Raw genomic sequence first — 100713 nt, 5'->3', positions numbered from 1 at the left:
ACCCGCTACGACAAACTCGCCATCCGCTACCAGGCCACCGTCCACATCGCCGCCATCAACATCTGGCTACGCCACATCTAAAACACGGCCTAGGCCGTTCAGGCAGTGGTCACGGGCTCAGACGATGACCGCTCCACCGTCGACCACCAGCGTCTCACCGGTCACGTAGCCACCGGCGGGCGAGGCGAGGAACACGACGGCCGCGGCCAGCTCCTCCGGGTCGCCGATGCGCCCCGCGGGCAGTGCCGCCCGCATCTTCTCCAGGTAGCCGGGCGGGTACTGGTCGGTCATCTCCGAGGCGAAGAAACCGGGGCAGATCGCGTTGACCCTGATGCCCTTGCGCCCGGTCCACTGCTGCGCGAGGTCGCGCGTCAGGCCGAGCAGACCGGCCTTCGACGCCGAGTACGCGGCCTGCGGGATGCCGCCGGTCACGAGTCCGAGCACGCTGGAGATGTTGATGATCGAACCACCGGCGGTCATCACCGCGGCGGCGGCCTGCGCCATCCAGTAGGCGCCGTTGAGGTTCACGTCGATCACGCCGAGGAACTGCTCCGGCGTCTCCCGCGAGGCCGGCACCGCCGACGCCACACCCGCGTTGTTGACGAGCACGTGCACCGGGCCGAACTCGGCGGCGGCACGCGCCACCTCCCGGCAGTCGTCGGGCTGCGAGACGTCGGCCTGCACCACCAGGGCGCGGCGGCCGGTCGACTCGACCAGCGCGGCCGTGTCCTTCAGCCGGTCCGCACGACGGGCCGCGAGGACGACGTCCGCACCCGCCTCCGCGAGGCCCTTGGCGAACGCGACGCCGAGGCCGGAGGACGCGCCGGTGACGATCGCGACCTTCCCGTCGAGGCGGAACTTGTCGAGGATGCCCACTTGGCCAGAACCCTTCAGCTCAGTCGTTCCAGGACGATCGCCATGCCCTGGCCGCCGCCGACGCACATCGTCTCCAGCCCGAACTGGGCGTCGCGGGCCTGCATGCCGTTGATCAGCGTGGTCATGATCCGGGCGCCGGTCGAGCCGAACGGGTGGCCCAGCGCGATGGCGCCGCCGTGGACGTTCAGCCTGTCGAGGTCGATGCCCAGTGCGCGCTGGCTGCCGAGCACCTGCACGGCGAACGCCTCGTTGATCTCCACCAGGTCGATGTCCGAAATGGACATACCGGCGTGCGCAAGCGCTTGCTGCGTCGCTTCCACCGGCCCGAGGACCATGATCTCCGGCGAAAGCCCGGACACACCGGTGGACACGATGCGCGCCAACGGGGTCAGGCCGAGCTCGCGGGCCCGCACGTCGCTCATGACCACGACCGCGGCGGCGCCGTCGTTGAGCGGGCAGCAGTTGCCCGCGGTGACGGTGCCCCCGGGGCGGAACGACGGCTTGAGCGCCGACACCGCCTCGTAGGTCACGCCGGCCCGCGGACCGTCGTCAGTGGACACGACGGTGCCGTCCGGCAGCGTCACCGGCGTGATCTCGCGGGCGAAGAACCCGTCCGCGATGGCCTTCTCCGCGAGGTTCTGCGACCGGACCGCGAACTCGTCCTGGTCGTGCCGGGAGATGCCCAGCTGCGTGGCGACGTTCTCCGCGGTCTGCCCCATCGCGATGTAGTAGTCGGGCAGCTTGCCGTCCGACCGCGGGTCGGTCCACGGGGCGTTGGACGCGGCGGTGTCCTGGGTCCGCTGCTGCGCCTCGTCGAAGAGCGGGTTGGACGACGGCACGCCGGAGTGCAGGTACCGCGAGACGCACTCGACGCCGGCGGAGATGAACGCGTGGCCCTCGCCCGCTTTGATCGCGTGGAACGCCATGCGCGCGGTCTGCACCGAGGAGGCGCAGAACCGGTTGACCGTCGTTCCCGGCAGGGTGTCGTGGCCGAGCTGCACGGCCACCCGCCGCGCGATGTTCTGGCCGTGCTCGTCCTGCGGCTCGGCGCACCCGAGGTGCAGGTCGGTGATCTCGGTGGCGGGGACGTCCGCCAGCGCCGCGGCGATCACCTGCGCGGCGAGGTCGTCGGGCCGCAGTGAGGCGAGCGACCCCTTGCGCGCACGGCCGATCGGCGAGCGGGCGGTGGAAACGATGACGGCTTCAGCCATGTCGCACTCCCCTACAGGCCCAGGTCGCGGCCGATGAGTTCCTTCATGATCTCGTTGGAGCCCGCCCAGATCTTCGTGACGCGGGCGTCCATCCACGCGCGGGCGACGCGGTACTCGGTCATGTAGCCGTAGCCGCCGTGCAGCTGCACGCAGGCGTCGATGACCTCGTTCTCGATGTCGGCGCTCCAGTACTTCGCCTGCGCCGCCTCGACCGCGGTCAGCTCCTTGCGCACGTGCTGCACCGTCAGGTTGTCCACGAACGCCTGCGTGACGTCGAGCTTGGTGCGCAGCTCCGAGAGCAGGAACTTGTTGTGCTGGAACTTGCCGATCGCCTGCCCGAACGCCTTGCGCTCCTTCACGTACTCCAGGGTCTCGTCGAAGATGCCCTGGGCGTGCGCGAGGTTCGAGATGGCGGCGCCGATGCGCTCCTGCGGCAGGCGTTCCATCATGTAGATGAAGCCCTGGCCCTCCTCGCCGATCATGTTCTCGGCGGGCAGCCGGACGTCGGAGAAGAACAGCTCCGCGGTGTCGGAGGGGTGCTGGCCGACCTTGTCGAGCTTGCGGCCACGCTCGAAGCCGGGCATGCCGGTCTCGACGGCGAACAGCGTGATGCCGCGCGCGCCCTTGGCCGGGTCGGTGCGGGCAGCGACGACGATCAGGTCGGCGGTGTAGCCGTTGGTGATGAACGTCTTGGAGCCGTTGAGGACCCAGTCGTCACCGTCGCGCACGGCGTTCGTCTTCAGCGCGGCGAGGTCGGAGCCGCCGGACGGCTCGGTCATCGCGATGCCGGTCTTCAGCTCACCGGTGCACATGCCGGGCAGCCAGCGCTGCTTCTGCTCCTCGGTGCACAGGTCGACCAGGTACGGGGCCACGACGTCGCCGTGGATGCCCAGCGACGACGCGACGGCGGCGTTGACCCGGCACAGCTCCTCGGCGAACACGGCGTTGAAGCGGTAGTCGTTCGCGCCGCTGCCGCCGTAGGACTCCGGGATCTCCAGGCCGAGCAGCCCCTGGCGGCCCGCCTCCAGCCACACGTCGCGGTCGATGACCCGCTGCTCGATGAACTTCTCGACGTTCGGCGCGATCGTGCGGTCGACGAACTCCTTCGCCGACTCGCGGAACGCGACGTGGTCCTCGTTGAACAGCGTCCGCTGCACGATCTTCTCCTCCATACTAAGCGGTTGCTTAGCGCTAAGCGCACGCTTAGCGTGCAGTACGATCGATCACCTGTCAACACGCGAGGAGCGCCCGATGACGACGACCGGCCTGGAGGGCTTCGCGCTGCTCGACGAGACGTGGCGCTCGATCACCCCGGACGCCGCCCGCAGGATGCTCATCGCCGCCGTGCACGCGTTCGCGGACAAGGGATACCACGCCACGACCACCAGGGACATCGCCGCTCTGGCCGGGATGTCGCCGGCCGCGGTGTACATCCACTACCGGTCCAAGGAAGAGCTGCTGTTCAACATCTCGCGGGTCGGCCACGAGACGTCGCTGGCGCTGCTGTCGGGCATCCGCGGCGACGACCCGGTGCAGCGGCTGCAGAACGCGGTCGCGGCGTTCGCGGGGTGGCACGCGGAGTTCCACACGACGGCACGCGTGGTGCAGTACGAGCTGGGCGCGCTCTCCCCGGAACACCACGCGGAGGTGGCGGAGCTGCGCAGGCAGATCGACGGGCGGATGCGGTCGTTCATCTCCGACGGCATCGACGCGGGCGTGTTCGACGTGCCGGACCCGCGGGGCGCGACGCTCGCGGTGCTGTCGCTGTGCATCGACGTCGCGCGGTGGTACCAGCCGGGCGGGCGGCGCACACCGGACGAGATCGGCGCGCTGTACGCCGACCTCGTCCTGCGGATGCTCAGGCCCGCTAGCTGACCCTGTTGCGGCCGTACAGCCCGGCCACGAGCGACACGCCGATCGCGGCGACCACGATCTGCACGATCACCTCGATCCAGTCGATGCCGGGTGTGTCCTCCACGCCCAGCAGCCGCGCGATCCACGAACCGATGAACGCGGCCGCGATGCCGACCAGGATGGTCAGCCAGACCGGGATGTTCTGCTTGCCCGGCGCGAACAGCTTGCCGAGCAGGCCCAGTACCAGGCCGATGACGAGCGCGCCGATGACACCGCCGATGGTCATGACCGCCTCCTCCTCGATGGTGTTCGGATCTCCTTCGATCATCCCTTCGGACGCCGAGATCCGCAGCACGAGGAGCAGTGCGGTGGGCCTTTCGGCCCTATCGGGTTACCAGCGGCTGCCGGAGACCTGGCTCATCCACTGGGTGATGGTGGCGGTCCAGTCGGTGCCCACCGACTGCTCGTGCGTGACGGCGAACCGGCCGTAGGCGTCGCCGCCGGCGCGCAGCAGACCGGCGCGCTTGTCGGCCTCCAGGATCACGTGCAGGTGCTGCGGGGTAGTGACGAAGGTCAGCTCGACCTGCTTGAGGCGGCCCGCGAACTGCGGCGGCGGGTAGAACTCGATCTCCTGGTAGAACGGCAGCGTCTGCGGCACGCCGTGGATGCGGCCGCGCTCGTTGTCGGCCTTGGTGAAGCGGAAGCCCATCTGCCCGAACGCCTGCAGCACCACGTCCTGCGAGGGCAGCGGGTGCACCCAGATCGGGTCGAGGTCGCCGGGGTCGACCGCGCCGCGGACCTCCAACTCGGTGCGCAGGCCCAGCTGCATGCCCGCGAGCTGCATGCCGCCGACGACGTTCAGCGGGCACTCGACCGGCACCGGGATCTGGAACGGCAGCGACAGGTTCTGGTGCGGCTGCGCCAGGATGCGCTGGCCCACGGAGAACTTGTGGAACTCCATGTTGGTGTTGTACTCGTTGTCGCCGCTCTCGACCTCGACGCGGGTGAGCAGCGCCAGCGTCACGTGGTCGATCTCGGCCGGGTGGTCGCCGCCGGCGATCCTGACCTCGCCGCTCAGCACCTCGCCCGGCCGGACGTTCGGGTTGGTCAGGACCGTGTCGACAGTCGGCCCGCCCACGCCGAACGCGCGCATCATCCTCTTGAACACCACTGCGGCCTCCTGAAGCCCTTCGCACCTGTGCGGCGAGTCTGCCTGCTGGATCGTCCGTTCGCGCCGAACCGTTCCGTGGACGTCCCATTCCCCCGATCGGTTCCGTGTGGACTTCTGTTGACCTCAGATGGCAACATGCGACCGCCGTCACATACTAAGCGGTCGCTCAGGAGGTTGCAGTGCTGTTGGTCGCCAACCGGGGCGAGGTCGCCGTGCGCGTCCTGCGCGCCGCCGCTGACCTGGGAATCCGCACCGTGGCGGTGTACGCCGAGGACGACGCGTCGTCGCTGCACGTGACGCTCGCGGACCGGGCCGTCGCGCTGCGTGGACCGGCCCCCTACCTGGACGCCGAGCAGCTCCTCGACGCCGCGGAGGGCTGCCGGGCCGTGCACCCCGGCTGGGGGTTCCTGTCGGAGAACGCGGCGTTCGCACGGGCGTGCCGGGACCGCGGCCTCGCGTTCGTCGGGCCGTCACCGGAGGTGCTGGAGCTGCTGGGCGACAAGCGGCGGGCCCGCGAGCTGGCCGCGTCGCTGGGCATCCCGGTGCTGGACGCGGTGCCCGGCGAGTTCCCGGTGATGGTGAAGGCCGTCGCGGGCGGCGGTGGCAAGGGCATGCGGGCGGTGCACGACCCGGCGGACCTCGACGCCGCGATCGAGGCGTGCCGTGCGGAGGCGCTGGCGGCGTTCGGCGACGACGACGTCTACTTCGAACGGTTGCTGCCCTCCGCACGGCACATCGAGGTGCAGCTGGTCGGCACCGCGGTCCTCGGCGACCGCGACTGCTCGCTGCAGCTGCGGCACCAGAAGGTCGCCGAGATCGCCCCCGCGCCGCTGCTCGACCCCGCACTGCGCCGGGCGCTGCACTCCGCGGCGGCCGCGATCGCCACCGCCGCCGGGTACACCGGCGTCGGCACGGTGGAGTTCCTGGTCTCCGGCGACGAGTTCGCGTTCCTGGAGGTCAACCCGCGGCTGCAGGTCGAGCACACGGTGACCGAGGTGGTGTCCGGAGTGGACCTCGTGCGCACCCAGCTGCTGCTGGCGCAGGGCGGCGACGTCGACGTCACGCCGCTGGACCGGGGCAGCGCCGTGCAGCTGCGGGTGAACCAGACCTCCGGCGGGACGCTGTCGGTGTTCCAGCCGCCGTCCGGGCCGGGCATCCGGGTCGACACGCACGCCTACCCCGGCTACCGGGTCGGGACGCGCTACGACGGGCTGCTCGCGAAGCTCGTGGTGCACGGCGAGGACCTGGGCGTGGCGCTCACCCGTGCACGGCGGGCGCTGGGCGAGTTCCGGGTCGAGGGCGTCCCGACCAACCTGGAGTTCCTCCGGACGCTGCTCACCCGCGACGTCGTCGGCGTGCCGACCGACTTCCTCGTCGAGGAACCGGCCGACGGCATGCGGGCCCCGCTGGCGGGGACCGTGGTCGCGGTGGCGGCGGACTCCGTCGTGCTCGAAGCGATGAAGATGCAGCACGTCGTGCGCGTGTCCGGCGAGGTGCTGGTCGCCGTCGGGGACACGGTCGCCGCCGGTCAGCCGCTCGCCTCCGGCGCCGGTGAGTCCACTGAGGACGCCGCACCGGCTGCCCCGGCGGAGATCCGGCCCGACCTCGCCGAGGTGCTGCACCGGCACTCCTTCGACCGGCCCGAGTCCGCGGCACGGCGGCACGCGGCCGGTGGCCGCACCGCACGGGAGAACATCGCCGACCTCTGCACGGACTTCGTCGAGTACGGCGGTCTGGCGATCGCCGCCCAACGCGCGCGCCGGTCGTTGCCCGAGCTCATCGAACGCACGCCCGCCGACGGCATGGTGGCCGGCATCGGTGTCGTGAACGGGCAGCGGATCGTGGCGATGTCGTACGACTACGCGGTGCTCGCCGGCACCCAGGGCCTGCGCAACCACCAGAAGAAAGACCGGCTCTTCGCGTTGGCACGGCAGGAGAACCTGCCGGTGGTGCTGTTCGCCGAAGGCGGTGGCGGGCGGCCCGGCGACACCGACCACAGCATGGTCAGCGGGCTCGACTGCGGCTCGTTCCACGCGTTCGCGCAGCTGAGCGGCCAGGTGCCGCTGGTGGGCGTGGTCGCGGGGCGGTGCTTCGCCGGCAACGCGGTGCTGCTGGGCACGTGCGACGTGATCATCGCGGTCGAGGGCGCGAACATCGGCATGGGCGGCCCCGCGATGATCGAGGGCGGCGGGCTCGGCACGTTCCGCCCGGAGGACATCGGGCCGTTGGACGTGCAGGTGCCCAACGGTGTCGTCGACGTCGTGGTCGGCTCCGAAGAAGAAGCCGTCGCCGTGGCCCGCCAGTACCTCTCGTACTTCCAGGGACACCAGTCGTCGTGGGAGTGCGCGGACCAGCGCCTGCTGCGCCACGCCGTCCCGGAGAACCGCCTGCGCGCCTACGACGTCCGCCCGATCATCGACACCCTCGCCGACACCGGCTCCGTCCTGGAACTGCGCAGGGGCTTCGGCAGGGGCGTCGTCACCGCGCTCGTCCGCGTCGAAGGCCGTCCGCTCGGCGTCATCGCCAACGACCCGCACGTCCTCGGTGGCGCCATCGACGCCGACGCCGCCGACAAGGCCGCCCGCTTCCTGCAGCTGTGCGACGCGTTCGACCTCGCCGTCGTGAGCCTCTGCGACACCCCCGGCTTCATGGTCGGCCCGGACGCCGAGCGCACCGCCACCGTCCGCCACCTCACCCGCATGGTCGTCACGGGCGCGAACCTGTCCGTCCCCTTCGGACTCGTCGTGACCCGCAAGGCCTACGGGCTCGGCGCCCAGGCCATGGCCGCCGGCAGCCTCAAGGTCCCCCAGTTCGCCGTCTCCTGGCCCACCGGTGAGTTCGGCCCCATGGGCCTCGAAGGGGCGGTGAAGCTCGGGTTCAGGCGCGAGCTCGACGCCATCGAGGACCCGCAGGAACGCGCCGCGCGCTACGACCACATGGTCGCGGCGGCGTACGAACACGGCAAAGCGCTCAACGTCGCGTCGGTCTTCGAGATCGACGACGTGATCGACCCCGCGGACACCCGCCGGTGGGTCGCGACGGCGCTCGCCCCCTCAGCTTCCCGCCCCCAAGGGAAGAAACGCCCGTTCGTGGACACCTGGTGAGGAGCACCCCCGTGGTCAGTGTCGCCCCGGAACAGAAGACCTTGCGCAGGCTCATGGCAGCCGGTCTGGCCGGATCCAGCATCGAGTGGTACGACTTCTTCATCTACGCGACCGCGGCAGCGCTCGTCTTCCCGAAGCTGTTCTTCCCGGAAGCGACGCCGCTGGTCGCGCTGCTGCTGTCGTTCAGCACCTTCTGGGCGGGCTTCGTCGCCCGCCCCATCGGCGGCCTGGTCTTCGGGCACGTCGGTGACCGGTTCGGCCGCAAGCCGGCGCTGGTCATCTGCCTCGCCATGATGGCCGGTGCCACGTTCCTGATCGGCCTGCTGCCGACCTCGGCCAGCATCGGCGTCGGCGCTCCCCTGCTGCTCGTCGTGCTGCGGTTCCTGCAGGGCATCGCCGTCGGCGGCCAGTGGGGCGGTGTCGTCCTGCTGCTCACCGAGTCCGCAGGACCGCGCCGCCGCGGGTTCGCGGGCACGTTCGGGCAGGCCGGTGTGCCGATCGGCGTGTTCCTCGGCAACGTCGCCTTCATCGCCGCCACCACGACGATGAGCCAGGAGGCGTTCGCCTCGTGGGGCTGGCGCGTGCCGTTCCTCGCGAGCGCCCTGCTGTTCCCGGTCGTGCTGTTCATCCAGCTCAAGGTCGAGGACAGCCCGGTGTTCCGCGAGCTGCAGCAACGCCGCGCCGCCGGTCCCGCCGTCGTCCACGCTCCCCTGAAGGAGGCCCTGCGCTCGCACCGCAGGCAGATCCTGCTCGGCGCCGGCCTGATGTTCGCCTCGAACGCCATCTTCTACGTCTCGATCGCGGGCGTGCTGTCGTACGCGACCACGACGCTGGGGCTGGCGCGCGAGTCCGTGCTGATGGTGAGCCTGCTGTCCTCGCTCGTCGGCATCCCGGTGATCCTCTACGCCGGTGCGCTGTCGGACCGGCTGGGCCGCCGACCGCTGATCATCGCGGGCACGGTCGGCATGCTCGTCTGGGCGTTCCCGTACTTCCTGCTGGTCGACACGGGCTCGCTGCTGTGGATGTTCGTGGCCACGACCGTCGGCGGCATCGCGACCTCGCTGGTCTACGGGCCGATCGCCGCCTACCTGGGTGAGCTGTTCGCGCCCGAGGTCCGCTACTCGGGCGCGTCGCTGGCATACCAGCTGGCGTCGATCCTGGTCAGCGGCGGTACGCCGGTCATCATGACGGCGCTGCTGGGCGCGACCGGGACCTCGCTGTCGGTGTCGGCGTTCCTGCTGCTCATGGCGGTGGTGACACTGGTGTCGGTGCTGCGGCTGCCGGAGACGCACCAACCGGAACAGGCCTGATCACGGCTGTGGAGGCCCGGATGAACCCGACAATCCGGGCCTTCACAGTCAAGACCTCTGCGGAACCTCGCGGCAATGCCGTACGTTGCTGCGTCGTGACCACTCTCATGGCGCGCTTCAAGCAGCGGATGCGCCGGTTCGCGCAGAAACCGGCGTCGATCGACCTCGCACCGTTCTCGGCCCGGCTCGCTGACGTGGACAAACACGCCGAGGCGTTCAAGGCGTTCAGCGACGAGGAGCTGACGGCCCACGCCGTGAAGCTGCGCGAGGAGTGCACCGACACCGAGCTGGTCGCGCTGACCAGGGAGGCCGCGGACCGCGCCATCGGGCAGCGGCCGTTCGACGTGCAGGTGCTGGGCGCGCTGGGCCTGCTCAACGGCCTCGTCGTCGAGATGGCCACCGGTGAGGGCAAGACGCTCGCCGGCGCCATGGCCGCGGCCGGGTTCGCGATCAAGGGCAAGCGCGTCCACGTGGTCAGCGTCAACGACTACCTGGCCCAGCGCGACGCCGAGTGGATGGGGCCGCTGTACCGGCTGCTCGGCGTCAGCGCCGGGTGGCTCAACGGCAGCTCCAAGCACGAGGAGCGGCGCGACGCCTACCAGTGCGAGGTCACGTACGCACCGGTCAGCGAGATCGGGTTCGACATCCTGCGCGACCGCATCGCCACCCGGCCGGAGGACCTGATCGTCCCCGAGCCCGAGGTCGCGCTGATCGACGAGGCCGACTCGGTGCTCGTCGACGAGGCCCGCGTGCCGCTCGTGCTGGCCGGTTCGACCAGCGCGGAGGCCGCCGACCCGGTGATCGCCGACCTGGTGAAGCGGCTGCGGCAGAACCTGCACTACGAGATCGACGACGAGGAGCGCAACGTCTTCCTCACCGGCGCGGGCTCCGAGGCCGTCGAGCGCGCGCTGGGCGAGATCGACCTGTACTCGCAGGAGCACGTCACCTCGACGCTGTCGAAGGTCAACGTGGCCCTGCACGCGCAGGTCCTGCTGCACCGCGACGTCGACTACATCGTGCGCGACGGCAAGGTGCACCTGATCAACGACACCCGCGGCCGCGTCGCGAAGCTGCAGCGGTGGCCGGACGGCCTGCAGGCCGCGGTCGAGGCCAAGGAGAACGTGCAGACGACCGAGTCGGGCGAGATCCTCGACTCGATGACCGTGCAGGCGCTGCTGTCGCGGTACCCGACGCGGTGCGGCATGACCGGTACGGCCGTGGCGGTCGCGGAGACCCTGCGCGAGTTCTACTCGCTCGAGGTCCTCGTGATCCCGCCGAACAAGGAGAACATCCGCGAGGACGAGCACTTCCGCCTCTACGCGACGCTGGAGCAGAAGGAAGCCGCGATCGTCGAGGAGATCAAGACCGCGCACGAGAGCGGGCGCCCGATCCTCGTCGGCACGCTCGACGTCGCCGAGTCGGAGCGGATCTCCACGAAGCTGCGCAAGGCCGGGCTCGAGTGCGTGGTGCTGAACGCGAAGAACGACGCCGAGGAGGCGGCGATCATCGCCGACGCCGGCTCGTTCGGGCGCATCACCGTGTCGACGCAGATGGCCGGTCGCGGCACGGACATCCGCCTGGGCGGTCACGAGGGCGAGGACCACGACCGCATCGCCGAGCTGGGCGGCCTGTACGTGGTCGGCACCGGCCGGCACTCGTCCTCCCGCCTCGACGACCAGCTGCGCGGCCGCGCCGGACGCCAGGGCGACCCCGGTGGCTCGGTGTTCTTCTCGTCGCTGCAGGACGACCTCATCACCCAGTACGCGCCCGACGCCGAGGACCCGTCCGAAGTGGACACCGACGGCCGGGTGCGCGACAAGGGCCTGCTGCACACCTTCGAGCACGCCCAGCGCGTGGCCGAGGGCGTGGACCTGGAGATCCACCGCAACACGTGGCGCTACAACAAGCTGATCGAGCACCAGCGCGACCTGCTGCTCAAGCACCGGGACGTGGTGCTGCGCACGGACGCCGCGTTCGAGAAGCTCGGCGAGAAGGAGGGTGCGCCCGACGAGATCGCGGCGGAGGCGGCGCGCGGGATCACGCTGTTCTTCCTCGACGACCTGTGGACGCACCACCTGACGTTCCTGTCCGACCTGCGCGAGGGCATCCACCTGCGCGCGCTGGCGCGGCAGAACCCGCTCGACGAGTTCCACCGCGAGGCCATCCCGGCGTTCAACAAGATCGTGCCGGAGTCGTGGGAGCTCGCGAAGGAGAAGTACGAGGCAGCGAAGATCACCGACGACGGCTACGACCTCGCCGACGCCGGGGTGAAGCGCCCCAGCTCGACGTGGACGTACCTGGTGCACGACAACCCGTTCGGCTCCGGACTGGAGGAGACGATGAAGGGTCTGGTCAAGATGGTGCGCGGCCAGCGGCGCTGACCGTCACGAGCCGGACCGTCACGGGTCGGACCGTCGCTGCCCGGCCGTGACGGTCCGACGGTCGCGGCTCGACGGTCGCGGCTCGACCGTCGCGGTCCGATCGTCGCGGTCCGATCGTCGCGGCTCGACCGTGCCGGTCCGATCGTCACGATCTGGGCAGCAGGTCGTCGGCCGCCCTGGCGGGCCTGGGCAGTTCCTCGGCCCGCGTGACCGCCCTCGCCGGGGTGGCCGCGGGTCTGGCCGCCACCGCGGGCGCGGCCGTGCTCCTGCTCGCCGTCGTCATCTCCTCGGAGAGCGTCCTGATCTCCGCGAGGATGTCGAGGTGCTCCTGCGACGGCGGTGGTCCCACGAAGTTGGACCTGTTGTGCGCCGTCCGTTCCGCTCGCTCGGCCAGTTGGCGGATGCGGCGGAGGAGATCGTGCTCCCCGTTGGGGGGCAAGAAGTCCGTCTGCTCCATCACCCGTGCAAGCTTTCGCGTGCACGGGTGACCAGTCGATCCCCTAGTCGGCTGATTCCAGTTTGCGGAGGAGCCAGGCGTGGAAGTCGCCGATGTGGTGCTCGGAGGGCACCAGCACTCCGCCCTGCGCGTAGGCCTTCGAGGCCATGGCGGGCTGGCATCGCTCGCAGGCTTCGAAGTCCTGCTCGTTCACCCGGTGGAACAGCTCGACCGAGCGGGAGACGTCACGGCCGGTGGCGACGACTTCCTTGGCGTAGAGCCAATCGCACTCCACGACCGTCCGGTCCGCGGCCACCGGGTACATGCGGTGCACGATCACGTGGTCCGGCACGAGGTTCACGAAGACCTGCGGTTTGACGGTGATGGCGTAGTACTTCCGGTCGCGTTCCTCCTCCAGCGCCGCAAGCCTTGCGAAGCCCTCACCACCGTCGACGGTGAACCCCTGGACGTCCTCGCCGAACTCGGCGCCGTGGCCGACGTAGTACTGCGCCGCGTAGCCGTCGGCGAACTCGGGCAGCACCTCGGTCAGCTCGGGGTGGATGGTCGCGCAGTGGTAGCACTCCATGAAGTTCTCGATGATCAGCTTCCAGTTGGCCCTGACGTCGTAGACGATCCGCCTGCCCACGGACAACCGGTCGACCTCGTAGCCGTCGATGGCGTCGAGTGACCCCAAACGTTCGGTCACCGCGCTCAGCACGTCGTCCTCGAACCTCGGAGGACTGTCCGAAAGGTTCACCCACACGTAGCCGAGCCATTCGCGCAAATGCACCTTCGTCAGTCCATACGCAACGCGATCGACGTCGGGCATTGAGGTGAGGTTGGGTGCGGCGATCAGGTTTCCGTCCAACGCGTAGGTCCAAGCGTGGTAAGGGCACTGGAACGCGCGTTTGACGCTGCCGGCCTCCTCGACGCAGATGCGCGCGCCGCGGTGGCGGCACACGTTGAGGAACGCGTTGAGCGCACCGCGGCGGTCGCGTGCGACGAGCACGCTCTCCCGTCCGACCTGCACCGTGCGGAAGTCGCCGGCGTCCGGGAGGTCGGCCGCGCGGACCGCGCAGAACCACATGCGCTCGAAGATGGCCGCCTGTTCCCGTTCGAAGATCGCGGGATCGGTGTAGTAGCGGCCCTCCAGCGTGGGGATCAGGCTGCCGGTCATGCTCCGCCTCTCAGACGCGCCGGGTCGAACAGGGCGATCGGGTGCCTCGTCGCACCCTCGGCTGCGAGGTCGGCGACGATCTCGCCGACCACCGGCACGAACTTGAAGCCGTGCCCGGAGAACCCGCACGCCACCGTGACGCCGCCCTGGCGCGCGATCACGAAGTGGCCGTCGGCGGTGTTGGTGAACATGCAGGTGGACGCCCGGTCGAAGGTGCCGGTGACACCGGGCATCCGGTCGGCGACCAGCGCCCTGGCCGCCTCGACCTCGTGGTCGTGGACGGTGCGGTCGATGGTCTCCGGCGTGCAGGACCGGCCTTCGCCGTAGATGGCGACCTTGACGGTGCCGCCGCGTTCGGGGAAGCCGTAGAACGTGCGGCCGGCGCGTTCCCAGATGTAGGTGGGGTGGTCGCGGAGGTCCGCGGTGGGGCGGAAGAAGTGCTGCACCTGTCGTTCGACCTCGAACGTGACGCCCAGGTGCGCCAGCAGCCGCGGCGCCCACGGTCCCGGTGCGAGGACGACGTGACCGGTCTCGTAGGTGCCCTTCGCGGTGGTGACGCGGCCGGCCTCCCAGCGGGTCACCGGTTCCGCGAAGCGCAGCTCGGCGCCCGCCCGTGCGGCGAGGTCGAGGTGGGCGCGCACGGCGCTCTCCGGCACGACGTAGCCCGCTCCGGGTTCGTGCAGCGCGACCTCGTGCGGGTGCGGCCGCATCACCGGGAAGCGCCGGCGGATGTCGTGCGCGTCCAGCACCTCGTGCCGCAGGCCGTACTGCTCGGCGCTGCGCCGGCTGCCCGCGACGGTGCGGCTGTCCGGTGCGCCGACGAGGACGCCGCCGACCCGGTGGAAGATCCGCTGCCCGCTGTCGTGCTCGACCCGGTCCCACAGCTCGTGCGCGCGCAGCAGCAACGGGACGTAGGCCGGGTCCTCGAAGTAGGCCTGCCGCGTGATCCGCGACTCGCCGTGGCTGGAGCCCAGTGCGTGCACGGGCGTGAACTGCTCGAGCCCCAGCACCCGGAGTCCGCGCCGGGCCAGGTGCCAGGCCGCGGCGCTGCCCATGCCGCCGAGCCCGACCACGACGACGTCGTAGGTGCCGCTCACCCGCGCAGCCGCTTCATCCCGGGGTCGAACAGCGGCTCCGGCACCGGCCGCGCGCGCACCCTGGAGCCGAAGTACTCGATCTCGACCTCGCCGACGCCCTCGGGCAGCCACGCGTAGGCGATGTTGACGCCCGTCGTGTACCCGTAGGCCGCGCTCGTGACGTACCCGACCGGCTCACCGCCGTGGAACACCGGCTCGCTGCCCATGACGACCTGGTGCGGGTCGTCGATCGCGAGACACGTGAGCTTCCGGTCGCTGGAACGCTTCCCGAGCGCCTCCTTGCCGAGGAAGTCCTCGTCCTCCCGCACCGCGAACCCGAGGCCCGCCTCGAACGGGTCGTGCTCGTCGGTCACGTCGGTGCCCCACGACCGGTAGCCCTTCTCCAGCCGCAGGCTCGCGAACGCCCCGCGCCCGGCCGCGATCACGCCGTGCTCCCGCCCCGCCTCCCACAGCGTGTCCCACAGCGTCACGCCGAGGTCGGCCGTCGTGTACAGCTCCCAGCCCAGTTCGCCCACATAGGACAGTCGCAGCGCGGTCACCGGCACGTTCTTGACGAACCCCCGTTGCGCGGTGAAGTAGCCCTTCCCGGTGTCGAGCGTGTGCGCGACGCCGTTGAGCAGGTCGCGTGCCCTGGGTCCCCACAGGCCGATGCAGCACGTTCCCGCCGTGATGTCCCGGACGTGGACGTCGTCCGGTGCGTGCCGGGTGAGCCACGCCAGGTCGAGGTTGCCGTTGGCGCCGACCTGGAAGGTGGTCTCGTCGAGCCGCGCGACCGTGAGGTCGCTGCGCACACCGCCGGTCTCGTCGAGCAGCAACGTGTACACGACCGCGCCCGGTTTGCGCCGGAGGTTGTTGGTCGTCATGCGCTGCAGGAACTCCAGCGCGCCCGGCCCGCTGACCTCCAGCCGCTTCAACGGGGTCATGTCGAACATCGCCACGCGCCTGCGCGTCACCAGGGCCTCGGCGCCGCAGATCGGCGACCAGTACCGGCTCGCCCACTCGCCGCGCTCCGGGACCTCCGCGACCTCGGGCAGGTCCGCGTTGGCCTCGAACCAGTGCGGCCGCTCCCAGCCGGCGGCTTCGAGGAAGAACGCGCCCAGCTCCCGGTGCCGCGCGTAGAAGGGGCTCGTCCGCAGCGGCCGGGGGCTCTCCACGGGCTGCAGCGGGTGCAGCACGTCGTAGACCTCGGTGAAGTTCCGGCAGCTGCGCTCCAGCACGTAGTCCGGCGCCAGCTGCACCTGTTCGAACCGGCCGAGGTCGCTGGCGTGCAGGTCGAGCCGCGGCTGCCCGTCGACGATCCACTCGGCCACCGACCGCGCCACCCCGGCCGAGTGCGTGATCCACACCGCCTCCGCGACCCAGAACCCGCGCACCCGCGGGTGCTCCCCCAGCAGCGGCATCCCGTCGCTGGTGAACGAGAACAGCCCGTTGAACCCGCGCTCGACCCCCGCCTCGGCCAGTGCCGGGAACAGCTCGACCGCGGCCTCCCACGACGGCGCGAAGTCCTCCTCGGTGAACGGCAGCTCCGAGCCGGTGATGTCCCCGGCGGCGATCGGCATGGGCCGGTGCCCGTAGGCCCCGATGCCCAGCGCCCGGCCGTGCGAGCGGAAGTACAGGTCGGCTTCCTGGTGCCGCAGGATCGGCTGCCGCGCCAATGCCCGCGGGTCGGCGGCCAGCTCACCGGTGAAGGCGTACTGGTGCGCCATCGGCACGAGCGGGACGGTCAGCCCGACCATCTCCCCCAGCACCGGCCCCCACATCCCGGCGCACGACACCACGACGTCGGCCGGGAAGGTGCCGCTCCCGGTCCGCACCGCGGTCACCCGGTCGCCGGAGGTCTCGACGGCGACGACCCGCTGCCCGTACTCGAACCGCGCGCCCCGCTCGACCGCCCTCCGCGCCTGCACCTCGGCGGCGGCAACGGGTCTCGCGAGACCGTCGCTCGGGATCAGGAAGCCGCCGAGGACCTGGTCGTGGTCGAGCAACGAGTGCAGGCGCGCCACCTCGCCGGCGTCGACGAGCCGGCTCGGCACGCCCCACGCCGTGGCCCAGCCGTGCCGGCGGGACAGGTCGGCGAGCCGCTCGGGGGTCGTGGCGATCTCCAGGCCGCCGACCTGGTCGAAGCAGCCCAGCGCGGTGTACTTCTCGACCGTGTAGCGGGCGAACGCGGTCATGCTGCGGCAGGGGTTCGTCTGGAACACCAGGCCCGGTGCGTGGCCGCTGGACCCGCCCGCCGCGGGCCCGTCCGCCTGGTCGAGGACCGTGACGTCGGTGAAACCGCGTTCGGTGAGCTCGTCGGCGAGCGCGCACCCGACGATCCCCGCCCCCACGAGCACCACGCGAGGCACTGCACCAGGCATCAGGACACCCCTTCGCCGCTGTTGCGCGTCACAGAACTCGTTCCGCTATATGCAACAAGCTGCGGCCAGCGGGACCGCCTGTCAATACCGCCGTTCGTGCCGCGGGCGTGTGCCGGACCGTGAAAACGGGCGGCAGCGGTGCTGTTGACCTCGGTTGGCGCGGCACCCACGCCGAACGCTTACGGGCCCGCTCAGCCCGCGAAGTAGCCGAGCTGCGCCGACAGACCGGCCGCGGCCGCCGACATCGTCGGGACGATCTCCCGCACCCGGTGCCGCGACAACCGGTACGACGGCCCGGACGCGCTCATCGCCGCGACCACCTCGCCGCGGTGGCCGCGCACCGGGACCGCGACCGCGTGCAGGCCGAGCTCCAGCTCCTCGAAGCACACCGCGAACCCCTGCCGTGCGACCTCGTCGAGCTCGGCCAGCAGGCGAACGGGGTCGACCACGGTGTTCTCGGTGTAGGGGTCGAGGTCCTGCGCGGCCAGCCGCGTGCGCTCGGCCTCCGGCAGGTGGGCCAGGAGGACCTTGCCGGACGAGGTGGCGTGCAACGGGGTCCGCCGGCCGATCCAGTTCACCGCCGAGACGGCGGCGGAACCGCGGGCCTGGGTGGTGTTGATGGCGACGCCGGCGTCGTGCACGGCGATGTTCACGGTCTCGCCGAGCTCGTCGGCGAGGGCCTGGCAGACGGGCTGGCCGAGCTTGGTGAGGTCCATCCGGCCGGTGGCGGCGCCCGCGAGCCGGACCACGCCGAAGCCGATCGCGTACTTACCGCGTTCCCCCAGTTGCTCGACCAGTCCGCGGGCCTCCAGGACGGAGACGAGCCTCGACACCGTGGACTTGTGCACGCCCAGCTCACCCGCGATCTCGGTGATCCCGGCCTCGCCCTGGGCCAGCAGCTCCAGCACGCTGATCGCCCGGTCGACGGACTGCACCTGAGCTGCCGAGTCGGAGTTGCCCATCGCGCAACAGTAACCGGGAAGCAAAACACCCGGCCGAACTCTTGACGGCGAGTCGGCGGAGCCGGACATTGTGTTGCGTCATTCGGAACGCGTTTCGCTTCACGCAACGGAGGCCGACGATGATCCGCGCCTGCGCTCTCACGGACCTGCCCCCAGGAGAGGCGGTGCGCATCGTCGGCCCTCATGCGCCGATCGCCGTCTTCAACGCCGACGGCACCCTGTACGCCATCGACGACACCTGCACCCATCAGGACGCCTCCCTCAGCGAGGGGTGGCTGGAGGGGTGCCTCGTCGAGTGCCCGCTGCACGCCGCGTCGTTCGACCTTCGCACGGGCGAGCCCACGTGTCTGCCCGCCAAACGACCGGTGAGGACCTACCCCGTTCGCGTGGAGGATGGTGAGGTCTATGTCGATGTCGAGGTGAACAGGGACGTGGCGTGAGGACGATCGCGATCATCGGTGCTTCGCTGGCCGGTCTGAGGTCGGCGCAGGCACTGCGCAGGCAGGGGTTCGACGGACGGGTCGTCGTGGTGGGTGAGGAGGTCCACCTGCCCTACGACCGGCCGCCGTTGTCGAAGGACTTCCTGCTGGGCAAGTGCGAGGCGGTGCCGCTGGCCGACCAGGAGGACCTGGACGAGCTCGGTGCGGAATGGCGGCTCGGCGTGCGGGCCACGGGGCTGTCCGCGCGCGAAGTCTCACTCAGCGACGGCACCACCGTCGCCGCCGACGGGTTCGTCATCGCCACCGGCGGTGTCGCGCGCACGATGCCGGGCACGCACGTCCTGCGCACCCTCGACGACGCGACCCGGCTGCGCGACGCGTTCGCCGGCGCGCAGCACGTCGGCATCATCGGCGCCGGGTTCATCGGCGCGGAGATCGCGTCGAGCGCCCGTGCGCTCGGCAAGGAGGTCACGGTCGTCGAGGCGCTGCCGACGCCGTTGACCCGCGTGCTGGGACCGGAGATGGGCGCCGCGTGCGGGCAGCTGCACGGCGACCACGGATCAACGTTGATCACCGGCGTCAACGTTGAGTCGGTCAACGTTGACGGCGGGATCAAGCTCGCCGACGGCCGGCTCGTCGGCGCCGACGTCGTCGTCGCGGGCATCGGAGCCCGCCCGGCGACCGACTGGCTCGCCGGTGGCCCGGTCGACCTGAACAACGGCGTCGCGTGCGACGCGGGCGGCGTGACGAACCTCCGCAACGTCGTCGCCGTCGGGGACGTCGCCAACTGCGCGGGGCACCGCGCCGAGCACTGGACGTCGGCCACCGAGCAGGCGCAGGTCGCCGTCCGCAACCTGCTCGCGGGCGAGACCGTCGCCACGCACGCCAGCGGCGGCTACGTGTGGTCGGACCAGTACGGCGTGCGGATCCAGTTCGCCGGACGAGCGACGAACGTCGTTCGCGTCGAAGACGGGTCCATCGAGGACCGGAAGTTCGTCGCGACCTACCGGGACGACCGTGACGAGGACGCGGTCGTCGGTGTCCTGGCCATGAGCAACGCCCGGCTCTTCACCCGATTCCGCCGGGATCTCCGGTAGAGACGGTTGTCACGGTTTGACCGCCGCCGGCGACCGGCAACACCCCCATGTCCTGCGTGGACAGACGAGAGGGAGGCCTCCGTGTCGCCGGTGCGGCAGATCATCAACCCCTTCGACCAGAGTGTTCTCACCGAGGTCGAGGACCACACTCGCGAGCAGGCGACCCAGGCGATCGCGAAGGCCAGAACCGCTTTCGACCACGGCGACTGGCAGCACTCGGCGCCCGAGCACCGCGCGGCCGTGCTGAACCGGGTCGCGGACCTGCTGGAGCGCGACAAGGAGGACATCGCCCGCACCGAGACCCTCGACACCGGCAAGACGCTGGTGGAGAGCCGGATCGACGTGGACGACGTCGTCTCGGTCTTCCGCTACTACGGCGGGCTGGCCGGCCTGCTGCACCCCAAGATCGTCCAGGGCACACCGGAAGACGTCATCAGCCGCATCGACCACGAACCGGTCGGCGTGTGCGGCATGATCGCGCCCTGGAACTACCCGCTGCTGCAGATCTCCTGGAAGATCGCACCGGCGCTGCTGGCGGGCAACACGCTGGTCGCCAAACCGAGCGAGATCACCCCGCTCACCACGATCAAGCTGTTCGAGCTGCTGACCGAGGCCGGGCTGCCCGACGGTGTCGCGAACCTCGTGCTCGGCACCGGCCCCGAGGTGGGTGCCCCGCTGAGCGAGCACCCGGACGTGGACCTGATCTCGTTCACCGGCAGCCTCGCCACCGGTCAGCGGATCATGGCCGCCGCGGCGCGGACGGTGAAGAAGGTCGCGCTGGAGCTGGGCGGCAAGAACCCGAACATCGTCTTCGCGGACGCCGACCTCGACGTCGCCGTCGACTACGCGCTCACCGCCGCGTTCTTCCACGCGGGCCAGGTCTGCTCGTCCGGCACGCGGCTCATCGTGCACACCGACGTCTACGACGACTTCGTGGACGAGGTCGCCCGCCGGGCCGAGCTCGTCAAGCTGGGCAACGGCTTCGACCCCGACACCGAGTCCGGTCCCCTCGTCTCCGCCGAGCACCGCGCCAAGGTCGAGCGTTACGTCGAGATCGCGGAGCAGGAGGGCGCCACCCTGAAGGCCGGCGGCAGGCGCCCGGACGAACCCGAGCTGCGGAACGGTTTCTTCTTCCGCCCCACCGTCTACGCGGACTGCCGCGCGGACATGCGGCTCGTCCAGGACGAGACGTTCGGCCCGATCATCACCGCCGAGCGCTTCCAGACCGAGCAGGAGGCGATCGCGCTGGGCAACAACACCGACTACGGCCTCGCCGGCGGTGTGTGGAGCCAGGACCTCGACAAGGCGCAGCGGGTCGCCAGGAAGCTGCGCCACGGCACCATGTGGATCAACGAGTTCGGCCCCTACCTGCCGCAGGCCGAGTGGGGTGGCTTCAAGCGCTCCGGTGTCGGCCGCGAGCTCGGCACCGCCGGTCTGCACGAGTACACCGAGCCCAAGCACGTGTACCAGAACCTCAAGCCGCAGGCCCAGAACTGGTTCGCACGCCGCACTCGTTCCGCGCGGGAGGACTCCGAGTGACCGCGTACGACTACGTGATCGTCGGCGGCGGCACGGCGGGCTGCGTGCTCGCGGCACGGCTGACCGAGGACGAGAACGTCACCGTTGCGGTCATCGAGGGCGGTCCCTCCGACGTGGACGACGAGAAGATCCTGAACCTGCGCAACTGGATCAACCTGCTGGAGACCGAGTACGACTACGACTACCCGACGGTCGAGCAGCCCAACGGCAACTCGCACATCCGGCACAGCCGCGCGAAGGTCCTGGGCGGGTGTTCCAGCCACAACACGCTGATCTGCTTCCGGCCGCTGCCGCAGGACCTCGACGACTGGGGCCACGGCTGGACGTGGGACGCGGTCGGCCCGTACTTCGACAGGGTCCAGCTCAACATCATCCCGGTGGCGGAGAAGGACCGGAACCCGATCGCGCGGGACTTCGTGGCCGCGGCGCAGCGGGCCACCGGTGTTCCCGAGGTCGAGGACTTCAACGCCGGGCCGTTCCAGAACGGAGTGGGTTTCTTCTCCATCGCCTACCACCCGGAGAGGGGCAACCAGCGTTCGAGCGCGTCCACGGCGTACGTGCACCCGGTCCTGGAGCGCAGGAACCTGACGCTGCTGCTCCACACGTGGGCCAGCAAGATCGAGCTCGACGGCGACCGCGCGATCGGCGTGCACACCGACAAGGGCTACGTCGAGGCGAACAAGGAGGTCCTGCTGTGCGCGGGCGCCATCGACACGCCCCGCCTGCTGATGCTCTCCGGCGTCGGTGACGCCGAGCACCTGAGCAGCATCGGCATCGAGCCGAAGCACGACCTGCCCGGTGTCGGCGAGAACCTGCTCGACCACCCCGAGTCGGTGATCGTGTGGGAGACCACGGGACCGTTGCCGGAGAACTCGGTGATGGACTCCGACGCGGGCCTGTTCATCCGCCGCGACGCCGCCGACCCGCGGCCGGACCTGATGTTCCACTTCTACCAGATCCCGTTCACCGTCCACACGGAACGCCTCGGCCACCCGGCGGTGGAGCACGGCGTGTGCATGACGCCGAACGTCCCGCGCCCGCACAGCAGGGGCCGGATGTGGTTGCGGTCCAGCGACCCGGCGGAGAAGCCCGCGCTCGACTTCGGCTACTTCACCCACCCCGACGGCTACGACGAGCAGACCCTGGTCGACGGCTTCAGGATCGCGCGGAAGATCGCCGAGCAGGAGCCGTTGAGGTCGTGGCTCAAGCGGGAGATCGCCCCCGGCCTGGACGTCACGAGCGACGAGGAGCTGTCCGAGTACGGCCGCAGGGCCGCGCACACCGTCTACCACCCGGCAGGCACCTGCGCGATCGGGTCCGTCGTGGACGGTGACCTGAAGGTCATCGGCCTCGAAGGCCTCCGCGTCGTCGACGCGTCCGTGTTCCCCACCATGCCGACGGTGAACCCCATGGTCACCGTCCTCATGATCGGAGAGCGGGCCGCCGACCTGATCAGGCAGGCGTAGTGGTGGTGACCGCCGAGGACCGGCTGGGTCCACCTGATCGCCCTGCTGGTCACCATCGCGTCGGTCAGCTACGGCGCGGAAGGCTCCGGCGGCTACCTGCCGGCGTTCTTCGCGGCGGGCATCATCGACCTCTACCAGTGCTACGGCTTCGATCCTCAGCGGTGCGCTCGTGGTCGGCCTCGGCCTGCTCTGCGTGCCGATCGCGAAGCCGTTCGGCGACTCCGACGCGGCGGCCGGTGGTGCGGTGCCGGTGTCAGCCGAGGAGGCGCAGCAGCCGCAGGGCGAGCTGCACCTCCAGCACGCGGTCCGGCGACTGCCAGTCGCCGAGCAGCGACGTGACCCGGTCGAGCCGTTGCGTGACCGTGTTGACGTGGAGGTGCAGCTCGGCCTTGGCGCGGCTCAGGCTCGCGCCGCAGCGGAAGTAGACCTCCAGCGTGTGCACCAGCTCCGTGCCGCGTTCGGTGTCGTAGTCGAGCACCGGGCCCAGCACGGACCGCACGTAGCCGGACACGTCCGCGCGTTCCCCGAGCAGCACGCCGACGAACCCGAGGTCGGCCATCGTCGCGGCGTCCTTCTCCCTGCCCAGCAACCGCAGCGCCCGCAGGCAGCGGCGGGCCTCCTCGTAGGCGGCCGCGATGGCCACCGGCCCCGCGACCGGCCCGGACGCGCCGACCGTGGCTCCCAGTGCCCGCGCGACCTCCTGGGCGACCGCCGTCGACCCGGACGGCAGCGCCAGCACCACGTCCCGGTCCCGCGAGCCCGCCAGTCCTCTGTGGACCGACGCGTAGTGCGTGGCGGCGCCCAGGTTCCCGTCCGCCACGAGCACGACGTGCGGGTCGGTCAGCTCGACGCCGACCCGGCGGGCCCGCGCCAGCAGCCCCGCCGGGTCGCGCCCGTCGAGGAGGTCGGTGATCAGCTCGCCGCGGACCTTGTTCTCCGCCTCCGCCACGGTCCTGCGCAGCAGCAACAGCAACGCCGTCACGACCGCCGACCGTTCGAACAGCCGCCGGTCGGCGTCCGACAGCTCTGGCCGCCCGGACAGGGTGACCCCGCCGAGCAGCTCCGAACCCGCGAGCACCGCGCACACCCACACGCCGTCGATCCGCACCGCACGGCCGTTGGCGCGCACAGCGGACGTCGGCGCGGTCTCCAGGACCTCCACCGCACCGCCCAGCAGCTCCCCCACCGCGGCGGCCACGTCGGCGGCGGAACCACCGCGCAGCACCAGGTCCGTGAGCCGGTCGTGCGCCTCCTCCGCGCGTTTCATCGCGGCGTTGTTGGCCTGGATGGTCTCGAACAGCGACGCCGTGTCGATCGCGATGGCCGCGTGGTCGGCCAGCGACTGCAGCAGCGAGACCTCCTCCGGCGGGAACTCCCGCGCGGTCCGGTCGGCCGCGTAGAGCACGCCGATGACCTTCGAACCGAGCTTCAGCGGCACGCCCAGGATCGCCACCAGGCCCTCGTCGCGCACCGCCGAGTCGATCGGGCCGGTGTGGTTGAACCGGGCGTCGCCGAAGTAGTCGGGCGTGACGTAGGGCTGGGCGGTCTGCGCCACGAGCCCGCCCAGGCCCTCGCCGAGGCCGAGCCGGACCTGCTGGAAGAGCGGCGAGACCGACCCGTCCGTCACCCGCATGTAGGTGCCGGCCGGGTCGTTCATCGACAGGTACGACAGGTCGGTGCCGAGCAGCGTGCGCGCCCTCCGCACGATCGAGCGGAGGACCGCGTCCGGCTCGCGCATGCCCGCGAGCTCGGACGCGGTGTCGAACAACGCCGCCAGTTCGGCTTCACGCCGTCGTGTCACACCCCAACCCTGTCACGTTCCTCCAGGTCCGCACCACGGGTCTCCTTCGCGAAGACGATCGCGACCACGGTGATCACGCAGGTGAGGACCACGTAGACGGCGATGGGGAACGACGACCCGTACGCCTGCAGCAGCGCGGTCGCGATCAACGGGGCCAGCGCGCCGGCCGCGATCGAGGCGAGCTGGTAGCCGACCGACGCACCCGAGTAGCGCACCCGCGTCCCGAACAGCTCCGAGAAGAACGCCGCCTGCGGCCCGTACATCGCGCCGTGCAGCACGAGTCCGACGGTCGTGGCGAGGGTGATCAGCACCGGGTCCCTGGTGTCGAGCAGCGCGAAGAACGCGAAGATCCACCCGGCCATGCCGACCGTGCCGACGAGGTAGACCGGCTTCCGCCCGAACCGGTCGGAGAGGTGGCCCCACACCGGGATCGTCACCAGGTGCACGGCCGAGGCGACCAGCACCGCGTTGAGACCGACCGACTTCGACAGCCCGAGGCCGGTGACGACGTAGACGAGGATGAACGCCGTGATCACGTAGTACGACACGTTCTCGGCGAACCGCGCGCCCATCGCGATCAGCACCTCGCGCCAGTTGTGCTTGAGCAGCTCCAGCGCGGGCGCCTTCTCCTCGGCCGGCCCCTTCGCCTTCGTCTCCTGTGCCGCCTTCTCCTGGGCGGCCAGGAAGATCGGCGACTCCGACACGGTGAGCCGGATCCACAGACCGATCACCACGAGCACACCGGAGAGCAGGAACGGGATGCGCCAGCCCCACGCGAGGAAGTCCGCGTCCGACTGCACCGCCGCGAGGACCGCGAGCACCGCCGTCGCGAGCAGGTTGCCGCACGGCACACCGGCCTGCGGCCACGACGCCCAGAACCCGCGCCGCTGCGGGTCACCGTGCTCGGACACGATGAGCACGGCCCCGCCCCACTCGCCGCCGAGCGCGAAGCCCTGCACCAGCCGCAGGAACGTCAGCAGCAACGGCGCCAGGACGCCCACCGACGCGTACGTGGGCAACACGCCCATCAGCATCGTCGCGCCACCCATCAGCAACAACGACAGCACCAGCAGCTTCTTGCGCCCCAGCCGGTCGCCGTAGTGGCCGAACACCAGCCCGCCCAGCGGCCGCGCGAGGAAGCCGATCGCGTACGTGGTGAAGGCGAGCAGCGTGCCGGTCAGCGGATCGGCGGTCGGGAAGAAGAGCTTGTTGAACACCAGGGCGGCGGCCGACCCGTAGAGGAAGAAGTCGTACCACTCCACCGTTGTCCCGATGAGTGAGGCCCCAACCACTTTCTTGATCATCGACAACTCCTCATTGAGCAGTCCAGCCGCCGTCGACGGCCAACGACGTACCGGTCACAAAACTGTTGTCGCACAACCACAGCACGGCTGCCGCCACCTCGTCGGGCTCGATCAGCCGCTTGACTGCGCTGCGCTTGAGGAAGACCTGCTCCGCGACGTCGGCCGCGGGGATGCCGTGCACCCGCGCCTGGTCGGCGATCTGCTTCTCCACCAACGGGGTCCGCACGTAGCCGGGTGCCACGCAGTTGGAGGTCACGCCGTGCGGCGCGCCCTCGATCGCGGCGACCTTGGAGAAGCCTTCCAGGCCGTGCTTCGCCGCCACGTAGGCGGACTTGAACGCCGACGCCCGCAGCCCGTGCACGCTGGAGACGTGGACCAGCCGTCCCCAGCCGCGGTCGTACATGTGCGGCAGGACGTGCCGGGTGAGCCGGAACGCGGCACCGAGCATGAGCTCCAGCATCGCCGAGAAGCGGTCGGCGGGGAACTCGTGGATGGGGGCGACGTGCTGCACGCCGGCGTTGTTGACGAGGACGTCGACCTCGGCGGGCAACGCGCCGACGTCACCGGTCAGGTCGAGGACGTGCCCGACACCGCCGATCTCCTCGGCGAGCGGCAGCACGCCGGGGTCGACGTCGACCAGGTGGACTTTCGCGCCGTCAGACGACAGGGCGCGGGCGCAGGCCAGGCCGATGCCGCTGGCGGCTCCGGTGACCAGTGCGGTGTGGCCCGTGACACTCGACATGGCCGGAAACGGTAGGCGTGACCGGTCGTGACCGACATGTGGCGGCTCCACATATTGCCTGGTCGCAAGGTAGATTTAGCCACCATTTAGCGAGATTCGGGCATATGTCGCGAGAACGCCGGGTACAGGGGCGTAAGCTCCCGTCACCTGAACGGGGGAAGATCAGAACGAGGGGGCTACCACCATGTCTTTGACACCCATATACGACGACCTCCTGCGCGAGCTCGAAGAGATCGCACAGGAGGCCGGTCTGACCGGTTCGGAGCCCGTCCCCGAACCCGCCGAGTGACTACTTCGGGACAGCGATCAGGTCAGCGGGAACCGGCTGGTCCTTGCTGATCAGGTCGAACAGCTGGGACGCCTGCTCCTTGTTCCACTGCACGACCGAACCCGCACCGGGCACCGTCGGGGTGCCCGCGATCGGCACCGTCCCGCTCTGCGCCTCGCCCATGTTGAGGGCGACGCTCGCGAGGTGCCACACGTGGTCGTCCTCGTTGACCGACACCGCACCGGACGCCGCGTTGAGCAGCGGAACGACGCGGAACGGGTTCGCGAGGGTGGCAGGGCTCTGCACCTTCTCGAACAGCGCCGACAGGAACTTGCGCTGGTTCTGCACGCGCTGCAGGTCCGCGGTCGCGAACGCACGGGTCCGCACGAACCCGAGCGCCTGCGGCCCGTCGAGCTCCTGGCAGCCGGCGGGCAGGTCGATGCCGGCCAGCGGGTCCTTGATCGGCTCGTCGATGCAGATGTCGACGCCGCCGACCGCGTCGACCATGTCGGAGAACCCGCCGAAGCCGATCTCCATGTAGTGGTCGATCCGCACGCCCGTCGCACCCTCGACGGTCCGCACGAGCAGCTGCGGCCCACCGAACGCGAACGCCGCGTTGATCTTGTTGCGCCCGTTCTCCGGGATGGGGACGTAGGAGTCGCGCGGCAACGACAGCAGCGTCGGCTTGGCCGCGCTGTTGTCCGGCAGGTGCAGCATCATGATGGTGTCGGTGCGCCGGCCCGCCGCGTCACCGGTCGCGAGAGCGTCCTTCTGCTCCTGCGACAGGCCTTCCCGCGCGTCGGAACCGACGAGCAGCCACGTGGTGCCCGGCGTCTCGGCCGGCCGCCCCTCGTAGTCCGGCAGCGCGTCGATGCGCTTGAGGGTCGAGTCGACGTAGAAGAAGAACCCGACTGCGGCCAGCAGCAAGACCAGCAGCACGACGAGGATGGTGCGTCCGGGACGCTTCCTCTTCCTCGGTCGCCCCTGCGGCATGGGACGCCGCTGCTGCTGATAGCCCTGGTGGTACCCAGCGCTCATGTGTCGCCAACCCCGATCGCATCAGTTTCGCTTTGCACCTAGGGACGCGGTGCGCCCGTTCAGGTTGCGACGAACCTACCGGGGCGGCAGCACGAGCGCTTCGAAGAGGCGGGTGACCTCAGCCGACGGGTCGTCGGTCCAGCCCGTGTGCGCGGGCGAGGTCTGCACGACGGTGCTGCGCGGCGCCGTGAGCCACCGGAACCGCTGCCCGATCGTCGTCCGGCTCACCGGTCCCGCGTCCGGCGTGCCGTCGCACGAGCTCGCGAGGTGGGCCAGGCTGCTGCCGAGCGTCTCGAGGTCGAGCGCCGGGTCGAGCGCCCGGAGCCGGTCACCGTCCACATGGGTCTTCGCGCACAGGAAGTCCAGCGCGGCGCAGTAGACGATCACGCCGACGTTCACGAACTCGCCCCGCTCCTGCCGCGGCACCGCCCGCAGCAGCGCGTACTCAAACACGTGCGGCACGCGCGGCCTCCAGCGAGTCGACCCAGCCGCGGTGGGCGAGGCGAAAGGTGAAGAAGTCCTTGTAGCGCCGCCTGAGTTCCTGCGGATCACCCTCCAGCCACTCGTCGGGCACGAGCGCGAGCACCTCGTCGAGCAGCTCCGGCGTGATCTTCGCGGCGAACTCCGCGTCCACTTCGGACAGAGCACCGGCGTTGGGCAGCACGGCGTGGTCGGAGGCGTCGTAGCGGAACTCCTTGGTGGCGGGCCTGTCCTCGCTCCAGGAGTAGTGGAAGTACAGGCTCGCGCCGTGGTCGATGAGCCACGGTTCCCGGTGCCACAGCAGCATGTTCGGGTTGCGCCAGCTGCGGTCGACGTTGAGGGTGAGCGCGTCGAACCACAGCAGCCGGGTCGCGAGCTCCACACCGGGGTCGCGCACCACCGGGTTGAAGTCGAACGAGCCGGGCAGGTAGTCGAAGCCGAGGTTGAGCCCGCCGCTGGCGCGCAGCAGCTCCTGGACCTCCTGGTCCGGTTCCGCGCGGGCCAGCTCGGGGTCGAGGTGCACGAGCACGATCTCCGGCACCCGGAACCCCAGCCGCCGCGCCAGCTCGCCGACGACCACCTCGGCGACGAGCACCTTCACGCCCTGCCCCGCGCCGCGGAACTTCACCACGTACATGCCCAGGTCATCGGCCTCGACCAGCCCCGGCATGGAACCGCCCTCGCGGAACGGCGTCACGTACCGGGTGGCCGTGACCTCCCTCAGAGAACTCACCCGCGCATGATCACACGAACACCCGCGCGGAGCCGAGCGGGATTCCGCTCCGGCTCGGCCGGCCGCGGTGGCGGGGGACGCCACCGCGGCGAGCGGGCGTCACCCCAGCCGCGCGGGCAGCACGCAGACCGGGATCGGGGTCTGCAGCGCGGTTCCGGACGGGGTCAGCTTGCCGGTCGCGCCGTCCACGGCGAACGACGTGACCGTGTTCGAGTTCTGGTTGGCGGCGAACAGGAACCGCCCGCTCGGGTCGGTGGTGATGTGCCGCGGGTACCTGCCGCCGACCGGCGTGGTGCCGACCAGGGACAGCTCGGCGCCGCTCACCGCGAACTGCGCGACGCTGTCGTGGCCGCGGTTGGACAGGTAGACGAACCTGCCGTCGCCGGAGACCAGGACCTCGGCCGGGTAGTTGCGCGCCCCGCCCGCCGGTGCGGTCTGCAGGACCTGGCCGGGCGTGAGCCGCCCGTCGGCGTAGCCGCACGACACGATGGTCGAGTCGAGCTCGTTGGCCACGTAGGCGACCTTGCCGTTCGGGTGGAACGCCAGGTGCCGCGGTCCGGCGCCGGGCTTGAGCTTCGCCGTCGCGACCCTGGTGAGCTTCCCGGCCGCCAGCGAGTAGGTGAACACGGCGTCCGCGCCCAGGTCGACGGCCAGCGCGTACCGGCCGGCCGGGTCGAACAGGACCTGGTGGGCGTGCGGGCCCTGCTGGCGGTCCGGGTCGGGGCCGGAGCCGGTGTGCCGCACCAGCTGCGACCGCGCGCCGATGCCGCCGTCGGAGCGCAGCGGGAACACGCTGAGCGTGCCCGACGAGTAGTCGGCGGTGATCAGGTACCGGCCCGACGGGTCCAGCGTCAGGTGGCACGGGTCGGCGCCACCGGTCGCGACCTTGTTGACCACCTTCAGCGAGGTGGCGTCGATCGCGGTGACCTCGCCGTTGCTCGTCTCGTTGACCGCGTAGAGGAAGCGGCCGTCGCGCGACTCGACGACGAACGAGGGGTTCACCACGCCCTTGATGACACCGGTCTGCCGCAGCTGCCCCGAGGCGGTGTCGTAGGTGCCGATGCCGATGCCCTGGGCGCCACCGCTCCACGTCGTGTACGCCCCGAAGAAGACTCTCCGCGTGGTGGCAGCCGCCTCGGCGGTTCCTCCGGTCATCAGCAGTCCCGCTCCCACGCCCATGGCTCCGAGAAATCGTCGCCGGTCCACACCCACGTCCGCACCTCCGGTTCGATCTCAACGGCGGCGGCGCAGCCCACAGTGGCCCAGATCGATACAGTCCGGCAATAGGTGCAACAAAGATTGCGCCTACCGCAACGGGTCGGCGGAGATCAGCCTGGCCTTCTCGGCCGCGAGGTCGTAGGCGGGCTGCGGGAACTTCGGGTCCATCTCGCGCAGCGTCTCCAGCAGCAGCCGGCTCACCGCCCAGTTCCGGTACCACTTGCGGTCGGCGGGCACCGCGTACCAGGGCGTCGCCGAGCAGGCCCGCAACGCCGCCGTGTACGCCTCCTGGTACTTCGACCACTTGGACCGCACGTCGATGTCGGCCGGGTTGTACTTCCAGTTCTTGCGCGGGTCGTCCAGCCGTGCGAGCAGCCGCTCCTTCTGCACCTCCGGCGAGATGTGCAGGAAGCACTTGATGAGCGTGGTTCCGCTCTCGGCGAGCTCGGCCTCGAAGTCGTTGATCTCGCTGTACCGCTTGCGCAGCTCCGCCGCCGTCAGCAGCTTCTCCACCTTCGGCACCAGCACGTCCTCGTAGTGCGAGCGGTCGAACGCGCCGATGCGGCCCTTCTCCGGCAGCGCCTTGCGGACCCGTGTCAGGAAGTGCTGGCGGCGTTCGGCCGGGGTCGGCTTCTTGAACGAAGCGATCCGCACGCCCTGCGGGTTCACCAGGCCGACGACGTGGCTGACGACCCCGCCCTTGCCCGAGGTGTCCATGCCCTGCAGCACCAGCAGGACCGCACGGGAGTCCTCCGCGTAGAGCGCCTCCTGCAGGCGGTCCAGCTCGGTCCCGGTGGCGGCGAGGTCCTCGGCCGCCTCCTTCTTGTTCGCCGGCCCGATCGGCCGACCGGCCGGGTCGAGGGTGGAGAGGTCCACCTCGTCGAGTCGCAGGGCCGCACGAACCGACTTCTTCGCCATCAGTCGACCGTAGCGATTCACCGCCCAGTCCGCTCGTCATGCAAAGATCACCCACCGATTGGTGGATCTACGCAACATTTGACGGCTATCCGCAACGCTTCGCGGCTGAAATCGCCTGTCCGGCACCCTAGCCTTGGAGGATGACCGCCATCGCCGACCACCACACCAGGGGAACCATGAACCTGGCCAGCGCTGATTACGTCGCACTCGACGAGGAGTGGAGCACGCACAACTACCACCCGCTGCCGGTGGTCATCTCGCACGGCGAGGGGGCGTGGGTCACCGACGTCGAGGGGCGCCGTTACCTCGACTTCCTGTCCGGCTACTCGTCGCTGAACTTCGGCCACCGCCACCCCGACCTGGTGGCCGCCGCCGTCGAGCAGCTCGGCCGCGTGACGCTCACCAGCCGCGCGTTCCACCACGACCAGTTCGGCCTGTTCTGCCGCGAGCTCGCCCAGCTCACCGGCACCGAGCTGGTCCTCGCGATGAACTCCGGCGCGGAGGCCGTCGAGTCCGCGATCAAGGTGGCGCGCAAGTGGGCCTACCGGGTCAAGGGCGTGCCCGAGGGCACTGCCGAGATCATCGTGGCCGGCTCGAACTTCCACGGCCGCACCACGACGATCGTGTCGTTCTCCACCGACGACACCGCGCGCAACGACTTCGGTCCGTTCACGCCGGGCTTCAAGGTCGTCAAGTACGGCAACCTCGACGAGGTCGAGTCCGCGATCTCCGAGCGCACCGCCGCCGTGCTGATCGAGCCGATCCAGGGCGAGGCCGGCGTCGTCGTGCCGCCCGCCGGGTACCTCGCGGGCATCCGCCGCCTGTGCGACGAGCACGACGTGCTGATGATCGCCGACGAGATCCAGTCCGGTCTCGGCCGCACCGGTGAGCTGTTCGCGCTCGACCACGAGGGTGTGCGCGCCGACCTCTACACGCTGGGCAAGGCGCTGGGCGGCGGCATCCTGCCGGTGTCCGCGGTGGTCGGGTCGAAGGCGGTGCTGGGTGTGCTCAAGCCCGGCGAGCACGGCTCCACGTTCGGCGGCAACCCGCTCGCCTGCGCCGTCGGCCGCGCGGTGGTGCGGCTGCTGGCCACCGGCGAGTTCCAGGAGCGGTCCCGCGAGCTGGGCGGGTACCTGCACGCCGAGCTCGGCAAGCTGGTCGGCCACGGCGTCGCCGAGGTGCGCGGGCGCGGCCTGTGGGCCGGTGTCGAGATCGCGCCCGGCGGCCCGGTCGGCCGTGCGGCGTCCGAGGCGCTCTCCGCGCGGGGCGTGCTGTGCAAGGAGACCCACGCGTCCACGTTGCGCGTCGCGCCGCCGCTGGTGATCACGCGGGACGAGATCGACCTCGGTGTGCGGGCGATCGCGGCGGTGGTCGCGCCGTAGCTGGCACCCTGGCGGGGTGATCGACGACTTCGCGAAGCAGTACCTGCACGAGGACCTCCGGGAGATCCGTGAGGTGATGGTGCGCAAGCTCGACGGGCTGTCCGAGTACGACGCCCGCCGGCCGCTGACCACGACGGGCACGAACCTGCTCGGCCTGGTCAAGCACCTGACCCTCACGGAGTCCCGCTACTTCGGCGAGGTCTTCGGCCGTCGGTGTCCGTGGCCGGTGGCCCGCTGGGACGACCCGGCGGTGCGCGGCACCGACCTGTGGGCGACCGAGCACGAGACGCGCGCGGAGATCGTCGAGGGCTATCGGCGCGCCTGGGAGCACTCGGACGCGACGATCGCCGCGCTGCCGGTCGACGCGCCCGGCCACGTCCCGTGGTGGCCGCGCCCGGACGTGCTGTTGTTCAACGTCCTCGTCCACGTGCTCACCGAGACCAACCGGCACGCCGGGCACGCCGACGTCCTGCGCGAGCAGCTCGACGGCACGGTCGAGGTCACGGGCAGGGACGCGGCGTTCTGGGAGCGGCGGAGGGCGGAGATCGACCGCGCCGCGCGCAACGCGTGACGGTTCGTGCCCGTCTGGGCGAATCGACTCAGGGCCGTAGGTCACAAATGCTGCGGACCAGGCACACCGTCCACCCGGCCGATGCATCATGGCTCGCATGGGTGAACGGGTGCGGGCTCGGGCTGCCGCCGCGCTGGGCCGGTGGGTCGAGCCGGAGGAGGTCTACGCGCGAGGCCGCGCGTTGCGGTCCACTGTGGACTTCAAGGCGCACAGGGCCGTCTCGCTGGCCGCGCGGCGCCCCTCGGTAGAGGAGTTCCTGCACGCGAGCAACCAGGGCCGGCTGGAGCACCTGGTCCCGTTGCGGATCGGGCGGATGCTGGCCAACCCGTTCGCGTTCTTCCGCGGCGCGGCCGGCCTGCAGGCGGGCGACCTGGCCGCCGGGGTCTCGACCGGTGTGCACGCCCAGCTGTGCGGTGACGCGCACGCGGCGAACTTCGGCCTCTACGGCACGCCCGAGGGCCAGATCGTCATGGACGTCAACGACTTCGACGAGACGCTGCCGGGCCCGTGGGAGTGGGACCTCAAGCGGCTCGTCACGTCGCTGGTGCTCGCCGGGCGCACCGGCGGCGTGTCCGACAAGGGGTGCCGTGACGCCGCCGAGGACGCCGTCAGCGCCTACCGCTCGGTGATCGCGCACCTGGCGGAGGTCCCGTTCATGGAATCGTGGACCGCACTGGGCGACGAGTCGACGCTGTCGAAGGTCAAGGCCGACGACCTGATCAACGACTTCTCCAAGGCAGCGCAGAAGTCGCGCAAGAACACCAGTGCCCGGTTCGCCGCGAGGTGGACCGCGCACGACGGCGAGCGGTGGCGGTTCGTCACGAACCCGCCGACCTTCACCTCCGTCACGCAGCGCACCGCCGACGCGGTGGTCGCCGCACTGCCGTCCTACGTGGACACCCTGCGCGAGTCCCGGACCAACCTGATCATGCGCTATGGCGTGTCGGACGTGGCGTTCCGGGTCGTCGGCACCGGCAGCGTCGGCCTGCGCAACTACCTGGTCCTGTTGCACGGCAACGGGGACGAGGCGCTCGTGCTGCAGTGCAAGGAGGCCAGGCCGTCGGCGCTGCAGCCGTTCCTGGACGTCGAGCCGGCCAAGCACGAGGGCAAGCGGATCGTGCACGGCGCGCGGCTGGTGCAGGCCGAGACCGACATCCTGCTGGGCTGGACGACGATCGAGGGCCGGCCGTTCATCGTGCGGCAGTTCCGCAACCGCAAGGGCGAGATCGACGCGACCACGCTCAAGCGCGACGACCTCGACGACTACGGCCGGTTCGCGGGCGCTCTGCTGGCCCGCGCGCACACCCGCTCGGTCGACCCGCGGCTGCTCGCGGGCTACTTCCGCAACGGCGGCGGCGAGGACCTCGACGAGGCGTTCGCGAAGTACGCGTTCGACTACGCCGACCGGACCGAGGCCGACCACGCCGAGCTCGCGGCGCTGGTCAAGAACGGGAAGCTGCCCGCGCACGTCGAGTGACCGCGCGGGCCGACACGCCAGCGGATCCGCCGCACCGAGGCGGGTGGGAAGAATGTTTAGCCTGGTCACATGAAGATCCGCCGCGCCGCCTCCCCCGACGACGTGTCCGCCGCAGCGCACCTGTTCGACACGCCGCCGCTGCCGGACGCGACGGCGCGGTTCCTCGCCCAGGACCACCACCACCTGCTGATCGCCTACGTCGGCGAGCGGCCGGCCGGGTTCGTGTCCGGTGTGGAGACCACGCACCCGGACAAGGGCACCGAGATGTTCCTCTACGAGCTGGGCGTGGACGAGGCGTTCCTGCGCCGCGGCATCGGCACGGCGCTGGTCGAGGCGCTGCGCACGCTGGCGGCGGAACGGGGCTGCTACGCGATGTGGACCGGCACCGCCACCGGCGACACGGCGGCGCAGGCCACCTACCGCAAGGCCGGCGGGCTGGTCGGCGACGGCGCGCTCGTCGCCTGGAACCTGCCGTTCACCGTTCCACCGGAGGCCTGACCCCGCCCGCGGCCCTGGTTCGGCAGATGGCGAACAAGTTGGTGGTGGTCAGCGGCGATTTGATCATGTGTTGGTGGTACTTGCAGATGCCTGGCCAGGGAGGACGAGAGGCGGGGGCTCAGGTCCAGACCGGCTCGTCCACTTCGGACACGCGTCCGTCCGCGCGGAAGTGCAGGAACCGGTCGAACGACCGCGCGAACCACCGGTCGTGCGTCACCGCGACGACGGTGCCCTCGAAGTCGGCGAGCGCGTCCTGCAACGCCTCCGCGGAGGCGAGGTCGAGGTTGTCGGTCGGCTCGTCGAGCAGCAGCAGCGTCGCACCGGACAGCTCCAGCAGCAGGATCTGGAACCGGGCCTGCTGGCCGCCGGACAGGTGCTCGAACCGCTGGTCGCCCGCCTGGTGCAGGCCGTAGCGCTGCAGCACCGACATCGCGGCACCCCGGTCGCGGCCGGCGCGCTGACCGTCGCCGTGCCAGAGGATGTCCACGAGCGTGCGGCCGAGCCACTCCGGGTGCTCGTGCGTCTGCGCGAACAGACCCGGCACAACGCGCGCGCCGAGCTTCCACGCGCCTGTGGTGCGCACGTCGTCACCGCCGAGCAGGCGCAGGAAGTGGCTCTTGCCCGAGCCGTTGGAACCCAGCACCGCCACCCGGTCACCGAAGAAGATCTCCTGTGAGAACGGCTTCATCAGCCCGGTCAGCTCCAGCTGCTCGCACGTGATCGCGCGGACACCGGTGCGGCCGCCACGGAGCCGCGGGGCGACCTTCTCGTCCTGCGGGACCTCCGGTGGCGGTCCCGCGTCCTCGAACCGTTGCAACCGTGCGGCCATCACGCGGTACTTCGGTGCCATCGACTCGTAGTACTTCGCCTGCTGCTGCAGTGAGCGCACGAGCTCCTTGAGGCGTTCGTGCTCCTCGTTCCAGCGGCGGTGGTCCTCCAGCAGCTTCTCGATGCGCCGCGCGCGGGCGTCGTGCCAGGTCGCGAACGAACCGGGGTGCGTCCACGCCGAGTGCGCCTCGACGGTCACGACGTGCGTGGCGGCGTTCGCGAGCAGCTCGCGGTCGTGGCTCACGACCAGCACGGCCTTGTCGGTGGCGCGCAGGCGGTCCTCCAGCCAGCGCTTGCCGGGCACGTCGAGGTAGTTGTCCGGCTCGTCGAGCAGGAGCACCTGTTCGTGGCCGCGCAGCAACGCCTCCAGCACCAGCCGCTTCTGCTCGCCACCCGACAGCGTGCGCACCTCGCGGAACCGGGCGCGGTCGAACGGCAGGCCGAGCGCCGCCACCGTCACGGTGTCCCAGAGCACCTCGACGTCGTACCCGCCGGCCTCGCCGTAGTCGGTGAGCGCGGTCGCGTACCGCATCTGCGCGGCCTCGTCGTCGGTGTCCATCAACGCGAGCTCGGCGTCATCGAGCTCCTTCGCGGCCGCGCGCAACGGCTGCGGCGCCACGGCCAGCAGCAGGTCCCTGACCAGGGTGTCGTCGCGCACCGAGCCGATGAACTGCGGCATCACCGCGAGCCCGCCCTGCACGTGCACGCTGCCCTGCTTCGGCGTCAGCTCGCCGGACAGGATGCGCTGCAGCGTCGTCTTGCCGACCCCGTTCGCCCCCACCAGCGCGACGACGGTCCCGCCGCTCACCTTGAACGAGACGTCGCGGAACAGCTCCCGGCCGTCGGGGAGTGCGTACGCCAGCCCGTTCGCTTCCAGATAACCCACGCCGAGATGGTCACGGCAGCAGGGGGCCGGGCGCCACCGAGTTTCGGACAGCCTCTGCGCTGAGCAATATATTGGATATCAGCGGATGCGTATCGGATGCCGGTGCCACACGAGCACGCCGGCGGTCACCAGCAGGCACTGGAACGCCGGCCCGAACGCGGAGATCGTCAGGCACAGCACGGTCAACCCGCCGAACACGACCAGCAGGAGCCAGAACAGCCACGGCCGCGCGGACCGCGAGCTGGCCATGGCGCGGGCCAGACCGGGTTCTTCGGTGCGGAGCCGCTGCTCGATCTCGTCGAGGGAGCGGCGTTCGGCTTCGCTCAGCATCGGGGCCTCCGGGGAGACGTCGGGACGTCATCATTCCCACTCGTCCACCAGGGGATACTCGAAGAACACCGGACTCAAACTCGCCGAACGGGCGAGTTTCACCGGCTCAGGGCCACGAGCCTGGACACCGCCCGCAGGTACTTCTTGCGGTAGCCGCCGCGCAGCATCTCCTCGGTGAAGAGGTCCGACAGCGGCTGCCCGGACACCGCCACCGGGATGTCGCGGTCGTAGAGCCGGTCCCCCAGCGCGACCAGCCGCAACGCGACGGACTGGTCGGGCGCCGCGGTGACCCCGCGCAGGTGCACGGTGCTGACGCCGTCGACGAGCCGCCCGTACTTCGACGGGTGGATGCGGGCGAGGGCCTTGAGCAGGTCGCCGAAGTCGTCGAGGGTCGAGCCGGGCATCTGCTCGGCACGCGCCTGGAGCTCGTCGTCGGTCATCGGCGGCGGTGCGTCGGGCAGGCCGCGGTGGCGGTAGTCGGGGCCGTCGACGCGCACGACGTCGAACTTCGCCGACATCGACTGGATCTCGCGCAGGAAGTCGGCGGCGGCGAACCGGCCCTCACCGAGCTTGTCCGGCAGCGTGTTGGAGGTGGCGGCGATGTGCACGCCCTGCGCCATCAACTCCTTGATGAGCCGGGTGACGAGCATGGTGTCGCCGGGGTCGTCGAGCTCGAACTCGTCGATGGCGAGCAGCCGGTGCCCGCTCAGCCGCTTGACCGCCTCGGGGAACGTCAGCACGCCGACGAGGTTCGTGAGCTCGACGAACGTGCCGTACGCCTTGGGGCCGGGCACGGCGTGCCACAGCGAGGCGAGCAGGTGGGTCTTGCCGACGCCGAAGCCGCCGTCGAGGTACAGGCCGAGCTTGCCCTCGTCCTCGGACCTGCCGAACAGCGACCACTTCCTGCGGCGCGCGTTCACCCGCGCGGCGAACTCCTGACCGGCCTTGACGGCGGCGGCCTGGCTGGGCTCGTCCGGGTTGGGGATGTAGCTGTCGAAGCTGACGGTGTCGAACCTGGGCGGGGGCACCAGGCCCTCGACCAGTTCGTCGGCCCCGATCTGGGGATCCCGGTCGGACAGGCGCATGCCCCGCAGCCTATCGGCGTGATGGGATGGCCCAGTGCAGATGTTGTGGCCCTCACCGGGCGTTGAGATGACCGACACAGCGCTGGAGGACCTCTACGGCTACCCGGCGGACCGCACGTGGGTGACCGCGAACTTCGTGTCCAGCGTGGACGGTGCGGTGACGGTCGACGGGCGCTCGGCGGGGCTCGGCTCGCCCGCGGACAAGCGGATCTACCTGCTCGGGCGCGACCTCGCGGACGTCGTGCTGGTGGGCGCGGGAACGGTGCTGGCCGAGGGCTACCGGGGTGCGCGGCCCGACGTGGCGCGGCGGGAACGGCTGGGCCTCGCGCCGGCGTTGCCGATCGCGGTCGTCACGGCGCGCGGCTCGCTCACCCCCGGCTTGCCGCTGTTCACCGACACGGCGGTCCCGCCGATCGTGGTCACGACGGCGCGGGCGGAGCTGCCCGAGCTGCCCGCCGACGTGGTCGTCGCCGGCGAGGAGGAGGTCGACCTCGCGGTGGCGGTGCGGGAGCTGGCGGCGCGCGGGCTGCGCAGGATCAACCTCGAGGGCGGGCCGAAGCTGTTCGGCGCGATGCTCGCCGCCGGGCTGGTCGACGAGCTGAACCTGACGGTGGCGCCGGTGCTCGCGGCCGGTGACGCCGGGCGGATCGCGCACGGGCCGGGCGGGGTGCCCGCGGACCTGGAGCTGCGGTCGGTGCTGCGGGCGGACGACGTGCTGTTGCTGCGGTACCGGCGGCGGGACTCCCGCTGACGGTGCAGGATGTGCCGCGTGGACCTGCCACTGACCCCTCCCCTGCAGCCGATGCTGGCCACCGCGGTGAACGGCGTCCCCGACTCGGGCGACCTGCTGTTCGAACCGAAGTGGGACGGCTTCCGCTGCGTGGTGTTCCGCTGCGGTGACGAGGTCGTCCTGCAGTCGCGCAGCGGCAAGCCGCTGAACCGCTACTTCCCCGAGGTCGTGGCGTCGATGCTGGCGGTGCTGCCCGAACGCGTGGTCGTCGACGGCGAGCTCGTCGTGGCCCGCGACGACGAGCTGGACTTCGACGCGTTGTCCGAGCGCATCCACCCGGCGGCCTCGCGGGTGGCGCTGCTGTCCGAGACGTCACCGGCGACGTTCGTGGCGTTCGACCTGCTCGCACTGGGCTCACGGGAGCTGCTGGAGTCGGCGACGGTGGACCGGCGGGCGGCGCTGCTGGAGCTGCCGGGCCTGAACGTGACGCCGGCGACGACGTCGGTGGAGACCGCTCGGCAGTGGTTCACGCTGTTCGAGGGCGCCGGTTTGGACGGTGTGATGGGCAAGCTCGCCAGCGGCCCGTACACGCCCGGCAAGCGTTCGATGATCAAGGTGAAGCACGCGCGCACGGCCGACGTCGTGCTGGCGGGTCTGCGTTGGCACAAGGACACCGAGCCGGGCACGGCCGTCGGGTCGATGCTGCTCGGCGTCTACGACGACAACGACGTGCTGCACCACATCGGTGTCTGCGGCTCGTTCAAGGCGGCCGAACGCCGTGAGCTGGCGGCCGAGCTGACGCCGTTGATCACGACCGCCGACGACCACCCGTGGGCGGCCCCGCGGCCGGGGCAGCGGATTCCGGGGGAGATCAACCGGTGGCGCGGGCAGCAGGCCGGGTACGTGGCGCTGCGGCCGGAGCGGGTCGTGGAGATCCACTACACGCAGACCGAGGGCGACGCGCCGGTGCGGTTGCGGCACAACGGCCAGTTCGCGCGCTGGCGGCCGGACCGCGAGCCGCTGTCGTGCCGGTACGACCAGCTGGAGATCCCGGCGCGCTACGACGTCGCCTCGGTGCTGAAAGGTGAGCTGCGGGCCCGTTAGGCCTCGGGACGTGCCGACCGCGTGGCCCCCACGGATGCGATGACCACGCAGCACACGGCCACCCACTGCGCCGGTTCGAGGTGCTCGCCGAGCAGGACCAGCCCGGCCACGGCGGCGACCGCGGGTTCCAGCGACATCAGGATGCCGAACACCCGCGGCGGGATGCGGCGCAGCGCCTCCAGCTCCAGCGAGTACGGCACGACCGACGACAGCAACGCCACCGCCAAGCCCGCGACCAGCACGAACGGGTCCAGCAACGCCGTGCCCGCCGACGCTGCGCCGAACGGCAACGCGATCACCGCGCCGACGACCATCGCCAGCGCCAGCCCCTTGCCGTCGGAGGTCTGGCTGCCGAGCTTGGCCGCGATCAGGATGTAGCCCGCCCAGCACACCGCCGCCGCCAGCGCGAACAGCACGCCGACCAGGTCGAGGCCGCCCTGCGCGCGGGTGAGCAGCAGCACGCCGCCCCCGGCCAGCACGACCCACACCCCGTCGGGCCAGCGGCGCGACCCGGCGACCGCCACCGCGAGCGGGCCGAGGAACTCGATGGTCACCGTCGCGCCGAGCGGGATGCGGTCGAGCGCCTGGTAGAAGGTCAGGTTCATCGCGGCCAGGACACCGCCGTAGCTCGCGACGACCAGCAGCGTGCGGCGGTCCACCCGCAGCGACGGGCGCCAGATGAGCAGCAGCACCGCGGCGGCGAGCACGAGCCGCACCGCCACCGTCCCGGTCGCGCCGACGGACGTGAAGAGCTGCTTCGCGAAGGCCGCTCCGACCTGGACGCTCACGATGCCGAGCAGCACGAGCGCCGGCGGCGGGACCGCCCCCATCAGGCGTGCGACGGGCAGACCGTCCGCATGAGACATCGCTCCATCGTGCAGGAGGTCCTTTCGGCACCCGATGCGGTTTCCCACAGGCCGGGAACGGCCTGACTCACCTTGTTCACACCTGGCGCGTGCGAGGCTCCACCCGAGCCCGAGTTGGACGGAAGTGAGGAACACCTGTGCGTCGCGCTGCCCTGGTCCTGCTGGCAGTGAGCGTGCTGACGGCGTGCAGCGCCGGGCCGTCGCTGCGGCCGGTGATCGCGGTCAGGGGCGAGGGCGACCAGCCCGCCGACCAGAGCGCGCTCGCGGGACCGCAGCCCGTTCCGCCGCTGGAGGACTACCGGTCGGACTCGCTCGCGTGGTCGCCGTGCGGCGAGCAGATGCGCGACCGGATCGGCACGAACGTGCCCGAGGGCGACCAGAAGTACGAGTGCGCGCGGATGAGCGTGGTGCTCGACCCGCCGGGACGGCCCGGCCGCGGTTCGCTCAGCGTCTCGCTGACCCGCGTCGGCTCCGGCAAGAGCGCGCTGGTCGTGGTCGGCGACCCCGCCGGGGAGTCCGGCACGGTGAAGGCCGCGCGGCTCGCGGCGGCGCTGCCGGAGGACCTGCTCACCACCTACACGATCATCGGCGTGGACCGGCGCGGCACCGGCCGGTCCGAGGGCATGGCCTGCGTGCCGTCCGGGACGCGTGCGGCGCTCGTCGAGTACGACCCGGCCGAGCCCGAGCAGTCCCAGCTGGTGGTCGCGGCCGGTGAGGCGGCGCAGGAGTGCGTGCTCGACCTGGAGGGCAGGCTGACCGCGTTCGACTCGTGGCGCGCGGCCGCCGACCTCGAACGGCTCCGCGACCACCTCGGCACCGACCGGCTGAACCTGCTCGGCATCGGGGAGGGCTCGCGGGTCGTCACGACCTACGCCCAGCGCTACCCGAACCGCATCGGCCGCACCGTGCTCGACGGCGCCCCCGACCCGACGCTCGACCAAGCCGGTGTCCTCGAGTCCCGCGCGGCGGCCGCCGAGGCGACGTTCGAGGCCTTCGCCCGCGACTGCCTGGCCCGCGGCTGCGCGCTCACCAAGCCGCGCGACGACGTGAACGGCCTGCTCACCCAGCTGCGCACCACCCGCATCCGCGGCGAGTACGTGGACCTGACGGCCGGGTCCGCGCTGAACGCGATCCTGTCCGGCCTGGGCGACCGCTCCCGCTGGCCCGCGCTCGCCGACGCGGTCGTGAAGGCCCGCGCGGGCGACGGCACCGCGCTGTTCACGTTCCTCAACCCGCTGGTCGGCGACCTCGACGAGAACCCGCCGCGCTTCGACGCCGGCCTCGTGATCGGCTGCAACGACACCACCACCCGCATCCCACCCGACCGGGTGAAGGCGCTGGCGACGGACTGGCAGGGCAAGCACCCGCTGTTCGGCACGCTGTTCGCCCGGCAGCTGCTGCACTGCAGCCCGTTCCCGGTGCCGTCGCTCGCGAAGGTGGACCCGCTCAAGAGCGCGCCGCCGATCGTGCTGCTCAGCACCGCCGACGACCCGGCCACGCCCGCCTCGGGCACCGAGCACGCGGCGCAGCGGCTGCCGGGGTCGGTGCTGATCGGCTGGCAGGGCAGCGGGCACGGGGCACTCGGGGTGTCGGGCTGTGCGACCACCGCGGTGCGCGACTACCTGGTCGAGGCGAAGGTGCCGACGAACGGCACGGTCTGCCCGCCCTGATCCCGCAGGACAGCAGCAGGGGGAGCCTTCCGCGGTCGGGAAGGCTCCCCCTGCTCGGTTCTGGTGTCAGCAGCTCGAACAGCAGCCGCAGCCGGGCCCCGTGCACCCGGAACAGCATCCACACGTACCCATCAGGGCCTCCCGTTTTCACGCCGGACCAGCGGGACCTCCGCGCGTTCCACGGTCCGCCCCGCCACCGGCCCTGGGAAGCCCCCTCACCCGAACGCGGCCACACCACCACCGGTGCGGTCGCAGCCGGTGACCGCGTTACGCGCCCAGGTCCTCCAGCGCCTTCTGCGCTGCCTCCAGTTCGGCGCGCAGCTGCTCCACGCGGGCGAGCTGCTGGGCACGCGCCGCGTTCAGCACGCCCTCGACGATCTCGGCGACCTCGGGCGTGAGCAGCTTCGCGGCCTGCGCGACGGCGGCCGGCGAGACCGCCGTCGGCCGCACGGACTTGCGCGCGCCCTGCATGACCTCGACGGTCCACTCGCCCTCACCGGCGCTCACCAGGGTGATGGTGACCTCCGGCGCCGCCTTCGCACCGCCCTGCTTGCGGGCGGGCTTCGGCGGCGGGGGCGCCTCGACTGCGGGAGCGGGTTTCGGCTTGGGGGCCGCGGGCTTCACCGGCACCTCCGGGACGTAGGGGTACTCGACCACAGTCTCCCGCGGCGGCTCGGGCTGCGCGGCGGGTGGTGCGGCGGGCTTCTTGCGGGGCGGCGGTTTCTCCAGCGTCAGCTCGGACGGGCCGAACGACATCTCGTCCTTCGACCCCGTCGGCCGCACCTGGATGAAGTCGCCCTCCTCCGGGTCGGTGAAGGCGAGCACCTTCGCCGACCTCCCCGCCTCCATGCCCACCGCGGCCGCCGTGAACCACACCAGCGGCTGAGTGCCCCCGTCGAGCTGTGAGCGCAGGTCGCCGACGTCCTCCGCCGACAGCCCGCTCTTCTTCGCCATCGCGCTGCCTCCCGCCATTCGAACACCTGTGCCCCAGCATGCCCTACACCCCTGACAATTCTGAGCACCGGGTCGACGGCAAGATCAAGTCACGGGAACCGTGCGGTGAAAGCGCTCTCAGGCGAACGGGCCGGTCACGCCTCTTCTGCGCGCAGCCGGTACTCGCACCCGTACTCGACCACGTAGGCGAGGTCGTAGACGTGCACGATCTTGGGGCCGCCGTGCAGGTGCACGTACGTGACCGTCTGCTTCGGCTCCTCCGGCACGGAGGGCAGCGAGTCCACGCGCCCGTCGAGGGGACCGCCGACGTACCGGACGACGTAGGGCTGGGCCATGGCGACCTCCTCTCGTTCCGCCCAGTCTACGAGGTCACCCACCGGATCCAGAGCGGGTACAGCCGGTTGGCCCACCTGCCGGACGACCGGACGGCCAGCGCGTCACCCCTGCTCGCGCGCCCGCGACGGCTGCCTGGGCGGGACTACCGTCCGGGAGGTCAGGCACCCCACTGGAACACGAGGCCCGCTCATGGCCGATGGCCCCACCGACCAGCTCCGCAGCCCCGTCCTCATCGAACTGTGCCTGCTGCTGCGCGACTTCCTCGACGACCTCGACCTGACCGACCTGAACGACGACGACCTTTACCGGCACATCGCCTTCGCCGTATCCCTTCAGCACTCCGGCCGTGACTTCACCGCGCGGCCCGCTCCGGAGCTCGACCACGTCGCAGCCGCCGTGCTGCGGCGGCTGGCAACCGGGCCCCTGGGCGATCCCTCACTGCGGTCGCCCCAGGCGCGGTACGCGACGGACGCGACACCGCACGAGGTCCAGGTAGCCGATGAACCCACAGGTACCGACAAACCGGTCGGAGCACTGTGGACCTCGTCCTTCCTGCCGGGCGGCACCAGCACGTGGCAGTGGGGAGAGTGGGCGGAGTTCGGCCGGACGAGACCGCTGTCCACCGTCACCTTCGACCCGGCGGGCGTCCGGTTGTTCACCATCGGCTCGCCCTCCGACTACGGGCGGCTGGTGACCCGCTACCCGCACTCGTCAGCGGGACGCGCTCGGGTCTGCTGGAGTCGCGCCGCCGAAGACCTCGATGCCGTGCACCTGACCGTGACCGGCCTCCTCACAGCGCACCACGTCCCGGTCAGGACGCCGCACGGCACCGCCGTCCTCACCGGCTGGGACGCCGAATCCACCGCCTGGCTGCACCTGCCGCCCGACTTCCAGGCGCCCCCGGCAACCCGGTAGTGCACCGCGGTTGAGGACCAACCCGCCCCTCAGACGGCGTCGGCACTGGCCAGCGTGGCCGTTCTCCAGGCGGGACAACACGGACTTCCCCACACCGAGCAACTCCGCCAAGTCCACCTGAAGCTGCCCGAGCGCCTCGCTCTCGCGGCGGATCAAGGGCGCCGAACCCGAGGCGCGACGGAGCAGCCGAGAGCGTGGGCGATGCCCTCCAACAGGCGGCGACGCTCGAACCGGCACTGGCCGTTCTGGAGCATCGACAAGTACGCCTTCAGAACGCCGGCCAGCCCGGCGGCGACGTCGAGGGACAGGTCGCGTTGGCGGCGGATCGGCGCATCCGTGCGCCGATCTCGGACAGGTCGGCTCGGGTCGCGAGCCGCTTTCCGCGTCCATGCGTACCACCTCCGGGTTCCCCATCGGGGGCAGTCGGATTGGCTCGGCGTATCAGCGATCACCACGGTTGAGAACGCCTCTCGTGGTGCACAGTGCCGATGTCGGACCTATTAGACAGGCCCCCGACCTACTTTAGGTAAAGCTCCACGTGGACAACCGCCGGTACCGTTCGATATCGGAAGGCTGCATCGCCAATCTGACCAGGCATTACGCATGCCGGAGAGCGTGACCGCCAGCCCTTCTGCGAAGGTGAACGGGACCGTGATTCATGAGCTCCCCACAGGCGGCGGACCCCAGCAGCGGAGACACACCGTAACCCCCTAATGTACCCGCTATCGATGAGGCGAACGCACACCAAGGGGCGACACGTGGGCGAGGTCTACCTGTACCTGGATGAGACCGGCGACTTCGACATGTCCGGGAAGGCGGGTGCGAGCAAGTACTTCGGCCTTGGCCAAGCCACCTTCCGCGGCGATCACGGACGCAAGGTTTGGGAGGGTATGCAGCTTCGATTCGCCCTAGAGTCCGAGGGAGTTCGCCTACCGAGCGGTTTGCACGCCAAGAATGATCAACCAAAAATTCGCGCACGCGTATTTGAGTTAATCGAAAAGCATTCCCCCAGGATTGACGCCACCCTCCTGCTGAAGGAAAATGTCAACCCAGATATTCGAGAAAAGGTCGTCGAAGATGACATGTACCTTTACGAACTAGCGTGGCGCACACACTTCCAGTACCAGGCAAGATACGTGCTGAAGAGGCGGGACAAAGTATACATTGTCGCCGCCACTTTAGGTACGGGAAACAAAAAAATTGCTGCCCGCAGGGCAATCGAGCGGGTGTGCGCCAAGTACCCGTGGCTGAACATCACCCTATGCACATGGGACAGTTCAAGCTCATGGGGACTACAGGTTGCCGATTACGCCCTTTGGACCATTCAGCGTCGATTCATCAAGGGCAGCTGCGACCATTATGAATTGATGCGACCGCTAATAAAAACATGCTTCCGCGCATGGGAGAAAAGTGAGCAGCGGTCGACTATCCCGGAAAGTTCCGAGAAGCGAGCCCCTGGCTCCCTTGTCGCCGACCGCCCTGCCGCCACTGTTCCGGTTGCGGCTCCTCCAGTCAAGGCGGGTGATCCCGAGGAGGCTGGCCTTTCGGTTCCAAGTAGTTGGTGGAACAACCAGGACGACCCATGGGACGCTAGCGACCTCGACGGGGAAGCCCCTTGGGTCGATGAGTTCCGCTACTTCGGCTCGGATGACGACCCGTGGGGGTATGCAGATCGGCCGGTGCACAAGGAGGGGAACCGCTGGGAGGCTGCCCCACGAGAGATGACCGAGGATCTGGAGGGCGAGGAGTACCGGGATAACAGCTCGCTAAGGCAACTGCTGGACGGTGGGTACCCGATGGATGATGACTACTCGTAGCAGTATGCGTCGTGACGAGTGTCTCCCTTGGGGCGCTCACCACAAGATCCGGTGAATACGGTCGCGAAAGCTCTCACGACCGGCCGGGCATGCAACCCCTGTACTACGCCGACCACGACCAACGCGCCGCTGTTCCACACTGTGTCCGAGGCCGCGCGCATCCTCCGCGTCGCCCCGTTCGCGCTGTACCGGGCGATCCGCGAGCACGCGTTCCCGCGGTGCGGATCCGTACCGCGGGACCGCCCGTTTGGCTACCCGATCAGCACGTCCTACCGGCCCTGCCAGTGCACCACATAGGAGTCCTTAACGGCGTAGTGGTGAGTGTCAGGACTCTGCCGCCGTTCGCCCACCTTCGCCATGTACGCCGCATAGCGCTCTGCGAGGTCGTGGCGGAATCAGTCACCCGGCACCGGTTAGTACGTCGGCTCCTCGCTCTCAGGTCCACGAAGATCACGACGTCAATGTCCGGAGCCAGCGGCTTGTACGCGTCCTTGATCTGCCAGTCACCGAACCGGCGGCCGACCACCTGTACCAACCGCCAGGTGACCATCAACCGAGCACTCGGAGATCCTCAACCCGCAGTCGAACAGGACGCGCAAGATCGCGTTGTCACGACGATCCACAATGGACGAGTCGGAACTCGTCTTCAACAGCTGGCCAACCTCGTCGTCGGTAAGGATCGGCACGGGCTTCGACGGAGCCACCGGCTGCTCCATGCCGGACATTGGATCCGCCGCGATCTCGCCTTCGGATGCGCCCACCGTATGAACCTGCGCATGCCCTTGAACCTCGTCAGCACGGTCTGGGCGCTGTGCTTCTCGTGCAACGTCTCGAACCACGCGTCGAGCGTGTTTCATCAACGCGTCGGTAACGGGACGGCTGCGCCCCTGCTCCGACCGGTCCGCGAAGAACCTGATCGCCTACCCGTGGATGGTGATCGTGCGCTCGGCCTTGGCCGCGGCGCGCAGCTCACGACAGAAGGACGCGGCCAGGTCCGCGAGAAGCTCAGCCATCCGCCTGGATCATCCGGGGAGTCAACGCCACGCTGGATCGCACAACACGTGAGTTTGACGAGTTTTCCCAGCTCTAGCGCTTCTTCCGAGAAGGCTGAACCCGCAGCGGCTCGCCCGGCATCTTCGGGTAGTCCGGCGGGTACGGCATCTCCCCGCGCGGGTCTGCCGCGTACCACTCCAGCAGCGTCTCGATCCCGAACGCCTCCGAGTCCAGCCCCGCGTGCGGGTCCCCGCGCTCGGCCAGGTAGGAGGGCACGGTCAGCACGTCGAAGTCGTCCGGGTCCACAGTGGACAGCTCGTCCCACGTCACCGGCGTCGACACGGTGGCACGCGGGGTGCCGCGCACCGACCAGGCCGACGCGATCGTGCGGTCGCGGGCGGCCTGGTTGAAGTCGATGAACACCCGCCCGCCGCGTTCTTCCTTCCACCACGCCGAAGTCGCCAGGGACGGCGCCCGCTTCTCCACCTCGCGGGCCAGCGCGATCACCGCGTGCCGGACGTCGACGAAGTCCCACTCTGGCCGGATGCGCACCGCCACGTGGATGCCACGACCGCCGGACGTCTTCGGGTGACCGGTGAGGCCCGCGTCGGCCAGCACCTCGCGCAGCACGCCGGCGACCCGTGCGGCGTCGCGGAAGCCGGTGCCGGGCTGCGGGTCCAGGTCGATGCGCAGCTCGTCGGGCAGGTCGACCAGCGGGCGGCGGACGGGCCACGGGTGGAAGTCGAACGTGCCGAGGTTCGCCGCCCACACGACCACGGCCTCCGAGGTCGGGCAGATCTCGTCGGCGGGGCGGCCGGACGGGAACCTCACCGTCACCGTCTCGACGTAGTCGGGGGCGCCCTTGGGCACGCGCTTCTGGTAGAACGCCTCGCCCTCCACGCCGTCGACGTAGCGCTTCAGGACGACCGGGCGGTCGCGCAGGACGGACAGCAGCACGGGCGCGACCGTGCGGTAGTACTCCACCACTTGGAGCTTCGTGATGCCTCGCGCCGGGAAGTACGGCTTGTCCGGGTTGGACACCCGCACCAGCCGGTCACCGACCTCGAGCTCGATCGCCTTCGACTTCGCAGCAGCCACGCCGAAACACTAGAGGCCCCGCACGAACGCCGCGAGCGCCAGCTCGAAGCTGTCGCGGTCCAGCTCGCGGGCCACACCGGGCAGCAGGTGGGCGCGGTCGAGGTGCGGGTAGCGGCCGGAGTAGGCGGCGGGGTCGGAGGAGAAGCCGCTGGAGAACGAGCTGAGCGCGGAGCCGAAGACGATGTACATGACGCCCGCGGCGATCATCGTGGCCTCGCGGCGGGACCAGCCGGCGTCGACCAGGGCGCCGTGCATCACGTCCAGGCGCTTGAGCGACTCCTCGCGGCCGGCGGGGCCGTAGGCCAGGAACGGCACGATGTTCGGGTGCGACGCCAGCGCCTCGCGGTAGGAGCGCGCGCACTGGACGAGTCCGGCGCGCCAGTCGCCCGAGGCGAAGCCGGACACGTCGATCGTGGCGAGGATCGCCGCGGCCACGTCGTTGAGCAGGGCGTCCTTGGTCTTCACGTGCCCGTAGAGCGACGCGGCCTGCACGCCGAGCTCCGCGGCCAGCCTGCGCATCGACAGGCCGTCGAGGCCGTCGCGGTCGATGATGGCCAGTGCCACCGACCGGATCCGGTCGGGGCTCAACAGAGGGGTGCTCGGCCGCGGCATGTGAGTTAACCTAACACTGTTCGGTTTATCGGGAGGGCCTGTGGACTTGACGCTTTCTGACGAACACCGGCAGCTCAGGGAGCTGGCCCGGCGGTTCACGGACGAGCGCATCGTCCCGCACGCGACCCGGTGGGACCGCGAGGAGGCCATCGACCGCGCGCTCGTGCCGCAGCTCGGCGAGGTCGGCTTCCTCGGGCTGGGGATCGACGAGGCCCACGGCGGCTCCGGCGGTGACAACCTCGCGTACTGCCTGGTCCTGGAGGAGGTCGCCCGGGGTGACAGCGCGGTGCGCGGGATCATCTCCGTGTCACTCGGGCTGGTCGCGAAGTCGATCGCGCGGCACGGCACCGAGGAGCAGAAGCAGCGCTGGCTGCCCGGTCTGACCAGCGGCGAGCTGGTCGGCTGCTTCGCGCTCACCGAACCCGGCACCGGCAGCGACGCGGGCAGCCTCGCCACCAGGGCCACCAGGTCCAGTGACGGCTGGGTGCTCGACGGCAGCAAGGTCTTCATCACCAACGGCACGTGGGCCGACGTCGCCCTGGTGTTCGCCCGCACCGGCGGACCGGGGCCGAAGGGCGTCAGCGCGTTCCTCGTCCCCACCGCGACCGAGGGGTTCACCGCCACCGAGGTCAAGGGCAAGCTCGGCATGCGCGGCCAGGCCACCGCCGAGATCACCCTGCAGGGGGTGCACGTCGGCGCGGACGCCCTGCTCAGCGAGGAGGGCTTCAAGCTCGCGATGGGCGCGCTCGACAAGGGCCGCATGTCCGTCGCGGCGGGCTGCGTCGGTGCCGCCCAGGGTGCGCTCGACGCCGCTCTCCGCTACGCCGGGGAACGCGAGCAGTTCGGCAAGCCCATCGCGGGCTTCCAGCTCGTGCAGGAGCTGCTCGCCGACATGGCCGTGGAGACCGAGGCCGCCCGGCTGCTCACCTGGCGGGCCGCCGACCTCGCCGACCGGGGCCTGCCCCTGAGCACCGCGGCGTCCATGGCCAAGCTCTACGCCAGCGAGGCCGCGGTCAAGGTCGCGAACAACGCGATCCAGGTGTTCGGCGGCTACGGCTACATCGACGAGTACCCGGTGGGCAAGTTCCTGCGCGACGCCCGCGTCACCACCCTCTACGAGGGCACCAGCCAGATCCAGAAACTGCTCATCGGCCGGGCGCTGACCGGCATCAACGCGTTCGTCTAAGGGAGAGAAATGGACTTCACGCTCGACGCCGAGCAGAAGGAGATCCGCGACTGGGTGCGGACCTTCGTGCGCAAGGAGATCGTCCCGCTGGAGCCGGAGGTGCTGCGCCGGGAGCGCGCCGGACAGCCCGGCCTGCCCAAGGACGAGCTGAAGGCGTTGCAGGACAAGGCGAAGGCGGCGGGCTTCTTCGGCGTGCTGACGCCGCAGGAGTACGGCGGCATGGGCCTGGGCGCGCTGATGACCGCGCTCGTCGAGGCCGAGCTGGGCCGCAGCTTCGTGCCGTTCCGCTTCGGCGGCTACGCGGACAACATCCTGTTCCACGGCAACGAGGAGCAGAAGCAGCGCTACCTGCTGCCGACGATCTCCGGCGAGCGCGTCTCGTGCTTCGCGATCACCGAGCCCGGTGCCGGCAGCGACGCCAAGGCCATCCGCACCTCCGCCGTCCGCGACGGCGACGAGTGGGTCATCAACGGTGAGAAGACCTTCATCACGCAGGGCAACGAGGCCGACTTCGTGATGGTGTTCGCCGTGACGGACAGGGAGAAGGGCGCCGACGGCGGCGTCACCTGCTTCCTCGTCGACCGCGACATGGGCTGGAAGTCAGAGCCCATCCCGACCATGGGCCAGTGGGGCCCGGCCGCGCTGGTGTTCGACAACGTGCGCGTGCCGCACGAGAACATCCTCGGCGAGGAGGGCAAGGGCTTCCACCTCGCCATGCAGTGGATCGGCCAGGGCCGCTACCTGCTGCCCGCCCGCGCGCTGGGCAGCGTCGAGCGGCTGGTCGAGATGGCGGTGGAGCAGGCGAAGAACCGCGTCACGTTCGGCCAGCCGATCGCCGAGTACCAGGCCATCCAGTGGATGATCGCGGACTCCGCGGTCGAGATCGAGGCGCTGCGCTGGCTCGTGCTGCACGCGGCGTGGCTCGTGGACCAGAAGCAGGACTCGCGGCAGGCGCAGTCCATCGCGAAGCTCTACGGCGGCATCAAGGCCAACGAGATCGTCGACCGCGTGCTGCAGATCCACGGCGGCATGGGCTACACCCGCGAGCTGCCGATCGAGCGCTGGTACCGCGAGCTGCGGCTGCTGCGCATCTACGAGGGCACCGACGAGATCCAGCGCCGCACGATCGCCCGCAACCTGCTCAAGGGCCACGCGAACGTCCGCGGCACCCTCGGGTAATGCTCGACCACGGCATTCTCGGTGTCGTCGAACGACAGGTCCGCACCTGGTCGTCCGGCGACGCCGAGGTGTACGCGGCCGCGGTCGGCGGGTTCTCCCCCGCGTTCGCCATCCCGCTGCTGCAGCACGGCGGCCCGCAGCTCGGCCTGACCGGCGCCGACATGACACGCGTGCTGCACGCCGAGCAGTCGCTGTGGCTGCACGGGCCGTTGCCGCGCGAGGGTTCGACGGTCGTCACGAAGACCGTCACGGACATCCTCGACAAGGGCTCCGGCGCGCTCGTGGTGAGCACCTGGGAGTCGGAGTACGCGTCCACCCGCTCGTCGTGCTTCGTCAAGGGTGAGGGCGGCTTCGGCGGTGCGCGGGGCACGACCCGCGAGTTCGCGGTGCCGGCCGCCGAACCGGAGGTGACCGTCGTCCGCACCACCGCCGACCAGGCGCTGCGCTACCGCGAGACCGGTGACGTCAACCCGATGCACCACGACCGGGAGTTCGCGCGGGCGGCCGGGTTCGACCGTCCTGTTCTGCACGGCCTGTGCACGCTCGGGATCACCGTGCGCGGCAGGGAGTTCACCGAGCTGCACGCGCGGTTCACCGCCCCGGTGCTGCCCGGTGACGAGCTGCGGGTCGAGCACTGGCCCACTGGCGAGTTCCGCACGTCGGTGGCCGGGCGGCAGGTGCTGATCGGTTCGGTTTTCCGAAGTGGACGCACACCGGACCGGTGAACCATCGGGGCATGAGTTCCGCCCTCGCCCTCGTGGACGCCGGGATCGAACCGGTCCGCGTCGCCGTCGACTCCCGTGACCTGATCAGCGCCGCAGGGGTGGCGCACCTGCTGAAGAGCTCCCCTCGGGTGCGGGTGGTGTCCGACCGCGCCGACGCGCACGTGCTGCTGGCCGTGGTGAACGAGCTGTGCGCGCAACAGGCCGCACGGCTCAAGGCCATCGCGGCACCCCGTGTCGTCGTCATCGCCGCACGGCTGCACGACCTCACGCCGTCGATCGCCGCGCAGGCCGGGCTCCCGGTGCCGGTGCGCCGCGCCGACGTCACCACCGAACGGCTGGAGAAGCTGCTGCTCGGCGGGCAGCCCGTCACCGGGGCCGGGTCGGTGCTGAGCGACCGCGACGTGCAGCTGCTGCGGCTGCTCGCCGAGGGCGCCACCGTCGCGGAGGTCGCGCAGCGGCTGTTCTGCTCGGAGCGGACCGTGAAGTACGCGCTGCACCAGGTGCTGGAGCGGTTCGGGCTGCGCAACCGGGTGCACGCGGTGGCGTGGGCGATCCGCTCCGGCCTGCTGTGAGGCTCAGTCGCCGAACACCGCGGAGAGCTGCACCCGCCGGCTGATGCCGGTCTTGCGGTAGACGCGGGTGAGGTGCAGCTCGACCGCCCGTTGCGTGACGCCGAACCGGGTGGCGATGGCCCGGTTCGTCTCGCCGGCGAGCGCCAGCCGGACGATGCGCGACTCGTGCGGCGTCAACCGGCCCCACGCCGCCCCGATCCGCCGGACCGGTTCCCGCGCGGTGGCCCTCGCGCCGAGCCGTGCCTTCGCCGCTGCCGCGACCAGCCGCCACGGCGCGATCGCCGGGTTGTCCGCGCGCCACAGCGCGAGCCGCTCGCCGCACTCGGTCGCGTCGGCCAGCGCCGCCCGCGGTGAGCCCAGCTCCAGGTGCATGCGGCCGCGGTGGTGCAGCAGCGTCGTGCACACCCACGCCGGCGGCAGCGTGCCCGCGTAACCCAGGCGCCCCAGCAGTTCCGCAGCCTCGTCCGGCACGCCACCGTCCACAGCGGACGCCACGAACGCCGCCGCTCCCAGCGCCGCACAGCCCCGGGCGGGCGAGGTCCGCGCCGTCAGCTCCCGCACCAGCCGGGACACCGCGGCGTGGTCGCCGTTCGCCCGGTGCGCCCACGCCTCCAGCGCCACCAGCCAGTCGTCCTCGGCACCGACCAGCCGCGCCCGCAGCCGCGGTACGAGCTCCAGCAGCACGGCCGCGTAGTCGGACGTGCTGTGCAGCAACGCGAGTCCGGCGAACACCAGGTCCGGCACCGCGTCGCCGGCACCGTCCGCGACCGCGCCCAGCACCTGCTCGGCGAGCTCGGCGCAGTCCCCGCGCAGGCTGAGCCAGAACGCCCGCAACGCCGGCCCGCCGCTCCGGTCGGCCGCACCGGCGTGCGCCGCGCTGACGGCGCTCGCGACCGGTCCGAGCTCCAGCCCGAGCAGCTCCTCGTCGCACTGCCAGTCGAGCACCACGGCACCGAGCCGGTCCCCGCCCGCGAGCCGGCCGAGCTCACCTGCCCTGGGCGCGACACCGCAGCGCAGGTGCAGCTCCGCCAGGCCGTCCGCCACCTCGGCCGCGACCCGGTCGTCCATCGGCTCGCGCACCGCCGCGCGCAGGCACCGCGCCGCGTCCCCGGCCCGTCCCGCCGCCCGGTGCAGCCGGGCCGCCGCCGACAGCACCGGTGCCACCCACGGCTGCGCGACGGGTTCCGCGCACGCCACGACGTGCCCGGCCACAGCGGTCGCGGTGTCACGGCGCCGGTGCAGCACGCGGGCCGCGGTGCGGTGCAGCCGTTCGCGGTCCCGTGGCGCCATCTCGTGCCGGACCGCGTGCCCCAGGGCGGGCGAGCAGACCCGCATCGGCCCGTCGGCGGCGACCCGTGCGTCCACCAGCCGTTCGAACGCCGCCAGGGCCTCCAGCGACGGCGTCCCGGCCACCTCGCACAGCACGTCCAGCGACGTCTCCCCGAGCACGGCGAGCGCGCGGCCGACGGCCACCGCCCCGGCGTCGAGGGAGTCCCAGCGCCGCCGCACGGCGCGCAGCAACCGCGGCAGCCGCAGCGACGGCAGCGTGTCGCGCAGGCACGCTGCCGTGAGACCTCCCTCAGCCACCAGGTCCAGCGCGTCGCTCAGCACGCCGGCCGCACCGCCGCTGAAGCGCAGGAACAGCCGGGTCACCTCCGGCGGCACCTCGGCACCTGCCCGGCGGCGCACCAGCTCGGCCACCGCCTCGGCACCGACCGGCCGCACCGCCACCCGTTCCGCGTCCGGCAGCAGGACCGGCACCGCGTCCGGGTCGAGGTCGCCGGCCACCAGCACCGGTCCGCGGAACCGCGCGAGCCGCTGGAGCTGCTCCGCGGGCAGCTGGTCGGCGTCGTCGACCACCAGCACCGCGCGCCGGTCGGCACCGGGCCACGCCCGCACCGGTGTCAGCCCGCTGCGCACCGCGATCGACGACGCGACGGCCAGCAGCGCGCTCTTGCCCGTGCCGACGGCGCCGTGCACCACGCACGACCGCCCGGCACCGAGCGCCTCGGCCAGCGCGGCGACCTCCCGTTCGCGGCCGACGAGCCGGCCGGCCACTTGACCCGGCACCGCACCGGCCGGTCGCGGGCGGCGGGCAGAAGGGGCACTCATGTCACCCGTCCTTTCTGGGACGGATTCCAGGAAATCGCCTCGTCAGCGGAAGGACCATGCAGAACGACCGGCAGAAGTCCCGCCGCCGCGCACCGGCTGGGACGAGGGCCACAGCGCCGCCGTCGCACGTCGGAAAGCCGCTCGGACCGTCCGATCAGGCAAATCTCATCAGATTGGCGCCGCGCGCTCGTTTCAGGGCCGGTGGAAACAGGAAACCAGTCCACGTACTCGTGAACCATTTCGGTGCCGGCCACGTGAACCCGGGTGAACCACCGGCGAACATTCGGGAGCTCCCATGCGGGTCGCGTCACGCACCGTCTTCGACTTCGTCCGTGCCGACGGCGCGACCGCACCCGTGGACACCGAGCTGGTCTACACCGGCGAGGACCCGTTCGCCGTCTCGATGCACTTCCACGCGGGCGACGCGGTGGCGACCTGGATCATGGGCCGCGACCTGCTGCGGGACGGCCTGTCGCGGCCGTCGGGCAAGGGTGACGTGCGGGTGCGCCCGAGTGGCAGAGCGGTGGTGCTGGAGCTCGTCTCCTCCCGGCACACCACGGTGCTGCGGGTGCCCCTGGCGACCCTGCGCGAGTTCCTCGACGCCGCCTACTGCCTGGTCCCGGCGGGCTCGGAGCGGTTCGACGCGGACGCGTTCCTCAGCACGGTCCTCCGCTAAGCCGTCAGCGCGATGCCGAGCGCTTCCGCCACGTCGTGCTGGAGCTTCGTCATGCCAGGCGACTCGTAGCCCTCGCTCTCGGCCAACGCGCGCACGCGGTGCCGTGTGGCAGCGTCGTGGTCTCCCATCCGATCGCACGTCTGCGCGAGCTCGATCAGCACGGACACCCTGGCCTCCGGGTCACCCATGCCCTCGGCCGCGCGGGCGAACTGTTCACGCGCCTCCCCGCACCGGCCGGCGGCGCTGAGCGCACGGCCCCGGCTGTGCCGCACCATCGCGCGCAGACCGCCGAACTCGCCGATCAACGCGTCCGCCTCGGCCACGACCGTCAGCGCCCGCTCCGGGTCCCCCGCGGCGGTGAGGCTGTCGGCGAGCCGCAGCAGCAGCTGCGCCGTGTTCTCCTTCGCCACACCGCGCTGGGTGCCGCGCACGGCCCGTTCCTCCGCGATGGCCGCGAGGTGGGTTTCCACGGCGTCGGCGACGCGCCCGGTGCGTTGCAGCACCACGCCGGTGAACGACAGCGCGAACACCACCGCCATCGGCAGCCCGGCCCGGCGGAACAGCTCGGCGGCGCGCCGGCCGTGCGTGACCGCCGTCGCCTGGTCGCCCCTGCGGGTCTCGATGCCCGCGCGGTAGTAGTGCGCCCACGCCGTCTCCAGCACCGAACCGCACTCCTGCGCCACCCGCAGCGCCGCCTCGTGGGCCTCCAGGGCAGCGGGCAGGCGGACAGCACGGGCGAAGTACACCCACGACACGAAGTTGAGCTGTTTCGCTTCGTCTTCCTTGCGGCCGAGTGCGCGCGCTGCGTCGACACCGGCCGTGTAGACCTCCAGCCACAGATCGCTCTGGCCACGGTGGTCGGAGTACCAGTGCATCGCGTTCGCCAGTGCCAGCACGGCTTTGTGGTCACCCGCGCGCACGGCCTCCCTCAGCGCACCACGCCAGTTCGCCACCTCCGCGAGCAACCAGCGGTCCGCGCACTCCAGGTCCGCCGCGCCCTGCTCGTCCGGGTGGAACAACGCCGCCGTGGCCGTCGCGGTGGTCATCAGCCAGTTCCGCGTCCGCAGGCGGTGCTCGTCGATGCCGGGTTCTTCGCCGTGCAGGCGTTCGCGCGCGTAGTCCCGGATCAGGTCGTGGAACGTGTACCGGCCGGGGAGGTCACCGGGACGCACGAGACTCGCGTCGACCAGCTCCTCCAGCAGCGCCTCCGCGTCGTCGGGCGGGACCCCGGCGGCGACGGCGGCGAGCTCGACCGACGTGTCGTGGCCGGGCACCAGCGCGAGCCTGCGGAACACCGCGGCGGTCCCCGGTGCGAGCAGCCGGTAGGACAGCTCGAACGCGGTCCGCACCTGGACGTCGCCGGTGGCGAGCACGTCGAGGCGCGCACGTTCGTCGGAGAGCTGCTCGGCGAGCCGGCGCAGCGACCGCGGCCCGGTGAGCCGGTGGCCCGCGATCGCGAGCGCCAGCGGGATGCCGCCGCACAGCCCCGCGACCGCACCCGCGGCCTCCCGGTCGGCCGCCACGCGGTCACCGGCCACCGCCGCGAGCAGCGCGACGGCGTCGTCGCGGCCGAGCGGACCGAGCTCGACGCGGTGCCGGGCGACGAGGCCCGCCAGGACGTTGCGGCTGGTCACGAGCACGAGCGAGCCGGGTGCGGCGGTGAGCAGCGGGCGGACCTGGGCTTCGTCGGCGGCGTTGTCGAGCACCAGCAGCACCGCGCGGTCGCGCATCATCGAGCGGTGGAGCCGGTCGCGGTCGGCCGGGTCGGACGGCATCCGGGCGTCGGGCACGCCGAACGCGGTGAGCAGCCGGGTGACCGCCCGGTCGGCCGGCAGCGGTTCGGCGTCCACGCCGCGCAGGTCCAGGTACAGGCAGCCGTCGGCGAACGACCCGGCGAACCGGTGCGCGGCGTCCACGGCGAGCGCGGTCTTGCCCACGCCGGGCGGCCCGTGCACGACGACGACGTCGAGCACCTGCGCCGTACCGGCCGCCCGCACGCGGTCCGCGAGCTCGCGCCGCGCCGACTCGCGGCCGGTGAGCTCCGTGGCGGGCGGCGGTGCGCAGGCGGTCCGGTCAGCGTGGTCGGGCCGCGGCTGCCCCGCCTCGCCCAAGCGGGCCAGCGTGCCGAACTCCCCCGCCTCGCCCAGGTCCAGCCCCAGGCCGGTGACGAGCAGGTCGACGGTCGTCGCCTGTGGTGTGTGGACGCGACCGCGTTCGAGGTCGCTCAACGCGCGCACGCTCAGCCCTGTGCGAGACGCGAGCTGTTCCTGCGTGAGTCCGGCCCTGCGGCGGTAGAACCGCAGGAACTCACCGAACGTCGTCCCGCGCATTCCCCCGCCTTCGCACACCCACCTCGTCCGACGGCGATTATTCAGGCCTTGAGGCTCGTCAGCATCTGCGCGCACACTCGGGACAGATGGCGGCGCATCACACCCGAAGCGCGCGCCGCGTCACCTTCCTCGACCGCGCGCACGAGCTCGTCGTGGTCGTCCAGCGACGCGTGCTGATGCGGCGGGTCGTCCTCCAGCGCGCTGCGCAGCAGCACCACCCGTTGCTGCACCAGCCACACCTGCTCGGCGATCCGCGGGCTGCGCGCGGCCTCCAGCAACGCCCGGTGGAACGCGAGGTCCAGCCGGTACGGGAACGGCTGCCCCGCCGTGTAGTCGCGCCGCGACTCGGCGCACACCTCGTGCAGCCGCACCAGGTCGACGTCGGTGCGCCGGGACGCCGCCAGCTCCGCCGCAGCGCACTCCAGCGCCGTGCGCAGCTCGAACAACGCCCGCACCTCGTCCTCGTCGGCCGCCGGCACGAACGCGCCCCGGTGCGGCACGAGCGTCAGCAGCCCCTCCGAGGCCAAGTGCCGGATCGCCTCGCGCAGCGGGCCGCGGCTGATGCCGAGCTGGTGGGCCACCTCGACCTCGTTCACCCGCGACCCGGCGGGGATGACCCCGGTCAGCACCTGCTCGCGCAGGACGTCGACCGCCTGGCCGGCCAGGCTCAGGTGCAGCGGAGGTGTCACGTTCGTCTCCTGATCTGGACGGCACCGACCGTCCGGGGGTTACATTAGGTGCGTAGTCAACTGTCGACAGTTGGCAGTTCTGTTCTTCGGTCGTGAGGGAGGGCGTCATGGGGCACGAGGTGGTCGCGGAGGTCTGGCGGGGCGACTTCCTGGAGTCGGTGCACCACGGCACCGTCGTGGCGACGGACGCGACCGGCACCCCGGTGCTCTCGGTCGGCCGGCCCGGCGACGTGGCGTTCCCCCGGTCGTCCAACAAGCCGCTGCAGGCGCTCGCGATGCTGCGCAGCGGCCTCGACCTCGACGGCGAACTGCTCGCGCTGGCCTGCGCCTCGCACTCCGGCGAGGACTTCCACGTCGAGGGCGCCCTGCGCATCCTCGCCGGTGCCGGGCTCACCGAGGACGCCCTGCGGTGCACGCCCGACCTCCCCCTGGGCGAGGCGGCCCGCGCCCGGCACCTCGCCCGCGGCCTGGACGCGGCCCCGAAGTACATGAACTGCTCCGGCAAGCACGCCGCGATGCTCGCGACCTGCGTCGTCAACGGCTGGTCGACCGAGGACTACCTCGACCCGGCGCACCCGCTGCAGGTGGCCACCCGCGCCACCATCGAGGACGTCGCGGGCGAGCCGGTCGCCCAGGTGGGCGTCGACGGCTGCGGCGCACCGATCTTCGCGATCAGCCTGACCGCTCTCGCCAGGGCGTTCGGGCTGCTCGCCGGTGCCGAGGAGGGCACGCTGGAGCACCGGGTCGCCGCCGCCATGAACGCCTTCCCGCAGTGGGTCGGCGGCACCGGCCGCGACGTCACCGAGCTGATGGACGCGCTGCCCGGCGTGATCGCCAAGGACGGCGCCGAGGGCGTCTACGCGGTGGGCCTGCCGAGCGGTGAGGGCATCGCGCTGAAGATCGCGGACGGCTCGTCGCGCGCCCGCGCGGTGGTCGTCGTCGCCGTGCTCAAGCGCCTCGGCGTCGACGTCGGGAAGGCCGCCGGACTCGCGACCGTGCCGGTGCTCGGCCACGGCAGGGCGGTCGGCGCGGTCCGGCCCTCGCTCGCCGTCGCCAGCTGAACGGCCGCGCGGATCACCGCTTCGCACCGGTGGAACCCGGCCCTCAGCCACTAAGCTGGTGGTCATGGGCGATTCGAAGGACGAGCGCGAGCAGATCCAGGAGGAGCTGATCGGCCTCGACCCGCAGGACCCGGAGACGAAGGCGTTCGCCGCGCACCTCGACCGGATGAAGCGCGAACGCCCCGGCTACACCGTCGAGGGCTACCTGGACGGGGTGCAGGACTTCGCCGACTCCGCGAACCGCACGACCGGCCACCAGCGCCTGGTGGCCGTGTTCGTCGTGGGGCTGATCCTGCTCGGCGTGGTGCTCACGATCTGGTTCGCGCTGAGCGACATCATCGCCATCATCTTCTGAACCAGTCCTTAACGGGGTCTTACGCCTGCGCCCCTCGATGCCCCCGCCGGGAAGCCCAGCGACCGCCGCGGCGTTATAAAGGGTCATGGAACCTGTTGTCGGCACCACTCCCAAGATCGTGCGCTCCGAAGAGGAATGGCGCACCCAGCTCAACCCCGCCGAGTTCGCGGTGCTGCGGCAGGCCGGCACCGAACGGCCCTGGAGCGGCGAGTACGTCGAGACCAAGACCGAGGGCGTCTACGAGTGCCGTGCGTGCGGCGCGGAGCTGTTCCGCAGCGACACCAAGTTCGACTCGCACTGCGGCTGGCCGTCGTTCTTCTCACCGCTGGCGGGCGACTCGGTCATCCTGCGCGAGGACCGGACGCTCGGCATGAAGCGCGTGGAAGTGCTCTGCGCCACGTGCCACAGCCACCTCGGGCACGTTTTCGAAGGTGAGGGGTACCCCACACCGACGGACCAGCGCTACTGCATCAACTCCGTCTCCTTGAAACTCGTTCCGTCCGAATAGGAGACTGGGCCGGGTCCGGCGGAACGGCCGGACAGAACCTGGGAGGCGCGATGATCTTCACCGAGTTCGGCACCGACGGCGAGGGCTCCAGCGGGGTCGACGGCGGCTCCTCCAGCTGAGCCGCGTTCCCCGCCCACGGGCGGAAACCGCGACCGGGAGCGGGCAACCCTAAGGCTTCGTCAACAAGCCTTGTGAGCCTGTGGCGCGGACCACACCATGAACGTCACCCAAGCAAGGTCTTGGGGGCAGTCAGGGGGTGGGTCGCATGAGGCCTTGGGGATTGTCCGGACCGGAGTTCCTCCAGCTCTACTGGATCGGGCTGGCACTGGCCGTGCTGGTCGCGATCGTGTTCCGGGTGCGCGCACGGGCCGGTGGGAGCCAGCCCGTGCGCCTGCTCGACGTGGACGAGATCGCCTACCTGGTGGGCGGTCCGCGGCGCGTGGTCGAGACGGCCATCGCCCGCCTGCTCACCGCGGGTGAGCTCAGGGTCTCCCGCCGTGGCGCCGTTCAAGCCACCAACTCCGCGCAGTCGCGCAACCCCGTGGACCGCGCCGTGCTCGCCGACAGCCGGCGCTACCAGAACCGCACGGTCTCCCTGCTGGTCCTGACGATGACCGGCGACCCCGCCGTCACCTCGATCGGCCGCCGCCTCGAGGACATGGGTCTCCTCATCCGCCCGGAGGCCGCGAAAAGCGCGCGGCGCAACGGATCGGTGTTGTTCTGGTTGCTGTTCGCGGTCGGCGTGGTGCGCTGGGTCAACGGCATCGCGATCGACGCCCCGGTCGGCTGGCTGTCGCTGCAGCTCGTCCTCACCCTCCTGCTGCTCTTCCTCGTCACGCGGCGCGGCAAGCTCGTGCGCACGACCAAGGGGGATCGTGCTCTCGACGCCGCCCGCACCTCGAGGGGAGGGGAGGCCAGCCCGGACCACGCGACCTTCGTGGGCGCGGCCGCGCTGGTCGCCCTCGGGGGCCTCGCCCTCTACCCGGACCTCGCGGTGCGCAGCTCGTTGCTCGCCGCACCGGCCGGGACGTCGGCGGGCTACACCGGTGGCAGTTCGTGTTCGTCGAGCTCCTCCTCGTGTTCGGGCGGGAGCAGCTGCGGCGGTGGCGGTGGCGGGGGCGGCTGCGGCGGAGGCGGCGGCGGCTGCTGAGCCCACGGTGCCGTTCGGGTAACGAGAGGAACCGAGCAGCGGATTCCACGTCGAAGGTGCGACGGCACCAGTGGAACGGGGAGTGCTGATGGCCAAGTCTTCGACCAGGACCGACTGGTCCGCAGAGGAGATCGGGTACCTGGCAGGGGGACCGGACAGGGCGGCGCAGGCCGCACTGGCCCGGCTGATGGACGGCGGTCTGGTGCGGGTCTCCCGCGAGGGGCTCGTGACCGCCGTCCACCAGAACGGCTACGGCGCCACGACCCGGATCGAGGCCAAGGTCCTGGCCGGGGTCCAGGGTGCCGGTCAGCCGATGCGCTCGGTCGTGGCGTGGGCCGCCCGCAGCCCGGAGATGGCCTCGCTGCAGCAGAGCCTGGTCGACCGGGGTCTGCGGCGGCGCAAGGTCAGCGGGTCCACCGGCCTCCAGGTGGTCTGCATCCTGATGACCGTCCTGTTCTTCGGCATCGGGTTCGCCGAGCACGTGTTCTGGGTGTTCGCCGCGCTGACGGCGTTCCTGGCGTTCCTGGTCCGCAGGAGGGGCCCGCTGACGCCCCTGGGCAGCACCGTGCTGAAGTACGCACGGCACAACATGCTCAGCCGGCCGCACACCGTGGCGACCCGCGGTCTCACGCCGGGCAAGCGCAGCAGGCGATCCACTTCGGACAACGGTGGCTGGCACTACACCGCCGGGTCCGGCTACGTCTACACCTGCGGCGCGGCGTCGAACTGCGCCGGGAGCGGCTGCGGTTCCGGCAGCGGCTGTTCGAGCAGCGGCTGCGGCGGTTCCAGCAGCAGCTGCGGCAGCTCCAGCAGCAGTTGCAGCAGTTCCAGCAGTAGTTGCAGCAGTTCGAGCAGCAGCTGTGGCAGTTCGAGCAGCTGCGGCTCCAGCAGCTGAGGGGGAAGACCGGATGACCACGACGACGCCCCAGGGCACCCGGCTGTCCGCGGAGGAGATCGGGTACCTGACGGCGGGACCCGGCCGGGCCGCGGAGACCGCGCTGGCCCGGCTGGTCGACACCGGCGCGGTCCGGGTGTCGCGCGACGGGCTCGTGACGGCCGTGCGCCAGGACGGCCAGGCCGCGACCACGTCGCTGGAACGGCAGGTCCTCGACCAGCTGAGCACCGCCGTGCGGTTCGAGCTGGTCGTGGAGTCCGCCGCGTTCAGCCCGGAGGCGCAGGCGCTGCACCGGTACCTGGTGGCGCGGCGGCTGATGCAGCCGTCACGCCGGCGCAGTGACGCCTGGTGGACCTACCTCGTGCTCGCCGCCGCCCTGCTCCTGCTCGGGGTCGTGTCCTCGCCGATGTTCCTCATCGGTGTGCCGGTCGCCGTTCTGCTGGTCGTCTGGGCCCGTGGCCGCGAGCCGCTCACCAAGGCGGGCCGGCAGGCCCTCCTGCACGCCACCGCGCACGACCGGGTGCACGCGGTGGCGGTGCACGGGTTCTGCGGGAAGGTCGACGGGCGCCCGGTCGCCGGGCTCTTCGGCCTGTCGCAGAGCGTGGTGCGGATGTTGCCGCGCAAGGGCCACCTGAAGAAGTCCACTCCGGACCGCGGCGGGTCGTCGTGCGGCAGCTGTGGTGCCGGGTGTGGTAGCAGTGGATGCGCTTCGAGCGGCAGCGGCTGTTCGTCGAGTGGTGGCAGCAGCTGCGGCGGTGGTGGCTGCGGCGGTGGCGGAGGAGGCGACTGATGGCGGTCATCAAGGACCTGGGCGTCGGCATCGGCTGGCGGTCGGAGATCGACCTGACCGTGGAACGGCTGCCCGGCGTGGACTTCGTGGAGGTCGTCGCCGAGAACCTGCACACCGGCCACCTGCCGGAGTCGGTGACGATCCTGCTGGAGCGCGGCATCCCGGTGCTCCCCCACGCCGTGTCGCTGTCGCTGGGCGGCGCGGAGGAGGTCGACCTCCAGCGCGTCGAGCACCTCGCGTCGGTCGCGGAGGCCGTCGGTGCTCCGCTGGTGAGCGACCACGTGTGCTTCGTGCGCGCGGGCGGGCTCGACTCGGGGCACCTGATGCCGGTGCCGCGGACCAGGGACGCGCTCGACGTGCTCGTCGCGAACGTCAAGCGCGCCCAGGAGCACCTGCCGGTGCCGCTCGCGCTGGAGAACGTCGCCGCACTGCTGGAGTGGCCGGACGGCGAGCTGACCGAGGGCCAGTTCCTGGCCGAGCTCGTCGAGCGCACCGACTGCTGGTTGCTCGTCGACGTCGCGAACCTCTACGCCAACGCCCGCAACATCGGCACGGACCCGCAGCGGTTCCTCGACGAGATCCCGCTGGAGCGCCTGGCGTACGTGCACGTGGCCGGCGGCGAGCAGCACGGCGACATCTACCACGACACGCACGCCCACGCGGTGCTGCCCGAGGTGCTCGACGTGCTCGACGAGCTGTGCTCGCGCGTCGCGCCTCCCGGTGTTCTGCTCGAACGCGACGACAACTACCCGTCGGACGCCGAAATCTCGTCCGAGCTGACCGCTATCCGCGCGGTGGTGGACAAACACCGTGACTGAGAAACACGACCACATTGACGCTTCGGCTGCACGCAAAAGGCTTGCCGCGCAGCAGGCGGAACTGTTGAATGCATTGCTCACGGGCACCCCCGCACCTGCGGGGTTCGACGAACGACGCATTGAGGTCGAACGGCGCGCGTTGCTCGCGAAACGCCGGGGCATCGTGCGGATGCTGGGCCCGGAGGTCGCACACGAGCTGGGCGACCGGTTCCGGCCGCTCTTCGACCGGTATGCGCTGGCCAACCCCCGCAAGGCGGGGTCACGGGCCCGCGAGGACGCCGCCGCGTTCGCCGACTGGCTGCGCGCCGCCGGTGAGCTGCAGGCGCCGCCCAGGTCGCGCTGGAAGTTCTGGCGGTCGCGCTGACGGGCACGGAGAAGCCGCAGGAGAATACCCCGTTCAGCCCTGTGTGATCCGGGCCACCCTCGATACGTTCGAAAGCGTCGGGGGACCTTTTTCGCCTTGCCTTCGCTTTTCCGCGGAAGGCCTTCCGGCCTGCGCGGACCACAGCGCGCAGCAATTCGAACCACGAGGGGATTCGAATGCGCGGCAAAACGAAAGTGCTGGGCGCCGCCTTCGCGGCGCTCACCCTGACCGCCCTGCCGGCCACCGCTGCCACCGCGGCACCGACCGGGAACCAGCCCGCCCAGGCCGTTGACGAGGTCACTCTCGTCACCGGTGACAGGGTGCTGCTCGGCGCGGGACAGCGGGTGCTCGGCATCCAACCCGGCGAGGGCAGGCAGGACATGACGTTCCGGACGCACCGCGGTGCCGACGGGCACACCCTGGTCGTCCCCGGCGACGCGATCGGGCCGCTGGCGGCGGACCGGCTCGACCGCAGGCTCTTCGACGTCACCACGTTGCTGGAGTTCGGCTACCGGGACCGGATGCCGTTGGTCGTGGACGGCCGGGCCAGGCTGGGCGCGCGCACGACCGGCGACTGGGGCGCGCTGCGGTCCGGTGCGGCCAAGGTCTGGCTCGACGGCATCCGCAAGCCGGTCCTGGACCGCAGCGTGCGGCAGATCGGCGCACCCGCGGCCCACCAGCGCGGCATCACCGGCAAGGGCGTGAAGGTCGCCATCATCGACACCGGTGTCGACGAGAACCACCCCGACCTCCGCGGCCAGCAGGTCGCCGAGCGGAACTTCACCACCGACCCGGACAACACCGACAACGTCGGCCACGGCACGCACGTCGGGGCGACCGTCGCGAGCCACGACGTGAAGTACGGCGGCGTCGCACCCGGCGCGCAGCTGCTCGACGCCAAGGTGTGCGTCGAGTCCGGCTGCCAGGAGTCGTGGATCCTCGACGGCATGCGCTGGGCGGCCGAGCAGGGCGCCCAGGTGGTCAACATGAGCCTCGGTGGCAGCGACACACCGGAGGTCGACCCGCTGGAGCAGGCGGTCAACGACCTGACCGCGCGGTACGGCACGTTGTTCGTCATCGCCGCGGGCAACTCCGGCGGCACGGGCACGGTCGGCTCCCCCAGCACGGCCGAGGCCGCGCTCTCGGTGGGGGCCGTCGACCGCGACGACAAGCTCGCGCCGTTCTCCAGCAGGGGCCCGCGCACCGGGGACAGCGGTCTCAAGCCCGAGGTGACCGCGCCGGGCGTCGACATCGTCGCGGCGGCCGCGGGCACCAACGGCGAGCACGTCGCCGCCAGCGGCACGTCGATGGCGACCCCGCACGTGGCGGGCGCGGCGGCGTTGCTGCGCCAGCAGCACCCGGAGTGGACGCCCGCCCAGGTGAAGTCGGCGCTCGCGACCACGGCCAGGCCGGCCGCCGGCGTCAGCGCGTTCGACCAGGGCGCCGGCCGCATCGACGTGGCGAAGGCCGTCGAGCAGGTGCTGACCGCCGACGTCGTCGCACTGAACCTCGGCCGACACGAGTGGCCGCACGCCGACGACGAACCGGAGACCAAGCCGGTCACCTACACCAACCCGACGGACGCGCCGGTCACGCTGGACCTCAGGATCGACACGACCGCTCCGGCGGGCATGTTCACGCTGGGCGCCACCAGGGTCACCGTTCCCGCGAAGGGCACGGCGGCGGTGCAGGTCACCGGCGACACCCGCGTCGGCGGCAAGGACGGCACGTACACCGGCGTGGTCGTGGCGACCTCCGGCTCGCACACCGTCCGCACTCTCGTCGGCATCGACCGCGAGGTCGAGTCGTACACCCTCACGGTCGACCTGACCGACCGCGAGGGGCAGGACCCGGCGAGCTCGATCACGTTCGTCGACGGCCTCGACTCCACCGGCTTCAAGGTGCTCGTCGGCGCCGGTGACCAGAAGATCCGGCTGCCCAGGGGCACCTACGTGCTCGACTCGTCGATCAGCACCCCGGAGCACCTGGACGTGCTCCTCCACCCGACGGTGGCGGTGACGGGCGACCTGACTGTGCGGCAGGACGCCCGGCTCGCGCAGCGGATCGACGTGCGGGCACCGGAACCGCCCGGCTCGTTCGTCGTCGGTGAGCTGAGCTGGCAGCGCACGTACGGCGACCGCACGGTCGGGGCAGGCATCCTCTCGTTCGGCGGCTTCGAGGGGGTGGCGGCCGCGCAGATCGGCGGTCCGCTCCCGCCGCGCGAGCTTTCGTCGCTCACGGCCCTGCACGCCAACTCGGCGGCCGACCCGGCGACCTACTACCGGCTCGCCTACCCGGTCGGCGGCAGCCTGCCCACCGGCCTCACCCGCACACCGCGCAAGGAGGACCTCGCGCGCGTCGAGACCGCCATCGGTGGCCTGAAGCCGGGCAGCACGGCGACCAAGGGCGAGTTCCCGTTGACGGTGCACGGCCTCAGCGGCTCCTCGGCGCTCTACCCGGTGCCCTCCGGTGCCAAGGCGGTCGACTACCTGACCACCGAGGACCTGCGCTGGCAGTCCGTCGTGAGCACCCAGCACGCCAACGGCGCGCAGGAACGCGTGATCTCCGGCCCGCGCACCTACGCACCCGGCCGCACCCACCAGGAGCGCGAGGTCGTGCCGGTGTTCTCGCCGGCGCTGCCGGAGTCGCCGTACCCGTTCGCCGAACGCCTGCGGGACGAGCTCTACTTCGGCGTGCCGATGCTGGGCGACGGCAACCACGGCAGTGGCACGTCCACTGTGGACACCGCCCGCACGGCCCTGTACCGGGAGGGCACCCTGGTCGGTGAGCTGCCGCAGAGCGGTGGCCTGTTCGAGGGCCTGCCCGCAGGTGAGGCGGACTACCGCGCCGAGATGAGCCTCGACCGCGGCTCGCGGTTCGAGCTCAGCACGCGGGTGTCGGGCAGGTGGACGTTCAGGTCCAAGGCGACCGGTGAGCAGCGTTCGGTGCTGCCGCTGTCGGTCGTGCGGTTCGCTCCGAAGCTCGACGCGAACGGCGCCGTGCCCGCCGGAACGTTGCAGCGCCTCGGTCTGCTCACGCAGTCGCAGGGCGACACGGGCGCGGTGCGCGTCACCGGTGTCGAGTACTCGTTCGACGACGGCGCGTCGTGGCGTCGTGCGGGGGTGGTCGGCACCAGTGCGCTCGTTCACCACCCGGCGGACGCGAAGTGGGCCTCGCTGAGGGCCACTGCGGTCGACGCGAAGGGCGGCACCGTCGAGCTGACGGTCATCCGCGCCTACCGGGTGGCCGCGCAGTAGCCGGGTGACGCGAAAGGCCGCCCGGAGGTGCTCCGGGCGGCCTTGTCGTCGTCAGGGCTACGGGAGGTTGAGCACCAGCTCGGCCGCCGGGACGCGGGTGCCCGTGTAGAACGGGATCTCCTCGCGCACGTGCAGCCGCGCCTCGGTGCCGCGCAGGTGGCGCATCAGGTCGACGATGCGGTGCAGCTCGTCGGCCTCGAACGCGAGCAGCCACTCGTAGTCGCCCAGCGCGAACGACGCGACGGTGTTCGCGCGCACGTCCGGGAAGTCGCGGGCCTCCTTGCCGTGGTCCGCCAGCATCTTGCGGCGGTCCTCCTCCGGCAGCAGGTACCACTCGTAGGACCGCACGAACGGGTACACGCAGATGTACTTGCGCGCCTCCTCACCCGCGAGGAACGCGGGGATGTGGCTGCGGTTGAACTCCGCGGGGCGGTGCAGGGCGACCTGCGACCACACCGGCGTGGAGACCTTGCCGAGCGGCGTGCGGCGGAAGCCCGTGTAGGCCTGCTGCACCTGCTCGATCTCCTCGGCGTGCCACCAGATCATGAAGTCCGCGTCGGCGCGCAGACCGGCCACGTCGTAGACGCCGCGAACGACGACGCCCTTGCCCTCCAACGCGTCCAGGTAGTTCTGGGTCTCGCTCGCGGCGGCACTGCGGTCCTCGGGCAGCTTGCCGGGTTCGACCCGGAACACCGACCACATCGTGTAGCGGATGGTGTCGTTGAGCTCGTTGTAGTTCAGGCGTGCCATACGTCCATCTTGGCACGCGCCGCTCAACGCCGGACGCGGCCCAGCAGGTGGGCTGCGACACGGGCGGCGGCCGAGTCTGCGGTGGCGATGCACGCGGGCACGCCCACGCCGTGCAGGGTGGCGCCCGCCACGGCCAGGCCTGGCACGTCGCCGATGCCCTTCTCGATCGCCTCCACCAGGTCGACGTGACCGACGCCGTACTGCGGCAGCCCACCGCCCCAGCGCTGCACCACCGAGTCGACCGGGGTGGCGTTGACGCCGGTGAGCTCGTACAGGTCGTTGCGCACGGCCTTCACCAGGTCGGCGTCGCTGCGCTGCAGCAGCGCCGTCTCGCCGTGGCGGCCGACCGAGCCGCGCAGGAGCACCGGCTCACCGAGGTGGCCCCACTTGCGGCTGGAGAACGTGAACGCCTTGGCGGTGAACGGGGTGATGCGGTCGGAGTACCGCTCCCCCTCCGCGATCAGCACACCGGAGCGGTCCGGCAGCTCGGTGCCCGGCGGCAGTGCGAGCGCCACCACGGCCATGGAGGCGACCTCGACCTTGCCGTACGCGGCGGACACCTGCGGCGCGATCTCGGCGAGCAGCTTGCGCGACGCCGGCGCGGGCACGGCGAGCACGACGCCGTCGCACTCCAGGTACTGCGGGGTCGCGGCCGAGCCGATCTCCAGCCGCCAGCCGTCGCCCAGCCACGACAGCACGCGCACCGGCAGGCCCAGGCGCACCTCGGGCCTGGCGACCTCGGCGAGCCGGTCGACGAGGGAGGAGACACCGCCGTCGAGGCTCGCGAACACCGGCGGCCGCGCGGCACGGGGCTGCGGCGGCGCGGGCATGATCATCGCGGCGGCGGCGAGCAGTGAGCCGACGCCCTTGTCGAGCAGGGTGGCGATCTGCGGCATCGTGGCGCGCAGGCCGAGCTCGTCCGCGCGGCCCGCGTAGACGCCGCCGAGCAGCGGTCCGACGAGCCGGTCGGCGATCTCGGGGCCGAACCGGTCCTTCATCAGCGCGCCGACCGCGACGTCACCGCCGCGCAGGTCGACCGGCGGCAGCGTCGGTTCCATCTCGACCCGCAGCGCGCCCTCGGACGACAGCAGGTGCCGCACGGTCTCGACGCTCGCCGGGACGCCCATGAACGTGTGCGCAGGCAGCCGGTGCGTGCGCCCGGCCGCGTGCACGGTGGCCTTGGCGCCGGTGGGGTGCACCACCCGGCCGGTGAGGCCGACCTCGTCGATCAGCTCCTGCGCCTCGGGCTTGCGGTGCAGGAAGGCCTCCGCGCCCACGTCGAACCGCACCCCGGCGAGCTCGACGGTGCGCAGCTTGCCGCCGAGCCGGTCGGACTGCTCGATGACGGTGATCCGCGCGTCGGGCCCGAGCAGCATCCGCAGCCGGTGCGCGGCGGTGAGACCGGAGATGCCACCTCCGACGACGGCGACCCTGGGTGCTCTTGCGTTCATTACAAGCTGTGGATCAGTTCGACGGTCCGGGTGATGATCTCCGGATCGGTGTCGGGCAGGACGCCGTGGCCGAGGTTGAAGATGTGGCCTGCGGCGGCCTTGCCCTCGGCGTGGATGCGGCGCACCTCGCGTTCGACGGCCGCGAAGCCCGCGAAGAACAGCGCCGGGTCCAGGTTGCCCTGCACCACCGGCTTGGGCAGCTCGGGGTGGGCCCGCTCGAGCCGCTCGACCGCGACGTCGAGGGGCAGGCGCCAGTCGACGCCGACGACGTCCGCGCCGGCCTCGCGCATCGCGGGCAGCAGCTCGCCGGTGCCGACGCCGAAGTGGATCCGCGGCACGGTGCTGATCGTCTCCAGCACCCGCTTCGAGTGCGGCAGCACGAACTCGCGGTAGTCGCGCTCGGACAGCGCGCCCGCCCACGAGTCGAACAGCTGGACGGCCTGCACGCCCGCGTCGAGCTGCGCGTGCAGGAACGCCGCGGTGATGTCGGCGATCTTCGCGAGCAGCGCGTGCCACAGCTCGGGGTTGCCGTGCATGAGCGCCTTGGTGCGCTCGTGGTTCTTGCTCGGCCCGCCCTCGACGAGGTAGGAGGCGAGCGTGAACGGCGCGCCGGCGAACCCGATCAGGGCGACCTCGGCGGGCAGTTCCTTCAGCAGCAGCCCGATCGCGTCGGCGACCGGCTGGACCTGCTCGGCGTGCAGCTGCGGGAGCGCGTTCACGTCGTCGAGCGTCCGCACCGGGTTCGCGACGACGGGCCCGGTGCCTGCGACGATGTCGAGGTCGACACCGGCGGCCTTGAGCGGCACCACGATGTCGGAGAACAGGATCGCGCCGTCCACGCCGTGCCGCCGGATCGGCTGCATGGTGATCTCGCAGACCATCTCCGGGTCCATGCAGGCGTCGAGCATCGCGGTGCCCTGGCGGAGCGCCCGGTACTCGGGCAGCGACCGTCCCGCCTGCCGCATGAACCAGACAGGGGTGTGCGACGGGGTGCCGCCCCGCGCGGCCACGAGAAGGGGTTGCGCAAAATCAGACACAGTCAAGCCATCTCTCTCTTTCTTCCATGGTCCCACGTCTCGGCGTGCCGCCGTCACTCGGTCGGTTTGCGAGGCATACAGTCAGTTGCGTGACCGAGCCGGAAATCTTCCGCCGGGCGGTGGGGACGCTCAAGTCGGTTCGCCACAGGCCCGAGATCGAACTCACCGAGGTTCGACCGCCGCAGCGGCTCGCGCCCTGGGCGTACGCGTTGACAGCGGAGGTCACCGGCCCGTCCGACGAGCTGTCGACGGGCAGGCTCGTGCTGCTGCACGACCCGGACGGCGACGAGGCGTGGGGTGGCGTGCTCCGCGTCGTCGCCTACGTGCGCGTGGAGCTCGACCACGAACTGGCGTCGGACCCGCTGCTGCCCGAGGTCGGGTGGTCGTGGCTGACGGAGGCGCTGGAGCAGTCGGGTGCCCGGTTCACCGCGCTGGGCGGCACCGTGACGCAGACGTCCTCGGCCCGCTTCGGCGACATCGCCGGCCCGGCCCGCACGGACGACCTGGAGCTGCGCGCCTCGTGGACCGCCCTCGACGGCGAGCTCGCCGAGCACGGCACCGCGTTCTACGAGCTGATGGCCACGGCCGTGGGCCTGCCCCCGGTCGGCGTGACCATGTTCGGCCAGCGCTCCTGACCCACCCGGTACACCACCCGACGTTCCCACCGATATATCAGCGCGCCCGCAGCTCCCCTTGCAACTGGTCTTTTGCGGTCGTCGTCAAAAGACCAGTTGCAAAACAGCAGGTGAGCTAGCTGCATGCAGGCGCGGCGAGCTCGCCCGTTGCAACGATCAGTTGTCGGCGTCGTGCAACACACGCAGCACGTTCGCGCCGGCGAGCTTCGTGCAGTCGTCCTCGGACCAGCCCTTGTCGAGCAGCGCGCCGAGCAGGTTCGGGTACGTCGAGACGTCCTCGAGCCCCTGCGGGAGCGCCGTCACGCCGTCGTAGTCGCCGCCGAGGCCGAGGTGGTCGATGCCGACGACCTCGCGGGCGTGCTCCAGGTGCGTGACGACGTCGTCGAGCGTCGCGCCCGGCTTCGGGTGCTCCCGGACCCATTCCTCGCTGAACGTCTTGCGCTCGCCCATGTCGGCGTGGCTCGCGCCGGCGGCCGTCATCGCGTCACGAAGGGCTGCGTCCCATTCAGCGACACGGGGCGACACGAAGTCCGGAACGAATGTGATCATGGCCACACCGCCGTTGTCCCTGAGCTTCACGAGGACGTCGTCCGGGATGTTGCGCGGGTGGTCCGCGACGTGGCGGCACGACGAGTGGCTGAAGATGACGGGCTTGACGCTCGTGTCGAGCGCCGCGTGCATCGTGCTGGGCGCGACGTGGCTGAGGTCGACGAGCATGCCGATGCGGTTCATCTCGCGCACGACCGCACGGCCGAACTCGGTCAGCCCGCCGTGTTCCGGCTGGTCAGTGGCGCTGTCAGCCCACGGCGTGTTGTCGTTGTGGGTGAGCGTCATGTACCGGACACCCAGGCGGCGCAGTGCGCGCAGGACGCCGAGTGAAGAGTTGATGGAATGTCCGCCCTCAGCCCCGAGGAGTGACGCGACACGCCCGGAGGAGAAAACTTTTTCGGCCTCGGCCGCGGTGGTCGCGATCCCGAGGTGGCCGGCATACCGCTCCGCCAGCTCATAGACGAGCTCGACCTGCTCCAGCACGGCGGTCACGGCTCCGTCGCCGGCGAGCCTGCCGGGAATCCAAACGGACCAGAACTGCATGCCCAGACCGCCCTCGCGCATTTTCACGAGGTCCGTGTGCAGGTCCGGATGACGTTCGGTCAGATCGATCTTGGCGGCGGTCGTGAAGACGTCCTCGCCGGTTCCCTCGCCGAACTCGCGCAGTGCCCACGGGAGGTCGTTGTGGCCGTCGACGAGGGGCACACGCTGCATCAATGCCCGCGCTCGTTCACGACCGGCAGAACTCGGCACAACCAACTCCTAGATGTCGTTCCGGAAGGGGTCCGCGTTACACCCCCTATCCAGTTGTCATCCGATCGTGTGACACATGAGGCCATCTGTCACAACTCAATAGGGATAGATACCCGATTGATCGTCCCGTAGACCCGCATGGGCGGCTACGCTGCCCCAGACGACACCACTTTCGGTCGATCAGTGGCGCGGCTGATTGGACGAAAGTCTCCGGTGCCGGTCGGGGGGCACGACCGACTCCAGGGAGGTAGTGACGTGGCTGCCGTCGGCTTAGGTCAGGCCGTTCGTACCACGCCAGCCGGCTCGTTGCCGGCGAACATGGTCCCGCACCCGCGGGAAGAGCTTTTTTCAGTGCTGGTGGTCGACGACCACCCACTGCTGAGGGAGGCGATATCAGCTCGGCTCACCCAAATGGGAGCCGGGACAGTGCATGAGGCCGCATCGGTGGCAGAGGCTCGGGCGCGGGCACTTGCAACCGGACCGTGCGACCTCGCGATCCTCGATCTGGGCCTGCCGGATGGCACCGGCATCGACCTGGTCACGGAGCTCCGTGCCCAGGGCTGGCCCCGCATCGTGGTCCTCGCATCCTCCGACGACCCCTACGCGGTCAGGTCGGCCTTCCAGGCGGGCGCCCAGGCGTACCTCCTGAAGTCCGCCTCTCCGATGGTGGTCACCGACGGGGTGCGCAGGGTTCTCGACGGCGGCGTTTACGCAGATCCGAGCGTGGCACCAGTACTCGCAGCGGGTACTCGGGTGCCGGGCACCGACAACACGCCGCGGGAACTCTCCGCACGTGAGGTCGAGGTGCTCCAGCTGGTCGCCGATGGCCAGAGCAACAAGGAGATCGGCGAGGCTCTGAGCCTGTCCGCGTTGACGGTGAAGTCTCACCTGTCGCGGATCGGCCGGAAGCTGGGCACCGGGGATCGCGCTCAGATGGTCGCGCTGGCCATGCGTGCCGGCGTGATCCGTTAGACACCGGTTTGAAGCACTGAACCGGCCGAGAACACCTGTGAGTGGTGCGATCGTCGTAGGGTCTTCCGCTGTGGATGTACCCGCCGACGAGCCAACCGCACCAGCCGGACCCGGTCCGGTACCGCTGACGGAGCCTGCTGATGGGGTTCCGCCGGTGGTCGCCGATCCTTCTGCGCTCCGGCGAGCCGCTGACGCGCTCGCCGGGGCGGAGGGCCCGGTCGCGGTGGACACCGAGCGAGCCTCGGGCTACCGCTACTCACAGCGTGCCTATCTGGTGCAACTGCGCCGGGAAGGCGCCGGCACCTGGTTGGTCGACCCGATCGCCCTCGGCGGACGGCTCGACCCCCTGGTGGAGGCGTTGGAGGGCACCGAGTGGGTGTTGCACGCAGCGTCCCAGGACCTGCCGTGCCTCGCCGAGCTCGGGCTCCGACCTGGCGTGCTGTTCGACACCGAGCTGGCGGGCAGGCTGGCTGGGTTCGAACGCGTGGCATTGGGCACGCTGGTCGAGCGGCTGCTCGGCTATCGGCTGGAGAAGGGGCACGGCGCGGCCGACTGGTCGCGCCGCCCCCTTCCTGCCGACTGGCTGACGTACGCCGCTCTGGACGTGGAGCTGCTCGTGCAGCTGCGCGACGTTCTCGAAGCCGAGCTGGAGCGCCAGGGCAAGCTCGCCTGGGCGCTCGAGGAGTTCGAGGCGGTACGGACGGCGCCGTTGCCGCGCCCCCGTACCGACCCCTGGCGGCGCACGTCGGGCATCCACCGCGTGCGCAACCAGCGCCAGCTCGCGCTGGTCCGCGCGTTGTGGGAAGCCCGCGACGCCGTGGCCCGCGAACGCGACATCGCTCCAGGCCGAGTCCTCCCGGACTCCGCCCTCATGGAAGCCGCCGCCCGCAACCCCGCATCGGAAGCCGAACTGCTCGCGCTCCCGGTGTTCCGCGGTCGCGCCCAGCGCCGGATGTCCGGCACCTGGATGAACGCCCTGCGACGCGCCTCGGCGCTGTCCAAGGCGGAGCTCCCCGAACCCGCCGGCCAGCACGACGGCCCTCCCCCACCCAACCGCTGGGCGGACAAGGACCCGGACGCCGCGGCCCGGCTCGCCGCCGCCCGCGCGGCACTCGCGACCATCGCCGAGGCCAACACCCTGCCGGTGGAGAACCTGCTGCTGCCCGACCTGGTGCGCCGCACCTGCTGGCAGCCGCCCGCCGACCTGTCCCCCGAGTCCGTGGCCGCCGTGCTGCGCGAGGGAGGGGCGCGGTCGTGGCAGGTCGGGCTGACCCTCGACGCCCTGGCGAAGGCCCTCACCGCGACAGCACCCCCGCCTGCGTCCTGACCATCCTGTCGCCGGGACGGGCCGGCCGCGCACGAAGTACTTGCCGCGGCCAGCCCGCTCCGGCCTCTGCCCGACTCCGCCCGCAGCCAGCCAGGCACGCACTTCACCCGATATATCAGTTGTAAGCTGCCGCTGACCTGCACCTTTGCAATGAGTCTTTGGACGACGACCGCAAAAGAACCGTTGCAAGGGGTGCGGTCGGGGATGATCGGCGGCGTGACGAAGGACGGCAGTTCGCAGGTCGACGCGGAGATCCGCACGGACCGGCTCGACCTGGTGCCGTTGCGCGTCGAGCACGCCGTGGAGATGGCCGAGGTGCTGGCGGACCCGGCGCTGCACGCGTTCATCGGCGGAACCCCGTACGCACCGGACGAGCTCGCTGCGCGGTACCGGCGGCTGGTCGCGGGATCGCCCGATCCGGACGTGCGGTGGCTGAACTGGGTGATCCGGCTGCGTGAGACCGGCGAACTCACCGGCACCGCCCAGGCGACGGTCACCGCGGCCGACGCGACAGCCGAGATCGCGTGGGTGGTCGGCACGCCGTGGCAGGGCCGCGGCATCGCGAGCGAGGCAGCGCGCGGACTCGTCGAGTGGCTGCGAACGCAGCCGGTGCGGACCGTCGTCGCGCACGTCCACCCCGAGCACCACGCGTCGGCCAAGGTGGCTGCGTCGGCCGGGCTGACCGCCACCGGCGAGCTGCACGACGGCGAGGTCCGCTGGCAGCTACTTCTGCACTCACGCTGACCCCCTTGCAATGAGTCTTTTGACGACGTCCGCAAAAGACTCATTGCAAGGGTGCAGGTCAGCGGCATCCGAGCTGGATGCGTAGCTGCGCGGGCAACTGATATATCGGCTGCGCGAGCTACCGGAGCTCAACCGTCGAAGCCGTCGCCGATCACCTCGCGGGACACCTGCACGTGCGCGAGCCGGCGCACCGCCTTGATCACGGCGTCGCCGATGAGGGTGCCCACGACCATCGCCTCGATGACCGCGTCGGAGGAGCCGCGCCGCGCGATGTACTCGAGGTCGGCCCGTGCGATGAGCCGCATCCCCTCCAGGTAGGGGTCGAGCAGCTCCTCGAAGTGGTCGTGCCCGACCGACCGGGCCGCGGACAGGGCGGCGGCGAGCATGCGGGTCACGTTGCTCTCCGCAACGTCGGCGCACTCCGTCTCGCCGTGCCGTGCGAAGAACGACTGGACGTCCCGCACGGCGAGCGGGTCCAGCTCGACCGAACCCGGCTGGCTGATGGCCTCCTGCACGGCGCCGAGCTTGTTGTGCAGTGAGTCGTCACGGGTGTCGACCGCGGCGAGCACCTCCCGCACGGCCGCGATGGAGAGGCCGCCGACGTCGACCAGCGCCCGCACCAGCCGAAGCCTGCGGAGGTGCTCCTCGTCGTAGTGCGCCTGGTTCGGGCTGGTCAGCACGCCGGCCGGCAGCAGTCCCTCGCGCAGGTAGTACTTGATCGTCGGCACCGGGACGCCACTTCGCTTCGCAAGCTCGCCAACACGCATATGGATAGTGTAACTTCCGGATAGCAGACAGTACCGCTATCCATTCAGGGGGCAGAGAGATGACTCGCACGTGGCACCGTCCGTTAGTCCTGTTCGGCTGGTCGATGGTGATCCTGGTCCCGGTGGCGCTCCTCGGGCTCTTGCTCGACGACCGCACGGTCGTGAACTCGCCGATCTGGCTCAAGCCGCTCAAGTTCGCCGTGTCTCTGTCGGTCTATGCGTTCACGCTCGCCTGGCTGCTCACCTACCTGAAGAGGTTCCAGCGCGTCGGCTGGTGGGCGGGCACCGTGCTCACGGTCGCCGGCGCCGCCGAGATGGTCGTGATCGTCGGTCAGGTCGTGCGCGGCAAGCGCAGCCACTTCAACTTCGAGACGCCGCTCGACGCGGCCCTGTTCTCGATCATGGGCTCGACGATCGTCGTGCTCTGGGTGACGCATGCGATCGTCGCGGTCCTGCTGTGGCGCACCGAGATCGAGAACAGGGCGCTCGCGTGGTCGATCCGGCTCGGGCTGGTCATCTCGTTCCTGGGCCTCGGCGTCGGCTTCCTGATGACGCAGCCGAAGCCCGGCCAGGCGCTCGACGGTGACACGCTCGGCGCCCACACGGTCGGCGCGCCCGACGGCGGTGCGTACATGGCGCTCACCGGCTGGAGCACCGAGCACGGCGACCTGCGCGTCGGGCACTTCGTCGGCATGCACGCGCTGCAGGTGCTGCCGGTGGTCGTCGCCCTGCTCGGGCGCCGTGCCAACGCCCGGTTCGCCTGGGTCGCGAGCGGGTCGTTCCTGGGGGTCTTCCTGCTCGTGACGTGGCAGGCGCTGCGCGGTCAGTCACTGGTCCAGCCCGACGGCACGACGCTGCTCGCGCTCGCCGGGGTCATCGTCGCGACCGCACTGGGTGTGGTGTGGGCGCGTGCACCGAAGAAGGAGCTCGTTGCCGCATGACCGCCACGCTGTTCGACCTGACGTTCCTGGTGGCCGCGCCGTTCTGGGCGCTCATGATCTTCGCGCCGAAGTGGTCGTGGACGCGGCGGATCGCCGAGTCGTACCTGATCGTGCTGCCCGCGGTCCTGATCTACGTGGTGCTGGTCGTCCCGGAGCTGTCCGAGGTCCTGCCGCTGGTCACGCGGCCGGAGATCGGATCGCTGGCGGCGTACCTGGCCACGGACGTCGGCACGGCGGTCGTGTGGGCGCACATGCTCGCGTGGGACCTGTTCGTCGGGCGCTGGATGTACCTCGAAAGCCGCCGTCTGGACATCAACCCGCTGATCATGGCACCCGTTCTGGTGATCACGATCCTGCTGGCCCCGGTCGGGTTGCCGCTCTTCCTCGTCGTCCGCAAGGTGTGTGACACAACGAACAGGGGCGCCACGGTGGTTACCGGCCAGTAACTAGGGCTAGAGTTGGCGTTACCGACCGGTAGGGATGTCGCGCACCCCCGCCGGAGTGGACAGAGTTGTCACCACAAGTGGAGGAGACGCCGTGGCCGCACCAGCAGCGCCGGCACGCGTTCGGAACGTGGTCTTCGTCGACGGCGTCCGCACGCCGTTCGGCAAGGCCGGCCCCAAGGGGATTTTCGCCGAGACCCGTGCCGACGACCTCGTCGTCAAGGTCATCCGTGAGCTGCTGCGCAGGCATCCCGAGCTGCCGCCGGAGCGCGTCGACGAGGTCGCCATCGCCGCGACCACGCAGACCGGTGACCAGGGCCTGACGATCGGCCGGACCGCGGCGCTGCTCGCGGGCCTGCCGAAGTCGGTGCCCGGCTACGCGATCGACCGCATGTGCGCGGGTGCGATGACCGCCGTCACCACGGCGGCCAGCGGCATCGCGTTCGGCGCCTACGACGTCGTCATCGCCGGCGGTGTCGAGCACATGGGCCGCCACCCGATGGGTGAGGGCGTCGACCCGAACCCGCGCTTCCTGTCGGACAAGATCGTCGACCCGAGCGCGCTGGTCATGGGCCAGACCGCGGAGAACCTGCACGACCGGTTCCCGGAGATCACCAAGGACCGCGCGGACGCCTACGCCGCCGCCTCGCAGGCCAAGTACGCGGCCGCGCTGGCCGCGGGCAAGATCGGCCCCGAGCTGGTGCCGGTCGCGACCCGGTCCGCCGAGCACGGCTGGGGCCTCGCGACGGCCGACGAGCCGCCGCGTCCGGGCACCACGGTCGAGGACCTCGGCAAGCTCAAGACGCCGTTCCGCCCGCACGGCCGGGTCACCGCGGGCAACGCGGCCGGCCTGAACGACGGCGCGACCGGCGCGATCCTGGCCGAGGAGGAGACCGCCCGCGAGCTCGGCCTGCCGATCGGCATGCGCCTGGTGGGCTACGCGTTCCAGGGCGTCGACCCGTCGGTCATGGGCGTCGGCCCGGTGCCCGCCACCGAGCGCGCGCTGTCCCGCGCGGGCCTGTCCATCGAGGACATCGGCCTGTTCGAGATCAACGAGGCGTTCGCCGTGCAGGTGCTGGCGTTCCTCGACCACTTCAAGATCGCCGACGACGACCCGCGCGTGAACCAGTGGGGCGGCGCCATCGCGACCGGCCACCCGCTGGCCTCGTCCGGCGTGCGCCTGATGACGCAGCTGTCGCGTCAGTTCGCCGAGCGACCGGACGTCCGCTACGGCCTCACCACCATGTGCATCGGCATCGGCATGGGTGGAACGGTCATCTGGGAGAACCCGAACTGGAGTGGCAAGTGACCATCACCGCTGAGGAAGCAAAGGCGATCTTCCCCGACGAGGTCGTCACCCACGCCAAGACGCGTCTGATCACCGTGCCCGGCCTCGACAAGCCGGTCGCGTTCATCACGATCGACAACGGCCTGGACCACACCCGTCCGTCGACGTTCGGCCCGCAGTCGCTCGTGTCCCTGGGCGCGGCGTTCGACGAGGCCTACGCGGCCTCCCCCGCCGCCATCGCGGTGACCGGCAAGCCGTTCATCTTCGCCGTCGGCGCGGACCTGTCCGCCGTCGAGCAGGCGTCGGACCGCTCGCAGGGCGTGGCGATCGGCAAGCTGGGCCACGACGTCTTCAAGAAGTTCACCGACTCGGACATCCCGACCTTCGCCTTCGTCAACGGCGCGGTCATGGGCGGTGGCCTCGAGCTCGCGCTGTCGTGCCACTACCGCACGCTCGCGTCGAACGCGGCGGCGATCGCGCTGCCCGAGGTGTTCCTGGGCCTGTTCCCCGGCTGGGGCGGCACGCAGCTGCTGCCGAACCTGATCGGCGCCAACGACGCCGTGACGGTGATCTTCGAGAACGCGTTGAACCAGAACAAGATGCTCAGGCCGGCCGACGCGCTGAAGCTGGGCATCGCGGACGTGCTGTTCGACTCCGCGGACTACCTGGAGCAGTCGCTGCTGTGGCTGTCCGGTGTCGTGCGCGGTGAGATCACGGTGCCGCGCAAGGAGATCGACCGCGGCGAGGCGTGGGACGCCGCCGTCGCGCGGGCCAAGGCCATCGTCCACGGCAAGACCAAGGGCGCGGCCCCCGGTGCGGAGAAGGCGCTGGAGCTGCTGGAGCTGGCGCGCGAGAACGACCTGGAGAAGGGCTACGCCGCCGAGACCGAGGGCCTCGCGGACCTCGTCATGAGCGACGAGCTGCGCGCGGGCCTGTACTCGTTCAACCTGGTGCAGAAGCGGGCCAAGCGCCCGGCCGGCGCACCGGACAAGTCGCTGGCGCGCAAGGTCACCAAGGTCGGTGTCGTCGGCGCGGGCCTGATGGCCTCGCAGATGGCGCTGCTGTTCATCCGCCGCCTGCACGTGCCGGTCGTGCTGACCGACATCGACCAGGCGCGCGTGGACAAGGGCGTCGGCTACGTGCACGCCGAGATCGACAAGCTCGCGGGCAAGGGCCGGATCTCACCGGACGAGGCGAACCGCCTCAAGGCGCTGGTGTCCGGCTCGCTCGACAAGGCCGCGTTCGCCGACGCCGACTTCGTCATCGAGGCCGTGTTCGAGGACCTCGCCGTGAAGCAGCAGGTGTTCGCCGAGGTCGAGGAGCACGTCTCCGCCGAGGCGATCCTGGCCACGAACACGTCGTCGCTGTCGATCACGGACATGGCGTCGAAGCTCAAGCACCCCGAGCGGGTCGTGGGCTTCCACTTCTTCAACCCGGTCGCGGTCATGCCGCTGCTGGAGATCGTGCGCGCCGAGCAGACCGACGACGCCACGCTGGCCACGGCGTTCGCGGTCGGCAAGCAGCTCAAGAAGTCCTCGGTGCTCGTGAAGGACGCGCCCGCGTTCGTCGTGAACCGCCTGCTGACCCGCTTCATGGGCGAGGTCATCAAGTCGGTCGACGAGGGCACGTCGTTCGAGGTCGCCGACAAGGCCACCGAACCGCTGGGCCTGCCGATGTCGCCGATGATCCTGCTGCAGCTGGTCGGTTCCGCCGTCGCGCTGCACGTGTCGGAGACGATGCACGGCGCGTTCCCCGACCGCTTCTCGGTGTCGGAGAACATGAAGAAGTTCGTCGCCGCGGGCAAGGGCGCCGTCTGGCAGTGGGACTCCTCCGGCAACCAGACCGTCGACCCCGAGGTCCTGGCGCTGTGGGAGTTCGGCTCCTCCCCGCTCACGGGCGAAGAGGTCAAGACGCGCGCGCTGGAGGCGCTGGCCGAGGAGATCCGGATCATGCTCGACGAGGGCGTGGTCGCGGAGGCGCAGGACATCGACCTGTGCATGATCCTCGGCGCCGGGTGGCCGTTCTGGCTGGGCGGCATCACGCCGTACCTGGACCGCACCGGCATCTCGGAGAAGGTGACCGGCAAGCGGTTCCTGGCTCCGGGCGTGGCCTCCGTCCCCGCCTAGTCGCTGCGCGGTGAAGCCCGGCTCCCCTTCCGCGGGGGCCGGGCTTCACTCCGTTTCGGGCCGGTAATGCTCCACGCTGCCGTCCGGCCGGATGAAATAGGCGTCGATGTTCGTGGCCCGCAACGTCACCTCGGACCCCGCCACCAGGTCCCGGTACCGCAGCAGGTCCGGCAGGCCGAGCGCGACGACGTCGAACGGGTGCTTCTGCCGCAGCATCAACGCCCTGCGCAACGCCTCGCTGAACGCCCTGCGCGGCGAGCCGTCCTCCTCGGGAACCTCCACCAGCGCACCGTCGAGCTGCCGTTCGAGCGCGGCCCGCACGTGGGCCGCTGTCCCCGATGTCACGATCTCCGCGAGAGTCATGTGACCCGTATCGGGATGATTCGCGGGATCATTAGCGTTCGGGATGATTCGCGGGATCATTAGCGTTCGGGATGTTTCGATCACGTCATGTTCCCGCGACCCGCAATCCTGGTCGACGTCGACGGGCCGCTGAACCCGTACGCGGCGAAACCGACCCGCCGTCCCGCCGGCTACCACACCCATCGCCTGCGCCCCGCGGGTTTCCACCGCCCGCTGCGGGTGTGGCGCGACCCGTCGCACGGGCCGTGGCTGCTCTCACTGGCCGCCGCGACCGGCGCGGACCTGGTGTGGGCGACGACGTGGGAACACGAGGCGAACAAGTTCATCGGGCCCCGGCTGGGCCTGCCCGAGCTGGAGTGGATCGACTTCGGCGGCCGCGGGTCGGAGCACCACGACGGCCGGCACGGCAAGGTCCCGGCGATCACGGCGTGGGCCGGTGAACGGCAGATCGCGTGGCTGGACGACGAGTTCCAGCGGCGGGACGCCGAATGGGCGGCGGCACGACCCGGCACGCTGCTGGTACCGGTCCCCGCACGGACCGGCATCGGGATCGACCACCTGGAGCAGGTGCTGACGTTCCTGACCGGCACCACCAAAACCACCGAAGCCACCGGTGTCACCGGTGCAGGGCGAACTCCGCGAACTCCTGGACGCGCGCGACGGTGATGCCCTCGCGCTGCTCCACCGCGAGCGGGTGGTCGGTGGGTTCCAGCTCGATGATCGGCCGGATGCCGCGCTCCTGCGTGTGCAGGTTGGTCTTGAGGTTGAGCGTCGTCGGCTCGTAACCGGGCAGGGCCACCGACAACCAGCCGAAGTACGGCGGCTCGTGCACACGGCCGGGGTCGTCGAACACCTCGCCCATGCGCGCGAAGTTGTCCTTCGACAACGACACCCAGGCGCCCCACTCGAAGTTCTCGTCGGCGTCACGCACCGGCAGCACGATGCGGCCGCGCACGAAGAAGTGCTCGTTGTCGATCACGCACATCTCGTCGCCCAGGACGTTGCCGGGTTTTCCCGCGAGCTCATCGGACCAGTAGGCCGGCGCGGCCAGCAGCTGAGCGAACGGCAGACCGCCGTGTTCCTGACCGCAGCAGGTGCAGGTGAAGCCCTTCGTGACCGACATGCGGGCAGCCTAGAGGGGAACGTTGCGTCTCAAACGGCTTTTGGCGATGTTCAGGCCTGGCGCACCGGCACGACCTCGACGAGGCGGTCCAGGTCCGCGAAGTCCTTGACGTTCATGGTCAGCACCGGCATCCCCGCGGCGGCCGCGGTCGCGGCGATCTGCAGGTCCATGCGCCGCGGCCGGGGCGAGCGCCCCGCCCTGCGCACCAGCGACGCCATCTGCCCGTAGAGCTTGGCCTCCTCCAGGCCGAACGGCAGCACCTCGAACTGCTGCTGCGCGGCGTAGAACCGCTCGGTGCGCGCGAACCGCTCCACCGGGTCGTCGGTGTCGAGCCCGAACGCCAGCTCCGCGATCGTGACGGCGCTCAGGAACGGCTGCGCCTGCACGTACGGCCCCAGGTCGACGTGCTCAAGGCGGATCACCACGCCCGTGTCGAGCAGGGCCCGGTTCACCTCTGCCACGGGTCGTCCGCCGGGTCGTCCTCACCGAAGACCTCGTCGGCCGCACGCCGGTCGGCCTCCCAGCGCTCCGCGTCCACCGCCGGCAGCTGCCGGAACGCGTCCTGCACGGCACCGAGCCGCACCCGCGGCTGCTCGTGCCACCTCACGTCGACCCGGTACGGCGACAGCTGGGCGACCGGCTTGTTGTTGCGGGTGACGACGAAGCTCTCCCCCGCCTCGACCCGCCGCATGATCTCCGCGTTGTCGTTGCGGAGCTGCCGTTGTCCGATAGCAGTGGGCGACATAGCACCAACGTAGCACTTCTGCCCAAAAAGCGCTACGGAGTAGCTACAGCCCGCCGCGGTTACCCCGCTTCCGTGATCAGAATCGGCACGTCGGGCTGGCGCTACCCCGAGTGGCGCGACGGCTTCTACCGCGGCATCCCCCAACGCCTGTGGCTGACCCACCTGGCCTCCCACGTCGCCACGATCGAGGTCAACAGCTCCTTCTACCGCCTCCAGCCACCCGCCTACTACCGCAAGTGGGCCACCGAGACCCCGGCCGGCTTCACGTTCGCCGTGAAGGGCCCGAAGCTGATCACGCACGACAAACGCCTGCGCCACACCGAGGACGCGCTCAAGGCGTTCACCGACACCCTCGCCCTCGGCGACAAGCAGGGCCCGATCATCTGGCAGCTGCCACCGTCCCTGCGCTTCGACCGCGGCCTGCTGCAGGACTTCCTCGCCGCGCTGCCACCGGGCCGGCACGCCCTCGAACCGCGCCACGAGTCGTTCCGCACCGACGCCTACTTCGACCTCCTGCACGCGCACAACATCGCCCACGTGGTGTCGGACGCGCCGACGTTCCCGTGCATCGAGGCCGTGACCGCGGACTTCGCCTACGTGCGGCTGCACGGGCACGACGAGCTGTACATCAGCTCCTACAGCGAGGAGCAGCTCGACGAGTGGGCGCGCAAGGTCGAGGAGTGGGACCGCGACACCTACGTGTACTTCGACAACACGATGCACGGCGCCGCGCCCAGCAACGCACTCGCTCTCATGGCCAGGTGCACATCCGAAGCGCGGCGTTGAGGAACATTCCGGCCCTGATGTTCGATGCTCTTCCCGAAGGCCCGCCGTCGTGAGGAGCATTCGTGCCCGGCTTGGACCACCTGACCACAGCTCTGGAGACCCATCCCAAGCCGGAGATGGACGACGAGCTGGAACTGGCCGAGCGCGAACGTGAGCAGGTGGTCGCCGACCACCCGCTGAACGAGTGGACACAGCTGCCACTGGAACGCTTCGCGATCGGCACGGGTGAACCGTCGTTCTGCGCGGCGATGGAGGACGGCACCCCGCACCTGGGCAACATCAAGGGCGGGAGCTTCGCCAAGTACGTCATCTTCCGGCGCGAACGCAGCCAGGAGTGGTACACCGCAGGCTCTCGCGGCTTCTCCGCGCCGGAGAGGTCGTGGACGGTGTTGAGGGACCAGCTCGTGGAGGCGCTGCTCGACGGTGATTTCGCAGAGGCACCGCTCCTGCGCCACGGGCAGTCACTTGTCACCAAGGCGCTTCACACCTACGCGCCGGAGTCCTACCTGCCGATCTACTCGGCGGCGGACCTGCGTGCAGTCATCCAGCTCCTCGGTCACACCCCGACCTCCAACGGCCTGGTGTGGGAGCTCAACCTCCAGCTGAGGGAGGCGGTTGACGCACATCCGGTGCTCCGGCGCTGGAAGTACGCCGAGGTCGTCCGCTACCTGCACGAGCACTTCCTCGCACCCGTCTCCGCCAAGACGATCATCAAGATCGCGCCTGGACGTGGCGGCCGGTACTGGGACGAGTGCCTGCGGGACGAGGTGATCCGCGTCGGCTGGGACCGGGTCGGTGACCTCAGGCAGTACACGACCGGCGGAGAACTCGCCCTCGCGCTCGCCGAGGAGTACCCCGACAAGTCCGCGCAGTCCCACCGCGCGAGCGCGACCCGGCTGTTCCAGTACTTCCGCGATCTCCCGGCGGGCGCGAAGGTCATCGCGAACCAGGGCAAGTCGAAGGTGCTCGCCGTCGGCACCGTCACCGACCGCGGCTACCGCTACGACCCGGGGATCGAGCACTACCGCCACACCGTCTCGGTCGACTGGGACCCCTCGTACGAACAGGATCTCGACGCGCCGGTCGGAGCCTGGCTCCGCACGTTCGCGCCGGTGCGACCGGCACTGTGGAACACCATCAGCGCGAAAGCCGTCCCCGGCGCGGCCGCCCAACCCGTTCCGGTGCCGGAGGACGTCGAGGACGTCATCCGCGGCCTGGAACGCAAGAACCAGGTCGTCCTCTTCGGCCCGCCGGGTACCGGCAAGACCCGGCTGGCCTTCGCCGCGGCGGCGGAGTTCGCCGGCGACCGGGTCACGCACACGACGTTCCACCCGTCCTACGGCTATGAGGACTTCGTCCTCGGCTACCGGCCGACCGAGACGGAGGGTGGCGGTCTGTCGCTGACACTCGCCAAGGGCGTGTTCTACCGGGTCTGCGAGCGGGCGCGGAACGAGCCGAACCACGTCCTGGTCATCGACGAGATCAACCGCGCGGACCTGCCGCGGGTGCTCGGCGAGCTGGTCACCTACCTGGAGAAGGACAAGCGCGGCAAGGAGTTCCAACTCTCGACAGGGGACGAACCGTTCAGCGTTCCGGCGAACGTCTACATCATCGCCACCATGAACACCGCCGACCGCAGCGTCTCCCACCTGGACGCCGCGATCCGCAGGCGGTTCGAGTTCCAGCCCGTGCGCACCGATTACGAGGTCATCGCGGGCGCGGTGGGCCCTCTTGAGCTCGGGGTCTTCCTGACCGAGCTCAACGGCCGGATCGCCGAACACCTCAGCCCCGACCACGAGATCGGGCACGCGTTCTTCCTGCGCGACGACAAACCGCTCGACAACGAGCGCGACGTCCACTCGGTGTACTTCCACGACGTGCTGCCGTTGCTGGAGGACTGCACGAGCAACGACCAGGTCCTCCTCGAAGCGGTCCTCGGCAAGGCCAAGGTCGGCCCGGAGACCACTCCCGGTGACCTGCTGGAGGTGCTGGCGAAGGAGTTCAGCGCGGACGCGGACACGAATGAATAAGTTCCGTGAGCAGCACACGACCCTGCTGGACTTCGAGCTCACCGAAGCGGATCTGCGCAAGTTGGACGGCCCGGAGCTGAGGAAGTACTTCACGCCACGCCCGACCGCCAAGGGCACGACCCTGACCGTCCGCAAGGTCGTCGGCCTCCTCAAGCTGGACAACGCCGACCTGGTCATCGAGCCGAAGGTTCCGGTGAGCGGCGAGATGTTGCTGCACTGGCTGCATTATGCGGCGAACCGGGACCACCCGGTCTCGTCGCAACGGCGCGGGTGGGACGCCGACGGGGACTACTTCCCGGACATGGCGGTCGAAGCGTTGCTCGACGAGTGCCGGACGTTGCTGCGCGACCAACTGCGCAAGGACTACCAGCCGCGACAGACCGTCGAGGCGGCTGTCCGGGGCAGGCTCGACCTCACCCGCCAAGCCACCCACCGCTTCGGGATGCTCGACCGGCTGCACGTCCGCACGTTCGACCGCACCGTGCAGATCTGGGAGAACGAGGTGTGCGGCGCCGCTCTGCGGCACGCCGCGAAGACCGCCACCACCGCGAAGCTCCGCCAGCAGGCCAGGCAGCTCTCCACCGAGTTCCCGCTCTGCACTGCCGAGGTCGCCCGCTCGACGCTCGCCAGGTCGCGGCACAACCGGCTGAACCTCCGGTACCGGGCCGCGCACGCGTGGGCCGAGGTGGTGCTCAGGGCCGGCGGCGTCTCGGAGCTGTTCCTGCCGCGCACGCTGGTCGGTGAGTCGCACCTGTTGGTGATCGAGAAGGTGTGGGAACGAGTGGTGCACCGGATGGTCGGCAGCCCGGCGACGATCGAAGGGGTCATGGTGCACCGGTACGGCGACCGGGCGCGGCCTTACCGCCCGGACGCCCTGGCCGAACGGCTGCCGGTCGACGCGAAGTGGAAGGACTACGACCGGCGTGCCGTCACCCGTGAGGACGTCCACCAGCTGCTGACCTACGCCCACGCCTACCAGCCCCACGACCCGCGCGCGGTCATCGTGCACCCGTCGATGGCCCCGACCGCGAAGCGCACGATCGACGTCAAGCACCTGGGCCGCCGGATCGCGGCCATCGACGTGATCGGCGTGGACGTCTCAGCACGGCCCGAAGAGAATTCCGCGACCCTGCAGGGCCTGCTTCACCGCTAGCCTGTTCAGACATGAAACCAATTCGCGTCTTGGCTCCCCTGCTCCTGGCCGCGAGTCTCGTGGCGCCCGTTCAGTCACGAGCGGACGAGGCGACCTGGACCGGTCCCCTCAGCACCCGGGGCCGGTGGATCGTCGACGCCCACGGTGACCGCTTCAAGCTCAGGTCCGGCAACTGGCACGGGGCCAGCGGCACCTGGAACGGCTCCGGCGACGTCAACGACCCCGCCACCCACCACGCGGGCGAGAAGGCCGACCAGGTCCCGCTCGGCCTCGACCGCACGACGATGGCCACGATCGTCAGCGGTTTCAAGGAGATCGGCGTCAACAGCGTCCGGTTGCCGTTCTCCAACCAGATGATCAAGGACACCCGTCCCGTCAACGGCCTGAAGGACGCGCAGCTCAACGGCAAGACGCCCCTGCAGGTCTACGACGCCGTGGTCGCCGAGCTGACGCGCAACGACCTCGCCGTCATCCTCAACAACCACACCACCACGTCGCGGTGGTGCTGCGGGGTCGACGGCAACGAGCGGTGGAACACCAGCCAGAGCACGGACCAGTGGATCACCGACTGGGCGTTCATGGCCAACCGCTACAAGGACGACAAACGGGTCGTGGGCGCCGATCTGTACAACGAGGTGCGCCGCAACGTCTGGGACGACCCGAACTGGGGCTGGGGCAACGACCACGACTGGCACAAGGCCGCGCAGCAGGCCGCGGACCGCATCCAGCAGACCGCCCCGGACCTGCTGGTGATCGTCGAGGGCATCAACTGGACCGGCATCCCGGTCGACGGCTTCGCACACGGACGGCCGACGCTGGAGCCCGCCCGGTTCCTCAGCCACACGCTCGCGAACCCCGAGAAGCTCGTGTACTCCGCCCACTTCTACGGCTACACCGGACCGAACCACAGCGGTGCCACCGGGATCGGCGAGACGACCGACCCGCGGTACCAGGACCTCTCACCGCAGGAGCACGTCAACGTCCTGCAACGGCAGGCCTTCTTCATCACCGAGGCGCAGAAGCACTTCACCGCGCCGTTGTGGGTCAGCGAGTTCGGCGTCGGTGGCCGGGAGGAGTCGAACCCCAGGGCACGCGACTGGTTCGAGCGGTTCGTGGACCACCTCGTGGCCACCGACACGGACTTCGCCTACTGGCCGCTGGTCGGGTTCCACGACAACCGGCGCGGCAACGGATGGGCGTTGCTGCACTGGGACGCCAACGGCAACCGCATGGGCGTCAACGACGGTGACGACTGGCGCGCGTCCGCGTGGAACCGGCTCGTCACCGCGCCGAGCCGCAGCGGGCAGGTCCCGCGCGAGACCCGCTGGAACCAGCTCGTCAAGGAGTCCTGCCCGCAGAGCCAGAAGCTCGTCGGCATCAGCCACACCGGCAACCGCGGCCTGTGCGTGAGCGGTCCACAGTGGAGCACGACCACGCGCGTCACCGACGAGCGGCACGTCACGAACGACTGGGCCGCCGGCTACACGAAGCTCCAGTGCCCGCAGGGCGGCGCCGCCGTCGGGTACGCGAACTTCACGCTGGTCTGCGCGCCCGTGGCGCAGGGCACGAGCACGCGCGTGCTGTGGTTCGACCGCGGTGACAACCGGCCGGACCAGGGCGGTGACTGGGCGAACGGGCACTACAAGGGGCAGTGCGCCCAGGACGAGCACATCGCCGGTGTCGCCTACGACTGGCGCAGGACGCCGGACGCGCTGCTCTGCCGGAAGTGAAGCCCGAAGTTCTCCAGGAACGCGGCTGCGGGGTCGTCCACCGGCGAGTCGACCCGGCAGCCGCGGGTGGTCACCACGAGCTTCTGGTCCGTCTGCGTCTTGCGCCCGTGCGGTGTCAGGACCGTCGCCCGCGGCGCGACCCGGAAGTGCGACTCCGGCGCGGTCTGCTGCCACCAGCAGGCCGGCACGAACTCGGCCAGCTCGCGCGGCCGGCGTTCGACCCGGTAGCGCAGCCGGTCCTCCTCGTACACGTCCACGTCGTCACCGTGGTCGACCAGGCGGTAGAGCCCGTGCGGGTCCTGCTGCTCCTCGCGCGAGTCCCACCGCAACGGGTGCAGCGTGAACGCGCCGAAGCCGACGTCGCACAGCCACTCGTGGTCCACCAGCAGCGTCAGGTGGCCGAACGGCGGCCCGAGCTCCTCACCGCCGAAGACCCGCACGGCCAGCAGGTCGACGTGATGTCCCAGGTGCCGCAACAGCTCCGCGAACAACCCGTTGAGCTCGTAGCAGAACCCGCCCCGCCGCTGCACCACTACCTTGTCGTACAGCCACGGGATCTCCAGCACGATCCGGATGTCCATGTGCGTGTAGAGGTTCTCGAACGGAACGCTGCGCAGGTGCGACTCCTGCAGCTGCGCCAGCGACGAGTCCCGCGAGGCACCGATGCGCTGTAGGTAGGCGTCCACCGTGTCACGATAGCCGCATGGGTGAGGTGAGGATCGGTACTTCGGGATGGGTCTACCCGCCCTGGCGCGGCAAGTTCTACCCCAAGGGCGTCACGCAGAAGCGCGAGCTGGCCTACCTGAGCGAGAGGCTCGGCTCGGTGGAGGTCAACGGCTCCTTCTACTCGCTGCAACGCCCGTCCAGCTACCAGCGGTGGGCCGCGGAGACGCCGGACGACTTCGTGTTCGCCGTCAAGGGCAGCCGGTTCATCACGCACATGAAGCGGCTCAAGGACGGCAACGACCTGCTCGCCAACTACCTGGCGTCCGGAGTCCTCGCGCTCGGGCCCAAGCTCGGCCCGGTCCTCTGGCAGCTGCCGCCCACGCTGCGCTACGACGCCGAGCTGCTGACGCACTTCTTCGCGGCCCTGCCCCGCACCACCGCCGAGGCAGCGGAGGTCGCGCAGCGGCACGACCACCGCGTCGACCCGGCGCACACCACCACCGACGCCGACCGGCCGATGCGGTACGCGCTGGAGATCCGCCACGACAGCTACGCCACGCCGGAGTTCCTCGACCTGCTGCGCCGCCACGACATCGCGCTCGTGATCGCCGACGCGGCCGGCAGGTACCCGTTGATCGAGGAGGTCACCGCCGGCTTCACCTACGTCCGGCTGCACGGCCACGACGAGCTCTACGTCAGCGGCTACACCGACGAGGGCCTCGACGAGTGGGCGGAGAAGATCAGGAAGTGGCGGGAGCACGGCGACGTGTTCGTCTACTTCGACAACGACGCGAAGGCGTACGCGCCGCGGGACGCGATGGCGCTTCAAGATCGGCTGGCCGACTGAGCCGAATGGCCGCACACTCTTTCCCGACGGAGGTGCGCCCATGTCGACGAAGAGCCTCATCGCCGCCCTGGCGGTCACTGCGGGCGCGGTTGCCTCCAGTGGGATCGCTGTAGCGCAGAGTGACAAGTCCTGTGACAAGGGCGAGTTCTGCGTGTGGGCGGGGCCGGACTACACGGGGACGGTCCAGCGCCTCGACCTGGAGACCGCGAACCCCGGCGAGTGCATCACGCTGAACGTGGTCGGCCGGTCCTTCGCCAACCGCCTGAGCAGGGACGCGAGCGTCTACCAGCGGGAGAACTGCTCGACCGAGGCCGAGTTCACCACGTATCCGAAGCACGGCACCTACGTGCCGGACGCGTACTTCGTCATCCGGGCGGTCGAGGTGTGGGGGCCTTGATCAGCCCGAGGTACTTTAGTCACCCTGGGTAACACCACTCGATCGTGTGAGTACCCGCCAGTAGGCCTTATTTGGTGCCTAAGTTGCCGCCCTATCGAGTGGTGGCAGCTGGAGGAAACGTGACCGTGGCGGGTGAAGCCGGGTTGCTCGAACCGATGGCCGGCCGACTGGCCCGAGACGACCTCACCTCACGTGCTGGAGCCCACCCCGACCCCGTCCGGCACGATCGACCTCCCCTGAAGGCATCCGGTGAAACTGCTGCTGTTCGCGGACCTGCACCTGGACACGCGCTTCGCGAGCGCCGGTCCGGCGCGGCGCCAGGCGTTGCGCGACACGTTGGGCCACATCGTCGAGCTCGCGGAGACCGAGTCGGTCGACGCGGTGCTGTGCGCGGGCGACCTGTACGAGCACGACCGCTGCTCCCCCGGCACCGCGGCGTTCCTGCGCGGCGCGTTCGACTGCTCGGTGCCGGTCTACCTGGCACCGGGCAACGACGACTGGTACGGCGCGGAGTCGGTCTACCAGCAGGTGGACTGGACGCCCAACGTGCACGTGTTCACCTCTGGCTGCTTCACCCCGGTGGCGCTGGCCGACGGCGTGACGCTGTGGGGCGCCGCGCACGTCGGTCCCGGTCCGACGCGCGACCTCCTGGAGGGGTTCACGGTCAACCGGTCCGGCGTGAACCTGGCGCTGTGCCACGGTTCCACGCCCGGTGACGTCGCGATCACCGGGCTGGACCACGCGTTCCTCGGGCACGTGCACACACCCGAGCACGCCACCCGCCACACCTTCCCTGGCAACCCGGACCCGTTGACGCCGGGCGAGACCGGTGAACGCGGCGCGGTGATGTGCACCGTGCACGACGACGGCACGGTGTCGCGCGAGGTGTTCGACGTGTCGGCGTCGCGGTCGCTCGGGCTGCCGGCGGAGGCGTCCGAGGCGTTCCCGTCGCTGGACTTCGACTCCGTTGCCGCCGAACGGACCGTGCGCGGCCAGTTCGTGCGCGACGTGCTGGCGGACCCCGCTCTGGACGTGGCGTTGCGCAGCCGTGTGCTGATGACCGGCTTGCGCGCCCTGGAGGAACGATGAGGATCGAGTCGGTCACCGCGCACGCCTTCGGGCCGCTGCACGACCGCACGCTGCCGCTCGCACCGGGCATGACCGTGGTGTCGGGCGTGAACGAGTCGGCGAAGTCGTCGTGGCACGCGGCGATCCGCGCGGCACTGTGCGGGGCGCCGGCCGCACGCCACCGCCCCTGGGAGGGCGAGTCGTGGCGGGTGGCGGCGACCGTGGCGCTGGAGTCCGGTGAGACGCTGACCGTGGACCGCGACCTGAACGACGACAGCGCGCTCGACGTCGCACGCCGGGTGGGCATGGACCGCAGCTCGTTCGCCGCGACCGCGTGCGTCGACCAGGCGCAGCTGCTGTCCGTGCTGGACTCGGCCGACGGCCTGCAGGAGCACCTGCGCCGGGCCGCCGCCACCGCGGGCGCGGACGGGACCGTCGAGCAGGCGCTGGAACGGCTCGTCGTGCCCGCCGAGGCCTTGCAGAAGGCCCGCAACCGCTTGCGGGAGGCGGAGACCGACCTCGCCGTGGCCCGCCGCGAGCACACCCGGTACGTGGAGCTGAGCGCTCGGGCCCGGCAGGCTTGCGCGGCGCGCGCCCGCGTGACCGTGCAGGAGCACGCCACCGAGCTGGAGGCGCTGGCCGCGCGGATCGCCCGTGTCCGCGAGCTGCAGGACCGCTTCGGCGACTCGCCGCCCTCCGGTCTGGCCGCCCAGGAGGAGCTCGCCGCCGCGGTGAACCGGGCGATGGCCGCATGGCGCGCCGCACCGGCACCGCGGACGCTGACCGGTCCGTCCGCCGCCACGCTGGAGGACGAGCTGGAGGCGTTGCCGGCGCGCCCGGACGGCGAGACGGCCGTCGACGACGAGCTGCGCGTGGTCGCCGGTGCGTACGAGGTGGCCGCCGCGGTCGCCGCCGCGCACCAGGAACGCCACCCGGCCGTCACCACCACCGCCACCCCCGATCAGCTGCGCGGGCTGGCCACGCGCATCGACCCCGCGAGCGGCGCCCGGCTCACGACGGCGTCACTCGCGGTGGACACGGCCCGGCAGGTGCAGGAGGGGGCGTCGGCCGGCGCGGCGCGTGCCCAGGTCGAGGCGGATGTGGCGGCCGCGCACGTGCAGGAGATCGCGATGCCGAACCCGTTCCTGCGCAACGCTCTTGTCGCGTTGAGCTGCCTGACGCTGCTGGTCGCCCTGCTGCTCGTCGTCATCGGTCAGCCCCTGGCGGCGGCGGGCGTCCTGGTGGCGGCCGTCGTGGCCGGTGTCGGCGGTTTCCTGTCCCGTGGCGACGCACCGGCCCGTGAGGCGGCGGTCGCCTTCGCCGCCGAGCGCGCGTCCGCGGTTTCCGAGGCCCGCGCCGCGTTGTTCACCGCCGACCGCGCCCTCGCCGAGGCCGAGGGTCAGCGCGGCGTCGCGCTGGAGGCCGTGCGCCTGCACGACGACGCCGCGGCCGAGTGCGCCGCACTGGGTGTCCCCGCGGACCGCGAGACGTTGTGGCGCTTGGCGAACCGCGCCGTGTGGGAGGCCGAGCACGCCGACCTGCTCACCGAGGTGGCCCGCACCGAGGAGGCCGTCCGCGCGGAGCTGGGCGCCCGCGGCAAGGTCGAGCCGGCGATGTCCGTGCCCGACCTGCTGGTGGACTACGAGACCGACTGCAAGGTCCGCTCCCGCCAGGCGCTGCTGGCCGCCCAACGCCCCCTGCTGGCCGCGGCGCTGGAGGACCGCCGCGTCGCGGAGGCCACCGTCGCCGAGGCCGTGGCGGCCCGCTCGAACGCCCTGGACCTGCTCCGCGCCGCCGTGCAGGCGATCGGCGGCTCCGGCGAGCGCCCGGAGGACCTGCTGCGCGCCATCGCCGACTGGCAACGCGGCTGGGACCGCCTGCTGCGCGAGGCCGAGGACGAGCGCAACGCCTGGGCCGAGCTCACCACCCTGCTCGCCGCCGAGAGCCTGGACGACATGGAGACCTCCCTGTCGGCGGCCCAGTCCCTGCACGCGACCCTGCTCGAAGCCGCCCGCCGCTACGCCGCCTGCGGCCCGGTCGACCCGGCACTGGCCGCCTCGGCGGACTCCCTCGCCGCCACTGTGACCGAGCTGGCGCGCACCCTGCCCAGCGTCCCGGAAGCCGAGGAGGCCGTGCAGGCGGCGAGCTCCACCGTCGCCGAGATCACCGCCGAGGTCGAGGCCGTCACCCTCGCGTTGCAGTACCTGACCGCGGCCCGCGACAAGGTCCACAGCACCATCGCACCGGCCCTGGAGGACACGCTCCGCACCTGGCTGCCGACCGTGACCGGGGGCCGCTACGTCGACGCCGCCGTGGACTCCGCCTCGCTGACCGTGCGGGTGCGCGCGGCCTCGGAGTCGTGGCACCAGGCCTCCCGCCTGTCCCTGGGCACGGCGGAGCAGGTCTACCTGCTGCTGCGGGTCGCACTGGCCCAGCACCTGGCCACCGAACCGTGCCCGCTGCTGCTCGACGACGTGACCGTGCAGGCTGACGACACCCGCACGCGTGCGGTGCTGGACCTGCTGCTGCGGTTGTCGGTAGACCGGCAGATCGTGGTGTTCGCCCAGGAGACGGCGGTGGTGGAGTGGGCCCGGGAACGGCTGGGTGACCGCGACGTGCTGCACCAGCTGACGCCGGTGGCCGCCTGACCCGCCCGGTGCGCCCTGGGCGGTCATGCGTTCCGTCGTGCGGCGACAAGAGCGGCGACGCGGTCCGCCGCCTCTTCCGGGTCCTCGTGCTCCCACACGCGGACGACGAGCCAGCCGGCGGAGGCGAGCTGCGCGTCGGTGTCGCGGTCCCGCACGACCACGCCGTGCAGCTTGACCTGCCACCACTCGCGGTTGGCCTTGGGCACCCGGCCGTGTTCCGGGCACGAGTGCCAGAAGCACCCGTCGACGAGCAACGCGATCCTGGCGCCCCGCAGCAGCACGTCGACGCGTCGGCGCCGGCTGGTGCCCGGTGCGACGACGTCGACGAGGTACCTCAGCCCGCGCCGGTGCAGCGCCCGCCGCACGGCGAGCTCCGGAGCGGTGCCCGTCCGGCGGGTCCGGCGCATGGTGCGCGACGTCGCCTCCGAGGTGGCGCTCGGGGCCGGACCAGCGTCGACGTAGCGGTACACGACGTGCGGTGTCCCGAAATTGTCAGACCCCGGCGCTACCGTCGTCCCATGACCAACGCCGCCTTCCGCAAGCTCACCCCCACCGCCGACGAGCGGCTGGCCGAGCTGGGCCTGCGCCTCGCGGTCCTGGACCGCGCCATCACCGCCGGCATCGACGCGCGCGCCGCGTCGCCCCCGTTCGGGCCGACGAACGCGCCGGGGCTGCTCGACTGGATCCACCGGGTCGGCACGCTGCGGCAGCTGCTGGCGGCGGAGGGCTGGGAGCGGCTCGACCAGTGGAACGCGGGCCTGGTCAGGCACCCGTCGCGGCCGATCCTGCTCGGCGCGATGCAGGGCAACCGCGGCACGGGGTCACCGGACGCGCCGTTGCGCAGCGACTACGCGAAGGGGCCCGCGATCGCGGCGATGATGCGCGACAACGACCACGACCAGTTCGCGTTGTTCGAGAGCGCGCGCAACGAGGGTCTGAAGCTGTGGTTCCTGGTCACCTACCCGCTGCAGCTGGAGGACCGGCTCGTGGTGCTGCGCGAGGTGTCGCAGCCCGAGCCGACGCCGCAGAACCAGGTGATCGACCGGTGGGCGCACCGCATCCCGCTGCCGCCGATGGAGTTCCCACAGCTCAAGGCTCCCAACGTCGACGGACCGGAGGAGGTGGACTTCTCCGTCGCGTTCCGCCGATAGCCGCCCCGCGTGGCACCACGCTGAGCGAGCGGTGAGAATGACCGGATCATGTTCACGCCGTCGCGACTCACGCTCGCCCGTACCCGGCGCGGTCTCACCGCGGCCGAGCTGGCGCGCAAGGCGGGGCTGACGACGAGCGCGGTCATCGAGTACGAGCGCGGGCAGCGCAGGCCGGCGCCAGCCACGCGGGAGGTGCTCGCGACGGCGCTCGGGTTCCCGGCGACGTTCCTGAGCGCGCCCGAGCCGGCGTTGCCGCAGTCGATCAGCACGACGCGGCCTGAAGCGGTGTGCGTGGCGCAGCTGGCGATCGAGTTCAGCGGGTGGCTGGAGCGCATGTTCGTGCTGCCGCAGCCGAACCTGCCGCGGCCGCGGACCGGTCCGGGTGAGGTGCGCCGGCAGTGGCGGATGAGCACCGGGCCTGCGCCGAACATGGTGCAGCTGCTGGAGTTCCACGGTGTGCGGGTGTTCTCGGTGGACTGCCCGGACGTCGGCGCGTTCTCGTGCTGGCACAACGGGACGCCGTACGTGTTCCTCAGCCCGGCGACGACGGCGGAGCGGGCGCGGTTCGACGCGGCGGCGGAGCTGGGGACGTTGCTCGGGCACGAGGACGCGCGGGAGTTCGCCGCGGAGTTCCTGCTGCCCGCCGGTCAGCTGCGGGGAACGCACCACCGGCACTGGCACGTGGACAAGAAGACGTTCGACGAGCGTGCGCGTGGCGTCGCCACCGTGCCGGCCGAGACGGAGGGCATGCCGCGGCGGGAGACGTCGAAGCTGCTCACCAAGGTGTTCCGGGCGTTGCGGGAGAACGGCACGACGCCGCACCAGGTGGCACGCGAGCTGACGCTGGGGTTGGAGGACCTCAACGGGCTCGTGGTCGGGTTGGTGCTGACCGCGTTGCCGGGTGGCGGAGAACCGGGACCGGTGCGCCGGGCACGCCTTACCCTGGTGCACTGACACGCCTGGGGGAAGCAATGCTGACGTTCCTGCGGTACCTGGTGGCCGCACCGCTGCTCGTCGCCAGTGCCGCGGGGGTGCCGATCGCCTGTCAGCTGCTGTCCGCGTACACGTTGCGGCGGTGGCGGGACACCCCGTTCGACGTCGGCGCGGAGCTGACCGAGCGGCTCACCGAGTACGACGGGTTCTGGCCGATCCCGCTGGCGCTGGTGCTGTTCGTGGTGTTGTGGCGGACGACGACGGTGTGGCCGCGGATCGCGTTGCTGCCGTCGGGGTGCATCGCGGTCGGCGGGCTGATCACCGCGGGGTTCACCGAGCTGCTGAGCACGGTCGCGGCGCTGGCGGCGCCGTTGGTGGCATGGACGCTGGCGTGGCTGGCGGCGCGGGTCGTGTCGCGGCCGGTCACCGGTGACGTGCGGCGGTCACCGGCCGAGGTCGGCGTGCGGCTGCGCGGCGGTGGGCGGCTGCGGGTGCAGTCGCGGCGGCTGCTGCTCGACAAGCTGCCGGCGCCGGTGCACGCGGCGGCCACGGTCAACCGGGTCGCGCTGCGGTTCGACCGGATCACCCACGTCGAGGTGGGGGACGTGCTGACGCCTGCGGTGTGGCGGTTCGCCAACTCCAGCGAGCTCACGGTCACGCCCGGCCCGGTGCTGCGGATCATCGGGGGCGGCCAGGAGTGGTTGCTGCCGTGCGACAACGCGGAGGAGCTGCGTCGCCTGGTCACCGAGCGCGCGGCGGTGCGCGCGCAGGCCGACCCGCGCCCGCCGCTGGAGAGCAGTCGGTGGGACCTGGCGAAGCCGCTGTGGAGCTTGAATGGCGACCCGGCCCAGCGCAACACGCAGAAGGTGCAGAACGGCCAGCACTGGTTGCTGGTGATGAGTGCCCTCACGACGGCGATGACGTTGTTCTCGGTGTACCGCGTCTTCACCACGAGCTGGGGTTATCTGATCGGCGTGGCCTTGTTCGGCGGCATCGGCTACGGGACCGCCCGCGCCTGGTGGAGCTTCGTCACGAGCCAGCGGCTCGCCGAGGAGAACCCGCGCTCGCCTCTCGCCGACGACCCCGATCCCCGTCACCTTCCGGTCACCGGCTGGAGTTCTTCGCCGGTTGCGTTAGGCCATATGAGCGATCTGTGAAACGCACCTCCCGGCTTTCCCGACACTCAGAGTGACGAGCGCACTGAGTCGGGAGGATGCCCGTGACGATGCAGCAACGCACAGAACCGTCGCCCGCCGCAGTCTTGATCGCCGTCGCTGTGCTCGCGCTGGTTCTGACCGTTGCCTTCGGCCCGCTGGGCTTCGTCATCGGTCTCGCACTGTTCGCGCTGATGTTCGTCGGCACGAAGAAGGGCTCGGTCGAGCCGATCGTGCCGACGCGCACCCGTTCCCGCATCCGCCGCCTGTCCACGGCGGGCCGGGTCGCGATCGTCGGGGAGGCGCACCACCAGGACGCCATCACCGAGGTGGCGCGGAACAACTCCGCGTTCGCCCTCGATCCGGCCGTGCCCAGCCTGGGCAGCCTCGACGTCGGCATCCCCGCGACCGCGGTGCTCGTGCCGGAGCCGGCCGGCCGCCACGACGAGCACGCCGTGCGGGTCGACCTGCTGCGCGGTGACGGTTCGGCGGTGACCGCCGGCTACCTGCGCACCGACCACGCGTACACCTACTACCCGCTGCTGCTCCAGCTCGCCGAACGCGGCGAGGTCGGCTCCTGCCCGGCCCGGATCATGGGCCAGCGGTACCTCGGCGTGCACCTGCACCTGGGCGACGCGCGGCTGTTGCTGCTCGACCACGAGGCGCTCGGCACCGCGCCGACATTGCCGGCCGAGAAGCAGATCGGCATCACGGACGAAGAAGCCCACCAGTACGTGCTGCACCGGGTGGTCAACGGCCGCACGCCCGTCCACGTCATCGCCGAGCTCCGCGACTGCCGCATCGCCAAGGGAACGCACACGGGCGAGCACACGCTCGAAGTGCTCCTCGAAGGTGAACGCATCGGCCAGCTCTCCCACACCACCGGTCTGCGCTACTACGAGATGGTGCAGAGGTGGCGAGCCCGGACCGGGCGCGCGCTCTGCGAAGCGATCATCGTCAACGAGGGCACGCGCGGCCTTCACGCGAAGCTGTTGCTGCCCAGGTAGTCCGCAAACGTTCGCGGTTCCCGGCCGAGCACCCTCCGCACACCATCCGACAGATGCGCTTCCACACCGGGGTCCTGCACGGCAGCTTCGAACGGGTCTCCGCCAGCTGAGCGGGTTGTCCGGCGGCACGACGTGCACCGCGGTCGTGCCTTCGAGCGACGGCTCCCAGGTGTCCGGAGTGGACCAGTCGAACCGCGTAGCTGACGACCGCGACGCGGGCTTGGCGGCCGGTCTTGCCGGTAGCTCCGAGCACGAGAACGGATGTGTTGATCGTCGATGTTGACATGACTCAGAGCTGATCAACGTTGATGTGGACACTCCATGCTCCGTCAACCTGTGTACTTGCTCGTCAGTCCACGTGGTAGTCAATGGTCATGAGTCAGCGTGATCTCGTGGACCTGAGGGACGCCTTGCGCGCGTTCGCCGCCGCCCGTGACTGGGACAGCTACCACACGCCGAAGAACCTGGTCATGGCGTTGTCCGCAGAGGTCGGCGAGCTGACCGACCTCTTCCAGTGGCTGACGCCGGAGGAGGCGAAGGACGCGATGAGCGATCCGCAGCTCGCCTGGAACGTGCGCGACGAGCTCGCGGACGTCATGCATTACTTGACGCGGCTGGCGGACAAGCTCGGCGTCGACCTCGTCGAGGCCGCGTTCGCGAAGATCGAGCGCAACGAGCGGCGGTTCCCCACCGGAAGCCTGGTTCCTGTTCCCGTGGACGACAACGTCGAGCAGGGTGAGCGTTGAGCCGGTAGGTCCTGCGGTTGGTCTGTTGATGGGCGAAGCGCCGTTCTCCGTGCGGTACCTCTGCGGCGTCGCGCGGAAGAACGGCGCCCCCGTGTTCAGCGCCGACAGGAGGACCTGGGCTCCGCGGCCACCACGTGGCGCGGTTCCCAGGGTTCTGACGCCGACCGCCGGCCCGCGTGGTGAGGCCGATGCGCTCGACGCGCTGCAGTCCCGCTAGAGGTACGTCAGCAGGAGGAGGATCAGGCACACCAGCAGCACGACGCCGAGCACTGCGGGCAGGAGTGACTGCGAGGACGGCGCGGGTTCGCGGGCGTGCCTGCCCCGCCTCCTGCGCGCTCGCCACCGCAAAGGTGCCTCCCCTGCCCACTGACCGTTCATGGCGATCACGGTAGGGACGGACGACCTGGGCCTGACGGCCGTCACCCGCTCGCCTGGAGCACATCACCCGGTCGGCCGCGCACTGCGCCGGCATTCCGCGGGGACACGAAAAAGCCCTGCGGGGAGCGCTTGTGGCGCTCAACCCGCAGGGCAAATTAAGTTCGGCGGCGACCTACTCTCCCACACCGTAACCAGTGCAGTAC

Annotated in this window: 95 protein-coding genes; 53 read left to right on the top strand and 42 right to left on the bottom strand. The window is 70.9% G+C overall.

The window, feature by feature from the left end; all coding sequences use genetic code 11:
* Window positions 1-117: 117 nt before the first annotated feature.
* Genes ACZ7CD_RS36290 through ACZ7CD_RS36280 form a run of 3 tightly spaced genes read right to left on the bottom strand, consistent with a single transcriptional unit; the run spans window position 118 to window position 3244 of the window.
* Entirely contained in the window at window positions 118-876 is a 759-nt protein-coding gene (locus ACZ7CD_RS36290) for an SDR family NAD(P)-dependent oxidoreductase (RefSeq protein WP_360398976.1), read from the bottom strand.
* A 14-nt stretch (window positions 877-890) separates the two neighbouring features.
* Window positions 891-2087 carry an acetyl-CoA C-acetyltransferase gene (locus ACZ7CD_RS36285; RefSeq protein ID WP_470380669.1) on the bottom strand — a complete coding sequence of 399 codons (1197 nt, stop codon included), beginning with the start codon at window positions 2085-2087 and terminating at the stop codon, window positions 891-893.
* A gap of 11 nt (window positions 2088-2098) precedes the next feature.
* Window positions 2099-3244, bottom strand: a complete 1146-nt coding sequence (locus ACZ7CD_RS36280; protein WP_360399273.1) for an acyl-CoA dehydrogenase family protein — start codon at window positions 3242-3244, stop codon at window positions 2099-2101.
* Window positions 3245-3338: 94 nt separating this feature from the next.
* Between ACZ7CD_RS36280 and ACZ7CD_RS36275 the strand changes: the two genes are divergently transcribed.
* Window positions 3339-3962 carry a TetR/AcrR family transcriptional regulator gene (locus ACZ7CD_RS36275; RefSeq protein ID WP_360398982.1) on the top strand — a complete coding sequence of 208 codons (624 nt, stop codon included), beginning with the start codon at window positions 3339-3341 and terminating at the stop codon, window positions 3960-3962.
* Here ACZ7CD_RS36275 and ACZ7CD_RS36270 read toward each other — a convergent pair.
* Together ACZ7CD_RS36270 and ACZ7CD_RS36265 are read right to left on the bottom strand one after the other, a co-directional pair.
* Complete coding sequence (locus tag ACZ7CD_RS36270) at window positions 3955-4227, bottom strand: GlsB/YeaQ/YmgE family stress response membrane protein (RefSeq protein WP_360399276.1); 273 nt, start codon at window positions 4225-4227, stop codon at window positions 3955-3957. The two genes, ACZ7CD_RS36275 and ACZ7CD_RS36270, sit on opposite strands and share 8 nt — an antisense overlap.
* 105 nt (window positions 4228-4332) lie before the next feature.
* On the bottom strand, window positions 4333-5112 hold the full coding sequence (locus ACZ7CD_RS36265) for a sporulation protein (RefSeq protein ID WP_360398985.1): 780 nt from the start codon (window positions 5110-5112) through the stop codon (window positions 4333-4335).
* Between the two features lie 179 nt (window positions 5113-5291).
* Here ACZ7CD_RS36265 and ACZ7CD_RS36260 point away from each other — a divergent pair, with 179 nt between their 5' ends.
* From ACZ7CD_RS36260 to secA2, 3 genes are all read left to right on the top strand, one after another.
* On the top strand, window positions 5292-8216 hold the full coding sequence (locus ACZ7CD_RS36260) for a carboxyl transferase domain-containing protein (RefSeq protein ID WP_470380668.1): 2925 nt from the start codon (window positions 5292-5294) through the stop codon (window positions 8214-8216).
* Window positions 8217-8227: 11 nt separating this feature from the next.
* The gene (locus ACZ7CD_RS36255) at window positions 8228-9526 is read left to right on the top strand and encodes an MFS transporter (RefSeq protein ID WP_360398991.1); all 1299 of its coding nucleotides are present in this window, start codon (window positions 8228-8230) and stop codon (window positions 9524-9526) included.
* A 95-nt stretch (window positions 9527-9621) separates the two neighbouring features.
* Complete coding sequence (secA2, locus tag ACZ7CD_RS36250; protein ID WP_360398994.1) at window positions 9622-11907, top strand: accessory Sec system translocase SecA2; 2286 nt, start codon at window positions 9622-9624, stop codon at window positions 11905-11907.
* A gap of 145 nt (window positions 11908-12052) precedes the next feature.
* Here the strand turns inward: secA2 and ACZ7CD_RS36245 are convergent, their stop codons facing one another.
* The 5 genes from ACZ7CD_RS36245 to ACZ7CD_RS36225 all read right to left on the bottom strand — a co-directional run bounded on the left by ACZ7CD_RS36245 (window position 12053) and on the right by ACZ7CD_RS36225 (window position 17939).
* Window positions 12053-12364: a hypothetical protein gene (locus tag ACZ7CD_RS36245; protein WP_458434456.1), complete on the bottom strand. Its 312-nt coding sequence runs from the start codon at window positions 12362-12364 to the stop codon at window positions 12053-12055.
* A gap of 43 nt (window positions 12365-12407) precedes the next feature.
* Window positions 12408-13520 (bottom strand): aromatic ring-hydroxylating oxygenase subunit alpha, encoded by a 1113-nt coding sequence (locus ACZ7CD_RS36240; RefSeq protein WP_458433614.1) that lies wholly within the window; start codon window positions 13518-13520, stop codon window positions 12408-12410.
* Window positions 13517-14617: an N-methyl-L-tryptophan oxidase gene (solA, locus tag ACZ7CD_RS36235; RefSeq protein WP_470368834.1), complete on the bottom strand. Its 1101-nt coding sequence runs from the start codon at window positions 14615-14617 to the stop codon at window positions 13517-13519. The genes ACZ7CD_RS36240 and solA overlap by 4 nt, the downstream gene beginning before the upstream one ends.
* Complete coding sequence (locus tag ACZ7CD_RS36230) at window positions 14614-16977, bottom strand: GcvT family protein (RefSeq protein WP_470380667.1); 2364 nt, start codon at window positions 16975-16977, stop codon at window positions 14614-14616. The genes solA and ACZ7CD_RS36230 overlap by 4 nt, the downstream gene beginning before the upstream one ends.
* A gap of 191 nt (window positions 16978-17168) precedes the next feature.
* Window positions 17169-17939 (bottom strand): IclR family transcriptional regulator, encoded by a 771-nt coding sequence (locus ACZ7CD_RS36225; RefSeq protein WP_458433617.1) that lies wholly within the window; start codon window positions 17937-17939, stop codon window positions 17169-17171.
* A gap of 119 nt (window positions 17940-18058) precedes the next feature.
* On the opposite strand from ACZ7CD_RS36225, the gene ACZ7CD_RS36220 reads away from it, so the two are divergent.
* From ACZ7CD_RS36220 to ACZ7CD_RS36205, 4 genes are all read left to right on the top strand, one after another.
* The gene (locus tag ACZ7CD_RS36220) at window positions 18059-18379 is read left to right on the top strand and encodes a bifunctional 3-phenylpropionate/cinnamic acid dioxygenase ferredoxin subunit (protein ID WP_360399009.1); all 321 of its coding nucleotides are present in this window, start codon (window positions 18059-18061) and stop codon (window positions 18377-18379) included.
* Window positions 18376-19476: an NAD(P)/FAD-dependent oxidoreductase gene (locus ACZ7CD_RS36215; RefSeq protein ID WP_470380666.1), complete on the top strand. Its 1101-nt coding sequence runs from the start codon at window positions 18376-18378 to the stop codon at window positions 19474-19476. Before ACZ7CD_RS36220 ends, ACZ7CD_RS36215 begins: the two co-directional genes overlap by 4 nt.
* Window positions 19477-19557: 81 nt before the next feature.
* Complete coding sequence (locus tag ACZ7CD_RS36210; RefSeq protein WP_470380665.1) at window positions 19558-21015, top strand: aldehyde dehydrogenase family protein; 1458 nt, start codon at window positions 19558-19560, stop codon at window positions 21013-21015.
* Window positions 21012-22481 (top strand): GMC family oxidoreductase, encoded by a 1470-nt coding sequence (locus ACZ7CD_RS36205; RefSeq protein WP_470380664.1) that lies wholly within the window; start codon window positions 21012-21014, stop codon window positions 22479-22481. Before ACZ7CD_RS36210 ends, ACZ7CD_RS36205 begins: the two co-directional genes overlap by 4 nt.
* A gap of 253 nt (window positions 22482-22734) precedes the next feature.
* Here the strand turns inward: ACZ7CD_RS36205 and ACZ7CD_RS36200 are convergent, their stop codons facing one another.
* The 8 genes from ACZ7CD_RS36200 to ACZ7CD_RS36165 all read right to left on the bottom strand — a co-directional run bounded on the left by ACZ7CD_RS36200 (window position 22735) and on the right by ACZ7CD_RS36165 (window position 30983).
* Window positions 22735-24282: a helix-turn-helix domain-containing protein gene (locus ACZ7CD_RS36200; protein ID WP_470368839.1), complete on the bottom strand. Its 1548-nt coding sequence runs from the start codon at window positions 24280-24282 to the stop codon at window positions 22735-22737.
* Window positions 24279-25586: an MFS transporter gene (locus ACZ7CD_RS36195; RefSeq protein ID WP_360399024.1), complete on the bottom strand. Its 1308-nt coding sequence runs from the start codon at window positions 25584-25586 to the stop codon at window positions 24279-24281. Before ACZ7CD_RS36195 ends, ACZ7CD_RS36200 begins: the two co-directional genes overlap by 4 nt.
* Before the next feature lie 10 nt (window positions 25587-25596).
* A complete protein-coding gene (locus tag ACZ7CD_RS36190; RefSeq protein WP_360399027.1) occupies window positions 25597-26328 on the bottom strand; it encodes an SDR family NAD(P)-dependent oxidoreductase in 732 nt (243 codons plus the stop codon).
* A 289-nt stretch (window positions 26329-26617) separates the two neighbouring features.
* Window positions 26618-27535 carry an LCP family protein gene (locus ACZ7CD_RS36185; protein ID WP_360399030.1) on the bottom strand — a complete coding sequence of 306 codons (918 nt, stop codon included), beginning with the start codon at window positions 27533-27535 and terminating at the stop codon, window positions 26618-26620.
* Window positions 27536-27709: 174 nt separating this feature from the next.
* Window positions 27710-28096 (bottom strand): DUF3037 domain-containing protein, encoded by a 387-nt coding sequence (locus ACZ7CD_RS36180; protein WP_360399033.1) that lies wholly within the window; start codon window positions 28094-28096, stop codon window positions 27710-27712.
* Complete coding sequence (locus ACZ7CD_RS36175; RefSeq protein ID WP_470368840.1) at window positions 28080-28847, bottom strand: HipA family kinase; 768 nt, start codon at window positions 28845-28847, stop codon at window positions 28080-28082. Before ACZ7CD_RS36175 ends, ACZ7CD_RS36180 begins: the two co-directional genes overlap by 17 nt.
* 99 nt (window positions 28848-28946) lie before the next feature.
* Window positions 28947-30002, bottom strand: a complete 1056-nt coding sequence (locus tag ACZ7CD_RS36170) for a lactonase family protein (protein WP_470380663.1) — start codon at window positions 30000-30002, stop codon at window positions 28947-28949.
* A gap of 150 nt (window positions 30003-30152) precedes the next feature.
* Window positions 30153-30983: a PPK2 family polyphosphate kinase gene (locus ACZ7CD_RS36165; protein ID WP_360399042.1), complete on the bottom strand. Its 831-nt coding sequence runs from the start codon at window positions 30981-30983 to the stop codon at window positions 30153-30155.
* Between the two features lie 140 nt (window positions 30984-31123).
* Here ACZ7CD_RS36165 and rocD point away from each other — a divergent pair, with 140 nt between their 5' ends.
* From rocD to ACZ7CD_RS36145, 4 genes are all read left to right on the top strand, one after another.
* Complete coding sequence (gene rocD / locus ACZ7CD_RS36160; RefSeq protein WP_360399045.1) at window positions 31124-32365, top strand: ornithine--oxo-acid transaminase; 1242 nt, start codon at window positions 31124-31126, stop codon at window positions 32363-32365.
* A 16-nt stretch (window positions 32366-32381) separates the two neighbouring features.
* The gene (locus ACZ7CD_RS36155; RefSeq protein WP_458433624.1) at window positions 32382-32936 is read left to right on the top strand and encodes a DinB family protein; all 555 of its coding nucleotides are present in this window, start codon (window positions 32382-32384) and stop codon (window positions 32934-32936) included.
* Window positions 32937-33033: 97 nt separating this feature from the next.
* Entirely contained in the window at window positions 33034-34413 is a 1380-nt protein-coding gene (locus ACZ7CD_RS36150; RefSeq protein ID WP_458433625.1) for a DUF2252 domain-containing protein, read from the top strand.
* A 69-nt stretch (window positions 34414-34482) separates the two neighbouring features.
* Window positions 34483-34911: a GNAT family N-acetyltransferase gene (locus ACZ7CD_RS36145; protein ID WP_360399054.1), complete on the top strand. Its 429-nt coding sequence runs from the start codon at window positions 34483-34485 to the stop codon at window positions 34909-34911.
* Window positions 34912-35029: 118 nt separating this feature from the next.
* On the opposite strand, the gene ACZ7CD_RS36140 is transcribed toward ACZ7CD_RS36145, so the two are convergent.
* The 3 genes from ACZ7CD_RS36140 to zapE form a co-directional block, all read right to left on the bottom strand.
* Window positions 35030-36625, bottom strand: a complete 1596-nt coding sequence (locus ACZ7CD_RS36140) for an ABC-F family ATP-binding cassette domain-containing protein (RefSeq protein WP_360399057.1) — start codon at window positions 36623-36625, stop codon at window positions 35030-35032.
* A gap of 78 nt (window positions 36626-36703) precedes the next feature.
* The gene (locus ACZ7CD_RS36135; RefSeq protein ID WP_360399060.1) at window positions 36704-36955 is read right to left on the bottom strand and encodes a DUF3040 domain-containing protein; all 252 of its coding nucleotides are present in this window, start codon (window positions 36953-36955) and stop codon (window positions 36704-36706) included.
* Window positions 36956-37053: 98 nt separating this feature from the next.
* Window positions 37054-38040, bottom strand: coding sequence for a cell division protein ZapE (gene zapE / locus ACZ7CD_RS36130; protein ID WP_470368845.1), 987 nt, complete (start codon window positions 38038-38040; stop codon window positions 37054-37056).
* A gap of 67 nt (window positions 38041-38107) precedes the next feature.
* Between zapE and ACZ7CD_RS36125 the strand changes: the two genes are divergently transcribed.
* On the top strand, window positions 38108-38791 hold the full coding sequence (locus ACZ7CD_RS36125) for a pyrimidine reductase family protein (RefSeq protein WP_470380662.1): 684 nt from the start codon (window positions 38108-38110) through the stop codon (window positions 38789-38791).
* Window positions 38792-38809: 18 nt separating this feature from the next.
* Window positions 38810-39874 carry an ATP-dependent DNA ligase gene (locus ACZ7CD_RS36120; RefSeq protein WP_360399069.1) on the top strand — a complete coding sequence of 355 codons (1065 nt, stop codon included), beginning with the start codon at window positions 38810-38812 and terminating at the stop codon, window positions 39872-39874.
* Here the strand turns inward: ACZ7CD_RS36120 and ACZ7CD_RS36115 are convergent.
* Window positions 39871-40740 carry an EamA family transporter gene (locus ACZ7CD_RS36115; protein WP_470380661.1) on the bottom strand — a complete coding sequence of 290 codons (870 nt, stop codon included), beginning with the start codon at window positions 40738-40740 and terminating at the stop codon, window positions 39871-39873. The two genes, ACZ7CD_RS36120 and ACZ7CD_RS36115, sit on opposite strands and share 4 nt — an antisense overlap.
* Window positions 40741-40877: 137 nt before the next feature.
* Between ACZ7CD_RS36115 and ACZ7CD_RS36110 the strand changes: the two genes are divergently transcribed.
* On the top strand, window positions 40878-42410 hold the full coding sequence (locus ACZ7CD_RS36110; RefSeq protein ID WP_360399075.1) for an alpha/beta hydrolase: 1533 nt from the start codon (window positions 40878-40880) through the stop codon (window positions 42408-42410).
* Between the two features lie 267 nt (window positions 42411-42677).
* Here the strand turns inward: ACZ7CD_RS36110 and ACZ7CD_RS36105 are convergent, their stop codons facing one another.
* Entirely contained in the window at window positions 42678-43382 is a 705-nt protein-coding gene (locus ACZ7CD_RS36105; RefSeq protein WP_360399078.1) for a DUF6319 family protein, read from the bottom strand.
* Between the two features lie 116 nt (window positions 43383-43498).
* Window positions 43499-43741 carry a hypothetical protein gene (locus ACZ7CD_RS36100; protein WP_360399081.1) on the bottom strand — a complete coding sequence of 81 codons (243 nt, stop codon included), beginning with the start codon at window positions 43739-43741 and terminating at the stop codon, window positions 43499-43501.
* A 148-nt stretch (window positions 43742-43889) separates the two neighbouring features.
* On the opposite strand from ACZ7CD_RS36100, the gene ACZ7CD_RS36095 reads away from it, so the two are divergent.
* Window positions 43890-44615, top strand: coding sequence for a hypothetical protein (locus ACZ7CD_RS36095; RefSeq protein ID WP_470380660.1), 726 nt, complete (start codon window positions 43890-43892; stop codon window positions 44613-44615).
* A gap of 758 nt (window positions 44616-45373) precedes the next feature.
* A complete protein-coding gene (locus ACZ7CD_RS36090; RefSeq protein ID WP_470380659.1) occupies window positions 45374-46432 on the top strand; it encodes a DUF3800 domain-containing protein in 1059 nt (352 codons plus the stop codon).
* A gap of 503 nt (window positions 46433-46935) precedes the next feature.
* On the opposite strand, the gene ACZ7CD_RS36085 is transcribed toward ACZ7CD_RS36090, so the two are convergent.
* The 3 genes from ACZ7CD_RS36085 to ACZ7CD_RS36075 form a co-directional block, all read right to left on the bottom strand.
* On the bottom strand, window positions 46936-47193 hold the full coding sequence (locus ACZ7CD_RS36085; RefSeq protein ID WP_470380658.1) for a hypothetical protein: 258 nt from the start codon (window positions 47191-47193) through the stop codon (window positions 46936-46938).
* A 325-nt stretch (window positions 47194-47518) separates the two neighbouring features.
* Complete coding sequence (gene ligD / locus ACZ7CD_RS36080) at window positions 47519-48523, bottom strand: non-homologous end-joining DNA ligase (RefSeq protein WP_470380657.1); 1005 nt, start codon at window positions 48521-48523, stop codon at window positions 47519-47521.
* Between the two features lie 9 nt (window positions 48524-48532).
* Window positions 48533-49135, bottom strand: a complete 603-nt coding sequence (locus ACZ7CD_RS36075) for a TetR family transcriptional regulator (protein ID WP_360399090.1) — start codon at window positions 49133-49135, stop codon at window positions 48533-48535.
* 40 nt (window positions 49136-49175) lie between these two features.
* On the opposite strand from ACZ7CD_RS36075, the gene ACZ7CD_RS36070 reads away from it, so the two are divergent.
* Genes ACZ7CD_RS36070 through ACZ7CD_RS36055 form a run of 4 tightly spaced genes read left to right on the top strand, consistent with a single transcriptional unit; the run spans window position 49176 to window position 52797 of the window.
* Window positions 49176-50321, top strand: a complete 1146-nt coding sequence (locus ACZ7CD_RS36070) for an acyl-CoA dehydrogenase family protein (RefSeq protein ID WP_470380656.1) — start codon at window positions 49176-49178, stop codon at window positions 50319-50321.
* A 9-nt stretch (window positions 50322-50330) separates the two neighbouring features.
* Window positions 50331-51500, top strand: coding sequence for an acyl-CoA dehydrogenase family protein (locus ACZ7CD_RS36065; protein ID WP_360399096.1), 1170 nt, complete (start codon window positions 50331-50333; stop codon window positions 51498-51500).
* Window positions 51500-52225 (top strand): MaoC/PaaZ C-terminal domain-containing protein, encoded by a 726-nt coding sequence (locus tag ACZ7CD_RS36060; RefSeq protein WP_360399099.1) that lies wholly within the window; start codon window positions 51500-51502, stop codon window positions 52223-52225. The genes ACZ7CD_RS36065 and ACZ7CD_RS36060 overlap by 1 nt, the downstream gene beginning before the upstream one ends.
* A gap of 11 nt (window positions 52226-52236) precedes the next feature.
* Window positions 52237-52797, top strand: a complete 561-nt coding sequence (locus tag ACZ7CD_RS36055) for a response regulator transcription factor (protein ID WP_360399102.1) — start codon at window positions 52237-52239, stop codon at window positions 52795-52797.
* A gap of 3 nt (window positions 52798-52800) precedes the next feature.
* Here ACZ7CD_RS36055 and ACZ7CD_RS36050 read toward each other — a convergent pair whose 3' ends face one another.
* The gene (locus tag ACZ7CD_RS36050) at window positions 52801-54909 is read right to left on the bottom strand and encodes a helix-turn-helix transcriptional regulator (protein ID WP_470380655.1); all 2109 of its coding nucleotides are present in this window, start codon (window positions 54907-54909) and stop codon (window positions 52801-52803) included.
* 295 nt (window positions 54910-55204) lie between these two features.
* Between ACZ7CD_RS36050 and ACZ7CD_RS36045 the strand changes: the two genes are divergently transcribed.
* Window positions 55205-55585, top strand: coding sequence for an SsgA family sporulation/cell division regulator (locus ACZ7CD_RS36045; RefSeq protein WP_470368851.1), 381 nt, complete (start codon window positions 55205-55207; stop codon window positions 55583-55585).
* On the opposite strand, the gene ACZ7CD_RS36040 is transcribed toward ACZ7CD_RS36045, so the two are convergent.
* Window positions 55582-57915, bottom strand: a complete 2334-nt coding sequence (locus ACZ7CD_RS36040; protein ID WP_470380654.1) for an ATP-binding protein — start codon at window positions 57913-57915, stop codon at window positions 55582-55584. The two genes, ACZ7CD_RS36045 and ACZ7CD_RS36040, sit on opposite strands and share 4 nt — an antisense overlap.
* Window positions 57916-57956: 41 nt before the next feature.
* A complete protein-coding gene (locus ACZ7CD_RS36035) occupies window positions 57957-58604 on the bottom strand; it encodes a GntR family transcriptional regulator (RefSeq protein WP_360399114.1) in 648 nt (215 codons plus the stop codon).
* A gap of 107 nt (window positions 58605-58711) precedes the next feature.
* Here ACZ7CD_RS36035 and ACZ7CD_RS36030 point away from each other — a divergent pair, with 107 nt between their 5' ends.
* From ACZ7CD_RS36030 to ACZ7CD_RS35990, 9 genes are all read left to right on the top strand, one after another.
* A complete protein-coding gene (locus ACZ7CD_RS36030) occupies window positions 58712-59665 on the top strand; it encodes an asparaginase (protein WP_458433638.1) in 954 nt (317 codons plus the stop codon).
* Window positions 59666-59729: 64 nt separating this feature from the next.
* Window positions 59730-60020 (top strand): hypothetical protein, encoded by a 291-nt coding sequence (locus tag ACZ7CD_RS36025; RefSeq protein ID WP_360399120.1) that lies wholly within the window; start codon window positions 59730-59732, stop codon window positions 60018-60020.
* Between the two features lie 85 nt (window positions 60021-60105).
* Window positions 60106-60528, top strand: a complete 423-nt coding sequence (gene msrB / locus ACZ7CD_RS36020) for a peptide-methionine (R)-S-oxide reductase MsrB (protein ID WP_360399123.1) — start codon at window positions 60106-60108, stop codon at window positions 60526-60528.
* Between the two features lie 265 nt (window positions 60529-60793).
* Window positions 60794-61678, top strand: coding sequence for a TIGR04222 domain-containing membrane protein (locus ACZ7CD_RS36015; RefSeq protein WP_470380653.1), 885 nt, complete (start codon window positions 60794-60796; stop codon window positions 61676-61678).
* Between the two features lie 88 nt (window positions 61679-61766).
* Window positions 61767-62573 (top strand): TIGR04222 domain-containing membrane protein, encoded by an 807-nt coding sequence (locus ACZ7CD_RS36010; protein WP_458433640.1) that lies wholly within the window; start codon window positions 61767-61769, stop codon window positions 62571-62573.
* Entirely contained in the window at window positions 62539-63363 is an 825-nt protein-coding gene (locus ACZ7CD_RS36005) for a TIGR04222 domain-containing membrane protein (RefSeq protein WP_470375833.1), read from the top strand. Before ACZ7CD_RS36010 ends, ACZ7CD_RS36005 begins: the two co-directional genes overlap by 35 nt.
* Window positions 63363-64181: an MbnB/TglH/ChrH family RiPP precursor modification enzyme gene (locus ACZ7CD_RS36000; RefSeq protein WP_470375832.1), complete on the top strand. Its 819-nt coding sequence runs from the start codon at window positions 63363-63365 to the stop codon at window positions 64179-64181. Before ACZ7CD_RS36005 ends, ACZ7CD_RS36000 begins: the two co-directional genes overlap by 1 nt.
* Window positions 64174-64545: an SCO6045 C-terminal-like domain-containing protein gene (locus ACZ7CD_RS35995; protein WP_470375831.1), complete on the top strand. Its 372-nt coding sequence runs from the start codon at window positions 64174-64176 to the stop codon at window positions 64543-64545. Before ACZ7CD_RS36000 ends, ACZ7CD_RS35995 begins: the two co-directional genes overlap by 8 nt.
* 176 nt (window positions 64546-64721) lie before the next feature.
* On the top strand, window positions 64722-67802 hold the full coding sequence (locus tag ACZ7CD_RS35990) for a S8 family peptidase (protein ID WP_470380652.1): 3081 nt from the start codon (window positions 64722-64724) through the stop codon (window positions 67800-67802).
* Between the two features lie 57 nt (window positions 67803-67859).
* Here the strand turns inward: ACZ7CD_RS35990 and hemQ are convergent, their stop codons facing one another.
* Genes hemQ through hemE form a run of 3 tightly spaced genes read right to left on the bottom strand, consistent with a single transcriptional unit; the run spans window position 67860 to window position 71046 of the window.
* On the bottom strand, window positions 67860-68552 hold the full coding sequence (hemQ, locus tag ACZ7CD_RS35985; protein ID WP_360399141.1) for a hydrogen peroxide-dependent heme synthase: 693 nt from the start codon (window positions 68550-68552) through the stop codon (window positions 67860-67862).
* A gap of 23 nt (window positions 68553-68575) precedes the next feature.
* Complete coding sequence (gene hemG, locus ACZ7CD_RS35980; protein WP_470380651.1) at window positions 68576-70003, bottom strand: protoporphyrinogen oxidase; 1428 nt, start codon at window positions 70001-70003, stop codon at window positions 68576-68578.
* Complete coding sequence (gene hemE / locus ACZ7CD_RS35975) at window positions 70003-71046, bottom strand: uroporphyrinogen decarboxylase (protein ID WP_458433644.1); 1044 nt, start codon at window positions 71044-71046, stop codon at window positions 70003-70005. Before hemE ends, hemG begins: the two co-directional genes overlap by 1 nt.
* 83 nt (window positions 71047-71129) lie before the next feature.
* Between hemE and ACZ7CD_RS35970 the strand changes: the two genes are divergently transcribed.
* Window positions 71130-71675 (top strand): DUF3000 domain-containing protein, encoded by a 546-nt coding sequence (locus tag ACZ7CD_RS35970; protein ID WP_229813237.1) that lies wholly within the window; start codon window positions 71130-71132, stop codon window positions 71673-71675.
* A gap of 156 nt (window positions 71676-71831) precedes the next feature.
* On the opposite strand, the gene ACZ7CD_RS35965 is transcribed toward ACZ7CD_RS35970, so the two are convergent.
* Window positions 71832-72938, bottom strand: a complete 1107-nt coding sequence (locus tag ACZ7CD_RS35965; protein ID WP_458434458.1) for a dipeptidase — start codon at window positions 72936-72938, stop codon at window positions 71832-71834.
* 294 nt (window positions 72939-73232) lie between these two features.
* Here ACZ7CD_RS35965 and ACZ7CD_RS35960 point away from each other — a divergent pair, with 294 nt between their 5' ends.
* The 3 genes from ACZ7CD_RS35960 (at window position 73233) to ACZ7CD_RS35950 (ending at window position 76020) form a co-directional block, all read left to right on the top strand.
* Complete coding sequence (locus tag ACZ7CD_RS35960; protein ID WP_015099292.1) at window positions 73233-73949, top strand: response regulator; 717 nt, start codon at window positions 73233-73235, stop codon at window positions 73947-73949.
* Window positions 73950-74019: 70 nt separating this feature from the next.
* Entirely contained in the window at window positions 74020-75276 is a 1257-nt protein-coding gene (locus ACZ7CD_RS35955; protein ID WP_470380650.1) for an HRDC domain-containing protein, read from the top strand.
* 216 nt (window positions 75277-75492) lie between these two features.
* Window positions 75493-76020: a GNAT family N-acetyltransferase gene (locus ACZ7CD_RS35950; RefSeq protein WP_470380649.1), complete on the top strand. Its 528-nt coding sequence runs from the start codon at window positions 75493-75495 to the stop codon at window positions 76018-76020.
* A 128-nt stretch (window positions 76021-76148) separates the two neighbouring features.
* Here the strand turns inward: ACZ7CD_RS35950 and ACZ7CD_RS35945 are convergent, their stop codons facing one another.
* Window positions 76149-76787, bottom strand: a complete 639-nt coding sequence (locus tag ACZ7CD_RS35945; RefSeq protein WP_458433646.1) for a MerR family transcriptional regulator — start codon at window positions 76785-76787, stop codon at window positions 76149-76151.
* A 59-nt stretch (window positions 76788-76846) separates the two neighbouring features.
* Between ACZ7CD_RS35945 and ACZ7CD_RS35940 the strand changes: the two genes are divergently transcribed.
* The 4 genes from ACZ7CD_RS35940 to ACZ7CD_RS35925 are packed head-to-tail and all read left to right on the top strand — an operon-like array spanning window position 76847 to window position 81585.
* Window positions 76847-77728: a hypothetical protein gene (locus ACZ7CD_RS35940; RefSeq protein WP_470380648.1), complete on the top strand. Its 882-nt coding sequence runs from the start codon at window positions 76847-76849 to the stop codon at window positions 77726-77728.
* Entirely contained in the window at window positions 77725-78174 is a 450-nt protein-coding gene (locus ACZ7CD_RS35935; protein ID WP_470380647.1) for an ABA4-like family protein, read from the top strand. The genes ACZ7CD_RS35940 and ACZ7CD_RS35935 overlap by 4 nt, the downstream gene beginning before the upstream one ends.
* 34 nt (window positions 78175-78208) lie before the next feature.
* Window positions 78209-79480 carry a thiolase family protein gene (locus tag ACZ7CD_RS35930; protein ID WP_458433648.1) on the top strand — a complete coding sequence of 424 codons (1272 nt, stop codon included), beginning with the start codon at window positions 78209-78211 and terminating at the stop codon, window positions 79478-79480.
* The gene (locus ACZ7CD_RS35925) at window positions 79477-81585 is read left to right on the top strand and encodes a 3-hydroxyacyl-CoA dehydrogenase NAD-binding domain-containing protein (RefSeq protein WP_360399171.1); all 2109 of its coding nucleotides are present in this window, start codon (window positions 79477-79479) and stop codon (window positions 81583-81585) included. Before ACZ7CD_RS35930 ends, ACZ7CD_RS35925 begins: the two co-directional genes overlap by 4 nt.
* A gap of 45 nt (window positions 81586-81630) precedes the next feature.
* On the opposite strand, the gene ACZ7CD_RS35920 is transcribed toward ACZ7CD_RS35925, so the two are convergent.
* The gene (locus ACZ7CD_RS35920) at window positions 81631-81948 is read right to left on the bottom strand and encodes a hypothetical protein (protein WP_360399174.1); all 318 of its coding nucleotides are present in this window, start codon (window positions 81946-81948) and stop codon (window positions 81631-81633) included.
* An 87-nt stretch (window positions 81949-82035) separates the two neighbouring features.
* Here ACZ7CD_RS35920 and ACZ7CD_RS35915 point away from each other — a divergent pair, with 87 nt between their 5' ends.
* Window positions 82036-82614: an HAD domain-containing protein gene (locus ACZ7CD_RS35915; RefSeq protein WP_470380646.1), complete on the top strand. Its 579-nt coding sequence runs from the start codon at window positions 82036-82038 to the stop codon at window positions 82612-82614.
* Here ACZ7CD_RS35915 and ACZ7CD_RS35910 read toward each other — a convergent pair.
* From ACZ7CD_RS35910 to ACZ7CD_RS35900, 3 genes are read right to left on the bottom strand one after another with little or no spacing between them, the layout of a single operon-like run.
* On the bottom strand, window positions 82565-83071 hold the full coding sequence (locus ACZ7CD_RS35910) for a DUF2199 domain-containing protein (RefSeq protein WP_470375823.1): 507 nt from the start codon (window positions 83069-83071) through the stop codon (window positions 82565-82567). The two genes, ACZ7CD_RS35915 and ACZ7CD_RS35910, sit on opposite strands and share 50 nt — an antisense overlap.
* A 50-nt stretch (window positions 83072-83121) precedes the next feature.
* Window positions 83122-83532 carry a type II toxin-antitoxin system VapC family toxin gene (locus ACZ7CD_RS35905; RefSeq protein WP_458433652.1) on the bottom strand — a complete coding sequence of 137 codons (411 nt, stop codon included), beginning with the start codon at window positions 83530-83532 and terminating at the stop codon, window positions 83122-83124.
* Window positions 83520-83816 carry a type II toxin-antitoxin system Phd/YefM family antitoxin gene (locus ACZ7CD_RS35900; RefSeq protein ID WP_360399186.1) on the bottom strand — a complete coding sequence of 99 codons (297 nt, stop codon included), beginning with the start codon at window positions 83814-83816 and terminating at the stop codon, window positions 83520-83522. Before ACZ7CD_RS35900 ends, ACZ7CD_RS35905 begins: the two co-directional genes overlap by 13 nt.
* A 72-nt stretch (window positions 83817-83888) precedes the next feature.
* Here ACZ7CD_RS35900 and ACZ7CD_RS35895 point away from each other — a divergent pair, with 72 nt between their 5' ends.
* The 4 genes from ACZ7CD_RS35895 to ACZ7CD_RS35880 all read left to right on the top strand — a co-directional run bounded on the left by ACZ7CD_RS35895 (window position 83889) and on the right by ACZ7CD_RS35880 (window position 89515).
* On the top strand, window positions 83889-84602 hold the full coding sequence (locus tag ACZ7CD_RS35895) for a DUF72 domain-containing protein (RefSeq protein WP_470380645.1): 714 nt from the start codon (window positions 83889-83891) through the stop codon (window positions 84600-84602).
* A 62-nt stretch (window positions 84603-84664) separates the two neighbouring features.
* A complete protein-coding gene (locus ACZ7CD_RS35890; protein ID WP_470380644.1) occupies window positions 84665-86632 on the top strand; it encodes an McrB family protein in 1968 nt (655 codons plus the stop codon).
* Window positions 86625-87785, top strand: coding sequence for an McrC family protein (locus ACZ7CD_RS35885; protein ID WP_470380643.1), 1161 nt, complete (start codon window positions 86625-86627; stop codon window positions 87783-87785). Before ACZ7CD_RS35890 ends, ACZ7CD_RS35885 begins: the two co-directional genes overlap by 8 nt.
* Window positions 87786-87796: 11 nt before the next feature.
* Window positions 87797-89515: a glycoside hydrolase family 5 protein gene (locus ACZ7CD_RS35880; RefSeq protein ID WP_470380642.1), complete on the top strand. Its 1719-nt coding sequence runs from the start codon at window positions 87797-87799 to the stop codon at window positions 89513-89515.
* Here the strand turns inward: ACZ7CD_RS35880 and ACZ7CD_RS35875 are convergent.
* On the bottom strand, window positions 89470-90201 hold the full coding sequence (locus ACZ7CD_RS35875) for an arylamine N-acetyltransferase family protein (protein WP_458433658.1): 732 nt from the start codon (window positions 90199-90201) through the stop codon (window positions 89470-89472). The two genes, ACZ7CD_RS35880 and ACZ7CD_RS35875, sit on opposite strands and share 46 nt — an antisense overlap.
* Before the next feature lie 17 nt (window positions 90202-90218).
* On the opposite strand from ACZ7CD_RS35875, the gene ACZ7CD_RS35870 reads away from it, so the two are divergent.
* The 4 genes from ACZ7CD_RS35870 to ACZ7CD_RS35855 all read left to right on the top strand — a co-directional run bounded on the left by ACZ7CD_RS35870 (window position 90219) and on the right by ACZ7CD_RS35855 (window position 95141).
* Window positions 90219-91028, top strand: coding sequence for a DUF72 domain-containing protein (locus ACZ7CD_RS35870; RefSeq protein WP_360399204.1), 810 nt, complete (start codon window positions 90219-90221; stop codon window positions 91026-91028).
* A 40-nt stretch (window positions 91029-91068) separates the two neighbouring features.
* Window positions 91069-91425 (top strand): peptidase inhibitor family I36 protein, encoded by a 357-nt coding sequence (locus ACZ7CD_RS35865; protein ID WP_360399207.1) that lies wholly within the window; start codon window positions 91069-91071, stop codon window positions 91423-91425.
* 249 nt (window positions 91426-91674) lie between these two features.
* Window positions 91675-92514 (top strand): metallophosphoesterase family protein, encoded by an 840-nt coding sequence (locus ACZ7CD_RS35860; RefSeq protein ID WP_458433659.1) that lies wholly within the window; start codon window positions 91675-91677, stop codon window positions 92512-92514.
* Window positions 92511-95141, top strand: coding sequence for an AAA family ATPase (locus ACZ7CD_RS35855; RefSeq protein ID WP_470380641.1), 2631 nt, complete (start codon window positions 92511-92513; stop codon window positions 95139-95141). Before ACZ7CD_RS35860 ends, ACZ7CD_RS35855 begins: the two co-directional genes overlap by 4 nt.
* Before the next feature lie 23 nt (window positions 95142-95164).
* Here ACZ7CD_RS35855 and vsr read toward each other — a convergent pair whose 3' ends face one another.
* Window positions 95165-95611, bottom strand: coding sequence for a DNA mismatch endonuclease Vsr (vsr, locus tag ACZ7CD_RS35850; protein ID WP_470380640.1), 447 nt, complete (start codon window positions 95609-95611; stop codon window positions 95165-95167).
* A gap of 48 nt (window positions 95612-95659) precedes the next feature.
* Between vsr and ACZ7CD_RS35845 the strand changes: the two genes are divergently transcribed.
* From ACZ7CD_RS35845 to ACZ7CD_RS35825, 5 genes are all read left to right on the top strand, one after another.
* Window positions 95660-96292 carry a hypothetical protein gene (locus tag ACZ7CD_RS35845; RefSeq protein ID WP_458433662.1) on the top strand — a complete coding sequence of 211 codons (633 nt, stop codon included), beginning with the start codon at window positions 95660-95662 and terminating at the stop codon, window positions 96290-96292.
* Between the two features lie 48 nt (window positions 96293-96340).
* Window positions 96341-97246 carry a helix-turn-helix domain-containing protein gene (locus ACZ7CD_RS35840; RefSeq protein ID WP_470375815.1) on the top strand — a complete coding sequence of 302 codons (906 nt, stop codon included), beginning with the start codon at window positions 96341-96343 and terminating at the stop codon, window positions 97244-97246.
* A gap of 17 nt (window positions 97247-97263) precedes the next feature.
* Window positions 97264-98382, top strand: coding sequence for a hypothetical protein (locus ACZ7CD_RS35835; protein WP_470380639.1), 1119 nt, complete (start codon window positions 97264-97266; stop codon window positions 98380-98382).
* Window positions 98383-98486: 104 nt separating this feature from the next.
* A complete protein-coding gene (locus tag ACZ7CD_RS35830) occupies window positions 98487-99386 on the top strand; it encodes a hypothetical protein (protein WP_470380638.1) in 900 nt (299 codons plus the stop codon).
* A gap of 374 nt (window positions 99387-99760) precedes the next feature.
* Window positions 99761-100132 carry a nucleotide pyrophosphohydrolase gene (locus tag ACZ7CD_RS35825; RefSeq protein WP_360399264.1) on the top strand — a complete coding sequence of 124 codons (372 nt, stop codon included), beginning with the start codon at window positions 99761-99763 and terminating at the stop codon, window positions 100130-100132.
* A 213-nt stretch (window positions 100133-100345) separates the two neighbouring features.
* On the opposite strand, the gene ACZ7CD_RS35820 is transcribed toward ACZ7CD_RS35825, so the two are convergent.
* Window positions 100346-100510 carry a hypothetical protein gene (locus tag ACZ7CD_RS35820; RefSeq protein ID WP_360399267.1) on the bottom strand — a complete coding sequence of 55 codons (165 nt, stop codon included), beginning with the start codon at window positions 100508-100510 and terminating at the stop codon, window positions 100346-100348.
* Window positions 100511-100713: the final 203 nt, after the last annotated feature.

The organism is Lentzea sp. NPDC036949, assembly GCF_055608075.1.
This window is presented reverse-complemented; position numbering and strand designations above follow the sequence as displayed.

Coding starts and splice junctions, on each gene's coding strand:
- ACZ7CD_RS35965 (WP_458434458.1), bottom strand. CDS start 72,938: ATGCAGCGTGTGCCCCTCGTCGACGGCCACAACGACCTCCCGTGGGCA.
- ACZ7CD_RS36170 (WP_470380663.1), bottom strand. CDS start 30,002: ATGACCGGAGGAACCGCCGAGGCGGCTGCCACCACGCGGAGAGTCTTC.
- ACZ7CD_RS35900 (WP_360399186.1), bottom strand. CDS start 83,816: ATGTCGCCCACTGCTATCGGACAACGGCAGCTCCGCAACGACAACGCG.
- ACZ7CD_RS36075 (WP_360399090.1), bottom strand. CDS start 49,135: ATGCCGCGGCCGAGCACCCCTCTGTTGAGCCCCGACCGGATCCGGTCG.
- ACZ7CD_RS36240 (WP_458433614.1), bottom strand. CDS start 13,520: ATGACCGGCAGCCTGATCCCCACGCTGGAGGGCCGCTACTACACCGAT.
- ACZ7CD_RS36135 (WP_360399060.1), bottom strand. CDS start 36,955: ATGCTGAGCGAAGCCGAACGCCGCTCCCTCGACGAGATCGAGCAGCGG.
- ACZ7CD_RS35910 (WP_470375823.1), bottom strand. CDS start 83,071: ATGTCGGTCACGAAGGGCTTCACCTGCACCTGCTGCGGTCAGGAACAC.
- ACZ7CD_RS36065 (WP_360399096.1), top strand. CDS start 50,331: ATGGACTTCACGCTCGACGCCGAGCAGAAGGAGATCCGCGACTGGGTG.
- ACZ7CD_RS36145 (WP_360399054.1), top strand. CDS start 34,483: ATGAAGATCCGCCGCGCCGCCTCCCCCGACGACGTGTCCGCCGCAGCG.
- ACZ7CD_RS36230 (WP_470380667.1), bottom strand. CDS start 16,977: ATGCCTGGTGCAGTGCCTCGCGTGGTGCTCGTGGGGGCGGGGATCGTC.
- ACZ7CD_RS35930 (WP_458433648.1), top strand. CDS start 78,209: ATGTCGCGCACCCCCGCCGGAGTGGACAGAGTTGTCACCACAAGTGGA.
- ACZ7CD_RS35935 (WP_470380647.1), top strand. CDS start 77,725: ATGACCGCCACGCTGTTCGACCTGACGTTCCTGGTGGCCGCGCCGTTC.
- ACZ7CD_RS36220 (WP_360399009.1), top strand. CDS start 18,059: ATGATCCGCGCCTGCGCTCTCACGGACCTGCCCCCAGGAGAGGCGGTG.
- hemQ (WP_360399141.1), bottom strand. CDS start 68,552: ATGGCACGCCTGAACTACAACGAGCTCAACGACACCATCCGCTACACG.
- ACZ7CD_RS35865 (WP_360399207.1), top strand. CDS start 91,069: ATGTCGACGAAGAGCCTCATCGCCGCCCTGGCGGTCACTGCGGGCGCG.
- ACZ7CD_RS35885 (WP_470380643.1), top strand. CDS start 86,625: ATGAATAAGTTCCGTGAGCAGCACACGACCCTGCTGGACTTCGAGCTC.
- ACZ7CD_RS35840 (WP_470375815.1), top strand. CDS start 96,341: ATGTTCACGCCGTCGCGACTCACGCTCGCCCGTACCCGGCGCGGTCTC.
- ACZ7CD_RS36115 (WP_470380661.1), bottom strand. CDS start 40,740: ATGTCTCATGCGGACGGTCTGCCCGTCGCACGCCTGATGGGGGCGGTC.
- ACZ7CD_RS35880 (WP_470380642.1), top strand. CDS start 87,797: ATGAAACCAATTCGCGTCTTGGCTCCCCTGCTCCTGGCCGCGAGTCTC.
- ACZ7CD_RS35825 (WP_360399264.1), top strand. CDS start 99,761: ATGAGTCAGCGTGATCTCGTGGACCTGAGGGACGCCTTGCGCGCGTTC.
- ACZ7CD_RS35835 (WP_470380639.1), top strand. CDS start 97,264: ATGCTGACGTTCCTGCGGTACCTGGTGGCCGCACCGCTGCTCGTCGCC.
- ACZ7CD_RS36040 (WP_470380654.1), bottom strand. CDS start 57,915: ATGCGCGGGACGACGTTCGGTGAGTTCCTGCGGTTCTACCGCCGCAGG.
- ACZ7CD_RS36025 (WP_360399120.1), top strand. CDS start 59,730: ATGGGCGATTCGAAGGACGAGCGCGAGCAGATCCAGGAGGAGCTGATC.
- ACZ7CD_RS36015 (WP_470380653.1), top strand. CDS start 60,794: ATGAGGCCTTGGGGATTGTCCGGACCGGAGTTCCTCCAGCTCTACTGG.
- ACZ7CD_RS36245 (WP_458434456.1), bottom strand. CDS start 12,364: ATGGAGCAGACGGACTTCTTGCCCCCCAACGGGGAGCACGATCTCCTC.
- ACZ7CD_RS35870 (WP_360399204.1), top strand. CDS start 90,219: ATGGGTGAGGTGAGGATCGGTACTTCGGGATGGGTCTACCCGCCCTGG.
- ACZ7CD_RS36060 (WP_360399099.1), top strand. CDS start 51,500: ATGCTCGACCACGGCATTCTCGGTGTCGTCGAACGACAGGTCCGCACC.
- ACZ7CD_RS36165 (WP_360399042.1), bottom strand. CDS start 30,983: ATGGCGAAGAAGTCGGTTCGTGCGGCCCTGCGACTCGACGAGGTGGAC.
- ACZ7CD_RS35945 (WP_458433646.1), bottom strand. CDS start 76,787: ATGCGTGTTGGCGAGCTTGCGAAGCGAAGTGGCGTCCCGGTGCCGACG.
- ACZ7CD_RS36195 (WP_360399024.1), bottom strand. CDS start 25,586: ATGATCAAGAAAGTGGTTGGGGCCTCACTCATCGGGACAACGGTGGAG.
- ACZ7CD_RS35940 (WP_470380648.1), top strand. CDS start 76,847: ATGACTCGCACGTGGCACCGTCCGTTAGTCCTGTTCGGCTGGTCGATG.
- ACZ7CD_RS36225 (WP_458433617.1), bottom strand. CDS start 17,939: ATGGGCAACTCCGACTCGGCAGCTCAGGTGCAGTCCGTCGACCGGGCG.
- rocD (WP_360399045.1), top strand. CDS start 31,124: ATGACCGCCATCGCCGACCACCACACCAGGGGAACCATGAACCTGGCC.
- ACZ7CD_RS36105 (WP_360399078.1), bottom strand. CDS start 43,382: ATGGCGGGAGGCAGCGCGATGGCGAAGAAGAGCGGGCTGTCGGCGGAG.
- hemG (WP_470380651.1), bottom strand. CDS start 70,003: ATGAACGCAAGAGCACCCAGGGTCGCCGTCGTCGGAGGTGGCATCTCC.
- ACZ7CD_RS36095 (WP_470380660.1), top strand. CDS start 43,890: ATGGCCGATGGCCCCACCGACCAGCTCCGCAGCCCCGTCCTCATCGAA.
- ACZ7CD_RS35990 (WP_470380652.1), top strand. CDS start 64,722: ATGCGCGGCAAAACGAAAGTGCTGGGCGCCGCCTTCGCGGCGCTCACC.
- ACZ7CD_RS36050 (WP_470380655.1), bottom strand. CDS start 54,909: ATGAGTGCCCCTTCTGCCCGCCGCCCGCGACCGGCCGGTGCGGTGCCG.
- ACZ7CD_RS36045 (WP_470368851.1), top strand. CDS start 55,205: ATGCGGGTCGCGTCACGCACCGTCTTCGACTTCGTCCGTGCCGACGGC.
- ACZ7CD_RS36000 (WP_470375832.1), top strand. CDS start 63,363: ATGGCGGTCATCAAGGACCTGGGCGTCGGCATCGGCTGGCGGTCGGAG.
- ACZ7CD_RS36030 (WP_458433638.1), top strand. CDS start 58,712: ATGGGGCACGAGGTGGTCGCGGAGGTCTGGCGGGGCGACTTCCTGGAG.
- ACZ7CD_RS36285 (WP_470380669.1), bottom strand. CDS start 2,087: ATGGCTGAAGCCGTCATCGTTTCCACCGCCCGCTCGCCGATCGGCCGT.
- ACZ7CD_RS35820 (WP_360399267.1), bottom strand. CDS start 100,510: ATGAACGGTCAGTGGGCAGGGGAGGCACCTTTGCGGTGGCGAGCGCGC.
- ACZ7CD_RS36270 (WP_360399276.1), bottom strand. CDS start 4,227: ATGACCATCGGCGGTGTCATCGGCGCGCTCGTCATCGGCCTGGTACTG.
- ACZ7CD_RS36150 (WP_458433625.1), top strand. CDS start 33,034: ATGGGTGAACGGGTGCGGGCTCGGGCTGCCGCCGCGCTGGGCCGGTGG.
- ACZ7CD_RS35855 (WP_470380641.1), top strand. CDS start 92,511: ATGAGGATCGAGTCGGTCACCGCGCACGCCTTCGGGCCGCTGCACGAC.
- ACZ7CD_RS35845 (WP_458433662.1), top strand. CDS start 95,660: ATGACCAACGCCGCCTTCCGCAAGCTCACCCCCACCGCCGACGAGCGG.
- ACZ7CD_RS35915 (WP_470380646.1), top strand. CDS start 82,036: ATGTTCCCGCGACCCGCAATCCTGGTCGACGTCGACGGGCCGCTGAAC.
- ACZ7CD_RS36055 (WP_360399102.1), top strand. CDS start 52,237: ATGAGTTCCGCCCTCGCCCTCGTGGACGCCGGGATCGAACCGGTCCGC.
- ACZ7CD_RS36275 (WP_360398982.1), top strand. CDS start 3,339: ATGACGACGACCGGCCTGGAGGGCTTCGCGCTGCTCGACGAGACGTGG.
- ACZ7CD_RS36190 (WP_360399027.1), bottom strand. CDS start 26,328: ATGTCGAGTGTCACGGGCCACACCGCACTGGTCACCGGAGCCGCCAGC.
- zapE (WP_470368845.1), bottom strand. CDS start 38,040: ATGCGCCTGTCCGACCGGGATCCCCAGATCGGGGCCGACGAACTGGTC.
- ACZ7CD_RS36125 (WP_470380662.1), top strand. CDS start 38,108: ATGACCGACACAGCGCTGGAGGACCTCTACGGCTACCCGGCGGACCGC.
- msrB (WP_360399123.1), top strand. CDS start 60,106: ATGGAACCTGTTGTCGGCACCACTCCCAAGATCGTGCGCTCCGAAGAG.
- ACZ7CD_RS36010 (WP_458433640.1), top strand. CDS start 61,767: ATGGCCAAGTCTTCGACCAGGACCGACTGGTCCGCAGAGGAGATCGGG.
- ACZ7CD_RS35920 (WP_360399174.1), bottom strand. CDS start 81,948: ATGACTCTCGCGGAGATCGTGACATCGGGGACAGCGGCCCACGTGCGG.